Here is a 114,322-nt window from a genome sequence, read left to right on the forward strand (position 1 = left end):
TCGGCGCCCCAGTCGGCGACGAGGAACTTCAGGCGGGCGCGGTTGCGCAGGCGGCGGTAGCCGTAGTCCCGGAAGATCGAGATGACGCCTTCCCAGGCGTCCGGGACCTCGTCGAGGGGCACCCAGGCACCCAGGCGCACGCCCAGCTTCGGGTTGGTGGACAGGCCGCCGCCCACCCACAGGTCGAAGCCCGGACCGTGCTCGGGGTGGTGCACCCCGACGAAGGCGACGTCGTTGATCTCGTGCGCCACGTCCAGCAGCGGGGAGCCGGAGATCGCGGTCTTGAACTTGCGCGGCAGGTTGGAGAAGTCCTTGTTGCCGATGAACCGGCGGTGGATCTCGTCGATGGCCGGGCTGCCGTCGACGATCTCGTCCGCGGCGATGCCGGCCACCGGGGAACCGAGGATCGTCCGCGGGGTGTCGCCGCAGGCCTCGGTCGTCGACAGGCCGACGGCCTCCAGCCGGCGCCAGATCTCGGGGACGTCCTCGATGCGGATCCAGTGGTACTGGACGTTCTGCCGGTCGGTGAGGTCGGCGGTGCCGCGCGCGAACTCCTGCGAGATCTCGCCGATGACGCGCAGCTGCTCGGTGGTCAGCCGGCCACCGTCGATGCGCACCCGCAGCATGAAGAATTCGTCGTCCAGCTCCTCCGGCTCCAGGATCGCCGTCTTGCCGCCGTCGATCCCGGGCTTGCGCTGGGTGTACAGGCCCCACCAGCGCATACGGCCGCGCAGGTCGGCGCCGTCGATGGAGTCGAAGCCGCGGTGGGCATAGATCGTCTCAATGCGTGTCCGCACATTGAGACCGTCGTCGTCCTTCTTGGTCTGCTCGTTCGCGTTGAGCGGCGTGTGGTGGCCCATGGCCCACTGGCCCTCGCCGCGGTGGCGTCCGGCCTTGCGTCGAGACGTGGCGGAGACGGGCTTTTCAGGGGTGGCGGCCATGGCGGTATGTCCTTCGAGACTGCAGGAGGGCGGCTCTGAGCTGCACACTCGCGACGAGGGCGCGATAGTGCGCAGGGCGGGGCGAAGAAGGTCGAAAGCGCGGCTGTGCTGGGCTGTCAGCAGGCCGGACAGATTGCGCTGGACATGCGGCCGAGGTCGACGTGCCGCCGACTCACCAAGGCAATTCCAGTGCTAGACATGACGGAAGCGTGGCATGGGAGTTTGGACCCAGTCCACCGTTATCCAGGATGTGGACAGCGGTGTCCCGCATGGTGGGACGCTGTGTCCTGGGTCACGGGCGCGCGGGCCGGTGTCCCGGCCGCGCTGACGCCCGGCGGCGCCGGCGCCGTGCCGGGCTGGGGCGGGGGTTGCGTCCCGGCCGCCGGCCGGTGGCGGGGCACGGCCTGCGGCCGTGTCCTCAAGCGCCGGACGGGCTGGGGATGCGCCGCGTCGGGCGGCCGACGCCGCGCCGGGCCGGGGGTTGCCTTCCGGCTGCCGGCCGGTGGCAGGGGACGGCCTGCGGCCGTGTCCTCAAGCGCCGGACGGTCTGGGGATGCGTCGGGCCGGGGGTTGTGTCCTGGCCGCCGGCCGGTGGCGGGGCACGGCCTGCGGCCGTGTCCTCAAGCGCCGGACGGGATGGAAGTGGCACCGGGCCAGGGGCCGGGGGGCGTCCCCAGGGGCTCTTCCTCCTCGACCTTGGTGTCGAAGACCGTGAAGCCGCGGCGCAGATAGTTGTCCAGCGCGTGCGGGCCGTCCTTGGAGCAGGTGTGCAGCCACACCCGCTTGGTCTGCGGCAGGCCCGGCCAGCGGTCGGCCAGGTCCCAGGCCCGGGCGACGCCGTACGACAGCAGGTGCCCGCCGATCCGCCGGCCCCGGAAGGCCGGGACCAGCCCGAAGTAGACGATCTCCACCGTGCCCTCGTCCTGCGCCTGGAGTTCGACGTAACCGGCCGGCGTCCCCCTGTCGTAGGCCACCCACGTCTCGACACCCGGACGCTCCAGCCACTCCCGCCAGTCGGCGTAGGTCATGCCCAGGCGGTCCGTCCAGTGGATGTCACCGCCGACGGCCGTGTAGAGGAAGCGGCTGAACTCGGGCGAGGGGACCTCCGCCCGGGCGATCCGTATGTCCCCGTCGGGCGCCGACGCCGGTCGCTGGTCGGCGGGCGAGGTCTGCTCCAGGGACCACGTGGTCACAGTGATGCTCATGCGCGCCAGACAATCACGACGACGGGTTACGGCCAAGCGCCGGTCAGGCCGCCCGGGCCCGCCGGACCGCCTGAGCCGTCGAGTGCGGCAGCAGGTCGCCGGGCCGGTCCGGCGCCACCACCTCCACCTCCAGCTCCTCGGTGAACCGGTACGGCCGGTGCGCCAGAACCTGCGCGAGACGGCGTCGCAGCCGCGACATCTCGGCCCGCACGGTCACCGTCCGCGTGCGGTCCCCGAACAGGTCCTCCGCCAGCTGCGCCGCGCTGCGCCCGTCCCGGTGCAGCGCCAGCAGGTACAGCAGCTCGGCATGGCGGGGACTGAGCTCGTACGTCCAGCTGCCGGAACCGCCCGACACCGCCACCGAGGGCTGCCGCGGCCTGCTCAGGTCCAGCACCACCCGGCCCGGCGCCAGCGGCTCGGCATCCTTGTCGTCCACCCGTACCAGCCAGCCGCCGGGCAGCGGTTCCACCGTGCACATCCCCAGCGACGGCAGCCACAGCCGCCCCGCCCGCACCGCCTTCGGCAGCGTGAGCCGGCCCGGCGGAGCCATGCCGGTCACCGCGGCGGTCCAGCCGTTGCCGTCCACGGCCAGCGCCCGGCCGCCGATCCGGCCCAGCAGCGGGGCCGCCGCGCTGCGCAGCCGGTCCAGCGCTTCGTGGTGGCGGTTGCGCAGCTCGGCCTCGGCGAGCCTGGTGACCGAGGTGACGAGGGCGAGCGTGGCCGGATGCATCGTGGACAGCGGTCCGCTGATGTCGACGACGCCGATCAGCTTCCCGTCGCGCGGATCGGTGACCGGAGCGCCCGCGCAGGTCCAGGTGTGGTGGGTGGAGACGAAGTGCTCTGCCGAGTGCACCTGGACCGGGCGGCGCGTCACCAGGGCGGTGCCGACGCCGTTCGTGCCGACCAGCCCCTCCGACCAGTCCGCGCCGAGGACGAAGCCGTGACCGTCTCCCTTGCGCAGCACGGCCGTGCTGCCCTCCCGCCACAGCAGCCGGGCCTCCGCGTCGGAGATGACCATGATGTGCTGCGCCGCCTCCGCGATGGACACGAGACCGTCGCGGAGCACGGGCAGCACATCCAGCAGCGGCGAGGTCAGCCTGCGGCGTTCGATCTCCTCCAGCGGCAGCAACCCGGCCCTGCGGTCCTTGTCCGGGTCCACCCCGCCGCGCAGCATCCGCTGCCACGACTCGTCGATGTCCGTGCGTGGGCCCACCCGCGGCCGGCGCCCGGAGAGGGCCGCGTCCCGTACGCCCTTCAGCAGCCGGAGGGCGTCCCCGGTGTCCATGGCCGCAAGCCGCGCAAGGTCGAGCGATGTGTCGTGCACTGGGTCCTCCTCGATGACGCCAGCGTCCGGAGCGGGGGTGGCTGGGGCGTGTGCCCGGCCATCCTCCCGCGCCCCGGGCACAGCGCGCTGCCATATGCCACACAAGGATGCAACCCTTTGCAACCGTCGCGAACGGGCGTGCGGATGTACGAAGGTGACGGAACACCGGTCCGCCGGTGGGGTGGTGCCGTGTCGGCGCAGCACCACCCGACAAACGTCACGGGCGCGGGCCGTCGCACCACGGCCCGCGCCCGTTCGACGTCACACCGAGGCGCGCGCCCGCTCCACCACCGACGCCAGGTCCAGCGAATGCGGCAGCGTCCCGAACGCCGACCCCCAGTCACCGCCCAGCCGCGAGGCACAGAACGCGTCGGCGACCTCGGGCGGCGCCCAGCGCACCAGCAGTGACCCCTGCAGCACCAGCGCCATGCGCTCGACCAGCCGCCGCGCCCGCGCCTCGATGCCGTCCAGGTCGGCGAGCTCCGTCAGCAGATCCTTGATGGCCGCATCCAGCCGGTGGTCCGCGCCCCGCGCCGTGCCGACCTCCTGGAGGAAGGCGTTCAGCGCCTGCGGCTCCCTCTGCAGCGCGCGCAGCACGTCCAGGGCCTGGACGTTACCCGAGCCCTCCCAGATCGAGTTGAGCGGCGACTCGCGCAGCAGCCGGGGCATGCCCGACTCCTCCACGTAGCCGTTGCCGCCCAGGCACTCCAGCGCCTCGGCCACGACCGGCGTGCACCGCTTGGTCACCCAGTACTTGGCCGCGGGCACCGCGAGCCGCAGGAACGCCCGCTCCTCCTCGGTGTCCGCGTCGTACGCCGCGGCCAGCCGCAGCCCCAGCGTCGTCGCCGCCTCCGACTCGAGCGCCAGATCGGCCAGCACATTGCGCATCAGCGGCTTGTCGACGAGCAGCCCGCCGAAGGCGCTGCGGTACGTCGCGTGGTGCACGGCCTGTGCCACGCCCTGCCGCATCAGGGCGGCCGAGCCGAGGACGCAGTCGAGCCGGGTCGCGGCCACCATCTCGATGATGGTGCGCACCCCGCGGCCCTCGTCGCCGACCCGCCTGGCCCACGTGCCGTCGAACTCGACCTCGCTGGAGGCGTTGGACCGGTTGCCGAGCTTGTCCTTGAGCCGCTGGATCCGGAAGACGTTGCGCGTCCCGTCCTCCAGCACCCGGGGCACCAGGAAGCAGGTCAGCCCCCCTGGCGCCTGGGCGAGGACCAGGAAGCCGTCGCTCATCGGCGCGGAGCAGAACCATTTGTGACCTGTCAGCACGTACTCGCCGTCGGCGGCCAGCGGCTCGGCGCGCGTGGTGTTCGCGCGCACGTCGCTGCCGCCCTGCTTCTCGGTCATGCCCATCCCGAACAGCGAGCCGCCCTTCTCGGCCGCCGGGCGCAGACCCTCCTCGTACACCGTCGACGTCAGCCGCGGCTCCCACACCGCGGCGAGCGCCGGATCCGTCCGCAGGGCCGGCACCGAGGCATGGGTCATCGACAGGGGGCAGCCGTGCCCGGCCTCGGCCTGGGTCCACACCAGGAATCCGGCGGCCCGGCGCACGTGCCCGGCCGGCCGGTTCCACGCGCTCACCAGGCCCGCCGAGACGCCGTGGCCCAGCAGCCGGTGCCAGGCCGGATGGAACTCGACCTCGTCGATCCGGTTCCCGTAGCGGTCGTGGGTGCGCAGCTTCGGCGGGTTCTCGTTGGCCTGCGTCCCCCATTCCTGGGCCTGCGCCGAGCCCGCCGTCCGCCCCAGTGCGGACAGCTCCTCGCGCACCTCGTCCCGGAGGCCGGGACCGACATGCCGGTCGACCGCCTCCGCGAGAGCCCGGTCGGCGCTGTAGACGTCGTACCCCACCAGGGGCGGAGCCTGGTTGGTCACTGTGTGGGTGCTGTCTGCCATGCGGATACGGTAAGGAGGTGCAGGCAGCAAATGAAACACCCGAGCGGCCCCATGGGCGGCTCCATCGAGCCCGAGTCCTCTACCGCAACGTCTCCAAGCGGAAGATGGCATGGCTGCTGCTCAAGGACACCGTCAATTCCTGCATCGAGTACCGGATCCTGGGCCTGGCCGCCGAGGCGGCGTTCTTCACGCTCCTGTCGGTGCCGCCCCTGATGCTCGGTCTTCTGGGCCTGCTCGGCTACATCGACGACTGGACCAACACCACCACCGTCGCCTCGATCGAGGAGAACATCCTCACCGCCGTCGGCACCGTCCTCTCCGACCGGGGCGTCAACGACATCGCCAAACCGCTGCTGGAGGACGTCACCCAGGGCGGCAGGCCGGACCTCATCTCCATCGGTTTCGCCATCGCCCTCTGGTCGGGCTCCCGCGCGGTCAACGTCTTCATCGACACGATCACCGTCATGTACGGGCTGGACGGGCACCGCGGCATCGTGGCGACGCGGCTCCTGGCGTTCCTGCTCTACATCATCGCCCTGCTGATCGGCGCGGTGGTGCTGCCGCTCGCCGTCGTCGGCCCGGACCGGGTGGTGGAGCTGATGCCGTGGGGCACGGAAGTGGTCCAGCTCCTCTACTGGCCGGTGGTGATCCTGCTCTCCATCGCCTTCCTCACCACCCTGTACCACGTGTCCGTGCCCGTGCGCTCGCCCTGGGTGGAGGACGTGCCGGGAGCGCTCGTGGCGCTCGGGATGTGGGTGCTCGGCAGCTTCCTGCTCCGCATCTACCTGACCAGCACCGTCGAGGGCCCCACGATCTACGGCTCGCTCGCGGCGCCCATCGCCTTCCTGCTGTGGATCGGCATCTCGGCCTTCGCCGTGCTCGTCGGCGCGGCCGTCAACGCCGCCATCGACCGTGTCTGGCCCTCGGTCGCCACGGCCGCGGCCCGCGCCGCCAACGAGCGCGCCCGCGCCGCGCACGCCGCCGAGCTGCTGGCGCGGGCGAGGGCGGCTCATGTGTACGAGGACGACGAGGACGACGAGGACGAGGGCGGCGGCGACATGCCGTCCGAGTTCCCCGAGCGCTGGTCGAGGTTCCTGCCGCCGGACGACGTGAAGTCCCGCCTGCACACCGGGCGGGACAACGGCAGGGACGGCCGCGGCAACGGCAGGGACGAGGTCCGCGACGACGGGCAGGACGGCCACGCCTGACCGCCGGACCGCGTCCTGTCCTCGGTCGTATGTACCGGGAACGGCCCGCACGCATGGACGGCACTGTCGTCTGGACCAGGACGGTGCACCGGCACGACGGCCCCGTGCACCCGGTGCTCCCCGACGGCTGCATGGACCTGTTGTGGAACGGGGACCGGCTGCTCGTCGCGGGCCCCGACACCGCGGCCCACATCCCGGACGGCGGGGCCCGGACGCTCTGGGCGGGCCTGCGCTGCGCGCCCGGCGCCGCGCCCGCGTTCTTCGGCGTCCCGGCCCACGAAATGCGCGACCGGCGGGTGGAGCCGGCCGATCTGTGGGGCACGGCGCGGGCCCGCCGCCTCGCCGAACGCGTCGGCGACGCCGCCGGCCCGGCCGCCGGACTGGAGACCGTGGCGCTCGCGCGGGCCGCGCAGGCACCGCCGCCGGACCCGCTGCTCGCGCGGATCGTCGGCCATCTCGACGCGGGCGGGACCCTCGCGGCGGCGGAGGAGGCGGCCGGACCCGGCGCCCGGCAGCTGCACCGGCGCTCCCTGGACGCCTTCGGCTACGGCCCCAGGACGCGAGACGACGAGACCGCTGGCGTCGAAGCGGGCCCCCGCGCGTACGGACGGTCCCGTCGGGGCAGGGAACCGGCGACGCACGTGCCGATGGCCGAGTGGAGGCGCAATGGCGTACGACGACGGATGGCAGTTCCCGGACGACCGCGGCCGCCTGGCCACGGCGGCACGCACACCCGCGCGGATCACCGCCTACATACAGGCGGGGGCCGCCCTGTACGACCACGGTCTACGGCCGGCGAGCGTCTTCGGCTCCGCCCACGACGGCACCGACGCCGACCCGGCCAAGGCCGGCGCCCTGCCACTCGGCTCCGTCGGCTACCTCGGCCCGGGCCCCGCCCTGAGCGCCGACGACATCCTGCGCTCCGGGCCGGACCTCGTGGTGGCGGTCGCGTACGGCTCCGACCACGTCTACGGGCTCGACTCCGATACGGCCAAGCACCTCGAGGAGCGCGTTCCCCTCGTCGTCCTGGACGTCGGGCAGGGGCGCCCGCTCGACGGGACGCGGGAGCGGTTCGGCGCGCTGGCCGCCTCGCTCGGCGCCGGCGAGGACGCGACGGCGGAGGCCGGACTGACCGGCGCGCGGGCGCGGTTGGACGCAGCGGCGGGCCGGGCGCCCGAGGCCCGCCTCCTCGCCCTGTCACCCGCCGGCGACGACACCGTGCACCTGGCCCGGCCCACCGCGTGGCCCGACCTGCGGGCCCTGACCGGCCACGGGGTGCGCACGGCCGAGCCCGGCCCCGGTCCCGGCGTGAACTGGTCCACCACCGACTGGACGGCGGCCGAGCGACTGGAGCCCGACGTCGTGCTGGTCGACGTACGGGCCAATGCCGTGCCGGTGGACCGCCTGGCCGGGCCCGGCGGCCGGTGGGCCGCCACGGCACGCTCCCGTATCGTGCCGTGGAACCCGGAACTCCCGTGCAGCGCCCGCGCCCACGCCGCGTTCTTCACGGCGGTGGCCGAGGCGCTGGAGAGCCGCTGACCCGCCCCCTCGGCGCAACCGCCCGGACGCCCACGGCACTCTATGGGGTGTGACCTCCACCCTCCCTCAGCAAACGCAACTCCCCACCAGGCCGGGCCACATGATCGTGTGTGGTGACGACACCCTGGCGCACCGGCTCGCCGCCGAACTGCGCGACGTCTACCGGGAGCGGGTCACGCTCGTGGTGCCCGTGGCGGGCGCGCCGAGAGGTTCCGAACCGTCGTCGCCGGGCCGGGTCAGGGCGTCCGCCCTGTTCGGGCGGGTGTCGGCCGCCATGACCCGCGCGGTCGCCCCGCCCGTCGCGCCCGGCGACACCCCGCCGGCCGACCTCCCGCGCGTCCTGCAGACCCCGCAGCTGGACGAGGACGTGCTGCTGGAGGCCGGGGTCGAGGACGCCGCCGCCCTCGCGCTCGTCCACGACGACGACGAGACCAACATCCGCACCGCGCTCGCCGCCCGCCGCCTCAACCCGCGTCTGCGGCTGGTGATCCGCCTCTACAACCGCAAGCTCGGCCAGCACCTGGAACAACTCCTCGACCAGGCCGCCGCCTTGGCCGATCCGGGGATGGATCCGGAGAAGCTGGACGCCTCCACGACCGTCCTGTCGGACGCGGACACCGCCGCACCGGCGCTCGCCGCGACCGCGGTCGCCGGGACGAGCAAAGTGGTACGGGCCGACGGCCTGCTGCTGCGGGCCGTCGAACGCACGCCGCCCGCCCGGGGCGAGGTCGCCGACCCCGGGCTGTGCACCCTCGCGCTGCTGTCGTCGACCACCAACGACCCGGCGGGCGAGGAGGGTTCGGACCGCAGCGGCCAGGACGGTCCGCGGCTGCTCCCCGACGACCGGAGCGTCGCGGCCGCCACCGGGCGCGGCACCGTCGTGCTGGAGGCCATCTCGCACACCGCACCGGGCCGTGCGCCCGGGCCGCTCTCGGGCCGGGGCGCACCCCTTGGACAGCTCTTCTCGCGGCGGCTGCGCTGGTCGCTCGCGGGACTCGGCGCGGCCGTCGTCGGCCTCGGCGTCGCCGCCTGGCTCACCACCGGCGACCATCCGCTGCACGCGATGTACCTCGTCCTGCTGGACCTGTTCGGCATGGGCGACCCCGCCCACGGAGCGGATCCCCACCGCCAGGTCCTCCAACTCCTCACCGGCTTCGCCGGACTGCTGCTGCTCCCGCTCACGGTCGCGGCCGCGCTGGAGGCGCTCGGCACCTTCCGCACCGCCTCCGCGCTGCGCCGCCCGCCCCGAGGGCTGTCCGGCCACGTCGTGCTGCTCGGCCTCGGGAAGATCGGCAGCAGGGTGCTGATGCAGCTCAGAGAGCTCGGCATCCCTGTCGTCTGCGTCGAGGAGGACCCGGAGGCGCGCGGCATCCCGCTGGTGCGGCGCCTGCGGGTGCCGACCGTGCTGGGCGACGTGACCCAGGAGGGCGTGCTGGAGGCCGCGAAGATCCACCGGGCGCACGCCCTGCTCGCCCTCACCAGCGTCGACACGACGAACCTGGAAGCAGCTCTGTACGCACGCTCCGCCAAACCCGATCTGCGGGTCGCCTTGCGGATCTACGACGACGAGTTCGCCGGCGCCGTCTACCGCAGCCTGCGCTCGGCCCACCCGGACGCGCTCACCCGCAGCCGCAGCGTGTCCACCCTGGCGGCTCCGGCCTTCGCCGGAGCCATGATGGGGCGGCAGATCCTCGGAGCCATCCCGGTCGAGCGCAAGGTGCTGCTGTTCGCCGCCGTGGACGTCGCAGGACAGCCGCGGCTCGAAGGGCTGACGGTGGAGGAGGCGTTCCGGCCGGGGCACTGGCGTGTGATCGCCCTGGACGCCACGGCTCCGGGTGACCGGCGCCCCGATCTGGCCACCGCCCGCCGCTCGGGCGAGGACGGCGCCGCCGGCCTCGTGTGGGACCTGCACCCCGGATATGTGCTGCGCCCCGAGGACAGGGTGGTTGTGGCGGCGACCCGTCGGGGGCTGGCCGAACTGCTGGGCCGGAGGCACCGTACGACCGGCGGACAGCGGTGAACGAGGGCGGCCACGGTGCGCATGCACCGTGGCCGCCGCCGTACGGGGCTCAGAAGCCGAAGACGATGCCGTCGGCTCCCTCCTTGAGGCAGCTGTTCCCGAAGGTGTGCGTGAAGGCGACCCGCCTGCCGTCCCACACGCCGTCCGCGGTGACCGTCACCGGGTCCCACTGCCTGGTGCACAGGACGCCGCTGTCCGCGGTGACGATCGACTCGAACCGGGCTCCCTGAGCGCGCAGTTGGGTGCAGGCCGCGCCGGCGTCTGGGTGGGTGCCGCCCGCCTTGGGCTTGCAGGTGAGGGTGACCGCGCGCAGCACGCTGCCGTTCACGGCGTCGTCGCCGGCGGTCACGGTGAGCACCAGCGCGGAGGGGGCGTACAGGCTCTGCGGGCCGGTCTGCGCCGCGCCCGCGCTGCCCGTGCCGGGCGCGACGGCGATCCCGAGCGCCGTGGTGGCGAGCAGGAGACTCTTGGCGATGTACCGCATGTCGAACACTCCCTGGATGGTGGTTTCGGAAATCGGTTGGCGGTTCCGGAAATCGGACGGGGAAGCCGGAGTGGAGTCTTGCTCACCTTCGGCGAGATCGCTTGAGCCCACGACCGGAATCGGTCACCCTTTGTGACCCTTCAGGGGCAGGTTGTGACCGCTATGGCCGCGTCGAGCAGCGGTTCGATGGGGAAGTGAAACGGCCGAAGAAGGACGTTCCCGGTGGTTGATCAGGAAAATTTAAGGTGAGCCGATCCTTGAATCACCCATTGAAAGGTGTCACCGGATTCTCGCCTTCATCGTTCACCGTTGGACTGTTCCGGGGTGCCGGGGTTCACTGGGCAGGGGACCTGGGAGGTGCGCATGGAACCGGTCGAAGCGCTGGACCGAGTCGCCTATCTGCTGGAGCGCACGCGGGCCGAGACCTATCGCGTACGGGCCTTCCGCACCGCCGCCGCGGCCCTCGCGGAGCTCGACCGTGACGAGATCGCCCGGCGCGCGGCGGCCGGAACACTGGTCGGGATCAAGGGCGTCGGGCCGAAGACGGCCAAGGTCGTCGAGGAGGCGCTGACGGGGGAGACCCCCGCCTACCTGCGCCGCCTGGAGGAGGAGGCTGCCGCGCCGCTCGCCGACGGCGGCGCCCGGCTGCGCGCGGCCCTGCGCGGCGACTGCCATCTGCACTCCGACTGGTCGGACGGCGGCAGTCCCGTCGAGGAGATGGGCCGCGCCGCGGCGGGACTCGGCCACGAATGGGCCGTCCTCACCGACCACTCGCCGACCCTCAAGGTGGCACGCGGACTCGAGCCCGAACGGCTGCTCGCCCAACTCGACCTGATCGAGCGCCTCAACGAGGACTGGAAACCCTTCCGGCTGCTCACCGGCATCGAATGCGACATTCTCCCCGACGGCACGCTCGACCAGGAGCCCGAACTCCTCGACCGCCTCGACCTCGTCGTCGCCTCCGTCCACTCCAAACTCCGCATGGACGCCCCGGCCATGACCCGCCGCATGCTCCGCGCGATCGAGAACCCCCTCACCGACGTGCTCGGCCACTGCACCGGACGCCTCGTCACCGGCGGGCGCGGCACCCGGCCCGAGTCGCAGTTCGACGCCGACCGCGTCTTCGCCGCCTGCGCCGAGCACGGGACCGCCGTCGAGATCAACAGCCGTCCCGAACGGCGCGATCCGCCCCTGCGGCTGCTGCGCCGCGCCCTCGACGCCGGGGCGCTGTTCGCGATCGACACCGACGCCCACGCACCCGGCCAACTGGACTGGCAGATCATCGGCTGCGCCCGCGCGGAGGAGTGCGGCGTGCCGCCGGAACGGGTGATCAACACATGGACGGCGGACCAGTTGACGGAGTGGACCCGCACCCGCAGGCCGCCGTCCGGCGGCTGAGCGCGACCGCCGGCCGCGCGGCTCCGACCCGGCTCCGCCGGTCCAGGACCCGAAGTCGCCGCACCCGCCGGGCAGTCGGTGCGGCCGGGCGGCCAGGGGCCGCTGGAGTGTGGCGACGGCGCCGAGGCGCGTGCACCCGGCCCGGTGCCGTGACGCGGCCCCGCCTGCGGACCGGGTGGTGCCCCGAGTTGCCCTGGCCGCGGACGAGGTGGTGCCCCGAGTGGCCCGCCCGCGGAGCGTGTGCATCCGGCCCGGTGCCGCGGCCCGCCTGCGGACCAAAGGTGTCCCAAGTGGCCCCGCCCGCGGACCGAGTGGTGTCCCGAGTTGCCCCGCCCCCGGGACCGGGTGGGGCCCCGAGTGACCCCGTCCGGACACCGGGCGCTCGGCGGCGAAAATGCGTGGCGCGGCGATTCGCCCTCCCGCTAGGGTGACGTCGTTGCTGCGCCGGCGGTCCTTTTGCCGGGGCTCCGAGCCGAGTACGACCAGGAGGTGTGACCGATGGCTGTCATGGCGACGGGCGCTGCCCTCATCCAGAAGACCGTTTCTCCCACCTCCGTGGTCTCCGGCTGACCTCACCTTCCTCCTGGCGCGCCGAGCGCCTCCGCACCGACGCGTGCCTGCCGGGGCCACCCTTGTGAAGGGTTTCCCTTGCCTCTTTCCTCTGCCTCCGCCGCATCCGCACACCCCCTCGCCGCCTACGGCTGGGACGACGGATGGGCGCGGGAATTCGCTCCGTACGGCGAACGCGGGCTGCTGCCCGGCCGCGTCGTACGCGTCGACCGCGGTCAGTGCGACGTGGTCACCCCGGTCGGCCTCGTGAGGGCCGACACCGAGTTCGTCACCCCGCGCGACCCGATGCGGGTCGTGTGCACGGGCGACTGGGTCGCCGTCGACGCGGACGGCGACCCCAGGTACGCGCGCCGCGTGCTGGAGCGCCGCACCGCGCTCGTCCGGTCCACGTCGTCGGAGCGGTCCGAGGGACAGGTCCTCGCCGCCAACGTCGACCACGCCGTCATCTGCGTGTCGCTCGCGGTCGAGCTCGACCTCGGGCGGATCGAGCGCTTCCTCGCGCTCGCGTGGGAGAGCGGTGGGCAGCCCCTCGTCGTCCTCACCAAGGCCGACCTGGTGCCCGACGTCACCACGCTGTCCCACCTCGTGCAGGACGTCGAGACCACGGCGCCGGGCGTGCAGGTGCTGCCCGTCAGCTCCACCGCCGGGGAAGGCGTCGACGTGTTCCGCGCGATCGTCTCCGGCGGCACCAGCGTGCTGCTGGGCATCTCCGGAGCCGGCAAGTCCACACTAACCAACGCCCTCATCGGAGAGCACGTCATGGACGTGCGGGCGACGCGTGACGTCGACGGCAAGGGCCGGCACACCACGACGACCCGCAACCTCCTCGTCCTGCCGGGCGGGGGAGTCCTCATCGACACCCCCGGCGTGCGCGGGGTCGGTCTGTGGGACGCCGAGGCCGGGGTCGGCCAGGTCTTCTCCGAGATCGAGGAACTGGCCGAGCACTGCCGGTTCCACGACTGCGCCCACGGCGCGGAGCCGGGCTGCGCGGTGCTCGCGGCGATCGAGGAGGGCACGCTGCCGGAGCGCAGGCTCGACAGCTACCGCAAGCTGGTCCGCGAGAACCGGCGGATCGTGGCCAAGACGGATGCGCGGCTGCGCGCCGAGATGCTGCGCGACTGGAAACTGAAGGGCGCGCAGGGCAAGGCGGCCATGGCCGCCAAACGCGGCAACCTGCGCTGAGTTCCCACCGGTGCCGTGCCCGACGAAGAGTCCGGAGGGCACGGCACCGGCATCAGCCGCCCAGCACGACGAACACCCACGCGCCCACGACCAGCAGACAGCCGAACAGCTCCACCAGGACGCTGGTGCCCGCCGCGCGCATGGCCGAGCGCGTCGACGCCATCGCCGGGCCGTGCCCGCCCAGGCGCCGGCGCTCGCAGACGTAGATCCCGCCGATGAAACCCGGCACCGCCCCCACCACGGGCACCACCACGAAACCCACCAGGGCCCCCACACCCGCGTACACGGCCGCCCGGGGGGTGACGGCCGCCCCCTTCAGCCTGCGGGGCGGCAGCAGCCACACGACGACCTGATTGACCAGCAGTACCGCGGTCGCGGCCACCAGCAGCGTCCACGCGGGTCCCGACAGCTCGTGCATCGCCCACCACAGCACCGCGGCCCACACCAGCCACGGGCCGGGCACTCCCGGCAGCAGCACGCCCAGCAGGCCCAGCAGCATCACACCGCCGGCCATCACCAGCTGCCACACGCCCATGCGACCACAGTGCAGGATCAGGGGCGTCGCCGCAGATCGCGGGCCACCCACCCGTTGGCGTAGGCATGCCACCCCAACTGCAGGCGGGTGGTGACACCGGTGAGCTCCATCAGACCCTTGACCCGGCGCTGCACCGTGCGCAGTCCCAGGTCCAGCTGCTTGGCCACGCTCGCGTCCGTCATCCCGGCGAGCAGCAGCGACAGGATCTCCAGATCCGTGGCGTCCGGCCCCGCGGCCACGGTCTCGGTCACCGCATCGCCCCCTGTTCCCAGCCGCAGCGGCACAGCGTCGCGCCACACCGCCTGGAACAGGCCCGTCAGCGACTCCAGCAGGCCGCTCGCGTGCACGACCAGCGCCGCCGGCTCGGCACCGCGTCCCGTCAGCGGCACCATCGCGAGGGAACGGTCCGCGACGACGAGCTTGGTCGGCACCCGGTCCACCACCCGGACCTCCTCCTCGCGGCCGAGCGCGGCGGTCAGCTCCGTGATGCCGTCCGGCATCGTGAGCACCTCGCGTTCGACGACCACCCGGTACACCACCCCGCGCGTGGCCGCCTTCTCCTCGGCCTCGTTGTCCATGCCGCTGACCGCGACCGGCCGTCCCGTGACCAGCGCGCAGACCTCCTCGGCCGCCCCCAGCTGCAGCTGGACGAAACGGTGTGAGACGGCCCTCGCCCCCGTCACCACCTCCACCAGGTCGTGCACGGCGGGCTCTTCCGACTCCGCGCGGTACTCCTCCGCGAGCAGCGCCGCCGCCAGCTCCGCCTGCTCCAGCTCGTGCCGCTGCTGCGTCAGGAGCGCCCCGAGCGCCACGCCCGGCGGAGCCGCCACCCAACGCCCGGTGCGTGCGGAGGACTGGGCCGCGAGGCCCTGCTGCTCCAGCCGGCGCAGCGTCCGCTCCGTCTCCGTCTCCGGCAGTGCGAGACGGTGCGCGAGATCGGTGATCTCCGCGGCCCCCAGCGCGACGAGCGCGCGGTAGGCCGTCTCCTGTCTCTCGTCGAGACCTATCGCTCCCAGCACGATGCCCCTCCCCGGACGTGCACTTCTTCGCCGCCGTGGCGGAAAACGGCCACGGCGCGAACCCGCCGCGCACATCATCCCCGCACCGGCTGTTCCTCTGCCAATGTGGCGCCACCGCAGCACCAACAGCCCCCGGCGCCGGGGCTTTTCATGCCCCCGTGCGGCCGGAATCGGATATGGAGAGTGGTGCGCCCGATATCGCGTACGCCACTGGGAGCGGCCACCGCCGCCGTCCTCGCCGTCACGGCCCTCACGCCGTCGGCGGCGGCCGGACCGCAGGGGGAGGAGGCCGGCGCCGGCCGCTCACCGGAAGCGAGGCCGCGGCCCGGCAGGACGGCCGGCCGGTCACGGTCACACTCGTCACCGGCGACCGGGTCCTCGTCACCCGCGACAGCGCGGGTGACCCGGCGGCCTCCGTGCTGCACCCCCGGCGTCCTCACCGTCGGCGCGGTCGACCGCGCCGACAGCACCGCGCCGTTCTCCAGCCGCGGTCCCGCGATCGTGACCCACACCCTCAAGCCCGAGATCGCCGCACCCGGCGTCGGCGTCTCCGCCGCGGCGGCGGGCGGCCGCGGCGTCTACGCCTACCGGTCCATGTCCGGCACCTCCATGGCCACACCGTACGTGGCCGGAGCCGCCGCGATCCTGAAGCAGCGTCACCCCGACTGGGGCGCCCAGCAGATCAAAGCCGCTCTCGTGTCCTCGGCGAAGTCCGGCGTGCCGGGCGACGTACGCGAGACCGGCGCCGGCCGGCTCGACGTCGAGGCCGCCGTCGACGCGACCGTCGTCCGAGCACCCGCCGTCCAGGGCGGCACCTTCGCCTGGCCGCAGGACAGCGGCGACCGCACCACCGTGCAGGTGCCGTACACCAACACCGTCGACAGGCCGGTCACGCTCGACCTCGCCGTGCGCGACGTCACCGGCAACGACGGCTCCCGCATCCGTTCCGGTCTCGCGCGCCTCGGCGCGCGGACCGTCACCGTCCCGGCCGGCGCCACCGTGCGGGTCCCGCTGACCCTCGACCCGTCCGTGCGCATCGACCGCGCCCAGTACGGCGACGTCACCGGCAGTGTCGTCGCCACCGCGCGCGGCGTCGGCGTCGCCACGCCCTTCGCGCTGTACGTGGAGCCCGAGACACACCCGCGATACGGCCTCCCGGCGGACGGCCTCAAGACGGTCGCCGCGAGCGACGGCCTGCGGATCGCCCCGAGCGCCACGGGTCACGCGGGCTACCAGCCCGGTGCACTCACCGGCGCGAAGCTGTCGTACTCGTACGACGGCGGCGACACGTGGACCGAGGCGTTCACCGAGAAGCGGGGCGACGGCTCGTGGGCGGCGACCGTGGACCACGCGGGGGCGTCGGGCCGGACGGTCACGCTGAGAACCGAACTGACGGACGCCAAGGGCAACTCCGTCACCCAGCTCGTGGTCGGCGCATACGCCGTGCGCTGACCACGACGGTCCGCCGGGCGATTTTCCCGTGGGGGGTTGGGTCGCCCGGCGGACCACCTTCACGGGTGGGATTCTTCTGGATGCCCCGTTTTCGCCCGCCTGTTGCGGTGGACAATGAGGGCATGAGCGAGCAGGGGGAGAGGCCGGCCGGGCCGACCGCCGAGGACGACTGGTGGAGCAGGCTCTACGACGACTCCACACCGGACACGGGCCCGGGCCCGGCACGCACGGACGACACGCTCGACACGCGCTTCGCCTCGGCCCCGGGCCGGGTGTCCCGCCCCCACGCCTGTCGGGACGACCCCCCGCCCACGGGCCCCGACGCCCCGACGCCGCCGGGGCCGTCCACGGCGGGGGTTCCCCCACGGCCGGCACCGCCGGGGCCGCCCGGCGAGGGCGGCCCCGGGCCTAAGCGCATGCCGGGCGCCGGTCGCCCGGACGGCCCGGCCGCCGAAGGCAGTTCGGGGCCGACGTCAGCGGCGGGGGTCCCGCCACCGTCGGTGCCGCCCGGGCGGGGGCCTGGCGGGCCGCCTGAGGGTGGCGGCCGCCGACAGGATGCGGGGGCGGCCGACGTGGCCGTTCCGCCGTCGGTGGCGGTGCCCACGCCGCCGGGGGGAGTGCCTGAGCAGGGCGCTTGGGCGGTCGAGCACGGGCTGATCGCCGGCGCGCCGGACGGGCCGGTCCCCGAGCCTGGTTCCGGGGCGGCGGGACGCGTGCCTGCGCAGGGCGGTCACGGGGCCGGCGCACCGGGAGCGACACCGCGACCGGGGGTCGGGGTCGTCGGGGGTGGGCCGCCCACCTACGAGGCCGAGCCCACCGCGTTGCCCCCCGCCGAGGCGTTCGCGCTCGGGCAGCTCGTCGCCGACACCGTCCTCGACGGGGCCCGGTACGGCACGTACACCCTGCGCGCCGCCTCCGTGCGCGGCGACTCCTCGCGGTACCGCGGCGAGCCCCGCCGCGACGCCCTCCTCACCGCCCGGTTCGGGACCGGAACCGCCGCCCTCGTGCTCGTCGGCGTCGCCGGCGGCAGCCGGCACACCGAGATCGCCCACCTCGCCGCCGCCGACGTGACCCGCTGGATCGGCACGGCCGTCGGCCGCAGCCACGCACGGCTCGCCGAGGACATAAGGGCCGGCCGCAGGGAGGACCTCACGTCGGGGCTGCACCGCCTCACCGACCGCGGCTTCGGCAAGCTCCGCGCCCGTGCGGCCGAGCTCGGTGTGGAGCCGGAGCAGTACACCGTCGGCCTCCGCTGCCTCCTGCTCTCCGCCGACCCCGACTGCCGCACCCGCGTCTTCTTCGGTGCCGGCGCAGGCGGGCTCTTCCGGCTGCGCGACGGGGCCTGGCACGACATCGAGCCACGCGTGCCCGAGAAGGCCGCCGCACCCGCCGAGACCCCGGGCGGCGACCGGCTCACCCTGGACCTGAGCATCCCCACGCCCCCGCCGCCGGCCGAGCCGTTCCGCTTCCGTGCCTCCGTCGCCCGCCCGGGCGACACCCTCCTGCTGTGCAGCAACGGTCTCGCCGAGCCCCTGCGGGACGAGCCCGCACTCGCCGCGGAGCTCGCCGAGCGGTGGCGGGGCTCCGGCCCCCCGGGCATGACGCAGTTCCTCGCGGACATCCAGCTCCGCGTCAAGGGGTACGCCGACGACCGCACGGCCGTCGCCGTCTGGGAGGCGTAACCGCACAGGCGCGACCCGCCCGGCCATGGGTTGATGGACATCGAGGTCCATTCAGAAAGGGCACGCACCCATGGCCAAGCAGAACGTGGCGGAGCAGTTCGTCGACATCCTCGTCCGCGCCGGCGTCCAGCGGCTCTACGGCGTCGTCGGCGACAGCCTGAACCCCGTCGTCGACGCGGTCCGCCGCAACGCCGCGATCGACTGGGTCCAGGTCAGACACGAGGAGACCGCCGCGTTCGCCGCCGGCGCGGAGGCGCAGATCACCGGCCGTCTCGCCGCCTGCGCGGGTTCCTGCGGGCCGGGCAACCTGCACCTCATCAACGGGCTCTACGACGCCCACCGCTCCATGGCGTCCGTCCTGGCCCTCGCCTCCCACATCCCGTCCTCCGAGATCGGCCTCGGCTACTTCCAGGAGACGCATCCCGACCAGCTGTTCCGCGAGTGCAGCCACTACTGCGAGATGATCTCCAGCCCGCAGCAGATGCCGCGCCTCCTCCAGTCGGCCGTCCAGCACGCGATCGGCCGCAGCGGGGTGAGCGTGGTGTCCATGCCGGGCGACATCGCCGACCGGCCCGCGCCCGACAAGACGATCGAGCACGCCCTCGTCACCACCCGCCCCACCGTCCGCCCCGGCGACGCCGAGCTCGACAAGCTCGTGGCCATGATCGACGAAGCCGACCGCGTCACCCTGTTCTGCGGCAGCGGCACCGCCGGCGCGCACGCCGAGGTCATGCAGTTCGCGGAGCGCATCAAGTCACCCGTCGGACACGCGCTCCGCGGCAAGGAGTGGATTCAGTACGACAATCCCTACGACGTGGGCATGAGCGGACTGCTCGGCTACGGCGCGGCGTACGAGGCCACCCACGAGTGCGATCTGCTGATCCTGCTGGGCACCGACTTCCCGTACAACGCCTTCCTGCCCGACGACGTGAAGATCGCGCAGATCGACGTCCGGCCCGAGCACCTCGGCCGCCGTTCCAAGCTCGACCTCGCCGTGTGGGGGGACGTGCGCGAGACGCTGCGCTGCCTCATCCCGCGGGTCCGGGCCAAGACCAGCCGCCGCTTCCTCGACAAGATGCTGAAGAAGCACGCGGACGCCCTCGAGGGCGTGGTGAAGGCGTACACGCGCAAGGTGGAGAAGCACATCCCGATCCACCCCGAGTACGTCGCCTCCGTCGTCGACGAACTCGCCGACGAGGACGCCGTGTTCACCGTCGACACGGGCATGTGCAACGTCTGGGCCGCCCGCTACCTGACCCCCAACGGCCGCCGCCGCATCATCGGTTCGTTCAGCCACGGCTCGATGGCCAACGCCCTGCCCCAGGCGATCGGCGCCCAGTTGACCGACCGGCGGCGGCAGGTCGTCTCCCTGTCGGGCGACGGCGGTTTCACGATGCTGATGGGCGACTTCCTCACCCTCCTCCAGTACGACCTGCCGGTGAAGATCGTGCTGTTCAACAACTCCTCCCTCGGCATGGTCGAGCTGGAGATGCTGGTCGCCGGACTGCCCTCGTTCGGCACCGCGAACCACAACCCCGACTTCGCGGCCGTCGCACGGGCCGCCGGGGCGTACGGCGTGCGGGTCGAGAAGCCCAGACAGCTGGCGGGCGCGCTCAAGGACGCCTTCCGGCACAAGGGGCCCGCGCTGGTCGACGTCGTCACCGACCCGAACGCGCTGTCCATCCCGCCGAAGATCCACGCCGAGATGGTGACCGGCTTCGCGCTGTCCGCCAGCAAGATCGTGCTGGACGGCGGCGTCGGCCGGATGCTGCAGATGGCACGCTCCAACCTGCGGAACGTCCCGAGGCCCTGACCGCCCGGAAGCAGCGTCCGCGGAATCCCATGAGTGGCGTCCCGCGCGCGGGGCATGCATCCCGTGAACACATGCGCATCACGACTGGTTCCGACGTGTGGGTGGTGGGGGATCGATGGCTGAACGTCACGGGGGCGCGGAGGTCCGCGGACGGCTGCACCGCAGACTCGGCAGCGGTGATCTGACCGCTGTGCCCGAGGTGCGGCACGCGTTACGCGACCTGCTGGGAAAGTGGCCGGAGCCGGAAGCGGACACCCCCGCGGACGCGGCGGACGTCGCCGAGTTGCTGGCCAGCGAGCTGGTGACCAACGCGCTGATCCACACCGACCGCGGCGCGGTGGTCACGGCCACCGTCGAGGACTCACGGCTGCATGTGGAGGTCCGTGACTTCATGGCCGGACTGCCCGTCCCTGACGTACCGACCGCCGACCTCGGTACGTCCGGCAGAGGACTGGTCCTCGTGGAGAGCCTCGCCGACGCGTGGGGAGTGCGTACGGCGCAGGGGGTGGGCAAAGTGGTGTGGTTCGAGCTGCACGCCGGGGCGGCCTGAGGCCCTCGGGCCTCAGGCCGCCCCGCGTTCCGGGCCGTTCAGCCGAACTGCTGCTCCAGGTCCTTCAGTTTCTGCTCCAGGGAGTCGAGACGGGGCAGCGTCAGGGTGTCGTCCTCGGCCGTCAGGTCCACCGTGACGGGCTCGGGGCCCTTCGGCCCGACGGCCTGCAGGGACGGCCGGGCGCGCACGGGCAGCTGTCCGGGCTCGGCTATGGCGGGCTCCATGACGGTTCCCGAGGACTCGACCACGGATCCGGCGGGCGGGGCCTGCCCCTGCAGTCCGCCCGCCGCTCCGAGCGCGGGGAGCCCCGCGGGGCGCACGGCCCGCCCCAGCCCCCAGGCCCGGTGCTGCCGGTTGTACGCCTTGAGCTGGGCGCGCTCCAGCTTCTCCCTGTCCCGCCTGCGCATCCGGTTCTGCTGCTTCTCCCGCCGGTCCTCGCGCACCTCGTCGACCGCCTCGTCCAGGGTGCGCACGCCTTCCAGGAGCATCAGCGACCAGGCGGCGAACGTCTCCCGAGGAGCCCGCAGCCAGCGGACGATGCGGATCTGCGGCAGCGGGCGGGGCACCAGGCCCTGCTCGCGCAGCGCCGCCCGGCGGGTCTGCTTCAGCGCGCGGTCGAAGAGGACCGCGGCCGACAGGGACATCCCCGCGAAGAACTGCGGGGCGCCCGCGTGGCCCAGACCGCGCGGCGCGTGCACCCAGTTGAACCAGGCGGCGGCACCCGCGAACGTCCACACCAGCAGGCGCGAGCCGAGCGCGGCGTCACCGTGGCTGGCTTCCCGCACGGCGAGGACGGAGCAGAACATGGCCGCCCCGTCGAGCCCGAAGGGCACCAGGTACTCCCAGCCGCCGGAGAGGTTGAGGTTCTGCCGCCCGAAGCCCACGAGACCGTGGAAGGAAAGCGCGGCGGCCACCGCGGCGCAGCAGAAGAGCAGCACGTAGGAGGAGATGCCGTAGACGGCTTCCTTGCGTCTGCGGCGTTCCTCGCTGCGCTCCCAGGAGTCCTCGGCCGCGGCCTTGGCCCCGGCGCGCCTGCCGCGCGTGAGCACCGCCACCGCCGTCAGGACTCCCACCAGCATCACGCCGCCCGGAAGCAGCCAGTCCAGCGATATGTCGGTCAGTCTCATGCGGTGTCCCTTGCATCGCGTCAGCCGTTCGGCGGCCATAGTGGCCGACGGCACGGGACGTCCAAGGGGTTTCGGTTCAAGAGCATGCCAACGGGGCGCTTCGGCGCACGGATAGGTGCGATCCGGCCGAACTTCCTTACGGATAAAGGGAGTTGTGTTCGAATCGAGCCCGCTCGAAAGAGGGCGTGGCTTCGAGGACCCCGGTTGATGCCGCGAGGCGGCGATCAGGCGCCGCGCCGCAGCCGCTCCACGCGGTCGGCGTCACAGGTTCGCGGGCAGGTGACGCAGGTGTCCTCGGGGCGCAGCGTGTAGAACAGGCAGCAGCTCGCCCGGTCGCGGGTCGGCAGGAGCTCGCCGTCCGGCCCGGTCAGCTCGCGGAAGCCGGCGGTGCCCACGTACGGCTTGGCCGTGCCCGGCAGCAGCTGCTCCAGCTCCGTGACGGCGCGGCCCTCCTCGCCGAGCAGGTGTGCGATGTACCACAGGCTCTCGACGATCTCGTCCGTCGCCATGCCCCACAGGGCGCGCCGGCCGCGCCGCATCCGGGGGGCGAAGCTGTCCAGCACCGGGCCGATGTGCTCGGCGACCGCGGCGCGGACCTCCTCGCGCAGGGTCTGCTCGTCCGGCACCACGCGGGCTCCGGGCAGGGCGGCCGCCGGATCGTCCGGCAGGCACGCGAAGGAGCTCACCCGGACCGCCATGCGCCCGAGCGCGCGCTGGAAGGCCACGCCCTCGACCGGCACCCTCGGCACCCGGCGGTGCAGGAACCACGGGACCGTGACGAGCAGGCACGCCGGCCAGGCGTAGCGGTGCAGGCCGAAGCTGGCGACGACGTCGGGGCGGGCCTGCTGCCCGTAGTCCCGCAGGACCTGCGCGTTGTCCCAGGCGAGGAAGGAGTCGAGGCCGGGGCCGCCCGCCGCGAGATCGCTCGTACGGACCCAGCCCGCACCGTCGGGAGTCGGCTCGTCGTCCCCCAGCTCCTGGACGCGCAGGCCGGGGAAGACGTCCGCCAGGCGCGCGTAGGCCTCGCCGACAGGGGAGGCGAGGCCGGGAATCAGGGCAGAAAGGGTCATGCCGGGGACCACCGAATCGCGATCGTTAGCAGGTAAGCCTTACCTTACCCGATCTGTTCGATGTTTGAACTGCGGCCTCTCGCGCCTATCGTGCTCACGGGGCCTCGCACACGCCAGCCTGGCCCCGTGCAGCGGCCGGAGGAGGACCCGAGTGGAGCAGGCCCGAGCGCGCGACGCCGCCGACCGGCCGTACGCGTCCGCACGCGTTCCCGCCCAGGGCGGCCCCCGCCTGGCGGCAGAGGTCCGCGGCGAGCACACCCACAGCGAGCCCCCCGTCCCGGCCCCGCGGCTCGTCCGCCGCCACTCCGTCCGCGGACAGATCCTCGAGGCCCTGCGCTCCGCCCTGGTCGACGGCGATCTCGTCGCCGGCGAGGTCTACTCCGCGCCCGTCCTCGGCGAACGCTTCGGCGTCTCCGCGACTCCCGTACGCGAGGCGATGCAGCAGCTCGCGACCGAGGGCGCCGTCGAGGTCGTGCCCAACCGCGGCTTCCGCGTCCTTACGCGCACGCCCCGCGAGCTCGCCGAGCTGGCCGAGGTGCGCGCCCTCATCGAAGTACCCGTCATGCTCCGCCTCGCCCGCACCGTCCCCGCCGCGCAGTGGATCGCGCTGCGCCCCCTCGCCGAGGCGACGGCCGTGGCGGCCGCGACCGGCGACCGCGCCGGATACGCCGACTCGGACCGCGCCTTCCACCACGCCGTCCTCGCCCTCGCGGGCAACCAGCAACTCCTCGCCGTCGCGGACGACCTGCACCGGCGCTCCCAGTGGCCGCTCACCGCGGCTCCCGTCACCCGACGCGCCGACCTGGTCGCGGACGCCGCCGAACACATGGCCCTCCTCGAGGCCCTGATCGCCCAGGACCTGACCGTCGTGCAGTCCCTGGTGCGCGAACACTTCACCGGTTCCGACATCTGAGGGAGCAGGCGTGCGCGGCACGGTATGGGCGGCGGCCAACCAGCTCGGTGTGGTCGCCGGCACCCCCGCGGAACTCCAGTCCGCCCTGTTGTCCGGCGCGCCGCGCACCCTGCGGCTCGGGCAGCCGGGCCAGGACCCGGCGGCCGTCGGCGAACTCGCCCGCATCCTGCGGGAGTTCGGGCATGTGCGGGTCGTCGTCGAAGAGGCCGCGGAGAGCGGCCCGGGTGTCCCGCCGGCCCGGGAACCGGTGGACCTCGCCGACCCGGCCGCCGTGTGCGCCGCCGAGCCGCTGGGCATCACGGCCGCGTACGAGAAGGACGGCGACGCGCACGGCGGGCTGCGAACGGCCTGGCTGCGCGCGGGGCAGGCGCTGATCCGCGACCAGGAACCGGCCGAACGCGCCCTGGCGCTGCTCGCCGCCCTGCCGGCCTCGGCCCGGCCGGACCTGCGCGCCGCCCTCACCGAACTGGCCTCCGGGGCCCCCTGGAGCGTCGTGTGGACGCGCGGCCCGGACGACACCGAACCGCCCCCGCCCGGCCCCGTCGCCGCACTGACCGTCTCCGCGGGCAGGCTGCTGATCGCCGGCCGCGACGGAGCCGTACGGCACCTGGACGCCGAGCCCCACACGGGGCCCCTGCCCGGCCGGGTCAGGGCACTGGCGGCGACCGGCGACGGCACCCTCCTGCTCCTCGACGAACGCGGCCGCCTGCACACCCGTGGCCCCGGCAGCCGGCTGACCGGAGCCGTCACCGCCACCCTCGCCGCCCACCCCGGCACCGCGCTCGCCGCGGCGGGGGACACCGTCCTCGTCGGCGACCGCGTGGGCTCCGTGCACGCCTTCGGCCCCGCCGGACTGCACCAGACCGCACCGCACTCCGGCCGGGTCACCGCTCTCGCCGCGACCGGCACCCTCGTGTGCAGCGGCGGCGCGGACGGCGCCGTGTGCCTGTGGACGCCCGGCCGGGCGTCCCAGCCCGCTGTGCTGACCGAACGCGCCTGCCCCGTCGTCGCCCTGCACGCAGCGCCCACCGCGCGCGGGCCGGCCGTCGCGGTCGCCTGGGCGGACGGACTCGTCGAACTGCACCACCCGGTGACGGGGGACGTACGGGCCTTCCGCCCGGGGCCCGCGATCCGCGCCGTAGCGGTCGTCCAGGACGGTCAACTCGCCCTCGCCACAGACGAGATGCTCGTGGCACTGCGACCCGCGCGACCCTCCCCGAAGGCCCTGGACTAGCCTGTGCGGCCGTGCTGTCCATGAGCGAGGGGGGTTCGATGAACGGGGAGCTGCCGGAGATACCGGAGTCGTCCATATCCGACGAGGAGTGGGCGCGGTTCCAGATCGAGAGCGAGGGGCCGGCCCGGCTCGCGGCCCCCAAGGAGCCGTCCGCGCGGGCGCGGATGGTGACCGAACGGCTGCGCCTGGCCGACGAGCAGGCCGCACGGCAGCAGGGCCGCGCACGGCGACTCGTCCGCCGGGGCAGGCCCGTGCAGGCGCAGCCGGACGGCTGGCGCGCCTGGCCCGACGGGCAGACGCGACGGGCGCGGCGCAGCCGCGTGTGGACCTTCGTCTGGGTCGCCGTGGCGATTGGGGTGGTCGTGTTCCTGCTGAACCCTGTCGCGGCGCTGTCCTGGCTGGTGTGACCGGGCATGGCACGGTGCGTGCGGGTGTGACCGGGAGTGGAGCCGCGCCGGCGGGTGTGACGGGGCGTGGCACCGTGCGTGCGGGTGTGACGGGGCGCGGAGCCGCCCCGGCGGGTGTGGCCGGCGCGGTCAGTCGGGCGGCTCCAGGCCGGACAGCAGCGAGGCGACGTCCAGCCCCGTCAGCAGGTACTGCTCGAAGGCCGGGTTGTGCAGCGCCCAGGGCGAGCGGCGCAGCCTGACGCGGTCGATCGCGCCCTCGCTGTCGTGGCCCAGTTCGATCAGGGTCTGGGCGGCGACGAGGCCCGAGCGGTTGTAGCCGGAGTAGCAGCGGACGAGGACCTTGCGGCCGGCCCGTACGGCGTCCGCGGCGACCTCGGCGATGCGGCGGACGCTGTCGATCTCGCCCGCCGTCAGCCAGTCGTCCGGGATGGGCACCACATGGTGCTCGACCCCGACGTCCGGGCCGTGGCCCTCGCGGCTCCACAGGCTGATCACCAGGTCGAACTCCCGCCCCACTACGACGTCCTGATGCGGGCGCACCCCGTCGGTCCAGACGTGACCGCCCATCCACAGGCCGGTGGTGATCTCGTCCCAGCGCGTCCGCGGCTCCGGAACGTCCCCTTCCCTGCGGCGGGTTCTCACGGCGCGGCGGGCTCGGGACGGGCCGGGGAGCCCTGCGGCGGCACCACGGGCGACAACTGGGGGCTCAGCCACACCGGTACGCCGCCCAGCAGCCGGAACAGCCGGCGGGCCTCCGCGCGCACGCGGCCCGCCTCCGGCTCCGCCTCGCAGTCGGCGAGCCCCGCGAGCGCGGGCGCCGTACCGATCAGATAGCCCAGCTCCTCGCGGATGCGCAGGCACTCGGCGAAGCCGTGCCGCGCCTGCGCCAACTCACCCTCGCGCAGGGCGATCCCGGCGAGCTGCTGCCAGGTGAAGGACAGCAGCAGCGGGTCGTCGTGCGCGGCGGCTCCCGCCTGGGCCCGCTCGTACGCGGCACGCGCCGCCTGCGGCGCGTCGGCGATGTGCTCGGCGACCAGTCCGCGCCGGAAGTCCAGCAGCGGGCGTCGCGGCGACGAGGGCGCGAGCAGCGCCGTCGCCCGGCCGAGGGCGGAACGTGCCTCGTCGGCCCGGTCGCGTACGCCGAGCCGGGTCGCCGCGTACGCCAGCCGGCCGCGCTCGCTCGCCGCGCCGCCGCGCTCCTCGTCGTCACCGGCAGCGGCCTCCGCGGTGCGCAGCGCGTCCTCGGCCTCGGCCCAGCCGTCACAGGTGAACAGGCAGCGCTCGACGAGTAGTCCGGCTCGCTCCAGAGCCGCCGCCGGGTCCGCCGTGTGCGGCGCGAGGAGCGCCGCGGCGTCGGTCCAACAGCCGCGCGAACGCAGCCGCCATACCGCGGTCTGGAGGGGGTCGTCACCTGCTGTGGTACCGGAACCAGACATGGCGGTATGCGCCACTTGCCCTCCCCGAGCACGCCATTGAGCTGTTGAGTCAGACGGAATCTCAGCACGGATGGGCATGCGTGGCCAAGGGATCGAGTGAATCAGTTCACAATCTTCAGCGGCCGACCGTGTCGCCGTGGGCGCCGGATCCGGGGGAGACCAGGGCGAGATGGCCCCCGTCGTTGAGCGGTGTCGGCACGGACAGCGTGGTGACCGGCGCGTTCTGGTTCGACGCGGAGTCGGCGTCAACGAGATGGATCTCGCCGTGGCCCCCACGAGTGACCGCCACGAGAGAAGATCCGGGTGACGCGGCGATCGCCCGGCGCTGCACCCCGTCCCACGGTGTCCCGCCCGGGCGGGGCGCGCCGTCCATGGCGGGCAGCGGCAGCCGGGCGGTGATGCGGGGCGTGTCCGAGTCCGTGGCGATCAGGACCAGTTCGTCGCCGTCCGGGTGGACCCGGGCGTACGCGACGTGGCGCGCGGCCACGGCGAGCCGGAAGACGAGGCCCGGCCCCAGCGGCAGCCGGCCGACCGTGCCGGAGTCGAGGCCGTGCCACCACGCGTGGTTGGACCACTCGGGCCAGCGGCCGGGGTCGGCGGGTCCGCCGCGGACGCAGGACCACAGGACGCGGCGGGCGGGGTCGAGGCGCAGGTAGTAGCCGCGGCCGGGACCGCCCCACGGCAGCGGCTCCTCCCTGACGAGGGACCCGCCCGCGCGGCGTGCGCGGTGCACCCCGGAGCCCGCGGCGGCGAACACCCACCCGGTCAGCGGGTCGTGGGCGTCGCCGTGCCCGTCGTCGTCGGTGAGCGGCAGAGCGGCCGCGGGGACGGCCGGCGGACAGGCGGGGGCGGCGGCCATCAGCTCCGCGTGCCGGTAGGCGGTGAGCGAGCCGGGATGGCGGTGGCGCAGGACGACCAGCGCGTCGGCGTCGTCGAGCGGGCCGGTGGGCGCGGCGCTGTCCGCCGAGCCCGTGGGGTGCGCGAGGGCGGACGGCCCGGTGGGCGCGCCGGCGTTCGGGCCGTCCGCCGGCCCGGTGGGGGCGGACGGGCCGAGCACGGTGACGCCCGGCTCGCCCGCGTCCGTGCGCACGCGCACCGCGCGCGGCCCGCCGGGCGCGGCGAGATCGACGGCGGTCAACACGTCGCTCCACGGCTCCCAGTTGTGTCCGAGACCGGTCGTGACGGCGAGCAGCCGGCCACTCGGGTCGGCGGCCAGGTGCTCGGCCGGGATCGCCACCGGCACGGTTGCCTCGACGAGCGGCCGGCCGGCGTCGAGGCCGTACGGGTCGAGGACCACCAGCTCGCCGGCGAGGTCGTCGACGAAGGCGGTCCGGTCGCCGGGGAGCGCGAGGAATCCGGCGTGCTCGGCGAGGTGGCGGCCCTCGACCAGGCCGCGCTCGCGGCCGTCGGGGAGGTCCAGCAGCCGTACGGAGCCCGCTACTTGGTCGGCTACGAGCAGGCGAGGGGGCGCGGAGGTGGCCTCGGTCATGGCGGTCTCCAGAGGAAGGCGGATGTCTTGTTGAGAATGATTATCATGTAGAACTCTGGGTGGCCGAGTCCGGCCGAACCGATCCGAGAGAGAAGAGTGCGATGTCGCACCGAGCGCTGAGGAAAGTCCGCCGCTGGGCCGCCGCCGCCGTCATGGGCGTCCTGCTGTCCGGCTGCGGAGCCGCCACCGGCGGCAGCGAGGACAAGCCGGCCGAGGCGGGACCGAGGACCGAGGTGAAGGTCGAGCCCATCACCGCCGCCAGGAAGATCACCGACGCCAAGGGCGTCACCGTCGCCACCGAGAAGCCCCCCGCACGCGTGGTCTGCCTCGTCGCCCTGTGCGACGACATGCTGACCGAGCTCGGGATGAAGCCCGTCGCCACCAACTCAGGTCTGCTCGCGCACCCGAAGTTCCTCGGCAAGGACGCGGCCGCCCGGATTCCCGTCGTACCCGGCGGCTTCCTCAGTCCCGAGGCCGAGGCGATCCTGTCCCACAAGCCGGACCTCGTCATCGGTCTCGAGGACACCCACGGCAAGCTGGCGCCCGCGCTGAAGGGCGCCACCGTCTTCTGGCCCGTCCAGCCGGCCACCTGGCAGGACAGCGTCGGATACCTGCGCGACCTCGCCGCGCTCACCGGGCGCACCGCGCAGGGCGAGAAGGCGGAGCGGGCCTTCCGGCAGAAGCTGGCCGACGCCGAGGGCGACAGGAGCGCCGACACGTCGCTCATCATCTTCGGCAGCGACGAGAACTTCGGCGTGGCCACCCCCGGCAACGACGTCGCCGCCGGGCTCTTCCCGAAGATCTCCCACTATCCGTGGAAGAGCCGCGGTGTCGAGGGCTCCTACAGCATGGAGGAGATCCTCGCGCGCGACGTCGACGTCCTGTTCGTCGAGACCCTGTCCTTCGGCGGGCCGGCCGAGGAGAAGCTGTCCGACAAGCTCGCCGCCAACCCCCTGTGGTCGCAGATTCCCGCGGTGAAGAACGGCAGGGTCCACGAGGTCGACTCCGAGGTGTGGGCCAAGGGACGCGGCACCCGCTCGCTCGGCATCGTCCTCGACGAGGCGAGGGCCGAACTGAAGTGACCCGCCACGTCGTCGCCGCGACGGGGCTGCTGGCGGCTGCGGCCCTCGCCGCGCTGTGCCTGGGCACCCCGTACGTGCCGCCGCACCAGCTGCCCGCGGCCTTCAGCGGCGACACCCTGGCGGGCGTCGTCGTCACCGAACTGCGCCTGCCGAGGCTCGTCCTGGCGCTCGTCGCCGGGGCCTGCCTCGGCGCGGCCGGGCTCGTGCTCCAAGAAGCGCTGCGCAATCCGCTCGCCGTCCCCGAGCTGCTCGGCGTCTCGTCGGGTGCCGCACTCGGCGTCGCGACGCCGCTCGTCCTCGCCCTGTCCGTGCCGCTCGCCCTCCAGCCCCTGCTGGCACTCGCCGGAGCGGCGGCCGGGGGCGTACTGACCCTGCTGGCGGCCGGGTTCGGGCGCAGCCCCTCCGCGGTCCTGCTCACCGGGGCGGCCGTGGCGGCGGCGCTGCAGGCGGCGCTGCTCGTGCTGATGGTGCTGGCCGACCAGCTCGACCTGCAGCTGATCTACCGCTATCTGCTCGGCAGTCTGTCGGCCCGCACCTGGCACGACGTGGACGGGGTCTGGCCCTGGCTCGCCGTCGCGGTGCCCGCCCTGGTGCTGTGCGCACCGGTGCTGTCGGTCCTGCGGCTCGGCGACGACGACGCGCAGGCGCTGGGCGTACGGGTACGGCGGGCCCGGCTCGCCGCGCTCGCCATCGCCGTACTGCTCATCGCTCCGGTCGTCGCCGTCTGCGGGCCCGTCGCCTGGGCCGGGTTCCTCGCGCCGCACCTGGCCCGCCGGCTGCGGCCGGGCGCGGACGCGGTCGGCTGGCTGCCGTGGTCGGCGGTGTGGGGCGCGGTGATCGTGGCCTGCGCCGACCTGCCCGCGCGGCTCGCCCTCGCCCCGATCGAGACACCGGTCGGGGCCTGGACGGCCCTTCTGGGCGTTCCCGCGGGGGCCGTTCTGCTGAAGGTGCGCACCGGCACCCGGACACGGCGGCCGTCCGCGGCCGAGGAGGTGGCGGACGCATGAGCCCCATCGGCACACCGGTCGCGGCCGAACGGCCGGCCCGCGGTGAACGGCCGCCGCAAGCACGGACGTCCTGCGGATGGCCGCTCGCCCTGCTGGCGCTGGCCGTCGTCGCGGTCGGCTGCGCCGACCTCGTGGCCGGGCGCTCGCTCGGGCCGGCGGAGGTGTGGCAGGCGCTCGGCGGCGGGGGAGAGGCCACCACACGGCATGTCGTCCTTCAACTGCGTCTGCCCCGCGCCCTGGTGGCGCTCGGCGCGGGCGCGAGCCTGGGCCTCGCGGGCATCGTGCTCCAGTCGGCGCTGCGCAACCCGCTCGCCGGGCCCGAGGTCACCGGCGTCACCCCCGGGGCCGTGCTCGGCGCGGTGACGGCCACCGGACTCGGACTGGCCGGCTGGCGCTCGCCGGAGGCCGTCGTGGTCGCGGCAACTCTCGGCGGGTTCGCCGGCGCGGGCCTGCTGTGGCTGCTCGCCGGGCGGCAGCAGGCCGATCCGGCGCAGACTGCCGTGCACGGAGTGCTGGTCTCCGCCGTCCTGTCCGGGCTGACGGCCATGGTGCTGCTGGTCGCCCCCGGCGAACTGGGCAGTGTCGTGCAGTGGCTCGTCGGCTCCACCGAGGGCCGGGTGTGGGACCACTGGCATCTGCTGTGGCCCTGGGCGGCCGGGTGGGGACTCGCGGCGGGCGCGCTGGCCGTACCGCTGACGATGCTGCGCTGCGGCGACGAACAGGCCGCGGCCGCGGGCCTCGCGACCGGGCGGGCCCGCGTGACCGCCCTGGTGTGCGCCGTCGCCCTGACCGCGGGCGCCGTCTCGGCCGTCGGCGCCCTCGGGTTCGTCGGCCTGCTCGTACCGCACCTGGCCTTCGCGCTCTTCGGGGCGGACCTGCGCCGGGCGCTGCCCGGAGCGGCCCTGCTCGGCGCGACGGTGGTGTGCGGGGCGGACGCCGGCTCCCAATGGCTCTCCAGGGCCCTGGCCGACGCCCTCGAAATGGACCGGCTGAGCGTGCCGACGGGCGCGCTGACGACGTGTGTGGGCGCGGCCCTTCTGCTGCTGGTGGCCCGCCGCGGCACGGCGGGCGGATGACCGCCACGGCCGCCTGGACGCGTGACCTGCCGGCGCGCGCCGACCGCACCCGGGGCCGCGTCCCCGATCCGCGCATCCAACCTCCTGGGCCTGCGGCCCCGGCGAGCCTCGCGGCACCCGACGGGGCTGCGTCCCCGGACCGCGCGCAGCCGCCGGGGCCGCGGCTCCGGACCGCGTGCAGCCGCCCGGGCCCGCGGCTCCGCGAGCCTCTCGCCCACACGACTCTTGGAGGACCACATGACCACGACGGCCGACGACCGGTCCCTGCCCCGCGACGCGCTGTCCGGGAGCGGGACCCTACGGGTCGAGGGCCTGCGCTTCGGATACCCGGGACGCGACGTCCTCGGTGGTGTCGATCTCGACGTCGGCGCCGGTGAGTCCGTCGCCCTCGTCGGCCTCAACGGCTGCGGCAAGAGCACCCTGCTCAGACTCTGCGCCGGGCTGCTGCGGCCCTCGGCGGGCCGGGTCCTGCTCGAAGGGGACGACCTCGCCCGGCTCAGCCGGCGCGCCGCCGCCCGCCGCGTCGCGCTGCTGCACCAATCGGCACCGCCTGTACCGGGAATGTCCGTCCGTCAGCTGGTGCGTCAGGGACGGTACGCGGCGCGCGGCCCGCTCGGCATGCTCCGCGACGGCGACGACGCGGTCTGCGCGCGGGCGCTGGCCGACGTGGGGGTGGCCGCGTGGGCCGACCGTCCGGTCGACGCGCTGTCCGGCGGTGAGCGGCAGCGTGTACGGCTGGCGATGGCTCTGGCGCAGGATACGCGGCTGCTGCTGCTCGACGAGCCGACCACCTACCTCGACCTGCGGCACCAGTTGGAGGTGATGCGGACGGTCACGCGGCTGCGCGAGGAACGCGGGCTGACCGTCGTGATGGTGCTGCACGACCTCGGCCACGCGGCCCGGTTCGCGGACCGGATCGTCGCGCTGCGTTCGGGAGTCGTGGCGGCCGACGGGCCTCCCGCGGACGTCGTCACGCCCGCGCTGCTCGCCGATGTGCTGGGTGTGGCCGGGCGGGTGGGGCGCGACCCGGTCGGCGGATGGCCGGTGTGTTATCCGGATCACCCTCTTCCCGAGCCGGAAGGCTTGCGCAATGAAAATCATATTCATTAAGGTCTCTCGTGTGCCGCCGGGAGACCGGTGACACGGACCCAACCGTCGAATTGAACGGAGTTCAGATCATGGAGCAGCACAAGGTGTTCAGCCCGATCGCCGAGCAGGGCCAGCTCGCCCACCTGTCCGCCACCCACTCCAACGCGCTCGTCGAGAACCCCTTCGACGACGCCGCCGAGGCCGACGGCGACAAGTAAGTCCCGTATCGGGCCCGCCCGGAGCGCAATTCCGGGCGGGCCCGATCCGTCCACCGAAACACTCAGGAGACCACGTGTCCACCGCACGGCTCGCACCCGGCGTCGCACTCGTCACCGTCCCCGGACAGGGCCTCGCGGTGCGCACCCCCGACGGGGAGTTCCTCCGCGTCGACACGGGCACCGCGGACCCGGCCGCGCTGGTGGCCCACCTGACCGGAACCACGGGCGACAGCCCGGCGCTCGACGGCCTCACCGACGCCTTCGAGCAGGCCGGTTACCTCGCCCGGCCCGGCGGTTCCTCCCCCCGCCTGGCCGGGCGCACGGTCCTCGTCCTCGGCGACGAGCCCCTGACCGGCGCGCTCACCGCTCTCGTACGCGCCGAAGGCGGCGAGACGCGTGCGGTGGGGGCCGCCGAACTGCCGGCTGTCGAAGGGCCCGGCACCGCTGTCGTCTGGTGCCTCGACTCGCCCGTGCCGCCCGCCTTCTGGGACGAGGCCGACCGGCTGCCCGCCCGCGGCGTCGCCTGGCTGCGCTGCCACCGCGAAGGCTCGACCGCCTGGCTCGAACCGCTCGCCGCCGGCCCCGGCGACGTGACCTCCGCGCACATCCGGCTGCGGCGGCTCGCCGCGACACCCGCCCACCGCGAACTCGCCGCGTACTGGGCCGGTTCGTCCACCACCGACAACGGGCCCGCCCACAGTGCGGCGTCCACCGCGCTGACCGCCGCCCTGCTCACCGCAGACCTCGTCGCCTGGGCCGCGGGCGCCGACGGCAGCCGGCGCCTGCTGCGCCGCGTCGACCTCCGGGACCTCGCCGTCACGGCGCATCCGGTCCTGCCGGTGCCCGACGTCGCCCCCATCGCCCGATGAGAACGACCCAGATCGCCGTTCCCGGCGCCCGGCTCGTCACCGACATCCAACTCCCCGACGGTGAGGGTCCGTTCCCCGCCGTCGTCCTGCGCACCCCTTACGACCGCCGACGCCACCGCGCCGAGGCACGCGGCTGGGCGGCGCGCGGCTTCGCCGCCGTCGTCCAGGACGTCCGCGGCCGGTACGCCTCCGGGGGTCGGTGGCACCCGTACCGCGACGAGGCCGCCGACGGCGCCGCCACACTGCGCCGGGTCCGGGACGAGGCGTGGTCCGACGGCCGGATCGTCGCGGCCGGCGCCTCCTACGCGGCTCACTGCGCACTCGCCGCGGCACACGGGGACGACCCGGCCGGCCGCCCGGACGCCGTGATCGCCGCGGTCCCGGCCCTCGGCCTCGCCGAGACGGCGCGTGAAGCCGACGGCGTCGAGCGCCTGTCGGCCCGCGCCGGCTGGTGGGCCGCGCACGGCGACCGTCCCGACTCCGACGAACAGGCCCTCGCCAAGGCCCTCGCGTCCGACCCCCGCCTGCTGGAACACCTCCCGCTCGCCACGCTCCCGTCCCGCCTCGGCCGGGACCTGCCGTCATGGCAAGCGCTGTGGGAGGCGGTCCCGGACACGCCGGATCCCGCCGCGTCCGGGCCCCGGGTGCCGCTGCTCGTGGTCGGCGGGACCCGCGACCCGTTCCTCGACGACGCCGTACGGCTGTGGCGGCACTGGAGCGGAACCGCGCGGCTCCTCCTCGGGCCGTGGGGACACGGGCTCACCGCCGAGCCGGGCCCCGAGGCGCGGCCCGGACACCGCATGGCGCTCGGCGAGCTCTACGTCCGCTGGGCGCGCGCCGCGCTCGGCGGCGGCCTGAGACCGGGCCGCCACGGCGCGATCGCCCTCGGCGGCAGCGAGCACTGGTACGCCGCCGGCACCCCCGCCCGCCCCACCACGCGGGACTTCGGCTCCCCGGCCGGACTGCGGCTCCTGCACGGCGAGCACTTCACCGCCGACCCCCACCACCCCGTGCGCAGCGACGACGTGGACATCGACACCGGCCGGCCGGCCGACCGCGCGGTCCTCGTCACCCCGCCCCTGCCGCGCCCGCTCGACCTCCTCGGCACCGCCGCGGTCCGGCTGTGCGCCACCGCCGACACCCCCTGCGCCGACTGGGCCGTACGCGTCGTCGCACTCGACCCCGACGGCCGCGCGGACCCCCTCGCCGTCGGCGTCGTCCGGCGCGCCGACCCGCCGGGAGCCGACGCCCGCTTCCACGTCCCGCTCGGCCGACTGGCCCGCCGACTGCCCGCCGGGACCCGGCTGCGCGTCGAGATCGCCGGGCACCACTTCCCCGCGCACGCCCGCAACCCGCACACCGGCGAGGACCCCGTGCACGCCACCCGGCTGACCGCCTCCCGGCGCACCGTACGGACGGGGGGCAGCGCGCTGCTGCTCCCCGTCGCAGACGGCCGCCACCCCGTAGACCCCGTACAGGAGACATGCACGTGACCAGCAGCCCGCTCTCCCTCGACGCGCTCGTCGACCCCGTCTGCGGGCTGATACGCGCGGTCGAGGCCGTGCCGCACCCCACCGGCGCACCGCCCCGCTACACCGCCATGACCGCCGACGTCTCCGATGCCCGCCGCTTCGGGGCATGGCCGGCGGACCGGGTCTCGCTCGGCACCACGTTCGGCGACCCGGACGGCGCGCGGACCGCCGCCGTCGCCGAGGCCGTCGAGCGCTACTGCGGAAACCGGCTGCCCCCGCCCGGCCACCGCGACGCCCCCCGCCGTGCCACGGCCGCCGAACTCCTCGCCGAGGGGCAAACCCTCTACGGCCCCGGTGACCTCCCGGCCTACGCCGGCTGGCAGTACGACCGCCCCCGCTTCGCCTACCGCCCCCTCACCGAGGACACACCCGCCCTGTGGACCCGAGCCCGGGAGAACGGCGAGGAGGTGTGGGCGCCCGTCGCCCTGACCCATCTCAACTGGCGGCAGGGCGACTTCAAGCAGCTGCCCCGTACACACCATCTCAACTACGCGGGCATCGCGACCGGTCAGGGCTTCGACGACGCCGTCGAACGCGGCCTCCTCGAAGTCGTCGAACGCGATGCGCTCGAACTGTGGTGGCATCTCGACGGCCCCACCCGGGGCATCGACCCCGCCTCCGTGCCCGGGCTCACCCACGATCTCGCGGGCTGCGACCTCGAGGTGTCGATCGTGGAGATGCCGTCCGAGTTCGCGCCCTGCATGGCCGCCCTCGTGCACGACGCGGCACGCGGCATCCACGCCGCCGGGTTCGCCTGCCGCTACGACCCCGCCGAAGCCGCCCGCAAGGCCGTCCTGGAGGCCGTGCACACCTGGGTGTTCACCCAGGGGGCCACCGAAGCCGACGGATGGGTCTTCCGCGCCATCGACGCCGGGATGCTCGCCCGCGGGCTCTACCTCGACCACCGGGCCGACCGCCGCTACCTCGACGACTGCGGAAGCGACTTCGCGGCCGTACGGGACCTCGGCGCGCACGTGCAGGTGTGGCTCGACCCGCGGATGGCACCGCTCGCCGCCCGGTTCACCGAGCCCGCGCTCGGCACCGTCCCCGTCTCCGCCGTGCCGCACGGCAGCAGGGCCGACCTCCACGCGCGGCTCGCGGCCGGCGGACACCGTGTGATCACGGCCGACCTCACCACGGAGGACGTGGCCGAGACGCCGCTGCGCGTCGCCCGTGTGCTCGTCTCCGGCCTGGTGCCGAACGCGCCCGCCGCGTTCGCGTACCTCGGCTGCCCGCGCTTCGGGCAGGCCGCCCTGGCACGCGGCTGGCGCAGCGAACCCCCCTACCGGGCCGCCGACTTCACCCTCGCGCCGCCCCCGCACATGTGAGCCGCGACGCATGACAGATGACGTACACGTGAGCCCCGACGCATGACCGATCCCGTACGCCCGGCGCTCGCCCGGGCCCGTTCGGCCGAGGAGCCCGGCCCGGACACGCCGGCCGGCCCGGCGCGCCCCGCGCTGCCCGGCGAACCGCTGCCCGTACCGCCCGAGCTGGACCGCCTCCTGCGGCCGGCCCTCGCGGGGGACCGGCTGCGCCCCACGCCCTCGGCCGGGGCCCTGCACCCCGTCGACACCTACCTGGTGATCGGATCGGGCTGCTCGGTGCGGCCGGGCCGGTACGTCTACGATCCCGCCGGGCACCGCATCCGCCGCCGCAGCCCGCTCGGCCGCGGACGGGTCCCCGCCGGGGCCGTCGCCGTACTGGCGGTCGCCGCACGCCGGACCGTTTCCCACTACGGCCACCGCGCCTGGCCCCTGGTGGTCCTCGACACCGGACACGCCGCGGCGGCGCTTGCGCTCGCGGGAGCGCCCGCCGTATGCCTCGACGCGGACGGCGCGCTGCTGTCGGCGGCGCTCGGCAGGCCCCTCGAACCGGCCCTCGCCGCCGTGCAGTTGCTGCCCGGCGATCCCGACGCGCTGCTGGTGCGGTCGGCGGCGGCCGGCACGGTGACGCTGCCGTACGACGCGGTGCCGGTGCACGGCGACCTCGCCGAGGCGCGACGGGTGCTCGCGGCCCTCGCCGCGGCGGGCGCTGTCCGGGGGACCTGGCGTCCCGCACCGGACCCGGTCCCCTCCGAGGTCCTTCTGGCGCGGCGCAGCGCGGCCCCCGGCTTCGGCGGCGTACCCGGCCGCGCCGACCTCGCGCGGGTCCTGGCCGCGGCCCGCGCGGCGGCCCCGGACGGCCCGGCCTGGAGCCTCGCGCTCGCGGGTCCGCGACCGGGCATCCTGGCGGCGCCGGCCGACGGGCGGGGCGGCCGCGACACGGGCGACGCCCTGCCCCGGGTCGCGTCCGGGGACGTGCTGCCGACGCTCGCCCACTGGGGCGCCCGCCAGCCGTGGATCGCCCTGGCCGGGGCCGTACTCCTCGCGCACGGCTGTCCGTCCGACGCGCCCGTGTGCCAGGTGCGGCGCGACCACCTCCTCGCCGGGTACGGCATGGGCCACGCCCAGGCCGCCGCCACCGCCCTCGGCCTCGCGTCGCGGCCCGTCGGGTCCTGGCAGGGCGCCGACCTCGGCGCCGCGCTCGGCGAACCCCCGGGCCGCGACTGGGTGCTCCACGGCCTGGCCCTCGGCCGCGACGCCGCGGCCGCCGAACCGGATCCCATGACCGTGACCGGCCTCGCCCGCGGCCGCGACGCCGCGGTCCCCGAACCGGACCCCACGACCGCGACCACGCAAGGAGACGACTCGTCATGATGGTCCACCCCGAGCTGGTGCGCGCGGCCCGCATCGCGCGGCGGCCCCTGCTCACCGCCACCGCGCTGCTCGGCGCGGTCGCCGTCACCCACCTCGCCCAGGCCGTCCTGCTCGCCTTCGCGCTGGCCAGCATCGCCCGCGGCGAGACCGGCCCGTTGCCGCTGCTGCTGGGCGCGGTGCTCGCCGTCGTCGCCGTACGGGCCCTGCTCGTACGCGCCCAGCGGCGCACCGCCGTCGGCGCGGGCGCGAGAGTCAGGACCGGGCTGCGCGACGAACTCCTCGTACGGCTTGGGGCAGTTGGCCCGTCCCGGCACGCCGACGCACGCGCCGGAGCCGTACGCGCCACGCTTGTCGACGGCGTCGAGGGCGTGGACGCGTACGTCTCCCGCTACCTGCCGCAACTGCTCGTCACCTGCGCCGTGCCGCCGGTGCTGCTCATCGTCGTCGCCTTCGCCGAACCGTGGGCCGCGCTCGCCCTCGGACCCGCCCTCGTGATCGCGCTGCTCGCACCTCGCTGGTGGGACAAGCTGCTGGAACGCCGGGGGCAGCAGCACTGGGGCGCCTACGAGGCCCTCGCCGCCGACTACCTGGAGGCGCTGCAGGGCATGCCCGCCCTGCGGGCCGCCGGGGCGGTCGGGCGCACCCGGGCCCGGCTCCAGGCGCGTTCCTCGCAACTGCACCGGGCCACGGTCGCCAAACTGCGCGTCTCCCTCGTCGACACCGGGATCACGGACCTCGCCGTCCAGGGCGGCACGGTCGCCGCCGCGCTCGTGGCCTGCGCGTCCGCCGCGTCGGGGGCGCAGACCCCCACCGGCACCTACCTGGTGCTCATGCTCGCCTCCGAGGGCTTCCGGCCCGTACGGGACCTGTCGCGCGAATGGCACTCGGGGTACCTCGGCGTCTCGGCCGCCGACGGGATCGCCGAACTGCGCACCGCCGACGGCGGCGTCGTGGACGAGGGACGGCTCGCCGCCGCCTGGCCGCAGGCCCCCGCCATCCGGTTCGAGGACGTGCGGTACGCCCATCCCGGCGCCGCGCGCCCCGCCCTCGACGGAGTGACCTTCACCGCGCGGGCCGGCCGGACGACCGCCGTCGTCGGGCCGTCCGGCGCGGGCAAGTCCACGCTCCTCGGCCTGCTGCTGCGGCAGGACGACCCCGACGCCGGACGGGTGCTCGCCGACGGCACAGACATCCGCGCGTACACCCTCGACTCCCTGCGGCGCGGCATCGCGGTCGTCTCCCAGGAGACGTACCTCTTCCACGCCACCGTCGCCGAGAACCTGCGCCTGGGCGCTCCGGGGGCGAGCGACGCCGCGCTCCACCGGGCGGCGCGGGCCGCCGGCATCCACGACGAGATCCTGAACCTGCCCGACGGCTACGACACCCCGGTCGGCGAACGCGGCGCCACCCTCTCCGGCGGACAGCGCCAACGGCTCGCCCTGGCACGGGCGTTGCTCGCCGACGCACCCGTCCTGGTGCTCGACGAGGCGACCAGCGCCGTCGACGAACGCCGCGAGGCCCAGATCGTGCGCGAACTCCTGCACGCCGCCCGGGGCCGCACGTGTCTCGTCGTCGCCCACCGGCTCGACTCCGTACGCCACGCCGACAGCATCGTCGTCCTCGACGCGGGACGTGTGGAAGCCGTCGGCACCCATGCCGAACTGCTCGCCGCGGACGGCGTCTACGCGCGCCTGGTCACGGCCGCCCGTACGGCGGACCCGGCGGAAGGGCAGGCGGCGTGACCAGCGAACGCGGCGCTCTGCGCGCCCTGTTGCCCGTTCTCGGCGCACACCGTGCCATGACCGTCCGCACCTTCGGCGCGGCGCTCGCCGACCAGGCCGCGCTCGTCGCCCTGGTCACCCTCGCCGCGCACACCGTCGGCACGGCCGTCGTCTCGTCCACCGCCCCCGGCCCAGGCACGATCGCCGCGCTCGTCGGGCTCGTGCTCGTCCGCGCGCTCGCGACCTGGCGCGAGATGGACCTCTCGCACGACCTCGCCTATCGGGTCCTCGCCGAACTGCGGGTCCGTGTCTTCGACGGCCTCGCCCGCAGCGCACCCGCGCGCATCGGGGGCCGCCGCAGCGGCGACCTGGCGTCGGCGGCGCTCGGCGATGTGGAGGCGCTGGAGTTCTTCTACGCCCACGCCGTGGCCCAACTCGTCGCGTCCGGCGTGGTGTTCGGGGGAGGCGCCGTCGTCCTCGCCGCCCTCGACCCCTGGCTGCTGCTCGCCGTCCTGCCCGTCGCCGGCCTGCTCGTCCTCGCTCCCGTTCTCGAGTCCCGGGGACGCGCCGTGCGCGGGGCCCGCACCCGGGAGGCGGCCGCCGACCTGTCGGCCGAGGCCGTCGAGACCGTCGACGGGCTGCGGGAACTGCTCGCGTTCGGCGCGCTGGAGGCCCGCCGCGAGCGGCTGCGCGCCCACGGGCGCCGGCTCGGCGAGGCCCAGCGGGCCGAGCAGGCGTGGGAGGCGGACGCCTCGGCCCTGCGCGACCTGCTCGTCGTCGCGGCCGTCGTCGGCGTCGTCCTCGCCGCGGCGCACACCGTCGCGGGCGCGTGGGCGCCCGCCGCGATGGCACTCGCCCTCGGCGTCCTCGCCCCGGTCGCCGACTCCGCGGCCGCCCTCGGGCAGGCGGGCGGCCTGCGGGCGGCGGCGGCCCGGGTCGGCGCGGCGGTACGGGCACCGGCAGGCGCACCGGCCCCCGCCATGCCGCGCGCCCTGCCCGACGGGCCGCTCGGCATACGGCTGCGGGGTGTGCGCTTCGACTACGGCGGCGCGCCCGTGCTCGACGGCGTCGACCTCGCCGTCCGGCCCGGCGAGACGCTGGCGCTCGTCGGGGCGTCGGGTGCCGGGAAGTCGACGTGCGCGCATCTGGTGGCCCGCTTCTGGGACCCGGCCGCCGGGGCGGTGGAACTCGTCCCGCGGACCGGCGACCCAGTCGACGTGCGGGAGGTCGCGGAGCCCGAACTGAGGGGCGCGGTCGCGGTGGTGGGCCAGGACGCGCCCCTGTTCCACGGCACGCTGGCGGAGAACCTGCGCCTCGCCGCGCCGGAGGCCGACGCGGCGACGCTCGCCCGGGCCACGCGGATCGCGGGCGTCGACCGGATCGCCGAGGGCCTGCCCGACGGGTACGACAGCGCGGTCGGGGAACGGGGCACGACACTGTCGGGCGGCCAGCGCGCCCGCATCGCGCTGGCCCGGGCGCTCATGACCGAGCCGCGCGTCCTGGTCCTCGACGAGACGACGGCGAACCTGGACGCGGAGGGTGACGCGGCGGTGTCCGCGGCCCTCGCGGCGGGCCCGCGCACGCGGACGACGCTGCTGATAGCCCACCGCCCGTCGACGATCCGCCGCGCGGACCGGATCGCGGTGCTGGCGGCGGGACGGGTGGTCCAGGTCGGCACGTGGCCGGAACTGACCGAGGAGGGCGGCGCGTTCAGCCACGTCCTCACCCGCTGAGCGTCGAGCTTCGCGCCGCGCCCGGCGCGTTGGGCGCCCCCTGCAGGGGCACGGATTCCGGGGCTTCCCCGTCCCCAACCGCCGCGCTGCGGCCTGTGGTGGGTGGTGAAGCCACTGCGAGGCCTCGCCCGCACTGACGCCGCGAGCTTCGTGCCGCGCCCGGCGCGTGGGGCACGCCGCCTGCGGGGGCAGGGTTTCCGGGGGCTGCGCCCCCGACCCCACCCCGCCGCGCTGTTTGGCCGGTGGGGTCGGTGAAGCCACTGTGGGCCCCGGCCCAGGCTTCGCGCCTGACCAGCCGGGGCTGCGCCCGGCCGCCTTGAGAGGCAGGCTCAGCGTCGGTTCCCGCCCGCCGGGCGGCCGAGACCCGTGGGCTTCGCCCCGCGCGCCACGCCGTGGGCGGCGCCCGCCACCGCCCTGAGAGGGCGGCGCCGGCTGTGTACCGGCCCATTGGCTGCCGGACTGATGCGGCGGACACTGAGGGCTACGTCCGCGCCTGCCGCGCGGAGTGCCTCGGAACCGGGGCCGTCGCGCGGAGGTTGGGCTACCGGGCCCGGTGTCGCGGGATCTGGGACTCCGCCCAATCCCGCGACGCGGCCAGGCGGCCTGGCCTGCCTACCCCCGTGCCGGCGTGGGCAGCCGGCGGCGGTGCCACCGCACGCGGCGACGCGGTGGCTTCCCCCGCGCCGGGCAGGGCCCCGGGAACACCGGGACGGGCCCATGGGGCAGCCGGGGCTGAGCCCCGGGCCCCCACGGACACGCGGCCCCTGCCGGCCGGAGCCGCGCCCCGACCCCGCAGGGGCCGCACGCCCGGGCCGGGCCGGGCCCGTGGGGCGGCCGGGGCCGCGGCCCGTGCCCCGCACGGAAGCGGGCCGGGTTTCCGGGGGCGGTGCCCCCGTCCCCGCCGGGCGTCAGCTCATGCGGAGGGCCAGGAAGAAGTCCAGCTTGTCCTCCAGGCGGGACAGGTCGCGGCCCGTCAGTTGTTCGATCCTGCCCACTCGGTACCGCAGCGTGTTCACGTGCAGATGCAGGCGCGTCGCGCAGCGGGTCCAGGAGCCGTCGCAGTCGAGGAACGCCTCCAGCGTCGGGATCAGCTCTGCGCGGTGGCGGCGGTCGTAGTCCCGCAGCGGGTCCAGCAGGCGCGCCGTGAACGCCCGGCGCACGTCGTCCGGCACGAACGGCAGCAGCAGCACGTGCGAGGCCAGCTCGTGGTGGCCCGCCGCGCACACCCGGCCCGGGCGCGCCGCCGCCACGCGGCGGGCGTGGCGGGCCTCCTCCAGCGCGCCGCGCAGCCCCTCCGCCGAGTGCACGGCCGCGCTGACGCCCAGAGTGAGGCGGCCGTCACCGTCGAGACCGGCCGACAGCGGGGCGCGTACCGACTCCAGCAGGGCGTCGGCGTGCAGACCGGCCTCCGAGGACGGCGTCGCCTCCTCCTCCAGCCCCAGCGGGCTCACCGCCGACAGCGGCACCAGCGCGATGGCCTCGTCACCCATGTGCGCCACGGCGATCCGGTCCGCCGAGTCCACTCCGGCGGCCGACGGGTCGACGAGGATCTCCTCCAACAGTGACTGCGCGACCGGCCCCGCCTCGATGCCCGATTCCGCGCCCCAGTCCACCCGGGCCACGACGACCTGCCAGTGCGGCGCGCTCCCGAGGCCCGGCAGCAGCACGGGCGCGGCCACCCGCAGCCGCGCGGCGATCTCCGCGGGCGCGGCGCCCGTCTGGACCAGCTCCAGGACCTCCTGGGCGAGCCGGCGCCGCACCGTGCGGGCCGCCTCGCGCCGGTCGCGTTCGACGGCGATCAGCTGGGTGACGCCCTGCAGCAGGTCGAGACGGGCCGCGGGCCAGTCCCCGGCGTCGGCCTCGACGGCCAGCAGCCAGGCCGACAGGACGTTCTCGCGGACGTCCCGCAACGCCGGCACGGCCCCCCTGCCGGTGTTACGGATCGGGAAGAGCGAGTACGTCACGCCGCCGACCACCGCCCGGTGCGGCGGCCGCCGGCCGGCCCGTACCGCGGCCAGGTGCTCCCCGGCCAGCACCGCGCCGGTCTGGGCGGTGAGCCCCTCGCCGACGCCCGCGATCTGCCGCCCGGTGGGCGAGAGCACCCAGGCCCGCAGGTCCAGGTCGGAGCCGAGGAGATCGAGCACGGCGTCCGGGCCGCCGCCCGGCGGACCGGAGGTCATCAGCCTTCTGTGTCTGTCGACGACTGCCGCGAGGTCCCCGGCACGCTCCCCGGAGACCTGCCGCACCACGTACTCGGTGATCGTCGCGAATGCAACGGATTCGTTCACGGAGAACAACGGCAGCCGGTGGCGGGAACACGCCTGCACCAGATCGTCGGGGATGTCGCCGAGCTCCGCCTCGCCCGCCGCGAGCCCCGCCACCTGAGCGCTCGCGAGGATACGGACGAACGGTTCCGAGTCCTCGGCGCTGCGCCGCCAGGCCAGGCCGGTGAGCACCAGTTCGCCGCCCGAGAGGTACCGGCTCGGGTCCCGCAGGTCGGTGGTCATCACACCCCGCACGCCGCGGTCGAGCTCGTCCTCGCCGCCGAGCAGCCGCAGCCCCAGCGCGTCGGTCTCCAGCAGTGCGCGCAGCCGCATCTCGTCGCCACCGATCTGTCTCGTTGTTGCAGGTTCTGGCCGGCGATCCTTTGGCCACGGTTTCCGGGGGGAAACGGTGAGGTTGCTGATCCCCGCCTTTCGTTCGAATCTACAAGACGAGAGAGGAGACCAGCCAACTCCTTCATGGTTTCGGTGACTGCACCGCTCGGATCGCGCCGCGTGTACTGGACCACATCGCGTGAACAGCACGTGAACATCCAGTCGAGGCCGGCCGTCCAGGGCCCCGTGCGACGACGACCCCGAGATTGAGAAGAAGAGAGCCAGTCATGGACTTCCTTCGCCCAGCCGGCTGGAAGGATGCGCTCGCCGCCAAGGCCGAGCATCCCACCGCTGTGCCCATCGCGGGTGGGACCGATGTGATGGTCGAAATCAACTTCGACCACCGTCGGCCGGAGTACCTCCTGGATCTGAACCGCGTCGGCGAGCTGACCGAGTGGGAGGTCGGGGAGGAGAGCGTCCGGCTCGGCGCCTCCGTTCCGTACACCACGATCATGGAGCAGCTGCGGGCCGAGCTGCCGGGCCTCGCGCTCGCCTCCCACACGGTCGCCTCCCCGCAGATCCGCAACCGCGGAAGTGTCGGCGGCAACCTCGGCACCGCGTCGCCCGCCGGCGACGCCCACCCCGCACTGCTCGCCGCGGGCGCCGAGGTCGAGGTGGAGTCGGTACGCGGCTCCCGCCGCATCCCGATCGACGAGTTCTACACGGGCGTCAAGCGCAACGCGCTCGCCTCCGACGAGCTCATCCGCGCCGTGCACATCAAGAAGGCCGACGGGCCCCAGCAGTTCTCCAAGGTCGGCACCCGCAACGCGATGGTGATCGCGGTCTGCGCCTTCGGCCTCGCCCTGCACCCCCGGACCCGTACCGTGCGCGCCGGCATCGGCTCCGCCGCCCCCACCCCCGTCCGCGCCAGGGCTGCGGAGGACTTCCTGAACGCCGCGCTCGAAGAAGGCGGATTCTGGGAGAGCGGGCACATCATCACGCCCTCGATCGCCCAGCAGTTCGCGGAACTCGCCGCCGGTGCCTGCAACCCCATCGACGACGTGCGCGGCACCGCCCGGTACCGCCGGCACGCCGTGGGCATCATGGCCCGCCGCACGCTCGGCTGGGCCTGGGAGCAGTACCGCGGCACCGCCCGCACGCTGGAAGGAGCTGCATGAGCATGCGCGTCAGTTTCACCGTCAACGGACGTCGCCGGCAGGCGGACGACGTCTGGGAGGGCGAGAGCCTGCTCTACGTGCTGCGTGAGCGCCTTGGCCTGCCGGGCTCCAAGAACGCCTGTGAGCAGGGCGAATGCGGATCCTGCACGGTCAGGCTCGACGGCGTTCCGGTCTGTGCCTGCCTCGTCGCGGCCGGCCAGGCCGAGGGCCGCGAGGTGGTGACCGTCGAGGGCCTCGCCGGTGAGGGCGCCGCGCTCTCCCCGATCCAGCAGGCGTTCATCGACGCGGGCGCCGTGCAGTGCGGTTTCTGCACCCCCGGCCTGCTGGTCGCCGCCGACGAGATGCTGGAGCGCAACCCGTCGCCGTCCGACGAGGACATCCGCGAGGCGCTCTCCGGCAACCTCTGCCGCTGCACCGGATACGAGAAGATTCTCGACGCCGTCCGCCTCGCGGCCGCTCGTCAGGAGCGCCGGGGAAGCCAGGAAGCGACGGTGTGACGATGACACGGAACACCCGGGTCGCCACCGTCCCGGCGGGCACTCCCACCAAGGTCACCCAGGGGTCCAGGACCAAGGGCGGCATCGGCGAGTCCACGCTCCGCCCCGACGGCACGCTCAAGGTCACCGGCGAGTTCGCCTACTCCTCGGACATGTGGCACGAGGACATGCTGTGGGGCCAGATCCTGCGGTCCACCGTCGCGCACGCCGAGATCGTGTCCCTCGACACCGCCGAGGCGCTGGCCGTACCGGGCGTCTACGCCGTGCTGACGTACGACGACCTGCCGACCGCGGTGAAGCACTACGGCATGGAGATCCGGGACACCCCGGTCCTGGCCCACGGCAAGGTCCGCCACCACGGTGAGCCGGTCGCGCTCGTGGCCGCCGACCATCCGGAGACCGCGCGCCGCGCCGCCGCGAAGATCAAGATCGAGTACCGGGAGCTGCCCCTCGTCACCGACGAGGCGTCGGCGCTCGCTCCGGACGCGATCCTGGTCCACGAGAACCGGGACGACCACCGCGCCGCTCACGTGCCGCACCCGAACATCGTCCACCGTCAGCCGATCGTCCGCGGCAACGTGGCGCAGGCCCGCAGCCGGGCCGACGTGATCGTGGAGGGCGAGTACACCTTCGGCATGCAGGACCAGGCCTTCCTCGGCCCGGAGTCCGGCCTCGCGGTGCCCGCCGAGGACGGCGGCGTCGACCTGTACTGCGCCACCCAGTGGCTCCACTCCGACCTGCGGCAGATCGCCCCGGTCCTCGGCCTGCCCGAGGAGAAGGTGCGCATGACGATGGCCGGCGTCGGCGGCGCGTTCGGCGGCCGCGAGGACATCTCGATGCAGATCCTCGCCTGCCTGCTCGCGCTGCACACGGGCAAGCCGGTCAAGATGGTCTACAACCGCTTCGAGTCCTTCTTCGGGCACGTCCACCGGCACCCGGCGAAGCTCCACTACGAGCACGGCGCCACCAAGGACGGCAAGCTCACGCACATGGCGTGCAGGATCGTGCTCGACGGCGGCGCCTACGCGTCGTCCACGGCATCGGTCGTCGGCAACGCCGCGTCCCTCTCGGCCGGCCCGTACGTCATCGACAACGTCGACATCGAGGCGATCGGCCTCTACACCAACAACCCGCCCTGCGGCGCCATGCGCGGCTTCGGCGCGGTCCAGGCGTGCTTCGCCTACGAGGCCCAGATGGACAAGCTCGCCGCCCGGCTGGACATGGACCCGGTGGAGTTCCGGCAGAAGAACGCGATGGCGCAGGGCACGATCATGCCGACCGGGCAGCCGGTCGACTCCCCGGCCCCGGTCGCCGAGCTGCTGCGCCTCGTCGCGTCCCGCCCGCTGCCGCCGGAGCGCCAGTGGGAGACCACCGAGGGCGCCGACGTCCGCGCGCTGCCGGGCGGTCTGTCCAACACCACGCACGGCGAGGGCGTCGTCCGGGGTGTCGGCTACGCGGTCGGCATCAAGAACGTCGGCTTCTCCGAGGGCTTCGACGACTACTCGACCGCCAGGGTCCGCATCGAGGTCATCGGCGGTGAGCCCGTGGCCACGGTCCACACGGCCGCGGCTGAGGTCGGCCAGGGCGGTGTCACCGTTCACGCACAGATCGCCCGCACCGAGCTCGGCGTCCAGCAGGTCACCATCCACCCCGCCGACACCCAGGTGGGCTCGGCCGGTTCGACCTCCGCGGCCCGCCAGACGTACGTGACCGGCGGCGCCATCAAGAACTCCTGCGAGCTCGTCCGCGAGAAGGTCCTGGAGATCGGCCGGCGCAAGTTCGGCTCGTACCACCCGGCGTGGGCCGGCGCCGAACTCCTCCTGGAGGGCGGCAAGGTCGTCACCGACGGCGGCGAGACCCTCGCCACCATCGTGGACGTGCTCGAGGACGAGGTCGTGGAGGTCGAGGAGGAGTGGCGCCACCGCCCCACCGAGCCCTTCGATCTCAGGACCGGCCAGGGCAACGGCCATGTCCAGTACGCCTTCGCCGCGCACCGCGCGGTGGTCGAGGTCGACACCGAGCTCGGCCTGGTCAAGGTCATCGAACTGGCCTGTGCCCAGGACGTCGGCAAGGCCCTCAACCCGCTCTCCGCCGTCGGCCAGATCCACGGTGCCACCACCCAGGGCCTGGGCGTCGCGGTGATGGAGGAGATCATCGTCGACCCGAAGACCGCGAAGGTGAAGAACCCCTCCTTCACGGACTACCTGATACCCACGATCCTCGACACGCCGACCATCCCGGTCGACATGCTCGAACTGGCCGACCCCCACGCGCCGTACGGCCTGCGGGGACTCGGCGAGGCCCCGACCCTGTCGTCCACTCCGGCCGTCCTCGCGGCGATCCGGAACGCGACGGGTCTCGAACTGAACAGGACGCCGGTGCGCCCCGAGCACCTCACCGGCACCTGACAGGTCCCCACACTTCTCCGGGCGGTGCGTGCCATGCCTCCAAAAGGAACGTCATTTCCGCACTGCCCGTGCCGCCCGGAGAGAATCAGCGCCGCACCGCTCGCGGCCACAGCACCACCCCGCAGTAACGAGCAGTACCCCGCAGAGCAGGTTCGTCTCGGGCCGTCCCCCGGGTCGTGCAGCCGAAGCACCTTCCCAAATCCCGCCGGCGAAACCCTTCCGGCGGGTGCCCCTGTGAACCTTGGGAGTAGGCACCATGACCCAGCAGTCCACCGAGCCGAGAGGCGCTGACGACGCCGGCGCAGGCACGCTCCCCCAGGGCCTTCGGCCTGGGGGTGCCCCCAACTCGCTGCGCTCGCCAGCCGGCCGGTCCTGGCTCGACCGGTATTTCCACATCACCAAGAGAGGTTCGACCGTCGCGCAGGAGGTGCGCGGCGGCATCACCACCTTCATGGCGATGGCGTACATCGTCCTGCTGAACCCGGTGATCCTGTCGGTGCCCGACGCGACCGGCGCGCGGCTCGACGGTGACCAGCTGACCACCGCGACGGTCTTCGCCGCGGCCACCACCACCATCGTGATGGGCCTCCTCGGCAACGTGCCGCTGGCCCTCGCCGCGGGACTCAGTGTCTCCGCCGTCATGGCATTCCAGGTCGCGCCCGCGATGACCTGGGAAAACGCGATGGGCATGTGCGTCATCTACGGTCTTGTGATCGTCCTGCTCGTCGTCACGGGTCTGCGGGAACTGATCATGAACGCGATCCCGCTGGCGCTGAAGCACGCCATCACCATGGGTATCGGACTGTTCGTCTGCCTCATCGGCCTCGTCCAGGCCGGATTCGTCACCTCCATGCCCGGTGAGGGCGGCATCGCCGGCGCCAAGCCCATCCAGCTCGGCACGCACGACATGCTCACCGGCTGGCCGGTGCTCTGCTTCTCCGTCACCGTCCTGCTCATCTTCCTGCTCCAGGTGCGCAAGGTTCCCGGTGCGATCCTCATCGGCATCGTCGGCGGCACGGTCTTCGCCGCCGTCGTCCACCAGTTCGCCGGCCTCGACAAGGCCGCGTGGGGCGGTCTGAACGCGCCCGAGATCACCGGATCGATCATCTCGACCCCCGACTTCGGCCTGTTCGGCGCCGTCTCCTTCGACGGCATGGCCGGTGTCGGCGGCATCACCGTCGGCGTGATCGTCTTCACCCTGGTGCTGGCCGGGTTCTTCGACGCCATGGGCACCATCATCGGCATCGGCCAGCAGGCCAACCTCGCCGACGACAAGGGCAAGATGCCCGGCCTCAACAAGGCCCTCGCCATCGACGGCGCGGGCGGCGCGATCGGCGGCCTCGCGGGCGCCTCCGGCCAGACCGTCTTCGTCGAGTCCACCGCCGGCGTCGGCGACGGCGCCCGTACCGGTCTCGCCAGCGTCGTCACCGGTCTCGCGTTCACGCTCTGCCTCTTCTTCACCCCGCTGGCCCAGCTCATCCCGACCCAGGTCGCCGCGGCCGCCCTGGTGGTCATCGGCTCGATGATGATGACCAACGCCAAGCACATCGACTGGAACGACCCGGCCACCGCCATTCCGGTCTTCCTGACCACGGTGCTGATGCCGTTCACCTACTCCATCACCGCGGGCATCGCCGCCGGTGTCATCGCCCACGTCCTGATCAAGGCGGTCCAGGGCCGGGCGCGCGACGTCGGCTGGCTCATGTGGGTCCTGTCCGCCGTGTTCCTCGCCTACTTCGCCCTCAATCCGATCGAGGGCTGGCTGGGCGTCAAGTAGCACCGCCGCCGTCCTCCACACGCCTTCGTCCGAGGAGACCGAGATGCTGGACATCGCCGAAGAGCTGAACCGGTGGGTCGAGCAGGGCCGTTCGTTCGCCGTCGCCACCGTCGTCGCCGTCGGGGGCAGCGCCCCCCGCCAGCCGGGCGCGGCGCTCGCCGTCGACAGCGAGGGCACGGCGATCGGCTCGGTCTCCGGAGGGTGTGTGGAGGGCGCGGTCTACGACCTGTGCACCCAGGCGCTCCAGGACGGCGAAAGCGTCCTGGAACGCTTCGGATACAGCGACGAGGACGCGTTCGCCGTGGGGCTCACCTGCGGCGGCGTGATCGACGTCCTCGTCACCCCCGTACCCGCGGACGCTCCCGGCAGGGAGGTGTTCGCGGCCGCGCTGGCCACCGCCGCCCGTGGGGAGGCGGCGGCGGTCGCGCGGGTCACCGACGGTCCCGCTGAACTGGCGGGCCGCGCCCTGCTGGTGCGCCCCGACGGCAGCTGCGCGGGGTCGCTCGGCGGCCACCCCGAGCTGGACCGCACGGCGGCCGCGGAGGCCGCGGCCATGCTGGACGCCGGCCGTACCGGGACCGTCGTCATCGGCGAGGACGGCTCGCGCTGCGGGCGGCCGCTGACGCTGCTCGTCGAGTCGAGCGTGCCGCCGCCCCGCATGATCGTCTTCGGCGCCGTCGACTTCGCCGCCGCGCTCGTGCGGGTGGGCAAGTTCCTCGGCTACCACGTCACCGTCTGCGACGCGCGGCCCGTCTTCGCCACGCGGACCCGCTTCCCGGATGCGGACGAGGTCGTCGTCGAATGGCCGCACCGCTACCTGGAGTCCACCGATGTGGACGGCCGCACCGTGCTGTGCGTCCTGACCCACGACACCAAGTTCGACGTCCCGCTGCTCGAACGGGCGCTGCGGATGTCGGTCGCGTACGTGGGGGCCATGGGCTCCCGCCGTACCCACGAGGACCGCGAGAGGCGGCTGCGGGAGGCCGGCGTCACGGAGCTGGAGCTTGCCCGGCTGCGGTCCCCGATCGGCCTCGACCTCGGTGCGCGCACACCGGAGGAGACGGCGCTGTCCATCGGCGCGGAGATCGTGGCGAATCGCCGGGGCGGCAGCGGAGCCTCGCTGACCGGCGCCCATACGCCCATCCACCACGACGGACCCGACGCCGTGGCGGGTCGCATCGGGTCGGTGGCGTAGCTCCGCCGACTGCGCTGGGCCCGCGGGCCGTTCGCGCCTGTCAGCTGTGACGTTTCTGTGATTCCTGACGCTGAGTTGTGTACGGGGAGACACGCGGCGGTCATGGTCATGAACATGACGTGACCGCCAGGACGAAGAGGAACGAGTGGGCGAGGAGCGGGGCGGCCGACGTGCGCAGGCGCACGACGCGGAGCTCGGTGACGCGGTCGCGAGGGCGCAGCAGGGTGACGAGGCCGCGTTCACCCGGGCCTATCGGATCGTCCACCCCCCGTTGCTCGGGTTCCTCCGCGGACTCGTCGGCGACGACGCCGAGGACGTGGCCTCCGACGCCTGGCTCGAAATCGCCCGGGACATCGGGCGCTTCCGCGGCGACGGGGTCGGCTTCCGGGCCTGGACGGCGAGCATCGCGCGCAACCGGGCCATCGACCACCTGCGCCGCGTCAGGAGCCGTCCGCGCGGCACGTACCTCGAGAACGACCTCGCGGAGATGCCCGCCCGCCAGGACACGGCGGAGGAGGCGTTCGAGACCGTCTCGACGCAGGAAGCGCTGGCGCTCATCGCCCGACTGCCACGGCAGCAGGCCGAAGCCGTACTGCTCCAGACGGTCATCGGACTCGACGGACCGACGGCCGCCCGGGTGCTCGGCAAGCGGCCCGGTGCCGTCCGCTCCGCCACCCACCGCGGACTGAGGCGACTGGAGAAGCACCTCACCGCACTCCGGACGAAGGGTCGTGTGACAGATTCCGACCCCTGTGCGCTGGGAGGGGCGAGATGACCGAAAACCGATCTGGAGACGCGACGGGCTCCGGGGCCGCGGCCGCGCCGCAGCCCACGACTCCGGCGCTCGACGAGGTGCTGGCCGCCGCGGCGCGCCCGGCGCCCGTCGAGCCGGAGCCCGCCGCACGCGCGCTCGCCGCCTTCCGTGCCGCGCGCGCCGAAGGCGCGCTCTCGCTGCCCACCCGGCCCGAGGACGACTGGCGCCCCGCGCCCCGCTCGGGCATCCGTGCACGAGGGCTCAAGGCGGGCATCGGCGCGCTCGTGGCCGGCGTGATGCTCGGCGGCGGCGTGGCGATGGCGACCGGCGCGATTCCGGGGCCCTTCGACGAGCCGCCGGCGCATCGGCCCGACCCCGTGACCGGCCCCTCGTCCGACGGGGAGCCGGCGCCGGACACCGTCCGCGACGACTCCGTGCCGCCCACGTCCGAGACGTCCGCCGGGCCCGGGGGCGAGCGCCCGCCGGCGGCGAAGGACGAGGAGGCGCGCTGCCGCGCGTACGACAAGGCGGAGCGGCGCGACGACGCCGCCGAGGCGGGTGCGATGCGGAAGCGTCTGGAAGAGGCGGCGGGCGGCCCGCAGGCCGTCGCGGCGTACTGCGCCGACCTGTTGGCCGAGTCGGGCACCGGACCCGGTTCCGATTCCCGCGGCGACCGCGGACCGAAGAAGTCCGGATCCCCGGCCGCCAAGGCTCCGGATGCGCCCCCGGGCAGGGACAGGGACGATTCACCGCGGCACCGGCAGTTCCCCAAGGACTGACCGTCGCGGGGACGGCGCCGCTGCACCAGCCGTGGGATAGGGCTGCATGCCGCGAGTCGCCGCGGGCGTGCCCTTCCGGCCGCTCCCGGGCCCGTCAGGCTCTTCTCCCGCGCACGCACCTGCGCGGTGCCCTCGACCTCGACCGACGGGCCGTCCCTGCGCGGCCATTGGTGCGCCGCCGGCAGTCCCCGGTCGGTGGTCGTGCCGCCGCCCCGACACCTGAGGGGTGCCGATGGTTGTACGCGCGAGCCCCGATGTTCCTGTGAGAACGGACACCACCGCCGGCCGTGATGCTTTCCCCTCCGCTTTCGCTGGGACGGACGAGCTGGTCATTGGCTGTTGGTGGGGAGGAAACGGATGCCGATCGAAGGGCGTGCAGCGCAGCTGCCGGACGCCGACGGCATGCAGGGATATGCCGCGGGTTTCGTCACCGAGATGGGCGAGCGCAGCAGACTGCCGCTCGACTACAGCGTGGTGAGCCTGAGACTCGTGGACTTCGTCGTCGACGGGCTCAGACGCGGCAGACCGGAGCGCTCGGCCGTCGACCGCATCCTCCAGGGCCTCGGCGCCTACGTCGGCGAGGTGATCGTCCGTCGGGCGGGGGCGCGCTGGGTCGACCTCGACGCGGACCAGAGCGAGCTGTTCGGCCAGCCCGTCGGCCTCCGTATGCCCGACGGCCGGGTCTGGAACCCACTGGGGAAGGTGGTCAAGCGCTTCGAGCACGGGGCGTCGGAGTCGGTCGAGCGCTTCTACCTGCTCCTGCACGGCCGCCGCCCCCCGAACCGCCGCGACCCGCTCCCGGAGCGCGCCGCGTGCTGAAGAGGGGGTGTGGGGGCCGTCGCCCCCACACCCCCTCTTCCCGCTTGACCCGCCTTGCGAGCGTGCGCACCGCGGGCCTCCTCAGGTGATGGTGACGACACGTGCCCAGGACGGCGGGGTGTCCGGGACGTAGTCGGGGTTCTCCTCGTCCACGGCGCGGACGGGACGGGGGAAGAGACCCACGACCGTGCGGCAGGGCGGCTGCGCGGAGGGCCATGGCGTCTGACCGTCCGTCAGCGCGACGACGACGTCCGGGCGAGGCCGGGAGCGGAGCGCCCGGGCGAATCCGGAGCGCAGGTCCGTTCCTCCGCCGCCGACCAGTTCGATGTTCTCGGCACGGCAGAGCGGGACGGCGACCCCGGCCGCCGCGTCGCAGGAGATCACCGACACCAGGTCGCGCCGCCCGCCCACCGCCCGCGAGATCGCCGCCACCTCCAGCAGCGCTGCCCAGTTCGGCGTCGCTCACCGACCCGGAGGTGTCGATCACGACGCCGAGTCACCACGGCAGGATCGCCAGGGCCTCCACCTCCAGCAGCAGTTCCGGTCGGAACAGGGCGGCCACCTGGACTGCCGTGCTGGCCGGCGGACGCGCGGTGTCGACATAGGCGTCGCGGGCGGCACGCACCTCCGGCAGGACGGCGATGTCGGTGACGTAGTAGGTGAGCTTGGCGACGTCCGCGAATGTCGCGCCTCCCGCCGCCAGGCAACGCTGCAGGTTCTCGAAGACCTGGCGGGCCTGGGCGGCGGCGTCGCCCTCGCCGACCACGTTTCCCTTTGCGTCCAGCGCGACCTGCCCGGAGATGACGACCAGCCGTCCTTCCCCTACGACCACATGGCTGTAGCCGTTACCGGGAGCGACTCCGTCGGGCGGGATGTGGTCGAGCATGGTCTCTTCCGACTCGTCCCGCACATCTGACTCGCCTGACACAGGTGTCCTTCCGAACTGACGTCGACGACGCAACGATACGTCGGAGCGGCCGTGTTGGGGGTGCCTCCGGTCTCTTCTGCGGGCGTCGCATGTCCACCGCACGGGCCAGGGCGGCGGTGACGGGTCCGGCGTGGTCGGGGAGACGGACAGCTGCCCAAGCAGCGGCCACCCGGCTGACGGACCGGGCCACGTTCCTCGCCGCCGGGAAGCGGTACGCGCAGGCGCAGGACGACTTCCTGGAGGCGACTGGGCTGCGCGGCTGACGGCGGCAGCCGGTGGTGCCGGCCGGCGGCATTTCGCGTGCCGACGCCGATCATGGTGAACGCCGGGACCGCGGTGGACGTACCTGTGGGCGGTCGTGCGATCCGTGCGGCCGACCGCAGGCAGGGGAGGCACGTCTTGGCCGGAAGCAACGTCACCGCGCTGTTCCGCGCGTCCACCGCGCACAGCCCGTCCTACTTCTCCCTGAACAGGGCGGGCGGCGGCGCCGGAGAGATCGTCGACTTCTGCATCCCCTGCAACCCGTACTTCCCCACCCCCGCCATGTTCGACGAACTCGGCCGGCGCCTGCGGGAAATCCTCACCTACTACCCGAGCAGCGCCGGCACCATCACCGGCGAGCTCTGCCGGCTGCTGGGCCTCAACCCGCAGACCGTCGCCATGGGCAACGGCTCCACCGAACTGATCACCTGGATCGACCACCTGCTGGTGCGCGAGTCCCTCGCCGTGCCCGTACCGACCTTCGGCCGCTGGACCGACCAGCCCATGGAGACCGGCAAGCGCGTCGACATGCTGCTCCTGCCGGAGGCGCGCGGGTTCGCCCTCGACCCATCCTCCTTCGTGCAGTTCGTCCGGAGCAGAGGCTCGCGCGCCGCCGTCGTCTGCAACCCCAACAACCCCGACGGCGGGCTGCTGTCCAAGCACCAGGTCCTGTCCCTCCTCGACCAGCTGCAGGACCTCGACCTGGTCGTCGTCGACGAGTCGTTCCTCGAATTCGCCGACGCGGGCGAGGAGACGAGCGTCGCCGCCGAGGCCGTGCTGCGGCCCAACGTGATCGTGCTGCGCAGCCTCGGCAAGAACTTCGGTCTGCACGGAGTGCGCTTCGGCTACCTGGTGGCCAACCCGGCCCTCGCCGGCCGCGTCCGGAACGCCCTGCCGAAGTGGAACATCAACTCCTTCGCCGAGACCGTGGTGTTCATGCTGGCCGAGCACCGCGCGGAGTACGCGCAGAGCCTGCGCCAGGTGTGCCGCGACCGGCAGGAGATGATCTGGCGGCTCTCCCAGGTGCCGGGCCTGACCGTCTACCCCTCCCAGGGCAACTTCGTGTACGTCCGCCTGCCGGAAGGCGCCGACGGACAGGTCCTGCGCGACCGGCTGCTCGCGGAGCACGGCGTCCTGATCCGCGAATGCGGCAACAAGATCGGCAGCTCGAGCCGGTTCGTACGCCTCGTCGTGCGCCCCGACCCCGATGTGGTGCGGCTCGTCTCGGCGATGGAACAGGTGCTGTACGGGCAGCAGATACCGGTCCAGGCGCCCGCGCCCCCGCCGGAGCCGGTGCGTCCCATGCTCGCGCAGGCCGCTCCGCTCGCCCTCGCCCAGCAGCCGGTCGCCGCCCAGGGCCTCGCCCCGGCCGGCGGAGACGACCGGCCCGCCGTCCCGGCCCGCGCCATGACGGCGGGCTACACGTCCGGCACCGCCGCCGTCGACCGCCTGATCGCCCCGAGCTGACCGCCCCGGGGAGCGGGCGAGGCCCGTCGTCCGGCCGGACGACGGGCCCGGGGCGCGTACCGCTCCTACGCGTAGGCGAACGGCTGGTAGTCGGCCAGCGACCTGAAGTCCCGGTACAGCGCGTCGAAGTCACGGTTCCACACCAGGAACGTGCCGCCCACCGTCACCAGGTCCGAGGTGCCCTCCACCCGGTCGCCGGGGCGCACCGTCCACCGCATCTCGTACGAGCTGTCGATCTCCGGCTCCAGCCGGCCGCCGACCACTCCCGCGCGCAACGGCATGCACGCGTCGAAGCAGTACACCTGCTCGCCCTCCCACGGGCGGCTGCGGACACCGCTCTCGACGCCGAACGCGACGTTCACGAGGGCCTCGCCGTAGTGGCGTTGCATCGCGGCGAGCCCCGACATGCCCTTGAAACGGGCACCGACCTCCAGGAACACCAGCTCGTCGTCCCCGGTGAGGAACAGCTCCAGATGCGAGGCGCCGTCCGGGCGGCCCAGGGCGTCCAGGGCCTCGCCGGCGAAAGCGACCATGCGCGCCACGCGAGGGTCGTCGTCGAGCAGGTTGATGTCGGCGTTGACGCGGCCGCCGGCCACGTCCGCCGAGTTCACCAGGTACTCGGTGACCCCGCCGAAGACGGTCCTGCCCGCCGCCGAGATGATGTTGACGCTGTAGATGCGGCCGTCGATGAACTCCTCGTACTCGTACGCCCGCCCCAGCTCGCCGTCCTCCGGAAGCGCCGAGAAGTCGTCGTAGCCCGCCACGGTGACGACGCCGATGGACCCCGCGGAGTCGGTCGGCTTGAGCACGAACGGCAGCCCGACCCGGCCGGTGATGTGGTCGAAGTGGGCGCGCACGCCCGCCCGGTGGCGCTCCGGCTCCCAGGAGCCGAACGCCGGCGCGCGCACGCCCGCCGCCGCCACCCGCCGCTTCATCTCCAGCTTGTCGAGGAAGGGGATCACGTCGGCGGGATACGGCCCCGAGAGCCCGAGCCGCTCCCGGATCTCCGCCGCGCCGAGCACGTTCTGCTCCAGGTACGTGTGGACGGTCAGCCGGTCCCGGGTCGTTCCCGCCAGCAGCGCGGCGACGATCTCCGTCCCCGCGGCCACGTCGATCTGCGGGGTGAGGAGCGGCGACGGGTCGGCCTCCGCCGTCGGCACGACATGGACCTCGTCGAACCAGCCGTGCCAGGCGTCGGTGAGGTGGGCGGCGGCATCGGGCGCGGAGAAGATCCCGACGAGCCGTACGGACTCCGGGTCCTCGAACAGGGCGGGGTCGAACGCCTCGAGGCCCCGGGTGCCGATGAACACGGCGGTGTGCGGTGCGGCGTGCGCGGGGGCCGGGTCGGCGGCGGTCATGCCGTTTCCTCCTTCGTGGGACGCCCCGCGGCCGGGGCGGTCACCGATGCGAGCGTGCGGGCGGGCAGGGTGCCCGCGGGACGGGGTGAGGGGGCCTTAGGGGAGCCGGGGGCGGTGCGCTGCCGGCGGCGCAGGGCGGCGTACTCCCAGCCCGCGACGAGCAGCACGATCACGGCCACGTCGATGCCGATGGCCCATTCGACGCCGATGGTGTCCATGCCGAGCGAGAAGGCGAAGCCGGCCAGCGCCATGAGGCTGTAGTAGACGGCCGTCAGCAGCCCGACCACCGAGGACACCCGGCTGTCGGGGGAGTGGGCGATCAGCCGCTTGTACTGGTGCGCCCAGACGACCTCACCGGCGCAGACCAGCAGCACGAACACCGCGAGCGCCGGACCGAGGCCGCCGCGCGCCAGCGGCAGGAGCGCGTACATGAGGGCGGCGAAGCCGACGAGGGCCACGGTGAGACGCGCCTGGAGGTGTTCCGGCACCATCCCGCGCCGGCTCAGGTACTGGTAGACGAAGACGCCCGCGAACACGGCGAGCCACTCGGCAGTGAAGAAGACCGCCATCCCGGACGGGCCCATGTCGAACCAGAGCTCGGGCACCGCGGTGATCAGCACCTCGTACGTTGCCTGGAGGGCGGTGACCGCGAGAACGATGTAGAAGAACGCGGAGGAGATCACCGGGCTGCGGGCGATGAGCACGGCGGCCGAGCGCAGGTTGGCGACGACGTTCTCCGCCGCTCCGGCGCTCTCCCGCCGTGCCGCCTCGATGCGCTGCCGGTTGGGCCGCACCAGCGCGAACAGCACGGCCGACAGCAGGAACGTCACCACGTCGAGGAGCACGACCGTGCGCAGGTCGACGAAGCGGAGGACGAAGCTGCCCACCGCGCCGGCCGCGGCGATGGCCAGGAAGAGACTGGAGTTGAAGACCGTCGAGTAGGTGTCGGTCTGCTCCTCGTCGAAGAACTGCACCAGCGCCTTGACCCGGGCCGCGTTCACCGCGCTGTTGAGGAGCGCGCGGGCGAACACCACGCCGACGGCGAGCGGGAACATCCGGGGCGACAGCGCGGCCAGGAACAGCAGGGTGACGGCGGCTGCCACCACGTTCAGCAGCACGAGGAGCCTGCGCGCGTCGGCACGGTCGATGGACCGGGTGGCGAGCAGGCCGACGAACAGGTTCGCGATCCAGTCGGCCGCGAAGACCGCCGACGCGAGTGTGGCACTGCCGGTCTCGCCGTAGACGAACGCCACGTACGAGATCATCAGCAGCTTCGAGCCGAACAGCGAGACGAACGACGCGACGTAGGACAGAAGGAAGTTGCGGTTCAGGTAGACGCCCATGGCACGGTCCTCGGTAGGCGTGCGGACGGGGCCCGCCGGCGTCGGCGCGCTGCGGGCCCCGCTGTCACACAGCTGAAGCGGCGGTCACGGGCGGTGGACGCTCTCCGGCCACTTCTTGTCCTCGCCCACCCGCGACACCAGCGGGATGTCCCGGATGTCGTCGTGGTTGAGGACCCACATCAGGAACCGCTCGAGGCCCATCCCGAAACCGGAGGTCCGCATGGGCAGTTCCTGCTTCATCTCGGCGTACCAGGCGTAGTCGCGCTCGGGCACCTGGTGCATCTCCAGCGCCTTGCGGATCTGCTCGGCGTCGGAGTGGCGCTCACCGGAGCCGACGACCTCGCCCATGCCGAAGAACAGGTCCGCGTTGGCCGCGGTGCGCTGCTCCTCGTCGCCGAAGGCCTGGTAGAAGGGCACCGACAGGTGGTCGAAGTGGGTGACCCACATGAACTCGTTGACCATCTCCATCAGCTTGTGCTCGCCGCGGCGGGTCAGCGTGCGCCAGGTGCCCTCGTCGCGGACGCAGCCCTCCTCGCCCTGCAGGAGCGAGACCGCCTCCTCGAAGGTGATCCGCGGGAAGTGGCCCTTGTACTCGGCCATGCGGCTGAGGTGCGAGGTGTCGCCGGCGGCGGCCGCGATGCGGTCGCCGTACGCCTCCAGGACGTCCGCGGCCAGCGCCTTGACGTACCCCTCGACGTAGTCGATCAGCTCGTCGATGCCGCCGGGGATCTCCGCCTCGCTGTGGCTGTACTGGTTCAGGTGCGTCGTGTCCGGCTCCTCGCCGCGGAACGACGGCATGATGTTGTAGCAGCCGCCGGGCGCGAGGCGCATGCCGTACTCGAGCATGAACTGGTTCGAGTCCGGCAGGTACGTGTCGACACCGTTCACCGTGACCGGTACGGGCTCGGAGTCGCTGCCGAGGCCGGTCGGGCACGTGATGGTGCGGACCGTCAGCGGCAGGTAGAGCGCTTTGAGCCCCCGCGACGTCGCGTACTCGACGGTGGTGCGGTGTATCAGATCCTGAAGATCGGCCACGAGCTTGTACCACGGCGAATTGAGAGCCCTCAGGAATTCGCCGGGCTCATTTCCCCACGCGTTCGGCGGCCGGACGGCCGCGGGCTTGACGGAGGTAGTCGTCGTGGTGTCCAGAATCGTCATGCTTCCACTCCAGTTCAGCGGTGATCGACGGTGATCAGCGAATGCATCGGTAGCGTTCAGGGCGACCGCGGCGATACGCGGCCGGGCGATCGAGACGTAATCCTCGGAATTCAGCGCGACGGAAAGGTCGAGCCGGGCCGCGTTGAAGAAGATCTCCTCCTGGCGCAGCAGTTCCGGGTCCACCACCGCTTCGAGGTCGGGGTGGAACGAGAACGGCGTGATCGAGCCGCACACCGCTCCCGCCAGCTCCTCGGCGGTGTCGCGCTGCGCGAAGGAGACGTCCTTGCCGCCGTAGAGGCGCCGGACGCCCTCCAGGTCCACGAGCCGGTCGCCGGGGACGACGGCGAGGACGTAACGGCTGCTGCGTTTCGTGATCTTCACGCGGACCACGATGCATTTGGCGGCCTGGTCCAACGGGTGTCCGCGCAGTCGGCTCGCGACGTCCGTACGGCCCTCCGGTGCGTGGCGCAGCAGCCGGAATCGTGCTCCCTCGGACTCGAGGAGTTCCAGAATTCGCCCGCACACCCCGGCGTCATTGCTGACGTCGAGGAGTTCGGATGGCGGAGCCATGTGATTTCCCCCATCTGGCGCCGAGCAGCCAATTGTTTGGCCGCCGAGTATGCGAAAGACGGTAGGGGGGCGGTCACTTGGCCGCGAACGCGTGCCGGGTGACTTCATCAGGTTTCCGGCGGCCGTTCGGGCGCGAGCCGGTGGACTTTTCGCAGTGCGGTACGCGGCCAGCCTTCGGTGGTTCACCGCGGGCACCGCAAACGGTCGTCTTTGGCTGGGTGACGGGGCGTGGCAGGACCCCTGGAGTGGACGAACAGGTCCTGCCGCCCCGGCGGCGAGGCGCGGTGCGCGCGCAGCCCGTGGCGCGACGTGCCGACGCTGGTCCGCCCTCGGGCGCCACACGGTGTGGATGCTGCCGGACTTCCCCGGCATGCGGGCGACGTCGGTCAGGCGGTGGGCCGGGTCAGGGCCGGGTGCTGCGTACCGGCGGTCCGCGGCATGCGGGCGACGTCGGTCAGGCGGTGGGCCGGGTCAGGTGCAGGGCGCTGCGTACCGGCGGTCCGCGGCATGCGGGCGACGTCGGTCAGGCGGTGGGCCGGGTCAGGTGCAGGGCGCTGCGTACCGGCGGTCCGCGGCATGCGGGCGAGGGGTCTGGCCGTGGGCCGGGTCAGGGGCGCGGTCCGCGGCGTGCGGCAGGTGACGCGACGTCAGGGCCCAGTGGCGGCCCGTGGAAAAGCGCGCCCCGGCGTCACACGCGGCACGGGTGCCACGGTGCCGCCGGGGCGGCGGGGATCAGGCCGCCGCGGCGGCCTGCGCGGTCACCTGCTTGAGGACCTCGGTCAGGGAGGTCACCACCTCGGCGTCGTCGGCCGGGTGGGTCTCGGCGAAGCGCGTCACGGAGCCGGGGATGGACAGCTTGACGTCCTCCAGGACCGCGGCGCCCGCGATACCGGCGGCCTTGCGGGCCTCGTCGTGCGCCCAGACACCGCCGTACTGGCCGAACGCGGTGCCGACGACCGCCACCGGCCGGCCGGAGATGGCCCCGGCGCCGTACGGGCGGGACAGCCAGTCGATCGCGTTCTTCAGGACGGCGGGCATGGTGCCGTTGTACTCGGGCGTGAACAGCAGGAGGGCGTCGGCGCGGCCGGCGGCCTCGCGCAGGACCGCGGCGGCGGCCGGTACGGAGCCCTCGACGTCGATGTCCTCGTTGTAGAAGGGCACGTCCGCGAGCCCCTCGAAGATCTCGATGTCGACGCCCTCGGGCGCGTGCTTGACGGCGGCCTCGGCGAGACGGCGGTTGTGCGAGCCGGCGCGGAGGCTGCCGACCAGGGCGAGGATGCGAACGGACATGGGAACTCCTGATGCCACGGGGGACGGTAAACCGGACCGAGGTCCGGTTCAATGTTGTACCAGTTATCCGGACTGCGGTCCACTTCTCGCCGTTCCGGGCTACGCTGGGGCCATGACCGGCCGCTTCCCGTCCCTGCCCCTCCTCCCGCCCGACGCCGACGCCGAGGGCGTGATCGCTGCGACCGGTTCCGCCCTCGCTCCGCCCGGCGCGCCGCAGCCCCTGCGCGCGGACGCGGCCCGCAACCGCACACGGCTCCTGGAGGCCGCCTCGGGACTGCTCGCGGAGTGCGGGGCCGCGAATCTGACCATGGAAGCCCTGGCTGCCGCGGCCGGAGTCGGCAAGGGCACCGTGTTCCGGCGGTTCGGCGACCGGGCCGGCCTGTTCCTGGCCCTGCTCGACCACCGCGAGCAGCAGCTCCAGGCCGCGTTCCTGTCCGGCCCGCCGCCGCTCGGCCCGGGCGCCCCGGCCGCCGAGCGCCTGCACGCCTTCGGACCGGCCGTGCTGCGTCACGAGCGCGACCACCACGAGGTGATCCTGGCCGCCCGGACGGATCCGGTCCGCCCGTACCGCGTGCCGGCGGCACGGCTGCGCCTGACGCACGTCACGATGCTGCTGCGCGAGACGGGTGCGTCCGGCGACGCCGAACTGATCGCGCACACGCTGCTCGGCTCTCTCGACACCGCCCTGGTCCACCACCTGGTCGTCGGACGGGGAATGCCGCTCGACCGCCTGGAGGCGGGCTGGCACACGCTGGTCGACCGCCTGGCACCGCCCCGCTGACCTGCGGCGGCCGTCACGCCCGCCGATCAAGAAGCACTACCGAAGGACGTACCGCCCGTGCTCGTCGCCCGCTCCATCGCCCTGTTCGCCGTCGCCGCCCTCTTCGAGATCGGCGGCGCGTGGCTGGTGTGGCAGGGGGTGCGGGAACACCGCGGGTGGATCTGGATCGGAGCAGGCGTGATCGCGCTCGGTCTCTACGGATTCGTCGCCACGCTCCAGACGGACGCGAACTTCGGGCGCGTCTTCGCCGCGTACGGCGGCACCTTCGTCGCCGGATCGATCGCCTGGGGCATGGTCGCCGACGGCTACCGCCCCGACCGCTTCGACGTCGTGGGCGCGCTGATCTGCCTCGCCGGAATGGCGGTGATCATGTACGCGCCGCGCGGCGGCTGAGGCCCGCCGCCTCGGCCTACCGGGCCCGGGCGGCGAGGAGGGCGACGTCGTCGTGGTCGTCGGGGTGGCGCAGGCCGTACAGCAGGAGGTCGCAGATCTCCTCCAGGGGCCGGTCGGGTTCGTCGAGGAAGCCGAGCAGGACGTTCAGGCGGTCGTCGATGGAGTGGTGCCGGGTCTCGACGAGGCCGTCGGTGTAGAGGACCAGCAGGTCGCCCGGGCCGAGGTCGGCCGTGGTGGTCTCGAACGGGATGCCGCCGACGCCGAGCGGCACTCCGGGGGGCAGTTCGAGCAGCGCGGGGGCGTGGCCGGGGCGGGCCAGCGCGGGCGGCATGTGGCCTGCGTTGGCGATGCGGCACTGCCTCGTGTGGGGGTCGTACACGGCGTAGAGGCAGGTCACGATGTAGTGCTCCAGGTCGCAGGTGATCTTGTCCAGGTGCTGGAGCACGGCGCCCGGGTCGAGGTCGAGTTCCGCGTAGGCGCAGGTGGCGGTGCGCAGCCGGCCCATGGTGGCGGCGGCGTCGATGCCGTTGCCCATGACGTCGCCGACGACCAGAGCGGTCTTGTCGTCGCTCAGGGGGATGACGTCGTACCAGTCGCCGCCTACTTCGCTGGTGGCCTGGGCGGGCTGGTAGCGGGAGGCGAGATCCAGTCCGGTGTGGTGAGGCGGGTGGTCGGGCAGCAGACTGCGCTGGAGGGTGAGGGCCGTGTTGCGCACGCTCTGGAACCAGCGGGCGTTGTCGATGGCCACGGCGGCGCGGCCGGCCAGCTCACTGGCCAGGACGACGTCGTCCTCGTCGAACGGGAGCGGATTGCGGGTGCGCTTGAGGTCGAGAGCGCCGAGCACCTCGCCGTGGGCGATCAACGGCACGGCGAGATAGGAGTGGACGCCGGCGCGGGCCAGGAGCGCGGTGGCCTCGGCGTCACGGCCGATGCGTGCCAGATCGCGGTCGCCGACGTGGCGCACCAGCACCGGTCGCCCGGTGTGGACGCACAAGGTGACCAGGCGGTCGCCGTCGTAGGCGGCGAGGTCACCGGGAGGGTCGGCGGCGTTCAGGGCCACGGTGGGGTACGCCGCCTTGAGGGCGAGGGCGCGGAAGAGTTCCGGGCCGTTGTCCGGTCTGCGCGTGGTGCGGCAGGCCAGAGCGGAATCGAGGACGTCCACGGCGACCACGTCGGCGAGCGCGGGGGCGGCGATCTCGGCCAGTTCCTGGGCGGTCTGCTCGACCTCCAGCGTGGTGCCGACACGGGTGGAGGCGTCGGCGATGAGGGCCAGGCGGCGCCGGGCGCGGTCGGCCTCGGCGGCCGCACGGTGCCGCTCGGTGACGTCGACGACCGAGGTGGCGGCGCCCAGGACCCGCCCGCCGGGGTCCTCCAGCCGGTAGAAGGAGAGCGACCAGGCGTGCTCGTGGTCGGGGTCGGCCGGTGGGCGGCCCACGTGGTACTGGTCGAGCAGCGGGGTGCCGGTGGTGAGCACCTGACGCAGTGCGGACTCGATGGTGTCGATGTCGGGGAAGGGCAGCGTCTCCCTGAGGTGACGGCCGACGTGGTCCTCGGCGGGTATGCCGTCGATGCGTTCCAGTGCCGGGTTGACCAGGAGGTACCGCAGGTCGGGGTCCATGAGGGCCAGACCGATCGGGGACTGGTTGATCAGCCGCTCGCACAGGGCCAGATCGGTCTCGACCCGCTGGAGCAGGGCGTGGTCCGCTGCGATGCCCAGGGCGTAGACGTCTCCGAGTTCGTCCAGCAGCCGCATGTTGCGGAACTCCACGAGGCGGCAGCTGCCGTCCTTGTGCTGGACGGTAAAGGCGCCGGCCCAGCTCCGGCCGGTCTCCATCACCTCCGCGAACAGACTCACCACGGCCTGCAGATGCTCGGGGTGGACAAGGAGCCGCGCCGCGTACTTGCCGAGCGCTTCCTCCGCGGTGTAGCCGAAGAGCTCACCGGCCTGAGGGGTCCAGAACACGATGCGCCCGTCGGCGTCGACGACCACCGCCGCAACACTCAGCACGTCCAGCAGGCCGGTCGGCCGGGGCGGCGGCTCGGCGCTGTACTCCTCACCGTCGGACCGGAAATCACCGTCGGACCGGAAGGATTCGGATGTCATCCCAGGTCCTCCTCCTCCACCGGCCGGCAGAACGTGCCGGCTTCGGGCCCATCGGCGCACACCTGGGTTCTGACACCGGCACTTCCATGCTGCCCCCGGCCGTCTGCCTTGCCCAACCCGGCACGTCGGCCCGTCCCGCGGAGCAAGAGGCGCGGCGCTGCGCGGCGGCTCCCCTGCGGCCGGAGCGGACGGCCCGCCGAGGGCAACCCGCCGGGACCGTGCACATCGGGCGGACAAGCAGGAACATAGTCGTGTAGAGGATGGAAGCAATGGATCCTGCGCGAAAAGGTGCCAAGGTGCCGGCCTCCGCAGGGCCGCGCGATCTCTTCGACGCGTCCACCGACGCGGCCGCGGTGGTGTCCGCGAACGGCGTCGTGGTCGGCTGGACCCGAGGTGCCGAGGAACTCCTCGGCTGCCCGGCGCAGGAGGTCGTCGGCGGCTCCGCCGCCTGTCTGCTGGCGATGCCAGGCGATCCGGTGCGAGTGGCCGGCATCGCGGAGCGGTGCCGCGGCGGAATGGGGTGGAGCGGTCTCATTCCCGTACGCACCGTGACGGCGGCAGCATCGACGTCTACCTGCGGGTCTCCGCGTCCTTCCGGATCGGCGGAGACGAGTGCTTCCTGGTCTCGGCACGGGAGCAGAGGCAGCAGTGGACGGTGGGCCAGTCCGTCCTCGACGGGTTCCTGACCCGCTCGCCGGTCGGCATGGCGGTGATGGACGCGCAGCTGCGCTACGTGTGGCTGAACGACACCCTGGAGCGCTTCGGCGGCGTGCCCCGTGAGCAGCGGCTGGGGCGACGGCTGAGCGAGCTGCTGCCCGGGCTGCAGACGGACACCATCGAGGGACTGATGCGCAAGGTGCTGGCGACCGGCGCCGGAGTGAGCGCGCGGACGGCCATGACCTCCGAACGCCGACATCTTGAGGCCAGAACCCTGTGACCCGCGGCTTCGAGATGCGGGATCCCGAAGCCGCCAGGACATCAGGGACATGGCCTCAGTGCCAGTTGCTGATCTTGACGTCGTGCGGTGCGGGCTCGCCCGTGCCGGTTTCCACCAGCTTCTTGAGGCTCATCAGGAAGGTCGCCCACTTGGTGCTGCAGTGGTACATGAACTCCACCGGCTCCTTCCAGCCCTCGTGCCGGAACAACACGATCGTGAAGCCGTCCTCCCGCTTGAGCTCGAAGCGGATCTGCGTGCCGAGCCACTCCTCGGGGCCGTCGACGACCTCCCAGACCACGCGCTCGGCGGGCTGAGCCTCCAGGACCTTCATGTCGAACCCGCCGGGCTCGAAACGGAACCGGATGACCCCCCCGGCATCGGCGTCGCCGTCCGTGTCCTGCGTCCACCAGCCCGCCAGCCCTTCGACCGTGGTCAAGGCCGCGTAGACGGCGTCGGGAGACGACGTGTCTCCGATCCTGTGCAGGATGTCCACCATCTCGATGCCTCCTCCTCGTGCAGGCGCCGGCATTCCGGCGCGGTTCATCGGCGCCGCCGACGGATGCGGCGGCGTTCGTTCGTGAGCGGTCAGCCCTCTTGGCTGCGCTGGATCGCCTCGGCGATCCGCTTGATGCGCTGCAGCCGGGCGTCCCACGCGGCCCCGACCGACGACAACTGCGCGACCGCGCGGGCGAGCTGGGCCTCGTCGACCTCGTAGAGCCGCTCACGTCCGGACGGCGTGACGTGGACCAGTCCGACCCGGTGGAGTACGCCGAGGTGTTTGGCGACCGCCTGCCGCGTGACCGGCAGCCGCTCGCTCAGCGTGGTCGCCGTCCCGCCGCCGGCGGTCAGCAGCAGGTCGAGCATCCGGCGCCGGGTCGGGTCCCCCACCGCCGACCAGAGCTCGTCGTCGACGGTGACGCTCATGGCGTCGACACCAGCCGGGCGACGTACGTGACGAGGCGGGGCAGGAAGTGGTCCCAGCCGGAGACGTGGTCGCGGTACTGCTCCTCGAGCACGGCCGCCTCCCAGCCCTTCTCCCGGAAGCCCGCCTCGGTGAGGCGCAGCAGCGTGCCGGCACCCGAGGGGACCAGCTCGAAGGTCACCAGGAGCGAGTTGGCCGGCGTCGCGTCCTCACCCTCGTCGTACACCCACCGGAAGGAGAACCGGCGGGGCGGGTCGGCCTCCACCACCGTGACCGGTACGACCGTCGCCTCCTGCGTGGTCCCGTCCCCGAACGAGATGACCCCGGTGGCGCCCGGCACCGGCTCGAGCTCTGCTTCGTCCGGCCACCACTCCCGGAGGTGTTCGGGCCTGCTGACGACCGCGTAGACCACCTCGGGCGTGGCGTCGATACGGATCTCCCGCTCGATGCTGCCGTACTCCATCCCGCCGCCCTTCCCTCTCGCAACCTTTGGTTGCTTATGAGTCTAGGTCGACGCTTCGGAATGTGCAACCTTTGGTTGCTCTTAGGGGTGGTCGGCGACCGCTGTCGACTGCATGCTCGAGTCCGGCTCCGGCGCGCACGGCGGATGCGCGCCGGAGCCGGTGGGACGCTTCGGTCAGCCGCGGTGAGGATCGTCCCGGACGGCGACCGGCAAGGTGCTCGTTCGGAGCCGGCCGCGCCTGCGGGGTACTCGCGACCGGCCGCGTACGACGAGGATCCCGGCCGTCGCGGCGACGGCCACCACGACGGGGTGTCACACGGGCTCGGCCCGGCGGCCGCCTTGCGGAACGACCAGGGGGGTGCCGGCCACGGGGCAGGCGATGACCGCGGCGCGGAGGCCGAAGACCTCCTGGACCAGCTCCGGGGTGACGATGTCCGAGGGGGCGCCGGCGGCGACGACGCGGCCGTCGCGCATGGCGATGAGGTGGTCGGCGTAGCGGCAGGCGAGGTTCAGCTCGTGGAGGACCATCACCACCGTCCGGCCGTCGGTGCGGTTGAGTCCCGCGACGAGTTCGAGGACGTCGACCTGGTGAGCCAGGTCCAGGTAGGTCGTCGGCTCGTCCAGGAGCAGCACTGGTGTGTCCTGGGCCAGGGCCATGGCGATCCAGACGCGCTGCCGCTGGCCGCCGGAGAGTTCGTCGATGGACCGGGTCGCCAGGTCGGCCGCTCCCGTGGCCGACAGGGCGGCGTCGACGGCCGCCTCGTCGGAGGAGGACCACTGGCGCCACCAGCGCTGGTGCGGGGTGCGGCCGCGGGCCACCAGGTCGCGGACGGTGATTCCGTCGGGGGCGCTGGGGGCCTGCGGGAGCAGGGAGAGGCGCAGCGCGAAGTTGCGGGCCGACATGCCGGCGATGTCCTCGCCGTCCAGGTGGACGGTGCCGCCGGCCGGCTTCAGCAGCCGGGCGAGGGCGCGCAGGGCGGTGGACTTGCCGCAGGCGTTGGGGCCGACGAGAGCGGTGACCCGGCCTGCCGGGATGGACAGGTCGAGATCCTCGGCGACGACGCGGTCTCCGTAGCCGAGGCGCAGGGAGGTGCCGTTCAGGGCGGCGACGGCTTCGGTGAGCTGTGAGGTCATGTCAGCCTCCCTTTCCGGCCCGGTTGGTACGGGCGAGGAGCAGCAGCAGGTAGGGGGCGCCGACGGCCCCGGTGAGCACGCCGACGGGCAGTTCCGTCGGCGCCAGGAAGGTCCGCGCCCCGATGTCGGCGAGGATGAGGAGGACCGCGCCGGTCAGCGCGCTGCACACCATCGGGACCCCGGGCGTGCCCGCGAGACGGCGGGCGATCTGCGGCGCGCCGAGAGCGATGAAGGCGATGGGGCCGGCCGCAGAGGTGGCCAGGGCGGTCAGGCAGGTGGCGAGGACGAGCAGCGCGATGCGTGCGTGCCGCAGCGGGACGCCGAGACTGCGTGCGGTGTCGTCGTCGTACTGGAGCAGTTGGTACGGGCGGGCCAGCGCCACGGTCAGCGGCAACAGCAGGGCCAGGGCGAGTCCGGCCCACTGGACGTGCTCGTAGCCGCGACCGTTGAGACTGCCGGTGAGCCAGACCATCGCCCGGGACGCCTGGTCGATGTCGGCGCGGGCGAGCATCCAGCGGGTGAGGGCGACGAGCGCGCCGTTCGCGGCGATACCGACGAGCACGAAGCGATAGCCGGTGATGGTGCCGTCCCGGAAGGCCAGCAGATAGATGGCGGCGGAGGTGAGCAGCGAGCCGACCAGGGCGCCGAACGGAACCGCGCCGAACGTGCCGGCACCGGCGGCCGTGACACCGCCGATCAGGATGGCGCCCACCGCGCCGACGCCGGCCCCCGCCGAGATGCCGATGAGGTCGGGGCTGGCGAGCGGGTTGCGGGTGACGGCCTGGTAGACCGCGCCCGCCAGGCCGAACGCGGCTCCGACCAGGAGGGCCGTGAGGGCGCGGGGCAGCCGGAGCTGATGGATGATCAGGTCGGTGCCGCCGGTGCCGAGGACGGTCCTCATGACCTCGTCGACGGGTATGGCGTACGTGCCGAGGGACACCGAGGCGACCAGGCCCGTGAAGCCCACCAGGACCAGCCCGACGACGGTGAGGGCCACCCGCAGGCGCAGGGCCGTGCCGAAGGGGCCGATTTCCATGCGCAGGGTGCTCATCGGGTGTGCTCCCTGAGCTTGCCGCGCTTGACGAGTGCGGCGAGGAACGGGGCGCCGAGCAGCGCGGTGACCACTCCTGCCTCGAGTTCGCCGGGGCGGGCCACCATGCGCCCGACGACGTCGGCGGTGAGCATCAGTGTGGCGCCGCCGAGCGCCGAACAGGGCACCAGCCAGCGGGCGTCGGGCCCGGTGAACGCCCGTACGACGTGGGGGACGACCAGGCCGATGAAGGTGACGGGCCCCGCCGCGGCGACGGCGGCACCCGTGAGCAGGATGACCGCGAGGGCGCCGAGGGCGCGGGTGGTCCGCACACGGGTGCCAAGGGTGGTGGCGAGGTCGTCGCCGAGGGCGAGGGCGTTGAGCCGGCCGCTGAGTCCGATCGCGAGCAGCAGTCCGGCGACGACGAACGGCAGGAGTTCCAGACCGAGTTGCGCGTCCCGTCCGGCGAGCGAGCCGACGGCCCAGAACCGGTACTGGTCCAGGGTGCGGACGTCGAGCAGGACCAGTGTGTTGGTGCCGGCGTCGAGGAGCACGGTCACGGCCGCGCCGGCCAGAGCGAGCTTGGCGGGAGTGGCGCCGCCGTATCCGGTGCCGCCGACGGCGTAGGCGATCAGGCCCGCCAGCGCCCCGCCGAGAAAGGCGAACCATATGTACTCGTACGAACTGGTCAGTCCGAACGCGCCGATGCCGGCCGCGACGGCGAACGCCCCACCCGCGCTGATGCCGATGAGTCCGGGGTCGCCCAGCGGATTGCGGGTGATGTCCTGGGCGACGGCTCCGGCGGCGCCGAGCGCCAGCCCGACGAGGAGGCCCAGGAATGTGCGGGGCATGCGCAGTTCGCGCACGACGACCGCGTCGCCGTCCGTTCCGCCGCCGATCGCGTGCAGGACGTCGGAGAGCGGGACGGACTTGGTGCCGATGGCGAGCGAGGCACAGGCGGCGGCGACGAGCGCGACCACGAGGATGCCCGTGACGACGGCGCGTGCCGCAACTCGTGGGGGCTGGTGAGGTGGTGGGGCGGGCGGGGGCGCGGCGGCCACCTCTTCGGCGACGGGCTTCACAGACACCTGCACAAGGTAAGGCATGCCTAACGGTTGTGTGTACGCCCCCCCACCGCCTGGATCGAGCCGCGGACAGGCGCTATTCTCACAGCGCCCCTCATAGGTAAGCCTTACCTAAGCGTCAGTCCGTATATGGGAGACCCATGAACACCCTCACCCAGCGCCGCCGGCCCGGCCGGTTCGCCGCTGCCCTGCTCACCGCAGCTCTGGCCTTCTCCGTGGCCGCCTGCGGAGGCGGGAGTAGCGAGGACAAGCCCGCCGACAAGCCGGCAGCCGCCTCCGACGCGGGCTTCCCTCGCACCGTCACTCACGACAAGGGCAAGACCGAGATCAAGTCGAAGCCCAAGCGCGTCGTGGCGCTGGACAACAGCCTGGTCGAGGCCGTCGTCGCGCTGGACGCCCCGCTGGTGGGCGGCATCGGCGCCTACCGCGACCAGAAGGGCTTCCCGTCGTACCTCGGTGACGCGGTGAAGAACACCAAGGACGTCGGTCCGATCGACAGTCCGAACCTGGAGGCGATCGCCGCCCTCAAGCCGGACCTCATCGTGTCGGCGACGGTGCGTCACGAGGACCTCTACGACCAGCTGAGCAAGATCGCGCCGACGGTCTTCGTGGAGACCACCGGCCCGATCTGGAAGGAGAACGTCACCTTCCTGGGCACGGTGCTCGGCGAGGAGAAGAAGGCTGCGGACGAGCTCGCGGCGTACACGACGCGCGCCAAGAAGATCGGTGACGCGATCAACGCCAAGAACCCCAAGCAGACCTACTCCATGGTCCGCTTCCTCGACGGTCCGACGCGCATCTACCTGCCCAAGACCTTCAGCGGCATCATCCTGACCGACATGGGACTCGCGCGTCCGGCGAACCAGCAGGACCCGGAGGAGTTCAACATCGAGATCAGCGAGGAGCAGATCGGCCAGGCCGACGCGGACCACATCTTCGTCACCACCTTCTCGGGGGGTGAGGAGCGCAAGAAGAAGTTCCTCGCCAACCCGCTGTGGAAGCGCCTGAACGCGGTCCAGAAGGGCAACGTCCACGAGGTCGAGGACGCCGTCTGGATGACCTCCGTGTCGCTCCAGGGCGCCGACCTGGTGCTCGACGACATGGCGAAGATCTTCAAGGTCGACCCGGCGAAGTGAGCGGGGGCTGTTCCGGACGGGCCGGTGCCCGCGGCGTACGAGACCGTACGACCGCGGGCACCGGCCCGTCGCCATATGTTCGCCTTGTGCCTTGTGCCGTGCCTCGGTGCGGCGCTCAGTCCTCGTCCTCGAGCCGGCGCAACCGCTCGGCGTCGCAGGTCCTCGGGCAGGTCAGGCACGCCCGGTCCGGGTCGATCGTGTAGTACAGGCAGCAGCCGAGTCGCGTGCGCGTCGGGTACCGGCGGCCGTCGCGCCCCGTGAGGCGACGGAAATCGGCCCCTCCGGGAAAGGGCGGGATCGCCGTCGGGAGCAGCTCGGTGGCCGCCCGCACCGCGCGCTCTTCCTGGTCGAGCATCCGGCCGAGGTACCAGACACCGGAGAGCAGGTCGTCGGCGACCATGCCCCACAGGGCGCGTGGTCCGCGCCGGACCGACGGGCCGATCGCGGTCAGCAGCGGGCGTACGTGGTCGACGACCGCGGCCCGCAACTCGGCGCGCAGCTCTTCCTCGTGGCCCACGATCCGGGCATCGGCGGTGTCCGCCGCCGGGTCGCCCGGCAGACACGCGAAGACCTGCCCGGGGACGATGCCGATCGCGCTCGTCGTCAGGTCGACGCGGATGTCGCGCGGTGAGATGCGCGGCACGCGACGGTCCAGGTACCAGGCGCCGCTCATCAGCAGACTGACGGACCAGAGGTAGTCGTGCAGCGCCCGCGAGGCGGCGACGTCCCTGCGGGGGGCGTGGCCGTGGCGTGCGGTGATGCGGGCCGCCGAGGCGTCGAGGAGGGCCTCCAGCACGCCGTGGACATCGGCGAGTTCCGCCCCGTCGGGCATGAGCGCGGCGGGATCGTCCGGCGCTCCCGGATCGACGAGCCGGGCGTCGAGCGCGTCGCAGGCGGCGATGACGCGCCGGTAGGTGCCGGTGAGAGCGGACGCCTCGCCGAGGGCATCGCGCTCGGCCGTGCCCGCCGTGGCGGTCCACGACCCCGGGCCCTTCCTCATCGGAGCTCCTTCACGCGAGTAAGTGAGGTCAGCCTTACCTTAGCGGCACTGGGCCGGAGAAGATCGCCCCACCCCCGGTGAGCTGTCGGGACAAGGCTGTTAGGGGTTGCGCCTGGTTGATCCATTAGGGTTGCCTAACCTAAACTCGGTGCCGGGGTGCCGCGTGAGTACGTGGCCGTGCCCCGCATCACACGTCCCCCACTCCGGAAGGCTCCGGCATCCCATGCGGCTGTACCTGCTCGCCCTGAACCCCACCGACTCGGTCACCGAGGGGTTCCTCCCCGCGGCGGCCCGGCTCGGTCTCGACATCACCGTTCTGACGGACCAGCCCGACTCCCACCGCCGGACCTGCCCGGACATCGAGATCCTGGAGTGCGACGTACACGACTTCCGCGCGGTCATCACACGGATCTCCACCCACCACCGGCCGGACGCGGTCTTCACCAACAGCGACCACCTCCAGACGCAGGCCGCGCTGGCGGCGGAGTACTTCGGCCTGCCCGCCAAGGACTGGCGGGCAGCGCTGCGCGCCAAGGACAAGGCGCATATGCGCCGCCACCTGGCCCTGACCGGTGCCGACACCGTCTGGTCGACCGAACTCCCGGCCGGGCAGGAACCGTCCGTGCTCGCCGCTCTCGACGTGCCCTACCCGTGCGTGGCCAAGCCGCGCGAAGGGGTCGCCAGCGAGGACGTGGTCCTCGTCGGCGACGGCGAGGAACTCCTGCTGCGCTGCAAGGAGATACAGACCCGGCGGCCCGAAGCGGCGCTGGTCGTCGAGGAGTTCCTGGCGGGCGAGCTGTACACCCTGGAGACGCTCGGCGACGGACGCGTCCGGCACGTCCTCGGCGGATTCCACACGGAGCTGTCGCCGCCGCCGTACTTCATCGAGGAGCGGCTGACCTTCGTCCCCGCCCACCCCGAGCCGGTCGTCGAGCAGATCCTCGCCCAGCTCGACGCCCTCGGCGTCGGCTTCGGCGCCTGCCACACCGAGTTCGTCGTCCACGAGGACCGCGCCCGCATCATCGAGGTCAACTACCGGGCCATCGGTGACCAGTGCGACCTGCTGCTCGCCCAGCTCCTCGACATCCCGCTCTTCGAGCACATCCTGCGCACCCACCTCGGCGAGCCGCTCCCCGCCGACCTGGGAGCCCGCACAGACGGGGCCGCCCGCCTCGAGTACCCCTGCGCCCAGAGCGCCGGAACGCTCGTGTCCGACCCGGGCGTCGTCGACCTGGACACCGACGGGGTGAAGCTGACGTACCGTCCGCTGCGCGGGATCGGCGAGCGGCACGAGCTGTACCACACCAACCGCGACTACCTCGGCGTCCTGCGTGCCACCGGCACCGACCAGGCGACCGTCGACCGGGTCGTCGCGGACTTCCTGGCCGCGCAGCGCTGGGAGATCGCCCCGTGACGACACTCGCCGAAACGGCTCCTGGCCAGGGCGTCGGAGCCGCGCAGCAGGACCTGCTCCTGCGGGTGCTGTCCGCGCTGCTGCGTGAGGACGTCGTCGGACTGCGCAGCCGCAGTACCTTCTCCGAGCGGGCGGACGGCCCGTGGCTGCGCCGTGCCACCGAGGACGGCGACGCCCTGCTGCTGCCGGTCGCCGAGGACGGCTTCCAGAGCCGGTACGCGGCCCGGCTCCCGCTGCTCGTACGGGAGTCGGACGGCCGCGAACTCACCACGTGCGACGCGGTCGTCGGCGCCCTCAAGGCGCTGGCCGAGCCGGTCGACCACCCCGGCTTCGACGCGTACACGCAGGAGTGCCGGCAGACCCTCGACACCATGCGGCTGCACGAGCGGACCCGCGAGGAGACCGCGGCGCGGCTCATCTCCCTGCACGGGCACGACCCCGCCCGCTGGACCGGGTATGCCGCAGGACTCGCGCACGACACGCTCGCCGCGCGCCTCGACCACCCGGTGTACCCGACCGCGCGGGGCCGCTCGGGGCTGAACGTCGACCAGGTGCGGTCTTACGCACCCGAGTTTCATCCGCGCTTCTCCCTGCGCTGGGTCGCGGTACCCCATGAGTCCGTCACCGTGGCGGGCGGCGCCGCGAGCCTGCCCGCCCGCTGGCCGTCGCCGGCCGAGCTGGGGCTGCCGGAGCTGTCGCGTACCCATCTCGCGCTGCCCGTCCATCCGCTCACGACGGGCGCGCCCCTGGGGGAGGCGCTGCGGGCGGCCGGCCTGCGCGACGTCGCGGTGCTCGCCCCGCACGCGTACCTGGAGGTCGTACCGACGCTGTCCATGCGCACGGTCGCCCTGGCCGACGAACCGTCGCTGCACCTCAAGCTGCCTCTGGCCACCGCCACCCTGGGCCTGCGTAACCGGCGCACCATCAAGCCCGGGACGCTGGTGGACGGCGCGGCGGGGCAGCGGCTCCTGGAGACGGTGTTCTCCCGGGAACCACGGTTCCGCGAAACCGTCCTGCACGCCGACGAGACGGTGTACGCACACGCCGGCCACGAACTCCTCGCCGTCCTGTGCCGCCGCTGTCCGGCCGGACTCGACGACTCCGTCGTGGTCCCCATGGCGGCGCTGCTCAGCGAGGCCCCCGGCAGCCGACTGGTGATCGACCACCTCGCGGACCGGTTCTACGGCGGCGACCCCGTGGCCCTGCTCGACGCCGTGCTCACTCTGCTTCTCGACTGGCAGACCACACTGTTCGGCTACGGCATCGCCCTCGAGTCGCACCAGCAGAACATCTCGCTCGTCCTGGACCGGGCGGCGGACGGGCGCACCGAACTCCGGCTGCTGCTCAAGGACAATGACGGCCCGCGCGTCAACACCCGCCGCCTGCGCGACACCCTGGGCGCCGACGCTCCCGACCCGGCCGAGTTCGACGACACCCGCATCTTCGGCGACGACGACCGGGCCGTCACCGATCTGTTCACCACCATCACCGTGCACCTGTGCGCGGGCGCCTACGCCTTCGGCCTCGCCCGGCACGGCCGCGCCCCGCTCACGACGCTGCTGACGCTGATACGGGACCGGCTCACCGAGGCCGTCGAACGGCTCGGCACCGCTCCCGGCGAGCCCGGCGCCGTGCTGCGCGCGCACCTGCTGGACGCACCGGAACTTCCGGTCAAGGCCATGGTCACCGCCGGAACGCTGCTGTCCAAGGAGCGGTCGGGCGCCGCCGACATCAACAAGCACTACACCTCCGGCCCCAACTACCTGAGGACGGCCGAACGATGAGTGCAACCGCCGCCCCACCGAACGGCACCGACGCATCCGTCGCGCCCGCGGCGGGCCCCGTACTCGGCCGCCGTCAGGTGCACGCCGTGGCCGGATGCTACTTCGTGGCGTCCTTCGCCGCCCTCGGCTTGCCGCCCTTCTTCACCGAGATCCTGCCGGAGCTCGGCGACCCCACCGCCCGCTGGGCCGGGGTGCTCTACATCGTCCCGACCGTGTTCGGTGCCGTCGGCGCGCCCTTCTGGGGCCGCCTCGCGGACCGCTACGGCCGCAAGCGGCTGCTGCTGCGCGCTCAGCTCGGACTCGCCGTGGCGTTCCTGCTCGCCGGCTGGGCCGACTCGATCGCCACTTTCACCGCCGCCCTCGTCCTCCAGGGCATCCTCGGCGGCACATTCGCCGCGTCCAACGGGTACCTGGGCGCGGCACTGGAGGGGCCGGACCTGTCGAAGGCGCTCACCCTCATGCAGGGTGCGGCCCGCGCGGCCCTCGTCTTCGCACCGATCGTCGTCGGCTCCCTGTCGCCGTGGCTCTCCCCCCACCGCCAGTACGCCCTGCTGGCCGTACTGCCGCTCACTGCCGCCCTGTTGATCTGTGTGCTGCCGGAGTCGCGGGGCGGGCGCGCCGCAGCGCCGACGGTGAAGGACGTGCCGCAGGAGGAGGCGGCGCCGGAACCGGCGCCGACGACCTCCTTGCGCGCCCTCTACGCCCTGGAGTTCGCCTTCGTCTTCTCCACCGTCATCTCCTTCCCGTACCTCGTCTCGCTCATCGACGAGCGACTCCCCGGCACCTCCCCGGCCGTCTCCGGCCTTCTGTTCGCCCTGCCGCACCTGTGCTACCTCGTCACGTCGATGGCTGTGCACAAGGCGTTCCACCGCCGCCCCCGCCTCGGTCTCGCCCTCGGCTTCCTCTGCATCGCGCTCGGTCTCGCCGGACACGGCGTGGCCCTCTCGCTGCCCGCCCTGACCGTCGTACGCCTCGTGCTCGGAGCCGGCCTCACCCTCGGGCTCGTGTGCCTGTCCGTGCTGGCGGCCGACTGCGCCAAGGGCCGGGCGCCGGGCGGCATGTTCGGCTCGCTCGAGTTCTTCTCGAAGGCCGGAGCCGTCGCCGCGGGCGTGGCCGCCGCCGTCGGCAACAGCCACTTCGGCCCCACAGCGCCCGTCCTCACGGGCACCGCGGTGGCCCTGGCCACGATCGTTCCCACTGTTCTTCCCCTCGTGAATCCCCTCCGCACTCGCTGGAGCCGTTGATGTCGCTGCCCCGACCCCAGGGCACTGCCCCCCGCCCCGCTGCCCCCACCGAACTGCCCGACGCGGACACCGTGGTGGCGCACACCCTCCTCAACTGCCTGCTGCGTGAGGTCTCCGGACCGGAGCACCAGACGGCCGCGAGCGACGGCCACCTCCTGCTGCGCCTGCCCCGCCGCGGGGTGCTGCTGCGGGTGGCGCTGCGCCGTACGTCCCTGCTGGGCGCGCACCGCTTCACCGGTCCCGTCCACCAGCAGCGCGACGGCGGCTGGGAGCAGATCGACTGGCGACGCCTCGCCGAGCACGTCCAGGACGAGCTGTTGTGGTGGCGCCCGGGGGTGCGCCACGACGAGTTCCTCGACCAGATCGCCTCCAGCCACCAGGCTGTCACGGCCGCCCTCGGAGCCCGCGCGAACGGCCCGGCCGTCCAGGACACCTACCTCGCCTCCGAGCAGTCCCTGCTCTTCGGCCACCGCTTCCACCCCACCCCCAAGGCCCGCACCGGTGACGCCGCCTCCTGGCTCGCCTACGCCCCCGAGGTCGGCGCCTCCTTCCCGCTGCGCCACCTCGCCGTTCGCGAGGACCTGATCATCGAGGAGGCCACCGGCCAGGCCGTCACCACGCCCCTCGACCGGCTCGCCGACGGTGTGCCGGAGGGCTACCGGCTGCTGCCCGCGCACCCGTGGCAGTACGAGATGCTGAGCGACCATCCCGCGCTGCGCGCCGCCCTCGACCGGGGCGACATCCTGGACCTCGGGCCCGGTGGCACCCTCTTCTCCGCCACGGCCTCCGTCCGCACCCTGTACGACGGCGACGCGTTCCTGAAGTTCAGCCTGAACGTCCGCATCACCAACTGCCTGCGCAAGAACGCGAGCTACGAGCTCACCGGTGCCGTGGCCCTGACCCGGCTCCTCGAGCCCGTCCTCGACGACCTCACCAGGAGGTTCCCCGGCAGCGCCATGCTCCGCGAGCCCGCCTACCGCAGCCTCGCCCTGCCCGGCCCCGACGGCACCCCCGACCGCACCCTGCTCGAAGGCTTCGGCGTGATCGTCCGCGAGGGGCTCGCCGCCCGGCTCCTGCCCGGCACCACCCCGCTCCTCGCCGCCGCCGTCGCCGACGAGTACCCCAGCGGCCCCGGCCACATCTCCCGCCTCCTCGACGGTGCGGGCCCCGGTACCGCGCTCGAGTGGTGGGCCGCGTACCTCAGGCTTCTCGTCCCGCCCGTCCTGGCCGCCTACTTCGACCACGGCCTGGTCCTGGAACCCCACCTGCAGAACGTCGTCGTCTGCGTCGACGACGACGGCATGCCCGCCCAGGTGCTCTTCCGCGACCTGGAGGGCACCAAGCTCCTGCCCGAGCACCACGCCGACACCCTCGCCGCGCTGCCCGCCGAGGTGGCCGGCCCCATGACGTACGACGCGGAGCGCGGCTGGGACCGCGTGGCGTACTGCCTGTTCGTCAACCACATCGCCGAGATGCTCGCGGCCGTCGCGGACCTGCACCCCGAGAACGAGCCCGCCCTGTGGGCCCAGGTCCGCGCCACCCTCCAGGCGTACGCCGACCGGCACGGCTGCCCGCCCCGGCTCGCCGCGCTCCTGGCCGGCGTGCCGCTGCCGGCCAAGGCCAACCTGCTCACCCGCTGGGAGCGCAAGGCCGACCGCGAGGCCGGCTACGTCCGCCTGCCCTCCCCCCTCGCCGAGGACGTGCTGTCCGAGGCCGCCGACGACTCGTGGAGCAACGCCCGATGACCGCCCCCACCCGCGCGGTGCGCGACCACATCCTCGACCTGCCCTCCGACGGCCTGCCCGCCTACGTCTACGACCTGGCGGCGCTGCGCGAGCACGCCGCCGCCGTCCGGGAGGCACTGCCCGAGCGCGTCGAGCTCTACTACGCCGCCAAGGCCAACCCCGAGCCGGAGCTCCTGGCCGCGCTCTCCTCGTACGTCGACGGATATGAGGTCTCCTCCGGCGGCGAACTCGCCCATGTGAGCCGCGCCGTACCCGGCCGCCCCCTCGCGTTCGGCGGCCCCGGCAAGACCCCGGCCGAGATCACCGCGGCCCTGGACCTGGGAGTGGAACGCTTCCACGTCGAGAGCTGCCACGAGCTGCGCATGCTCGCCGACCTGGCGGCCCGCCGGGCCCCGGACACCCCCGTCGGCGTGCTTCTCCGCTTCAACCTGCCACTGTCCGCCGCTTCCCTGGAGGGCAGCTCCCTCGCCATGGGCGGCCGGCCGACCCCGTTCGGCCTCGAACCGTCGGACGCCGACACCGCCGTCCGCATGCTGACCGACGGCACGCTTGCGCACCTGCGGCTCCTGGGCGTCCACGCCCACCTCGCCAGCGGCCTGGAGGCGGATGAGCAGATCGGCGTCGCCGAGTCGGTGGTCGACTGGGCCACCGGGCTCGCCGAGCGCCACCGCGTTCATCTCAGCGAGGTCAATGTGGGCGGCGGCATGCACGTCGACTACACCACCCCCGACCGCCGCTTCGACTGGTCCACGTACGGCAAGGGCCTCGCCCGGCTCTCCGAGAACCACCCGGACCTGACCCTGCGCATTGAGCCCGGGCGGGCGCTGACCGCGTACTGCGGCTGGTACGCCACCGAGGTCCTGGACGTGAAGCGCAGCCACGGCGAGGACTTCGCCGTCGTGCGCGGCGGCACCCACCACCTGCGCACCCCGGCGACCAAGGGCCACGACCAGCCCTGCTCGGTGCTGCCCCTGGACGCCTGGCCCCACCCATGGCCCCGGCCCGCCGCCGGATCAGACACGGTCACCCTGACCGGTCAGCTGTGCACCCCCAAGGACCTCCTCGCCCGGCACGTCCCGGCGCCGGGACTACGGGCGGGGGACCGGGTGGCGTTCGCCCTGGCAGGTGCATACGCGTGGAACATCTCGCACCACGACTTCCTCATGCACCCCCGGCCCGGCTTCCACTTCCTCGGCTGACGGCTGACGGCTACGGCTGACGCCTGACGCCTGATCCGGCGTGTCCCGGCCGTTCCACACGGCCGGGGTATTGCGTGCTCCAGTCGTTCCTCGGTCTCCACCGGTTGGTCCCCCGGCTGTCACGGGACGGGGGCGGCCCGTTCCCCCGCAGAAGCCTCGGGAATCACTCACCGTGACCCGGGGCTTCCGCCTGCTTCCCGGGCCGGTTCCTGCCCTGGTCAGCTCGGTGTCCGCAGCACCAGCGGGCACGGTCGTACGAAAGGGGTGCCCCGCATGTGCGCGTTCGCACCCGCGGGGCACCCCTGTGTATCCGGGCAGGGAGTCAGCCGACCTCGGTTTCGAAGGTGCGCAGCAGATCGGCGGCGACGCTCACGGCGATCGTCGCGGGTTCCTTGCCGGTGATGTCGGCCAGCCCGATCGGGGTCTTGATCCGATCGATGGTGGCCTCGTCGTGACCGCCCTCGGCGGCAAGGCGTTTGCGGAACCGCATCCACTTGGCCGCCGAGCCGATCAGCCCGATGGAGCCGAGGTGGCCGGTGCGCAAGGCGGCGTCGCACAGAGCGGCGTCCTCGGCGTGGTCATGGGTCATGATCAGGACGTGGGTGCCGTGCGGCAGCTCTTCCAGCACCTCCTCGGGCAGCAGCGGCGTGTGGTGCACGTGCACCTGTGCCACCGCGTCCGCCAGCACGCCGAGCCGCTCCGCGGTGAGGATGTCGGAGCGGGAGTCGATCAGGTGGAGGTCGAGGTCCTGCCGTGCCAGGATGCGTGCCAGTTCAAGCCCGACGTGCCCGACGCCGAAGATCGCCACCGCCCTTACCACCGGCAGCGGTTCGAGCAGCACCGAGACCGTGCCACCGCAGCACTGCACGCCGTGCTGGTTGGTCACCTTGTCGTTCAAAGCGAAATCCATCAGCTCAGGCTCGGGCTTGGACGCGGCGATCATCTCGCGGGCCCGGTCGATCGCGACGGCCTCGACATTGCCGCCGCCGATCGAGCCCCACGTCCCGGTCTGCCCGACGACGAGCTTCGCGCCGGCGTCGCGCGGGGCGTGACCACGCACGGTCGCGACGGTGACCAGCACGCCGGCCTCCCGGCGTGCTCGCAACCGTGCGACCGCGGCGACCCATGTCATGTCAGGCACCGCTCAGCGCTTCCACGGCGTGGCCGTCGACAGCGGCCCCGTTCCGGGAGACCTCGCCCTTGCGGGCCTCCTGAATCGCCCAGTACACCGCCTCCGGCGTCGCGGGCGAGGCCAGTTCGACGCCGATCCCGCTCGGCCCGAACGCGGCGGCGGCCTGCCGCAGCGCCTCGCGCACCGAGAACGCCAGCATCAGCGGAGGCTCACCCACGGCCTTGGAGCCGTAGACCGCGCCCTCCTCCGTGGCGTTCTCCAGCAGCGTGACGTTGAACTCCTCGGGCATCTCCGAGAAGCTCGGCAGCTTGTAGGTGCTCGCCGCCTGTGTCTGCAGCCGTCCGCGGTTCGGTCCGTCGCTGGTGTCCCAGCGCAGGTCCTCGAGCGTCAGCCAGCCCGCGCCCTGCACGAAGCCGCCCTCGACCTGACCGATGTCGATCATCGGGGAGAGGCTTTGGCCGACGTCGTGGACGATGTCCACCCGCCGGATGCGATACGCGCCGGTGAAGCCGTCGACCTCCACCTCGGTCGCCGCGGCGCCGTAGGCGAAGTACTTGAACGGCGAGCCCCGGAACGACTTCGCGTCCCAGTGCAGACCCTCGGTCCGGTAGAAACCGGACGCAGAGAGCTGAACGCGCTGGAAGTACGCGGTGTGCACCAGGTCGTCCCAGGCCAGCTCCTTGTCGCTGCCCAGGGCGCGCGCGACGCCCTCGACGATGCGCACGTCCGAGGCGTTCGCGCCCAACTGGGAGGCGGCCACCTGGAGCAGCCGCTCGCGCAGCTGCTCACAGGCGTTCTTGATCGCCCCACCGTTGAGGTCGGCACCGGAACTCGCGGCGGTGGCCGAGGTGTTGGGCACCTTGTCGGTCCGCGTCGGGGCGAGGCGCACCTTGTGCAGCGGGATGCCCAGCGTGGTCGCGGCCACCTGCATCATCTTGGTGTGCAGACCCTGGCCCATCTCGGTGCCGCCGTGGTTGATCAGGACGGAGCCGTCCTTGTAGATCAGGACCAGCGCGCCGCCCTGGTTGAAGGCGGTGAGGTTGAACGAGATGCCGAACTTGATGCCGGTGATCGCAAGGGCCCGCTTGGTGTTCGGGTGCGCGGCGTTGAAGGCCGCGATCTCGCGCTTGCGGTCGGCGATGCCGCCGTTCTCCTGCACCTGCTGCCAGACGGTGGAGATCCGCTCGGGCTGCGTGACCGGCTGCCCGTACGGCGTCGTCTGACCCTGGTTCGGCTGGTAGAAGTTGCGCTCGCGCAGCTCCATCGGGTCCAGGCCGAGCTGCGGCGCGCAGCGGCCCAGGATGTCCTCGATCACCAGCATGCCCTGCGGTCCGCCGAAGCCGCGGAACGCGGTGTTGGAGACCGTGTTGGTCCTGGCGATGCGACCGGCGACGCGCGCGTTGGGGATCCAGTACGTGTTGTCGATGTGGCACAGCGCGCGGGCCAGGACCGGCTCGGACAGGTCCAGGCTCCAGCCCCCGTCGGCGACCAGGGTGGCGTCCAGGGCCTGGATACGGCCCTCGGCGTCGAAGCCGATCTTCCACGTGGCGTGGAACCCGTGGCGCTTGCCGGACATGGTCATGTCCTGGGTCCGGCTGAGCCGGAACCGGACCGGCCGGCCGGTCAGCCTGGCGCCGAGCGCGGCGACGGCCGCGAAGCCGTGCGGCTGCATCTCCTTGCCGCCGAAGCCGCCGCCCATCCGCAGACACTGCACCGTCACCTCGTGGGCGGGCACACCGAGCACGTGCGAGACGATCTCCTGGGTCTCGGACGGGTGCTGGGTGCTGCTCTGGATGAACACCTGCCCGTTCTCGTCGACCTGGGCGAGCGCCGCATGCGTCTCGAGATAGAAGTGCTCCTGGCCGGCGAACTGGAACTCGCCGGTGATCACGTGTGCCGAGTCGGCGAAGCCGGCGTCGATGTCGCCGTGCACCATCAGGGGCTGGGCGCCGTGATAGCTGCCCGCCTCGATGGCGTCCTGCAGCGAGATCAGGGAGGGCAGCTCCTCGAGTTCCACCTCGACGGCCGCCGCACCGAGCCGCGCCGCCTCCAGCGTCTCGCCGAGCACCCAGGCCACCGCGTGGCCGTGGAACATGACCTCGTCGGGGAACAGCGGTTCGTCGTGCTTCATGCCGGCGTCGTTGACGCCGGGCACGTCGGCACCGGTCAGGACACGGACCACACCCGGCACGGCGAGCGCGGGCTCGGTGCGCAGCGCGGTGATTCTGCCGTGGGCCTTCATGACCTGGACCGGGTAGGCGTGCAGCACGTCCTTGGTGCGCTGGACCAGGTCGTCGGTGTAGAGCGCCGTGCCGGTGACGTGCTGGAAGGCACTCTCGTGCGGCATCGAGACGCCGACTACGGGCTTCTCGGGGCGCTCGGACAGATGACTCACGACGACACCGCCTCGGTGGTCTGTGCGTGCAGCTTCAGCAGGCTCTGGCCGAGCATCGCGGAACGGTAGAGGGAGCTGGCGCGATGGTCGTCCATCGGCGTGCCCTCACCCCGCAGCACCCGGGCCGCAGCTTCGGCGGTCGCCTTGGACCACGGCCTGCCCTCCAGGGCCGCCTCGGTGGCGAGTGCGCGGATCGGGGTGGCGGCCACGCCGCCCAGGCCGATGCGGGCCTTGCGGACGATCCCTTCCTCGATGTCGAGGGCGAAGGCGACCGCCACGCTGGAGATGTCGTCGAAGCGCCGCTTGGCGATCTTGTGGAAAGCCGTTACCGGCGAAAGCGGCAGCGGGACGCGCAGCGACCGGATCAGCTCGCCGGGGCGGCGCACGCTCTGCCGGTAGCCGGTGAAGTACTCCGCCAGCGGGACCTCGCGCTCGCCGTCGACGCCGGCGAGCACCACCGACGCCTCCAGCGCGAGCAGCACCGGCGGGCTGTCACCGATGGGCGAGCCCGTGCCCAGGTTGCCGCCGAGGGTCGCGCCGTTGCGAATGAGCCGGGACGCGAACTGCGGGAACAGCTCTGCCAGCAGCGGGACCTCGCCGTCGAGACGGCGTTCGATCTCGGTGAGGGTCAGCGCCGCGCCGATCTCGATGCGGTCGGATGCGACGTGCAGCTCCCGCAGTTCGGGCAGCCGGTCGACGGCGACCACGCAATTCGCCCTGCGCGAGCGGATGTTGACCTCGACGCCCCAGTCGGTGGAGCCGGCGACCACGACGGCGTCGGGCCGCTCGCGCAGCAACTGCAGCGTTTCCGCGAGGGTGCTCCTCCGTACGAAGGCGCTGTCGTCCTGGGTGTACTCGGTGGTGACCGGCGCGGGCGGGGCCTGCTCGCGGCGCTGCGCCAGCGGGTCCTCGTCGGTGGGCGCACCGACGGCGAAGGCGGCATCGCGGATCGGGCGGTAACCGGTGCAGCGGCAGAGGTTTCCGCTCAGCGCGTGCAGGTCGAAACCGTTCGGACCGTGCTCGGCGTCGGTGCCGCCGTCCGGGTCCGCGTCCGCGTGTGCGGGCTCGCAGCGGTCGGGCCGGTAGTACTCGGCGGCCATGCTGCAGACGAATCCAGGCGTGCAGTAGCCGCACTGGGAGCCGCCGCGGACCGCCATCTCCTCCTGCACCGGGTGCAGGGTGGTCGGCTTGCCGGGTTCACCGGCGGTGGCGAGACCCTCGGAGGTGATGATCTCCTGACCGTCGAGCGCCGCGACCGGGACTAGGCAGGCATTGACCGCCACCCAGTCGGTGGGCTTGTGCACCCCGGGCCGGGCCACGAGGACGGAACAGGCGCCGCATTCACCCTCGGCGCACCCCTCTTTGGTTCCGGTCAGGCCGCGCTCGCGCAGGAAATCCAGCGCTGTGGTGTGGGGCGCCGCCGGTGAGACAGATGCTTCTTTCCCGTTGACCGTGATCCGCGCCGCTACCATGACCGGCCCTCGTTTCGGCTCGCGATCGGTCGATTCATCATGTTCGCCAATTTCAGGCAGCTTTCTGTGTTCAGACGCGCCGCGTGGGAGGAGCGGGGCGCAGAAAGGGTTCATGTGCGCCACGTGAGAGGGGCGGGCGCAGAAAGGCACGTAACGGCGACGTGCTGGAAAAGGATGGAATGTGCCACGAAAGGGCACAACAGAACGGCGTGCTCAGCAGCCGTGCGCGATCCGACCCGGAACCCAGACCGTGCACTGGGCGAGGCGACCAAGATCAGAGCTGGTGTACATCCGCCGGTCGCCTCCTTTCGGGTATTCATGGGTCGACGTTCACCGCAAGCTAGTGCTTCGGGCCACAGAGGTCAAGAGTCAAGAGGTCGGTCCCCGGCATCTCGCGGACCGATCCAGGTCCCTCAGTCGACCCCCAAGCCAGTCCCGGCGCTTGAAAACAGCGTACGAACTGGCGCAGACTTTACGCCTCTGACCTGCCCCGACGAGTCTTTCAGTGTCTTTCCGGATCGCGCCGTGTTACGCAGTTAATTCTCCCCACGCACTCCTCAGCGCCGCCCATACCCCCCAGAGTCACTCAGTTGCTGCAGATTCTCCCCAGGAGGCCAGAAGGCCCTTGTTCGCAGATGCGAATCTGACCAGCGTGTCCGGCCTGACTTCTAGAGCCAGTCCCGCCGCTTGAAGACAAAGTAAAGGCTCGTGCACACCGCTGCCATCAGCAAGATTGCGAACGGGTAGCCGAAGGTCCAGTTCAGCTCCGGCATCGCGTCGAAGTTCATCCCGTAGATGGTTCCCACCAACGTAGGTGCAAACAGAATGGCTGCCCACGAGGAGATCTTCTTGATCTCCTCGTTCTGCTCGAAGCCCGCCTCCGCCAGCGCCCGCATCTCCGCGTTCTGCTGCTGGGTCACCAGCGTCGCGTTCACCGTGAGGATGTCCGTGAGGGCCTGGCGGAAGCCGTCCACGCGTTCGCTGGTGTGGGTCACGTGGTCGGCGACGTCGCGCAGGTAGCGCTGGAGTTCCTCGTGCGTGCCGTACTTCGCGAAGCCCGCCATCAAGCCGTGCAGCATCGAGACCAGGGGGCGGGTGGCGCGCTGGAACTCGACCATTTCGCGGGACAGTTCGTAGATGCGGCGCGAGACCGCCGGGTCGCCGCCGAAGACCTCCGTCTCGATCTCGTCGATGTCGTTCTGGACACCGGCGACGACCGGGGCGTAGCCGTCGACCACCGCGTCCAGGATCGCGTAGAGCACCGCCTCCGGGCCCAGCGCGAGCAGTTCGGGCGTCTTCTCCATGCGGTGGCGCACCGCGGAGAGGTCGGGGGCCGCGCCGTGGCGGACCGTGATCAGGAAGTCCTTGCCGACGAAGACGTGCAGCTCGCCGAAGTCGACCTCTTCCTGGGCGTCGAGATAGCGGGCGGCCCGCAGGACGACGAAGAGCGTGTCGCCGTAGCGTTCCAGCTTGGGCCGTTGATGGGCCTCCAGCGCGTCCTCGACCGCCAGCTCGTGCAGGTCGAACTCGGCCGCCAGCGAGTGCAGTTCGGCCTCGCTCGGCCGGTGCAGGCCGATCCACGCCATGCCGCCCGGGTACTGGCGCAGCTGGCCGAACGTCTCCGTCAGCGACTCGGGGTTCGCCACCCGCCGCCCGTCGCGATACAGCACGGCCTGCACCACGCTGCCCTGGTCCTTGGCGACGGGCAGGTCCGCGGGCGGCTCCGCCGTCGCCGCGCCGCCCGCCGAGTGCTTCGCGGGGGGATCGGCGGGCCGGCGGCGCCAGTGGTGCCGCTTGGGCGAACGTGCCATCGTGATCTCGCCTCCCACCTCGTCGTACGGCCGAGCGGGGCGTGCGCCGGGCCCGGTGCAGGATATCCGAACAGGTGGCCAGGACCGGGACTCGTCGAGGACAGAAACTGTCCGCAAGGCCGGATAGCGTACGAGCCATGGCGACCAAGACGGTGAAGACGACGTACCCCACGCTCGGCACCCGCGCGCTCAACCGCGCCACCCTGGACCGGCAGATGCTGCTGCGCCGCGCACCCCGCCCGGCGACGACCCCCGAGGACGCCGTCCGGCACCTCGTCGGGCTCCAGGCGCAGAACGTGAAGCCGCCGTACTACGCGCTCGCCGCCCGCCTCGACGGCTTCGACCCCCGCGAGCTGTCGGCGGCGATGGCCGACCGCCGGGTCGCCCGCATGGTGACCATGCGCTCCACCATCCACACGCACACCGCCGACGACTGCCTGACGCTGCGGCCTCTGGTGCAGGCCGCGCGCGACCGCGAACTCGGCCAGTTCAGGAAAGGGCTCGCGGGCGTGGACCTGGCGCGGCTCGCGGCCGTCGCGCGCGACCTCGTGGAGGAGGAGCCGCGGACGATGAAACAGCTGCGGGAGGCGCTGCTCGCGCACTGGCCGGACGCCGACCCGTTCGCCCTCTCGGTCGCGGCCCGCTGCACCCTGCCCCTCGTGCAGGTCACCCCGCGCGGCCTGTGGGGGAGCAGCGGGCAGGTCGCGCTGACCACGGCGGAGCACTGGTTCGGGAGGGAGACGGAGCCGGCGCCGGCACTGGACGGCACCGTGCTCCGCTATCTCGCGGCCTTCGGGCCCGCCTCCGTCAAGGACTTCCAGACGTGGGCGGGGCTGACCCGGACGCGCGAGGTCTTCGAGCGGCTGCGGCCGGGGCTCCTCGTCTTCCAGGACGACCGGGGCACCGAACTGTTCGACGTGCCGGAGGCGCCACGGCCCGACCCGGACACGCCCGCGCCGCCGCGATTCCTGCCCGAGTTCGACGACCTGCTGCTCTCGCACGCGGACCGGAGCCGGATCGTGCCCGCGGAGCACCGGACGCGCACCTGGAACGGCAACCAGGCGTACCGCACCTTTCTGGTCGACGGCTTCCTGGCGGGCATCTGGCGGCTGGAGGAGACGAAGGACACCGCGACGCTGACGGTCCAGCCGTTCACGACGCTGACGCGGGCTCAGCGCGCCGAGCTGACCGAGGAGGCCGCGGGTCTGCTCACCACCATGACCCCGGTGCGGACGCACGACGTCCGCTTCGGGGCGGTGGGTGAGGCGGGCTGACCGCGCCGCCCTGCGCCCCCGCCTACGGCAGTACGCCGCCCCGGCGTGCCGCCGCGACCGCCTCGCCCCGGCTGTGGGCGCCCAGCTTCCGCATCGCCGAGCGCAGGTACGCCTTCACCGTCTCCGGCTTCAGGCCCAGCCGCTCCGCCGCCGCCGCGTTCGTCGCACCCGACGCCACGCAGCTGAGCACGTCGACCTCGCGCGGAGCGAGCGAGATCCCCGCCGCTGCCGCGCCGGCGTTCGCGGCGGCCAGCCGGCCGCACACCGCGAGCAGCTCGCCCCGCAGCGCCGGGTCCGCGATACGGGGGGCCAGCGCCCGCAGCTCGCCATGCGCTTCGCGGACCGACTCCCACGCCCCCGGCCCGCGCTCCCCGGCCTGCGGACGCGCCTCGGCCAGCAGGCGCTGCACCTCGTCCCGTACGGCCAGTGCCTGTTCGACGTCCCGCGCCGCGGCCACCGCCGCGTCCAGCACGCGGTCGCCCAGCACCAACGGGGTGCGCAGCGCCCCGTACAGCAGGCCGCGCACCTTGCGCCGTACGACGACGGGCACCGCGACCACCGAGCGCAACCCCTCCGCCGCGACCGCCGTGTCGTACTCGTGGCTGATGTGCCGGGCCGCCCGGTAGTCGGTCACGGCGCACGGCCGCGACAGGGCCATGGACTTGCCGCCGAGCCCGTTGCCGGTGCGGATGGCGAGCCCGCGCAGCACGTTCGTGGCCGCTCCGGTCAGCTCGGCGATGCGCACCGGGCGCGCGTCGTGCGCCAGTCCGCCGAAGGCGACGGGCAGCCCGGTCGCCCGCCGCAGCCGCAGCAGCGCCGCGCGCATCTCGACCCCTTCGTCCGGTCCGCTCACGCGCAGCTCCTCCCGCCGGTGCCCAGCTCGGGGACGACACCCCCGTATGGGGGTAGTGAGACCTGGGTCACCGATTACACGATGTGCGAGGCCCGTCCCGCAACGAGGAGGAAACATGACGTCTGGCGGCGCGACCGAGAGGTTCCGGGCTGCCCGGGACTTCCTGCTGGAGCACCGGGAGGACTACGCGGGCGCCTGCGGGGGCTTCGAGTGGCCCCGCTTCGAGCACTTCAACTGGGCCCTCGACTGGTTCGACGTCATCGCCCGGGACAACGACCGCACCGCGCTGCACATCGTCGAGGAGGACGGCGGCGAGGTCCGGCGGACCTTCGCCGAGATGGCGGACCGCTCCGACCGGGTCGCGAGCTGGCTGCGCGGGCTCGGGGTGCGGCCCGGCGACCGGGTCGTCGTCATGCTCGGCAACCAGGTCGAGCTGTGGGAGACCGCCCTCGCCGCCATGAAGCTGCGGGCCGTCGTGATCCCCGCGACCCCGCTGCTCGGGCCGGCCGACCTGCGGGACCGGGTGGAGCGCGGCCGGGCGCGCCACGTGATCGTGCGCTCGGAGGACACCGCCAAGTTCGCGGACGTGCCCGGCGACTACACCCCGATCGCGGTCGGCGACCGCGTGCCCCACTGGATCGCGTACGAGGACGCGTACGGGGCGTGCGCGCCCTTCGTGGCCGACGGGCCCACCCGCGCCGACGACCCGCTCATGCTGTACTTCACCTCCGGCACCACCGCCCGCCCCAAGCTCGTCGAGCACACCCATGTGTCGTATCCGGTCGGCCACTTGGCGACGATGTACTGGATCGGCCTCCGGCCCGGCGACGTGCACCTGAACATCTCCTCGCCCGGCTGGGCCAAGCACGCCTGGTCCAACCTCTTCGCCCCGTGGAACGCGGAGGCGACCGTCTTCATCCACAACTACACCCGCTTCGACGCGGCCCGGCTCATGGCCGAGATGGACCGTGCGGGCGTCACCAGCTTCTGCGCGCCCCCGACCGTGTGGCGCATGCTGATCCAGGCCGACCTCGCCGGCCTCGCCAGGCGCCCGCGCGAGGTCGTGGCCGCCGGTGAACCGCTCAACCCGGAGGTCATCGAGACCGTGCGGCGCGAGTGGGGCGTGACCATCCGCGACGGGTTCGGCCAGACCGAGACCGCCGTGCAGGTCTCCAACAGTCCCGGCCAGTTGCTCAAGGCGGGCTCCATGGGCCGCCCGAGCCCCGGCTACACCGTCGAGCTCCTCGACCCCGTCACCGGTGAACCGGGCGCGCAGGAGGGCGAGATCGCCCTGGACCTGTCCACCGCCCCGGTCGGCCTGATGACCGGGTACCACGGCGACCCGGAGCGTACGGCCGAGGCCATGGCCGGGGGCTACTACCGCACCGGGGACATCGCCGCCCGGGACGACGACGGCTACCTGACGTACGTGGGCCGGTCCGACGACGTGTTCAAGGCGAGCGACTACAAGATCAGCCCCTTCGAGCTGGAGAGCGCGCTGCTGGAGCACGAGGCGGTGGCCGAGGCAGCGGTCGTGCCCGCCCCGGACCCGGTGCGCCTCGCCGTGCCGAAGGCGTACGTCGTCCTCGCCGAGGGCTGGGAGGCGGGCCCCGACACCGCCAAGGTGCTCTTCGAGCACTCGCGCGCTGTCCTCGCCCCGTACAAGCGGATCCGCCGGCTGGAGTTCGCCGACCTGCCCAAGACGGTGTCGGGGAAGATCCGCCGCGTCGAGCTGCGCCGGCTCACCGCGGAGGGCTCGGCCGCGGAGTACGTCGAGGGGGATCTGCGATGAACCTGTCCTACGCGCACGGCACGAGCGGCACCGCGCTGCTCGGCGACACGATCGGCGCGAACCTCGACCGCGCGGTCGCGGCCTGGCCCGACCGGGAGGCGCTCGTCGACGTGCCGTCGGGCCGCCGCTGGACGTACGCCGAGTTCGGCGCGGCCGTGCGCCTGCTGGCCCGCGGCCTGCTCGGCTCCGGCGTCGCCAAGGGGGACCGGGTCGGCATCTGGGCCGTCAACTGCGCGGAGTGGGTGCTCGTGCAGTACGCCACCGCCCGCATCGGCGCGATCATGGTCAACATCAACCCGGCCTACCGCCCCCACGAACTCGAATACGTCCTGAACCAGGCCGGGATCTCGGTCCTCGTCGCCTCGCAGACCCACAAGACGAGCGACTACCGGGCGATGGTCGACGCCGTCCGCGCGTCGTGTCCGCGGCTGCGGTCCGTGCACTACATCGGCGACGCCTCATGGGACGCGCTGGTGGCGGCGGCCGCGTTCGTCACGGAGGACCGGCTCGCCGCGCGTGAGGCGGAGCTCTCCTGCGACGACCCCGTCAACATCCAGTACACGTCCGGGACGACGGGGTTCCCCAAGGGGGCGACGCTCTCCCACCACAACATCCTCAACAACGGGTACTTCGTGGGCGAGATGATCGCCTACTCCGAGCAGGACCGCGTCTGCATCCCCGTGCCCTTCTACCACTGTTTCGGCATGGTCATGGGGAACCTGGCGGCCACCTCGCACGGCGCCTGCATGGTGATCCCCGCGCCGTCCTTCGATCCGGCCGCCACGCTGCGGGCCGTCGCCGACGAGCGGTGCACGTCGCTGTACGGCGTGCCGACGATGTTCATCGCCGAACTCAACCTCCCCGACTTCGCCTCCTACGACCTCGGTTCGCTGCGCACCGGCATCATGGCGGGCTCCCCGTGCCCGGTGGAGGTGATGAAGCGGGTCGTCGCCGAGATGAACATGGCCGAGGTGTCGATCTGTTACGGCATGACGGAGACGTCCCCCGTCTCCACACAGACGCGGCGCGACGACGACCTGGAACGCCGCACGGGCACCGTCGGCCGCGTCATGCCCCACGTCGAGGTCAAGGTCGTCGACCCGGTCACCGGCGTGACGCTCCCGCGCGGCGAGGCGGGCGAGCTGTGCACGCGCGGCTACAGCGTCATGCTGGGTTACTGGGAGGAGCCCGAGAGGACCGCCGAGGCCATCGACGCGGGCCGCTGGATGCACACGGGCGACCTGGCCGTGATGCGCGAGGACGGCTGCGTCCAGATCGTCGGCCGTATCAAAGACATGATCATCAGGGGCGGGGAGAACGTGTACTCGCGCGAGATCGAGGAGTTCCTCTACGCGCACCCCAAGATCGCGGACGTGCAGGTGGTGGGGGTGCCGGACGAGCGGTACGGGGAGGAGATCCTCGCCTGCGTGATCCCGCGCGACGCGGACGACGCGCCGACGCTGGAGGAGATCACGGCGTTCTGCCGCGAGCGGCTGGCGCACTACAAGATCCCGCGCCGGGTGGAGATCCTGTCGGACTTCCCGATGACGGTGAGCGGCAAGGTCCGCAAGGTCGACCTCCGCGAACGCTTCAGCTGAACCGGGGGGCGCTGCGCCCCCCGGGCTCCCTGCCCCGTCCTGGGCCGGTGCGGGCGGCTGCCCACTGGCGGCCACCACGTACCGCTCGGCGGGGCTGGGGACGCGCAGGGCTCGTGTTCGGGACGTAAGACGTCGTTGGTTGCCGCAACGCGGGTTCGTGACAGCAGTCCCGAATTCAAGCCCCGGAGCGGCCCGACGCCGCGGTCGCGTACCGGGCCGCGCCCGAGAGCGCAACCCGGTACGCCGCCTGCCCAAGGGCCCCGTCCCGGAGCGGCCCGACGGTACATGCACGGAACGGGCCGAGCACGTGAAGCCTGGTCAGGCTCCGGGCAGGCCGCGCGCACGGGGCCGGCCGCGCACGAGAGCGCAATCCGGTCCGCGCTCCAGAAGGCCGCCGTCCCGTGCGAAGTGGGGGAGGTGCAGCATCAGCGCCGTGTCGCCGTGCAGCGCCACCGACATCTGCACCCGCGGCACGCTCGCGCCGCCGCGCAGCGGCCGGTCCGGCAGGGGGTGGGCCTCGCGGAGCGAGGCCAGCAGGTGGCGCGCCGCCGGCGTCTGACGCGGGACGAACCAGAGCGCGACCGCCCCCGCCACCGGCACCGCCGCGGCCGCCGTCTGCGTCGCCGGGGAGTCCGGCGTGACCACCAGACCGGCCAGGATCGTCAGCGGCACCGCGCACAGCAGCGCACGGGCCGCGTGCCAGCGCCTGCCCGGCCGCAGCAGGCCCTGTGCCGCACACTGGTCGTGCAGGCCGTCCAGCGCGCGCTGCACCCGCGGCACGGTGAGGAGCACCCGTATGCCGACCGGGCGGCGCAAGGAGGTGTGGACGGCGAGCTGCAGGGGGTCGCGGACCGCGGCCGCCCAGCCGTCGATCCGTACCGTGCCCTTGCGCCCGCTCGTGACGACGCCGCGCTGCTGGAGGGCGACGAGCGCCACCGTCACGGCCGCGCGGCGCCCGCCGCGCAGGAGCGCGACGGACTGCGGGCCGGGTGCACCGGTCGCGTCCGGGCCGGGCCTGCCGGCCCGCAGGAGCACGGCCGCCGCCGCGAGCACCACGCACGCCGCTCCGGTGAACCACCACATGTCGAGGGGCATCACGCCCACCTCCCCCGAGGCCGTGTCCGCGGCTGTAGCGGATATCTGCCCGTGCGCATGGGGGATCGAAGCCCGAAACGGCCGATTCTGAGCTTTACTTGAGATTCGGCGCGTTACATGAGTTTCGGCGCGGTTCCGGCGGCTATGCGCCGATCGTGAGCAGTTCGTCCGCGGGCGCGTTGACCGGCTGGGGGCAGCCCGTGAGGTCCATGACGAACAGCGGGATGCCCAGTCTGTCCGCGCGCGCCCGCGCGTCGTCCGCGTAGCCCGCGAGCGAGAAGAAGACGCTCTGGGCGGATGTGCTGAGTCCGTTCAGCCACAGGCACTCGATGTCGCGGAGGCCGGCCGGCCGGGTCGACGGATCGACCTGGGCCACCACGCCCTCCCCGCGCAGGTCGATGCCGGACACCGGTCTGACCTCCGGCTGGACGACGTCCTTGAAGCCGAGCCACCTCAGGTACATCGCGGCGGCCGTCACGGCGTCGCGTGCCGTGCGTATCGTCACCGGCCGGAACGCCGGACGGGCCGCCGACGCGGCCGGCGGCGGCGCTGTGTCTCCGGGGCGGGGGACGTCCGGCCGCGCGGCGGTCGCACCGGGGGCCGTGTCACCCGGGGCTGTTGCGCTCACCGGGCGCACCAGGATGCGCAGCACGGTTCCGCAGGGGCAGCCGAGCTCCGGCTGCGGCCACTGGTCGTGCCGCCGGCAGAAGGGGCAGCGCACGGTCACCCAGTCGTCGGTCCAGGTGCGGTGGGTGATCGGCTCCGGGGCTGCGCCGTGCAGCAGCGGGGGAGCGAGCGGGGCGCCGCAGGGGCAGGGGTAGACGGGCGGTGCGTACAGATGGTCACGGCGGCAGGCCGGACAGCGTACGGGCATGCTCTCGATCGTCACGACACCTCCCCTCGCGCCTGTCGTCCATCGTCCAACAACCGCGGGGAGTTGGGCAGGCACTTCCCGAACTGCGCCCCCTGCACTTCGGCGCCGCCCCTCGGCTCCCGCCTCCCTTGACGCCGGACGGGGCTCGTTTTACATTTGCTTCCGTATAGCAAAACTAAACTTCCGTATTACGGAATATGGACACCGACGCGGGACGACGCTCTCAGGTGGCGCGACAGAGCCGATCCCCAAAGCCGGAGCAGGAGCACCCCATGCCTCGTATGACCGCCGCCCGAGCGGCAGTTGAGATCCTCAAGCGTGAAGGCGTCACCCACGCGTTCGGAGTGCCGGGCGCCGCGATCAACCCCTTCTACCGGGCGCTCAAGGAGGGCGGTGGCATCGACCACACGCTCGCGCGTCACGTCGAGGGCGCCTCGCACATGGCCGAGGGCTACACCCGTGCCAAGGCGGGCAACATCGGTGTCTGCATCGGTACCTCCGGCCCCGCCGGCACCGACATGATCACCGGCCTGTACTCCGCGATCGCGGACTCGATCCCGATCCTGTGCATCACCGGCCAGGCCCCGGTCTCGAAGCTCCACAAGGAGGACTTCCAGGCCGTCGACATCGCAGCGATCGCGAAGCCCGTCACCAAGAAGGCCACCACGGTCCTGGAGGCCGCCCAGGTCCCGGGCGTGTTCCAGGAGGCCTTCCACCTGATGCGCTCCGGCCGTCCCGGCCCGGTCCTCATCGACCTGCCGATCGACGTCCAGCAGACCGAGATCGACTTCGACCCCGAGACCTACGAGCCGCTGCCGGTCTACAAGCCGCAGGCCACCCGCGCCCAGGCCGAGAAGGCCATCCGGTTCCTGCTGGAGTCCGAGCGCCCGCTGATCGTCGCCGGCGGCGGCATCATCAACGCCGACGCCTCCGACCTGCTCGTCGAGTTCGCCGAACTGACCGGCGTCCCGGTCATCTCCACCCTGATGGGCTGGGGCACCATCCCGGACGACCACGAGCTGAGCGCCGGCATGGTCGGTGTGCAGACCTCGCACCGCTACGGCAACGCGACGTTCCTCGAGTCGGACTTCGTCCTCGGCATCGGCAACCGCTGGGCCAACCGCCACACCGGTTACAACCTGGACGCCTACACCAAGGGCCGCACATTCGTCCACGTCGACATCGAGCCCACCCAGATCGGCAAGATCTTCGCCCCCGACTACGGCTTCGCCTCCGACGCCAGGGCCGCCCTGGAGCTCTTCATCGAGGTGGCGGAGGACCTCAAGGCCGAGGGCAGGCTCCCCGACTTCGGCGAGTGGGCCGCCTCCGCCCAGGAGCGCAAGGCCACCCTGCTGCGCCGTACGCACTTCGACAACATCCCGATGAAGCCGCAGCGCGTCTACGAGGAGATGAACAAGGCGTTCGGCCCGGAGACGCGTTACGTCACGACTATCGGCCTCTCCCAGATCGCCGGCGCGCAGATGCTGCACGTCTACAAGCCGCGCCACTGGATCAACTGCGGCCAGGCCGGCCCGCTCGGCTGGACCATCCCGGCCGCGCTCGGCGCCGCCACGGCGGACCCGCAGACCCCGATCGTCGCGCTCTCGGGCGACTACGACTTCCAGTTCATGCTGGAGGAACTGGCGGTCGGCGCGCAGCACAAGATCCCGTACGTCCATGTCCTGGTGAACAACGCCTACCTGGGCCTGATCCGTCAGGCGCAGATCGGCCTGGACATCAACTTCCAGGTCAACCTGGAGTTCGAGAACATCAACACCCCGGAGATCGGCGTCTACGGTGTCGACCACATCAAGGTCGTCGAGGGCCTCGGGTGCAAGGCCATCCGCGTCACCGACCCGAACGAGCTGGGTGCCGCCTTCGAGGAGGCCAAGAAGCTCGCCGCCGAGTACAGCGTCCCGGTGGTCGTCGAGGCCATCCTGGAGCGCGTCACCAACATCTCGATGAGCAAGACGGTCGACATGAGCGATGTGACCGAGTTCGAGGAGCTCGCCACCGAGCCCGGCCACGCCCCGACCGCGATCAAGCCCCTGAAGGTCTGATCCGCCGCCCTCCGGGGCCCTGAGGCCCGGTCCGCACCCGCGGACCGGGCCTTCGTCGTACCCGGGCGCTGGTGCCGGTGCCGGTGCCGGTGCTGGGCGCCTGGGGCTTGACGGGGAGGACACGGTGGCCGGCGCCCGTCCGAGAGGCGGGCGTTGTTGGTCGCCTTGCCGGGGCGGTTCCCCCACCCCGCCCCTCCCCGAAACCCTGACGAGACCGAGGCTCCGCCCCGACGGCCCACGTCGGCTGCACGGCGCCGCGGTGGCTGCGGCGGGGCTCCTGTGCGGCCTCCTGGTGGCGGAGGGCGCGGGGAGCACTGGCGGGCGCGGCGCCGCGGGACGCGGAGGGGGAGGCGTAGACGGATCAGGACCCGGTCTCTGTGCGTAGACCGGGCCCTGATCATCGAGCGCGTCGTACGGGACCGTAACCGACTCCGCGCTCTGTCTGTGAAGTTGTTGCCGCCCGACGGTGCGAGGCTGGCGCGACAGGACGTTCGCGCCGCCGGGCGGGGTATGGGAGGGGTCGCCGGACGGAGTCCGGCGCAGCCGCCCGAAGCCTGCGCTGGGGGCACCTCCCAGCCGCAGGGCTGGGGGAGCGAGGGCGGCATCCGGAGTGGTCGTTCGCGCCGCCGGGCGGGGTCCTGATTGCCCGGGACCGCGGCGGGGCGATCGGTCGCCGGTCCTCCTCACGTCAGGTCGGAGAGGAGGATCGGCGCCTTCACCACCGCACTGGCATCGCACGGCCGCCGCGGTCCGCAAGCTGTCCGCACCGGTGACCACCCCTCATCCGGGCCACCGGTCCGGACCGCGCACCGTGGCCGACAGGACGTCGGTTCCGGTGCGCCGTCTGTGACTAGTCCTCGCGCAGGGCGCGGACCGCCTCCTCCACGCGCTTGCCGTAGTCGGCGTCGGCGGCGTGGAAGTGGGCCAGGTTCTTCTCGATCACGTCGTCGCGGGTGACCTGGGACAGTCCGCCGGCGATGTTCGCGACCAGGCGCTGCTTCTCGTCCTCCGACATCAGGCGGTAGAGCTCACCGGCCTGGAAGAAGTCGTCGTCCTTGACGTGCGCGGGCGCCGGGTGAGTGCCGGTCCAGCCGGTGACGGCCAGCGGGGCGGAGAGTGCCGCGTCCGTCTGGGCGGGGCCCGCGTACGAGTTGGGCTCGTAGTTCTTGTCGTGGCGCGAGCCGTTGCGGGTGGCCATGAAGCCGTCGCGGCCGTAGTTGTCCGCCACGGCCGCCTTCGGAGCGTTGACCGGCAACTGCGTGTGGTTGACGCCGAGGCGGTAGCGGTGGGCGTCCGCGTAGGCGAAGAGCCGGCCCTGGAGCATCTTGTCCGGGGACGGGCCGATGCCGGGCACGAAGTTGTTCGGGGAGAACGCGGCCTGCTCGACCTCGGCGAAGACGTTGTCCGGGTTGCGGTCGAGGACCAGACGGCCCACGCGCGCCAGCGGGTAGTCGCTGTGCGGCCACACCTTGGTGAGGTCGAACGGGTTGAAGCGGTAGTCCGCCGCCTCGGCGGCCGGCATGACCTGCACGTAGAGGGTCCAGGAGGGGTTCACACCGCGCTCGATGGCCTGCAGCAGGTCCGTCTGGTGCGAGTTGGCGTCCTTGCCGACCAGCTCGGCCGCCTGCTCGGACGACAGGCAGCGGATGCCCTGGTTGGTCTTGAAGTGGTACTTCACGAAGAAGGCCTCGCCCGCTTCGTTCGTCCACTGGTAGGTGTGCGAGCCGTAGCCGTTCATGTGGCGGTACGAGGCGGGGATGCCGCGGTCGCCCATCAGCCAGGTCACCTGGTGCGTCGCCTCGGGGGCGTGCGCCCAGAAGTCCCAGACGTTGTCCGGCTCCTGACGGCCCGTGAAGGGGTCGCGCTTCTGGGAGTGGATGAAGTCGGGGAACTTGATCGGGTCCTTGATGAAGAACACCGGGGTGTTGTTGCCGACGAGGTCGTAGTTGCCCTCCTCGGTGTAGAACTTCACCGCGAAGCCGCGCGGGTCGCGGACCGCGTCCGCGCCGCCGAGCGAGTCGGCCACGGTCGAGAAGCGCAGGAACGTCTCCGTGCGCTTGCCCACCTGGGACAGGAAGTCGGCCTTCGTCCAGCCGGTGACGTCGTCGGTCACCTCGAAGTAGCCGTACGCGCCGCTGCCGCGGGCGTGCACCACGCGCTCCGGGATGCGTTCACGGTTGAAGCGGGCGAGCTTCTCCAGCAGGTGCTGGTCCTGCAGGAGCAGCGGGCCACCGACGCCGGCGGTGGCGGAGTTCTGGTTGTCGGCGACCGGGGCGCCGGACTCGGTCGTAAGCACGCGCTTCGACATCGTGACCTTCCGATACATGCGGGAGCTGCTGGCGGTGCGAGGAGCGTAAGGACGCCCCCGACGTCACGTCAACAGTTTGTTGAAATTGAAGGGAGGTGTTCCGGTCGGCGCCGGCGCCTGGGCGCGACAGGACAGGTGTCAGCGCCGGCACCGACCGGGGTTCATGGGACCGTGGCCTGCCTGGGCAGGGGCCTCGGTGGTTGCTGCCCGGTGGGGCTGATCCCGGGGTGGGCCGGGGGTTCATGGGACCGTGGCTTGCCTGGGCAGGGGCCTCGGTGGTTGCTGCCCGGTGGGGCTGATCCCGGGGTGGGCCGGGGGTTCATGGGACCGTGGCTTGCCTGGGCAGGGGCCTCGGTGGTTGCTGCCCGGTGGGGCTGATCCCGGGTGGGCCGCTCGTGGCCCGACGTTCCGGGCCGGCCCCGGGCGTCAGACCTGGGCGCCCGAGAGGCGCTCGACGGCGCGCAGCAGGGCCGAGTGGTCCAGGCCGCCGTCGCCCTGGGCGCGCAGGGAGGCGACCAGCTGGGCCACGACCGCGCCGACCGGCAGGGCGGCGCCCACGTTGCGGGCGGCGTCGGTGACGATGCCCATGTCCTTGTGGTGGAGGTCGATCCGGAAGCCGGGTTTGAAGTCCCGGTTCAGGAAGTTGTCCTTCTTGCGGGTCAGCACCGTCGAGCCCGCCAGGCCGCCGTTGAGGACGTCGAGCGCGGCCTTCAGGTCCACGCCGGACTTCTCCAGGAAGACCACGGCCTCGGCGCACGCCTGGATGTTGACGGCGACGATCAGCTGGTTGGCCGCCTTCACCGTCTGGCCCGAGCCGTGCGGACCGCACAGCACGATGGTCTTGCCGAGGGCCTCGAGGATAGGCTTGGCGGTCTCGAAGTCCGCCTGCTCGCCGCCGACCATGATGGACAGCACCGCCTCGATGGCACCCGCCTCGCCGCCGGAGACCGGGGCGTCGAGCACGCGAATGCCCTTGTCGGCGGCGGCCTTCGCAAGGTCGACCGAGGTCTGCGGGGTGATCGAGGACATGTCGATCAGCAGCGCGCCCTGCTTCGCGTTCGCCAGGATGCCGTCGGGGCCGTAGGAAATGGCCTCCACCTGGGGCGACGCCGGAACCATGGTGATCACGACGTCCGCGTCCCGGACCGCCTCGGCGATCGAGGAGGCCGCGGTGCCGCCGGCCGCGGCGAGGCGGTCCAGCTTGTCCTGCTCCAGCGTGAAGCCGGTGACCTGGTAACCGGCCTTCAGCAGGTTCTCGGACATGGGGGAGCCCATGATGCCGAGCCCGATCCAGGCGACCTTGGGGAAAGTGCTCATGAGGGTACCTCTTTCAAAAAGCTTGCGGGGTGGGTCAGTTGGCCGCTCGGGCCGCCGCGGGCAGCCAGTCGAACGACTCGGCGCTCGGGCGGTCGCCGGCCTTGTACTCCAGGCCGACCCAGCCCTCGTATCCGGCCTTCTTGAGCTCGTCGAGGAGCTGCTCCAGCGGGAGCGAGCCGGTGCCCGGCGCGCCGCGGCCCGGGTTGTCGGCGATCTGGACGTGACCGGTCTTGTCCGCGTACGCCGCGATGACCTGGGAGACGTCCTCGCCGTTCATGGACAGGTGGTAGATGTCCAGGAGGAACTTGGCGTTGCCGAGGCCCGTCGCCGCGTTCACCTTGTCGACGACCTCGATCGCGGCGGGCGCGCTCACCAGCGGGTAGAGCGGCGACTCCGGCTTGTTCAGGGTCTCGACGAGGAGGATCGCGCCGATGCGGTCGGCCGCGCGGGCCGCGAGGACCAGGTTCTCCAGGGCGAGGGTGTCCTGGATCTGCGGGTCGACGCCGTCGGCGCGGTTGCCGTACAGCGCGTTGAGCGCCGTGCAGCCCACCGAGGCGGCGAAGTCGGCGGCCACCTCGATGTTGGCCCGGAAGCGGTCGGACTCCTCGCCCGGTACGGAGAGTGCGCCGCGGTCGGGGCCCGGCAGCTGCCCGGCATAGAAGTTCAGCCCCACCAGCTGGGTGCCGGCGTCGTCGAGCGCCTTCTTGAGGGCGTCGAGCTCCGCCTGCGGCGGGGTGGCGGTCTCGATCCAGGGCCACCACAGCTCGACCGCCGTGAAGCCCGCCGCGGCGGCTGCCGCGGGACGCTCCAGGAGCGGGAGTTCCGTGAAGAGGATCGAGAGGTTCACATCGAAGCGCTGGTCCGCGTATCCCATGAGGGCTGTGCGCTCCTTCCGTATTGCGGAAGTATCTTTCTGCTTAATGGAATTCTGTCGACCGGTGGCCCGGGCTGTCAAGACGCGGACCTAAAAAAGCGCCTCCGAGCTGGGGCGGCGCGGCCTGCGGGGCTGCTGCCGTCCCGGCCCGGAGGCGCGGAAGAGAGGGGGCTGGAGGCTAGAGCGCGTCGACGGCGCTCACCTTCCAGCCGGCGTCGGTGCGCGTCATCGTCATCCGCACCCGGTTGAGGTCGACCCGTGAGCCCGTCACCTGGGTGCTGGTGGTGACCTGGTTGACGAACAGCAGGACGACCACCTTGTCCGGCGACGCCGACACCACCGACGCGGCCGGGGCGCCGCCGTCCGGCGGGCTCACCACGGACGCCTTGACCGTGCCGCGGTATTTCGTCGCCGTCGGCGCGACCACCGCCTTCGTGGTCCTGCCGTACTCGTCGCGGAACGAGCCGGTCAGCCAGGCACGGGCCGCCGCGAAGTCCTTGTCCAGCCGCCGGTGGTCGTACGACAGCACCACCGGCGCCGCCTTGCGGGCCGCCGCCAGCGCCTCGGTCCGCGCGGCGTCGGTGTCCTGGCCGCGGACGTACTCCCGGCCCAGCACGCCGGCTGCGACCAGGGCCGCCACCAGCAGCACCGCCAGTACGGCGGACACCCGGCCGCGCGTGATCCGGCGGCCACGCGTGGCCTCGGCGGCCACCAGCACCCGCCCGATGTGCTGCTCATCCGGCCTGCGCGCCTGCGAGGCGTCGTCCGGGGCCTCGGCCGGGACCTCCTTGAGCGGCACGGCACGGGACGCCGCCGCGAGGCCCGAACCGCGCGGACCGTCCGAGGAGCCCGGCGCACCGGACCTGACGCGCTCGGTCCTCTTGGCCGCCGCCCGCGCGGCGGCGGCCATCGTGCGCTGCCCCGCCGACGCGGCGCCGCGCCCGCGGGTCGTCGGATTCGCCATGGTCCTGCTCCTCACTGCTGGTGGTACGGGGGTGGGCGTCGGGGCGGTCAGCCGACGAACTCGACGTTGGAGGTGAGCCAGCGGCCGCTCTCCAGCACCAGGTCGAGCTGCAGCCGGTAGGTACGCGCCTGCCCCTCGGGTGCGGCGGTGTTGGTCACCTTGCTGTCGGCGACGACGAGCACCCGGGCCGACCGCTCGTCCACCCGCGCGATGCCCGCCTCCAGGACCTGGCCCTGGGACACGGACTTGTTGGCGGCGACGAGCTTCGTCAACTCCTCGGTCTGGGCGGCGAACTGCTTTTTGAAGTCGCCCGTCGCCCCCTTGAGCACGTTCGCGCTGTCGCGCTCGTAGTGCCGGTAGTCGAGCGACGTGAAGTTCAGCGCCGACTGGCGGGCGGCGGCCAGGACCTCCTGGCGGCGCTGCGAGTCGGCACGCTGCTCGTACACCTCGACGCACAGCCACGCGCTGAGCGCGGTGACGACGCCGGTGGCGACGGCGAGTGCCGCACCGGTCAGCCGTCCCCGCGCCACCCGGCCCGCGGCACGCCGCAGCCCACGCCGCCGGCTCCCGCGAGCGCCGACCTTGTCTCGCGCCGCGGGGGCGTCCGCGTCGTCCTGCCCTCCGACGGCCTCCGGGCCCTCCGGCCCGCCGTCTGCGACGCCCGCCTCCCGGCCCCCGCCCGGGGCCGTCGTACGGTCCTCGGACGCCTCCGGCGTGCCCGCGCCGTCCTGCGCCGCAGCGGCTCGCGCCGTGCCGCCGCCGTGCTCGCGGGCCTCGTCTCGCGCCGCGGGGGCGGCCGAGCCGCCCTCCGCAGGCGTGGCTGCCTCCGCCCGCCGCGCGGACGAGTCCGCGCCGTGGCCGACGTGCCCGTCCTCGGCGTCCGCCTCGCGGCCCCCGCCCGGGGCCGCCCCTGCCGAGGGCGTGGCCCGGTCGTCGGCCGGCTCCAGCGACCCCGGCGCGGTCCGGTCGCGCGCGGCTGCCGGGGCCGTCGTACGGTCCTCGGACGCCTCCGGCGTCCCGTGCGCCGTCGTGGCGTTGTCGGTCATGCCATCGGTCCCACGAGCAGCCATTGCCACGAATCCTTTCCGAACGTGCTCTGTTCGCCGCCCGTCGAGCCGATCTCGACGAGCGTGCCGCCCGGCCCGGCGAGGGTGCCGGTCTCCGGATCGTACGGGGTGACGTGCGCCGCCTGCCGCGCGCCTCCCGACCCCGAGGAAGCGCCGGGCGCGTTCTGGGCGCCGCGCACCGAGGTGGCGCTGCCGCGCGGCTCGGTGCAGTGGGCCCGGGTGTTGGCGGGCCGCACCGAGGTGTCCGCCGGGTCGCGCCGCTGGGTGTTGTAGCCCTGGCGGCACGGCGGCGGCTCGTCGGCGTTCACGACCATGCCGAAGTGGGTGGTGCCGTCGCCGGGGATCACCGTGTAGCTGCCCGCGACGATCACCGGGAACGTCACCAGCGCCTGCTCCACCCCGGGCAGGCGGGCCACGGTGACCTGGCCGCCGCTGATCAGATTGGAGAGCAGCACCGGCAGATGCGTCTCGTTGGACTTCAGCAGCGAGTCGACCTCCTGCGCCGCCGGGGCGCTGTTGCCCACCAGCCGCCGCAGATCGCCGTCACGCGCCTTCAGCTCCGCGGTCAGCGCGGCCAGGTCGCGGGAGAACGACGTGATCGCCGATCCCTTGTCGCTCTGGGTCTTCAGCACCACCCGCGAGTCCTCGATGAGCGAGATCGTCTCGGGCAGGTTCTGCGAGGCCGACTCGACCAGCTGGTTTCCGGAGTCCACCAGCTTGCTCAGATGCGGGCCGGTGCCGGCGAAGGCCTTGCCGAGTTCGTCGACCGTGACGCGCAGATCGTCCTTGCCGACCGAGTTCACCAGCCGGTCCAGGCTGAGGATGGGCGCCGTCGTGGGCAGCGGGACCCGGGTGTCGGCGCGCGGGATCTCGCTTCCCTCGTGCAGATACGGGCCGCCGGAGCGCCGCGGCTGGAGGTCGACGTACTGCTCGCCGACCGCGGACCGGTTGGCCACCACGGCCAGCGTGTCCGCCGGTATCCGGGTCCCGTCCTCGATGTCCAGCCCCACCGACACACCGTCGGCGCCCGCGAGCCGCAGGTCACCGACCCGGCCCACCGGAACGCCCCGGTAGGTGACCTCGGCGCCCTGGAAGATGCCGCCGGAGTCGGCGAAGTCGGCCCGCACGGTGTATCCGCGGTCCAGCAGGCTGTCCACCAGGCCGGTGTACTGGGCGCCGACGTACGAGCACCCCACGGCGGTGACCGCGGAGAAGGCGATCAACTGGGCCCTGACCGTTCGTGTGATCACGGCTGCATCCCCTTCAGCATCAGCTCGGCCAGTGCCAGATCGATCCCCGCGGGCAGCCGGCGTCCGTCGCCGGACGCGCCCGCGTAGGAGGCGTGGCTGCCGGTGCACACCGGCGGACACAGTGGTCCGTCGCCGCCGGGGGCCGACGGAGTGCCCGGCGTCGGCGCGCCGGGAACCGAGGGCGGCTCGGCCGGCACCGGCGCCTCCGGCAGGCCCGGCACCTCGGGCACGCCGGGAATCTCCGGCAGCTCGGGCTCCTGCGGGGTGCCGGGCTTCTCCGGTTCCTCCGCGAGGTTGCCGTAGATGCTCGCGAGGTCCAGGTCCGCGGTGATCTTGAGGTTGACGTAGTCGCCCTTGATGGCGCCGGTCGCGTTCCGCGGGAACGGATAGGTGGTCAGGATCTCCAGCGAGTTGGGGAGATCGCTGCCGGCCTTGTTCAGCTCCTGCAGGATCGGCTGCAGGCTCTTGAGGTTGGCCACCGTGTCCGCGCGCGAGGCGTTGATCACCTTGGTGCCCGTCTTCCCGAGCTCCGAGAGCGAGGTCAGCATCGCCGTCAGATTGCGGCGCTGGTCGGCCAGCACCTTCAGCGCCCCGGGCATCGTGTCCACGGCCTGCGCGATCGTCTTCTTCTCCGCGGCCAGCCGCTTCGCCAGCCGGTCGATGCCCTTGAGCGCCCGGACGATCTCCTTGCGCTGCTCGTCGAGTCCGCCGATGAACGTGTCCAGCTCGCCGAGCAGGTCCTTGACCCGGTTCTCCCGGCCCTCCAGCGCCTTGTTCAGCTCCACGGTGATCGTCTTGAGCTGCGCCACACCGCCGCCGTTCAGCAGCGCGGAGAGAGCGGAGAGCACCTCCTCGATCTCGGGGTTGCGCCCGGTGCGCGACAGCGGGATGCGCGCACCGTCGGTGAGCCGCCCGCTGGGTTCGATGCCCACCGGCGGGGACAGGGCCACGTACTTCTCCCCGAGCATGCTGGTCTGCCGCAGCTCGGCGATCGCGTTGCCGGGCAGCTTCACGTCGTCGGCGATGCGCAGCCGCACCCGGGCGTGCCAGCCGACCAGTTCCACCTTCTCGACCGCGCCCACGGTGACGTTGTTGACCTTCACCGCCGACTGCGGGACCAGGTCGAGGACGTCCCGGAAGTCGGCCGTCACGTGGAAGGCGTTGCCGTCGGCGGCCGCGCCGCCGGGCAGATTCACGTCGTACAGGCCGTTGAAGTCGCAGCCGGTGAGCAGCACGGAGCCCATGGCCGTCACCAGGGCCACGGCCCTGCGCCTGCGGGGTGCACTCATGCGCGTGCCTCCAGGATTCCGCCGAGCGTCCGGTCGACCTGGCCGGTGCCCGACACGGGGCCGGCATGCGGCACCTTGGGCAGCGAGTCGAACAGCTTGTCCAGCTCAGCGCAGTCGGGGTTCTTTCCCCCGGCGTCGCCGGTGGTCTTCAGGAGCGAGCACAGCAGCGCCGCCGGGTCCTGCGGATGGTCGGGGTTGTTGCGGGTGTCGAGGGTGCCGGACGAGGGGTTGTACGCGTTCTGGAGGTTCGACAGGCCGGTGGGCGCGACCTCCAGCAGTTCCGCCAGCGCCGCCCGCTGGGTGACCAGCACCTTGGTGACCTTGCTGAGGCCCTTCACGTCCTCGGTCAGCGCGTTCTTGTTGTTCTTCACGAACCGCGACACGTCCCCGAGCGCCACCCCCAGGTGCTTGAGCGCCGCCGCGAGGTCCTTGCGCTCCCCGGCGAGCTGATCGGCGACCGCGGCGAGACTGTCGTTGAACGACCGCACGCTCTTGTCGTCGGCGGCGAGCGCCGCGGTGAACACCTGCAGATTGCGCACGGTGCCGAACAGGTCCTGCCGGCCGTCGGACAGTGTGGTGACCGCGAGGGACAGGTCCTCAACCGTCTGGTGCATCTGTTCGCCCTGGCCGTCCAGGTTGTCGGCGCTCACCCCCAGCAGCCGGGAGAGCGAGCCGTCCTTGTTGGCACCCTTCGGACCGAGCGCCTCGGCCGTCGTGTGCAGGCTGTCGAAGACCCGGTCCAGCTCCACCGGCACCGCCGTGCGGCTCTGGGGGATCACCGCGCCGTCGCGCATCACGGGCCCGCCCTTGTACACCGGCAGCATCTGTACGTAACGGTCGCTGACGACCGACGAGTTGATGATGGCGGCCTGGGCGTCGGCCGGGATCTTGCGCCCGGGCTCGTACGCGAGTTCCACGCGTACCCGGCCGCCCTCGGGGACGATCTCGGTGACCTCACCGACGCGTACGCCGAGCACCCGCACGTCGGAGCCGGGGTAGATGCCCACCGTGCGGGGGAAGTACGCCGTGACGCGCACCGGTTCCTCGCGCGGCCACAGCACGACCCCGGCGCCGGCCACCAGCGCCGCGGCGACGCCGGCGGCCGTCAGCCGGGCCGTACGGCCCTTCGGGTTGAAGCGGATGCGGCCCTTCATCACGACCCTCCTGTCCGGGGGACCACCGGAGCGGCGACCATGTTCTGGATGTAGCTGTCGAACCAGCGGCCGTTGCCGAGGGTGTTGGTGAAGACCCGCACGTACGGGGCGAGCAGGGCGACGCTGCGGTCGAGGCTGGCCTGGTTGCGCTCCAGCATCCGCACCACCTGGTTCAGCCCCTTGAGCGCCGGGCCGATCTCCTTCTCGTTGTCCTTGACGAGTCCTGACAGCTGGATGCCGAGCGCCGCGGAGCTCTTGAGCAGCGCGTGGATGGCCGCCCGGCGCCGTGATATCTCCTTGAAGAGGGCGTCGCCGTCCTTCACCAGGGTGGTGAACTCGTCGGAGCGTTCCGCGAGCACCTTGGTGACCGAGTTGGCGTGCTTCAGCAGCTCGCGCAGGTCCTCGTCGCGCTGGGCCACCGTCTTCGAGATCTTCGACAGTCCCTTGATCGAGGCGCGTACCTCCTCCGGCGAGTCCTCGAACGTCGTCGAGATGGTGTCCAGGGCCTTCGCCAGCTGCTCGAAGTCGACCTTCTCGCTGGTGGTCGTCAGATCACTGAACGCCTGGACGACGTCGTACGCCGGGGTCGTGCGCTCCAGCGGGATCTCGCTGCCGGGCCGCAGCTGTCCGGACCCCTTCGGCTGCAGGGCCAGGTACTTCGAGCCCAGGATCGTCTTGATCCGGATGGCCGCGCCGGTCCTCGTGCCGAACTCCGGGTCGCCCTTGACGCGGAAGACGACCCTCACATGGTCGCCGTCGAGATCCACCTCGTCGACCTTGCCGACCTTGACCCCGGCGATGCGCACCTCGTCACCCGGCTTGAGCCCGCCGGCCTCCGAGAACGCGGCGCTGTAGGTGTCGCCGCCGCCGATCAGCGGCAGGTCGTCGGCGTTGAACGCCGCCGCCGCCATCAGGGCCAGGGTGGTGAGGCCCACCGCACCGATCACCACCGGGTTCCGGTCGCGGAACGGGCCGAGCCTGGGCAGGAGTCGTGTCGTCATCCGCCGCACCTCGCCCGTGCCACGTGCAGCTCCGGAGTGATGACCTCTCGGGTCTTCGGCAGCACGATCCGGCCGTCGAAGTCGCAGAGGTAGAAGTTGAACCAGGAGCCGTACGAGGCGGTCCCGGTCAGCTTGTTGAGCTTGTTCGGCAGCCGCTTCAGCACGCCCTCCACGGTCTTCTCGTTGTCGTTCAGCGTCTTGGTGAGGTCCCTCAGCTCGGCGATGTCGCCCTTCAGCGGCGGCCGGGCGTCCTCGAGCAGACCGGAGGTCGCCTCGGTCAGCGAGCCGATGTTCTCCAGCGAGGACCCGATCGGCTTGCGGTCGGCGGACAGTCCGGAGATCAGCCGCTGCAGCTGCTTGAGCAGCGCGGAGAACCGCGTGCCGCGCTTGTCGAGGGTCTGCAGCGTGGTGTTGAGGTTGTCGATCACCGACCCGATCAGCTCGTCCCGGTCGGCGAGGGTCGTGGTCAGGGACGCGGTGTGCGCGAGCAGGCTGTTGACCGTCCCGCCCTCGCCCTGCAGCGTCTTGATGATCTCGGTCGCGAGCTGGTTGACGTCCTTCGGGCTGAGCGCGGCGAACAGCGGCTTGAAGCCGCCCAGCAGCGCGTTGAGGTCGAGCGCCGGCTGCGTGCGCGCCAGCGGGATCGTCCCGCCCGGCTTCAGCCTCGTCCCGTCGCCCGCGCCCTCGGTGAGCGCCACATAGCGCTGGCCGACCAGGCTCCGGTAGCGGATGACCGCGCCGGTGCTGGTCAGCAGCGGCCGGTCCTCGGTGACCGTGAACGTCACTTCGGCCAGCGTCCGGTCCTTGATCCTGATGTCCTGGACCTCGCCGACGCGCACACCGGCCACCCGGATGTCGTCGCCCTCCTCCAGGCTGGTCACATCGCTGAACACCGCACGGTAGGTGTGCTCCGGGGTGAAGGAGAGGTTGACGATCGTCGCCGCGAGCAGCGTCGTCGCCAGGATCGTCACCACGGCGAAGAGAAGGAACTTGACCAGCGGTGCCGTGGTCGCGGTGGCTCGGGACACCTTCATGCCACACTCACCGCCGTCCCGCGTGCCATGGGCCCGAAGAGCAGCGTCGCCACCGCGGGCACCCGGTCGGCGGGCACCCCGAGGACCGGCGCGACCAGCGACCCGACGGCGCGCTGCTCGGCCGCCGTCGCGGAGACCGGGCCGGCTCCGGGCGGGCCGCCGGCGGCGACGTCCTTCGTGCCGTCGTCGAGCTTGGTGTGTCCCGACGGCACAGAAGGGTTGGGAATGCTTCTGCAGTTGGGGCCGGAGCGCTCGGCATAGCGCGGTTCCTCACCGGGTCGGTACGCGGGTCGCGGATGGACGAATTCGAGGGTGATACGCATCTCGCCGCCCCTGAACGCCTTCTCCGACTCCCTGGTCTGGCGCTCGAGGCCGTCCAGGAGGCACGGGTACTCGGGCGAGTAGCGGGCGAACAGGTCGAGGGTGGGGCGGGAGACCCGGCCCAGGGTGATCAGCCGCTCGCCGTTGTCGTCGAAGAACTTCTCCGCCGTGCCGGCGACCTTCGTCGTTCCCGTCAGGGCGGCGGTCAGCTGCTCGCGCTTCTCCACGATCGTGCGGCTCGTGGTGACGGAGTTGCGCAGGATGTTCATCAGGTCGGGTGCCGCGTCCCCGTAGATCTCGGCGACATCGGCGAAGCGGGAGATGTCCTCCTGCATGGACGGCATGTGCGGGTTGAGTTCGCGCAGATAGCGCTCCAGTCGGACCAGGTTGTCGCCGATGCGGTCGCCGCGCCCTTCCAGCGCGGTGGCGAACGCGTGCAGCGTGGCATTGAGATCCGCGGGCCGCACGGTGCGCAGCAGCGGGAGCAGGTCGTTCATCAGGTGCTGCACCTCGATGCCGGCCCTGGTGCGATCCTGGGTGATCACGTCACCGGCCCTGATGTGCCGGCCGGAGGAGCCGGGCGGCTCCACCAGGTCGACGAACTTCTCACCGAACAGCGTCTTCGGCAGCAGCCGTGCCTGCACATCGGCCGGGATCCGTTCGACGTGCTCCGGCTTCAGAGCGATGTCGAGCGTCGCCTTCTCCCCGTCGGCCCGCACCGAGCGGACCTCGCCGACGAGCAGTCCGCGCAGCTTCACGTCGGCCCGCGGGTCGAGCTGGTTGCCGAGGGTGTCGGCTTCGAGCGTGATGCGTACGACCGAGGTGAACACCTGCTGGTACGCGGCCACGGAGAGCGACAGCAGCAGGGCGATGACGGCGAGGAACACGATGCCGTACAGCCGCAGCCTGCCACTGCGCGCCGCGGCGTCTCCTTGGATGCTCATCGGCCCCTACCCCGCTATCCGTACGGTCGTGTTGGCGCCCCAGATCGCCAGGCTGAGGAAGAAGTCGAGAATGTTGATCGCCACGATGGAGGTCCGCACCGCACGCCCGACCGCGACGCCGACGCCGGCCGGGCCGCCGCTCGCGTAGTAGCCGTAGTAGCAGTGCACCAGGATGATCACGACGGCGAAGACGATCACCTTGCCGAAGGACCAGAACACGTCCACCGGCGGCAGGTACTGCTGGAAGTAGTGGTCGTACGTGCCGGTCGACTGCCCGTAGTAGCCGGTGGTGATCGTGCGGGCGGCGAAGTACGACGACAGGAGCCCGATCACGTACAGCGGGATCACGGCCACGAACCCGGCGATCATCCGCGTCGTCACCAGGAAAGGCAGCGAGGGGACGCCCATGACCTCCAGCGCGTCCGTCTCCTCGCTGATCCGCATCGCGCCCAGCTGTGCCGTGAACCCGGCTCCGACCGTCGCGGACAGCGCGAGACCGGCGACCAGCGGGGCGATCTCACGGGTGTTGAAGTACGCGGAGAGGAACGCCACGAAGTTCGAGGTGCCGAGCTGGTTCAGCGCCGCGTATCCCTGCAGGCCCACCTCGGTGCCGGTGAAGAACGACAGGAACGCGATCACCCCGACGGTGCCGCCGACGACGGCGAGCGCGCCACGGCCGAAGCTCACCTCCGCGAGCAGTCGCAGGATCTCCTTCTTGTAGCGGCGCAGGGTGCGCCCGGTCCAGGCCAGCGAACGGCCGTAGAAGGACAGCTGTCGGCCCAACTCCTCGAGCTGGGGCGGCAGCAGACGGTTCATCAGCGGCATCGCTCAGCCCCTCTGCGGAACGATCTGGAAGTACACGGCGGTCATCACGAAGTTCGTCACGAACAGCAACATGAAGGTGATGACCACCGACTGGTTCACCGCGTCACCGACGCCTTTCGGACCACCCTTCGCGGTCAGTCCCTTGTACGAGGCGACGATCGCGGCGATCGCCCCGAACACGAGTGCCTTCAGCTCGGCCGCCCACAGGTCGGAGAGTTGGGCGAGTGTGGTGAACGAGGCGAGATAGGCACCTGGAGTGCCGTTCTGCAGCACCACATTGAAGAAGTAGCCGCCGGCCACGCCGACCACCGACACCAGGCCGTTGAGCAGGACCGCCACCAGCATCGTGGCGAGCACCCGCGGCACCACCAGGCGGTGGATCGGGTCGATGCCGAGCACCTGCATCGCATCGATCTCCTCGCGGATCTTGCGCGCGCCGAGGTCCGCGCAGATCGCCGTGCCGCCCGCACCCGCGATCAGCAGCGCCGTGACGATCGGCGACGCCTCCCGCAGCACCGCCAGCACCGAGGCCGCGCCCGAGAACGACTGGGCGCCCAGCTGCCGGGTCAGGCTGCCGATCTGCAGCGCGATCACCGCGCCGAACGGAATCGACACCAGCGCCGTCGGCAGGATCGTCACACTCGCGACGAACCACGCCTGCTGGATGAACTCCCGTGCCTGAAAAGGCCGTTTGGGGATCGTCCGCAGGACGTCCAGTCCCATCGCGAACAGGCTGCCGGAGTGCCGCAGGGCACCCGTGGGGGACCAGCTCATGCGCCCGCCGCCTTCCCACGCACGGCGGCGCGCATCTGTCGCAGGGACTCCCGCTCGGCGATCGCCTCCCAGCGGGGAGGCCGGTCGATGCCCCTGGTGGGCAGCAGCCGGGGCGTGAGGTCGGGCAGGCCCTGCTGCTCGTCGTCGGCCTCACCCAGCTGCGCCAGTTCCTGCTCGACCTGGGCGGCGTCCTTCTCCTCCGCCATGCCGATCGGGCCCTGCATGCGCCCGTTCAGGAACTGCCGCACGACCGGTTCGTCGCTGGTCAGCAGTTTCTCCCGCGGACCGAACATCACCAGCTCCCGCCGGAACAGCAGCCCGATGTTGTCCGGCACCTGGCGGGCCGAGGCGATGTCGTGCGTGACGATGAGGAACGTGGCGTCGATCTGGGCGTTCAGGTCGACGATGAGCTGGTTGAGGTAGGCCACGCGCACGGGGTCGAGTCCCGAGTCCGGCTCGTCGAACAGGATGATCTCGGGGTCGAGCACGAGGGCGCGGGCGAGTCCGGCACGTTTGCGCATGCCACCGGAGATCTCGCCGGGCAGCTTGTCCTCGGCGCCGATGAGGCCGACCATGTCCATCTTCTCGAGGACGATCCGGCGGATCTCGGTCTCCGCCTTGCGGGTGTGCTCGCGCAGCGGGAATGCGATGTTGTCGTAGAGGTTCATCGAGCCGAACAGCGCGCCGTCCTGAAACAGCACACCGAAGAGCTTGCGGACCTCGTAGAGCTCGTGCTCGCGCAGCGTGGTGATGTCCGTGCCCGCGATCTTGATGGCGCCGCGGTCGGGCCGGAGGAGTCCGACGAGGGTCTTGAGGAAGACCGACTTTCCGGTGCCGGAGGGCCCGAGCATCACGGAGACCTCGCCGGCGGGCAGGGTCAGGGAGACGTCCTGCCAGATGACCTGGTGCCCGAAGGACTTCGTGAGCCCTTCCACACAGATCTCGACACCCATCCGGTTCACCCTTCAGCCGTGGAGCGGTCCGTACATCTGCTCTACGGGGAGGGGCACGACGTCCGTCGCGACGAGGTGAATTTTTTTTCGGGCGGGTTACGGGAGGGAGACGGGAAGGGGCGAAATCCAGCCACCACGGCGACTGGGGCGCGGGGCGAAATCCAGCCACCCCGGCGACTGCGGCGCGGGGCGAAATCCAGCCCCGCCGGCGATTGAGGCGCGGGGCTTGGGGCGGAGCCCCAGCGGGCGCGGCCCGGGCTGTGCCCCGCGCGGTGCTGTGAAACCCAGCCCCGCCGGCGATTGAGGCGCGGGGTCCGGGGCGGAGCCCCGGTTTCGGGAAGGGGCGGGGTGGGGGGTGGGGGAAAAGACCCCGTCCTACGGAAGCGTCGGCACCGGCACCGGCACCGACGCCGACGGCACCGGCACGGACGGCGACGGCAGCTCCGTGAGCCGCGAGGTCCCCGACCAGACGTCCGGGATGGGTACCTCGGGCACCTCGACACCCTCCGGCAACGGCAGCCCCGGCACCGGCGACGTCTCGAGCGGCAGCGGCGGGAGCGACACCTCCGGCAGCTCCGGCAGTATCCCTTCCGACGCCGTGCCGCCCGACGGCACCCGCTGCCCCTCCCGCGAGCCGAGGGGCGACGGCGCGACCGTCGGACCGGGCCCGTCCCGCCCCGGCTCCTGCGAGTGCGAGACCGCCGGCGTCGCCGGGCGGGGCGTGTCGGGCACGTCCCCACCAGGTGCGTACGGCACAACGAGCCCCGCGACCGCCAGGGTCACCGCCGTCGACGCCACGGCGACCGCCTGCGCGTGGCCGCCGCGGGGCCGGCCACGGCCGCACAGCCACAGCGCGACGCCGAGCGTCGCCGCCAGCGAGTTGCGCAGCGTCCGCCGGGCCCTGGCCAGCAGGGACTCGACGGTCCGGTAGCTCAGGCCCATCTTCACGGCGACCTGTCCGACGTCCAGGTCCTCGGACTTCAGCCACAACGCCTCGGCCTGCCGGGCGGGCAGCTCATTGCTGCGTACGGCGAGCCAGCGCGCCTCCGCCCGGTCGCACACCGCCTCGTCCACCGGCACCGGCCGCGGCGGGTGCAGCGTCGGGCTCGTACGGACCTCGGCCTCGCGGCTGACCTGCCGGTGCCGGTCGATGCAGAGCCGCATCGTCACCGTCGTCAGCCACGCGCCGAGCCGCTCGTCGTCCAGGTGGGGCTGCTCCGCGGCACGGAGCATCGCCTCGTGCACGGCGTCCTCGGCGTCCTCCATGCTGACGGACCGGCGCCGGGCCACCCTCAGCAGATGCTCACGGTGGCTCCAGGCGCGTTGCCAGCGCTCGTTCGCCGACTCGGCGGTCGGTCCACCGGAGTGCTCAGGCTGTTCGTCCGTCGCCATGAGGGCCCCCTCGCTCTCACCACCGGCCGCGTGCTGCCCGGCGGATGGCGACATTACCGCCCGGTATCCGGAATTTGGAGGGGGGCGGGCCCATCGAGTCCTTTCCGTTGCCGGAGGGGGTGTGGCGATCAGTCTCCGCTGGTCAGCGCTGTGGGAAGAGTGGTGTCGGGGAGCGTTGGGACGGGGACGGGGAGTGACGGCACCGGCTGCGCGGGACCGGACGGGTCGG

94 protein-coding genes and 4 pseudogenes (2 of these 98 running past the window's edge) are annotated in these 114,322 nt (G+C 72.8%); 47 read left to right on the plus strand and 51 right to left on the minus strand.

All coding sequences use genetic code 11. The annotated features are described in order from the left end of the window. The 5 genes from ACLB9X_RS06985 to ACLB9X_RS07005 form a co-directional block, all read right to left on the minus strand. Positions 1-941: the 5' portion of a nitrite/sulfite reductase gene (locus ACLB9X_RS06985; RefSeq protein WP_410359363.1), read on the minus strand. It extends 757 nt beyond the left edge of the window; only the first 941 of its 1,698 coding nucleotides appear in the window; the start codon lies at positions 939-941; its stop codon lies beyond the left edge, outside the window. A 116-nt stretch (positions 942-1,057) separates the two neighbouring features. Continuing rightward, positions 1,058-1,141: a putative leader peptide gene (locus ACLB9X_RS06990; protein WP_310650533.1), complete on the minus strand. Its 84-nt coding sequence runs from the start codon at positions 1,139-1,141 to the stop codon at positions 1,058-1,060. A 420-nt stretch (positions 1,142-1,561) separates the two neighbouring features. Next, positions 1,562-2,146 carry a GNAT family N-acetyltransferase gene (locus tag ACLB9X_RS06995; RefSeq protein ID WP_410359364.1) on the minus strand — a complete coding sequence of 195 codons (585 nt, stop codon included), beginning with the start codon at positions 2,144-2,146 and terminating at the stop codon, positions 1,562-1,564. Between the two features lie 43 nt (positions 2,147-2,189). After that, positions 2,190-3,431, minus strand: coding sequence for a GAF domain-containing protein (locus tag ACLB9X_RS07000; protein ID WP_410359591.1), 1,242 nt, complete (start codon positions 3,429-3,431; stop codon positions 2,190-2,192). A 300-nt stretch (positions 3,432-3,731) separates the two neighbouring features. Beyond that, entirely contained in the window at positions 3,732-5,366 is a 1,635-nt protein-coding gene (locus ACLB9X_RS07005) for an acyl-CoA dehydrogenase family protein (RefSeq protein WP_410359365.1), read from the minus strand. Between the two features lie 17 nt (positions 5,367-5,383). On the opposite strand from ACLB9X_RS07005, the gene ACLB9X_RS07010 reads away from it, so the two are divergent. The 4 genes and pseudogenes from ACLB9X_RS07010 (at position 5,384) to ACLB9X_RS07025 (ending at position 10,133) form a co-directional block, all read left to right on the plus strand. After that, entirely contained in the window at positions 5,384-6,574 is a 1,191-nt protein-coding gene (locus ACLB9X_RS07010) for a YihY/virulence factor BrkB family protein (protein ID WP_410359366.1), read from the plus strand. Between the two features lie 53 nt (positions 6,575-6,627). Then, positions 6,628-6,864, plus strand: a pseudogene (locus tag ACLB9X_RS07015) (DUF6597 domain-containing transcriptional factor); the annotation flags it as partial. A gap of 376 nt (positions 6,865-7,240) precedes the next feature. Next, positions 7,241-8,113: an ABC transporter substrate-binding protein gene (locus ACLB9X_RS07020; protein ID WP_410359367.1), complete on the plus strand. Its 873-nt coding sequence runs from the start codon at positions 7,241-7,243 to the stop codon at positions 8,111-8,113. Between the two features lie 100 nt (positions 8,114-8,213). Further along, entirely contained in the window at positions 8,214-10,133 is a 1,920-nt protein-coding gene (locus ACLB9X_RS07025) for an NAD-binding protein (protein ID WP_410359368.1), read from the plus strand. Between the two features lie 49 nt (positions 10,134-10,182). Here the strand turns inward: ACLB9X_RS07025 and ACLB9X_RS07030 are convergent, their stop codons facing one another. Further along, positions 10,183-10,617: a subtilase-type protease inhibitor gene (locus tag ACLB9X_RS07030; RefSeq protein WP_410359369.1), complete on the minus strand. Its 435-nt coding sequence runs from the start codon at positions 10,615-10,617 to the stop codon at positions 10,183-10,185. A 363-nt stretch (positions 10,618-10,980) separates the two neighbouring features. On the opposite strand from ACLB9X_RS07030, the gene ACLB9X_RS07035 reads away from it, so the two are divergent. Both ACLB9X_RS07035 and rsgA read left to right on the plus strand, forming a co-directional pair. Then, a complete protein-coding gene (locus ACLB9X_RS07035; protein WP_410359370.1) occupies positions 10,981-12,015 on the plus strand; it encodes a PHP domain-containing protein in 1,035 nt (344 codons plus the stop codon). 648 nt (positions 12,016-12,663) lie between these two features. After that, positions 12,664-13,767 (plus strand): ribosome small subunit-dependent GTPase A, encoded by a 1,104-nt coding sequence (rsgA, locus tag ACLB9X_RS07040; RefSeq protein ID WP_410359371.1) that lies wholly within the window; start codon positions 12,664-12,666, stop codon positions 13,765-13,767. 52 nt (positions 13,768-13,819) lie between these two features. Here the strand turns inward: rsgA and ACLB9X_RS07045 are convergent, their stop codons facing one another. Beyond that, entirely contained in the window at positions 13,820-14,302 is a 483-nt protein-coding gene (locus ACLB9X_RS07045) for a DUF456 domain-containing protein (RefSeq protein WP_410359372.1), read from the minus strand. A 17-nt stretch (positions 14,303-14,319) separates the two neighbouring features. Continuing rightward, complete coding sequence (locus ACLB9X_RS07050; RefSeq protein ID WP_410359373.1) at positions 14,320-15,321, minus strand: helix-turn-helix domain-containing protein; 1,002 nt, start codon at positions 15,319-15,321, stop codon at positions 14,320-14,322. 414 nt (positions 15,322-15,735) lie between these two features. Between ACLB9X_RS07050 and ACLB9X_RS07055 the strand changes: the two are divergent. From ACLB9X_RS07055 to ACLB9X_RS07070, 4 genes and pseudogenes are all read left to right on the plus strand, one after another. Then, positions 15,736-16,488: pseudogene (locus ACLB9X_RS07055) on the plus strand (S8 family serine peptidase); the annotation flags it as partial. A 1,106-nt stretch (positions 16,489-17,594) separates the two neighbouring features. Further along, positions 17,595-18,455 carry a protein phosphatase 2C domain-containing protein gene (locus ACLB9X_RS07060; protein WP_410359374.1) on the plus strand — a complete coding sequence of 287 codons (861 nt, stop codon included), beginning with the start codon at positions 17,595-17,597 and terminating at the stop codon, positions 18,453-18,455. 70 nt (positions 18,456-18,525) lie between these two features. Next, entirely contained in the window at positions 18,526-20,268 is a 1,743-nt protein-coding gene (locus ACLB9X_RS07065; RefSeq protein WP_410359375.1) for a pyruvate dehydrogenase, read from the plus strand. 115 nt (positions 20,269-20,383) lie between these two features. Continuing rightward, complete coding sequence (locus ACLB9X_RS07070) at positions 20,384-20,818, plus strand: ATP-binding protein (protein WP_410359376.1); 435 nt, start codon at positions 20,384-20,386, stop codon at positions 20,816-20,818. Positions 20,819-20,856: 38 nt separating this feature from the next. Here the strand turns inward: ACLB9X_RS07070 and ACLB9X_RS07075 are convergent, their stop codons facing one another. Then, positions 20,857-21,945 (minus strand): DUF2637 domain-containing protein, encoded by a 1,089-nt coding sequence (locus ACLB9X_RS07075; RefSeq protein ID WP_410359377.1) that lies wholly within the window; start codon positions 21,943-21,945, stop codon positions 20,857-20,859. 224 nt (positions 21,946-22,169) lie between these two features. Next, positions 22,170-23,015, minus strand: a complete 846-nt coding sequence (locus ACLB9X_RS07080; protein WP_410359378.1) for a (2Fe-2S)-binding protein — start codon at positions 23,013-23,015, stop codon at positions 22,170-22,172. A 151-nt stretch (positions 23,016-23,166) separates the two neighbouring features. Here ACLB9X_RS07080 and ACLB9X_RS07085 point away from each other — a divergent pair, with 151 nt between their 5' ends. Genes ACLB9X_RS07085 through ACLB9X_RS07095 form a run of 3 tightly spaced genes read left to right on the plus strand, consistent with a single transcriptional unit; the run spans position 23,167 to position 25,569 of the window. Further along, the gene (locus tag ACLB9X_RS07085; protein ID WP_410359379.1) at positions 23,167-23,928 is read left to right on the plus strand and encodes a GntR family transcriptional regulator; all 762 of its coding nucleotides are present in this window, start codon (positions 23,167-23,169) and stop codon (positions 23,926-23,928) included. A 10-nt stretch (positions 23,929-23,938) separates the two neighbouring features. After that, positions 23,939-25,162 carry a WD40 repeat domain-containing protein gene (locus tag ACLB9X_RS07090; protein ID WP_410359380.1) on the plus strand — a complete coding sequence of 408 codons (1,224 nt, stop codon included), beginning with the start codon at positions 23,939-23,941 and terminating at the stop codon, positions 25,160-25,162. 38 nt (positions 25,163-25,200) lie between these two features. Beyond that, positions 25,201-25,569 carry a hypothetical protein gene (locus tag ACLB9X_RS07095; protein WP_410359381.1) on the plus strand — a complete coding sequence of 123 codons (369 nt, stop codon included), beginning with the start codon at positions 25,201-25,203 and terminating at the stop codon, positions 25,567-25,569. Positions 25,570-25,698: 129 nt separating this feature from the next. On the opposite strand, the gene ACLB9X_RS07100 is transcribed toward ACLB9X_RS07095, so the two are convergent. The 3 genes from ACLB9X_RS07100 to ACLB9X_RS07110 all read right to left on the minus strand — a co-directional run bounded on the left by ACLB9X_RS07100 (position 25,699) and on the right by ACLB9X_RS07110 (position 28,494). Beyond that, positions 25,699-26,211, minus strand: a complete 513-nt coding sequence (locus ACLB9X_RS07100; protein WP_410359382.1) for a protein phosphatase — start codon at positions 26,209-26,211, stop codon at positions 25,699-25,701. Then, complete coding sequence (locus ACLB9X_RS07105; RefSeq protein ID WP_410359383.1) at positions 26,208-27,005, minus strand: hypothetical protein; 798 nt, start codon at positions 27,003-27,005, stop codon at positions 26,208-26,210. Before ACLB9X_RS07105 ends, ACLB9X_RS07100 begins: the two co-directional genes overlap by 4 nt. Before the next feature lie 115 nt (positions 27,006-27,120). Further along, positions 27,121-28,494 (minus strand): hypothetical protein, encoded by a 1,374-nt coding sequence (locus ACLB9X_RS07110; RefSeq protein ID WP_410359384.1) that lies wholly within the window; start codon positions 28,492-28,494, stop codon positions 27,121-27,123. A 101-nt stretch (positions 28,495-28,595) separates the two neighbouring features. Here ACLB9X_RS07110 and ACLB9X_RS07115 point away from each other — a divergent pair, with 101 nt between their 5' ends. The 11 genes from ACLB9X_RS07115 to ACLB9X_RS07165 all read left to right on the plus strand — a co-directional run bounded on the left by ACLB9X_RS07115 (position 28,596) and on the right by ACLB9X_RS07165 (position 41,520). Continuing rightward, entirely contained in the window at positions 28,596-29,576 is a 981-nt protein-coding gene (locus ACLB9X_RS07115; RefSeq protein WP_410359385.1) for an ABC transporter substrate-binding protein, read from the plus strand. Further along, positions 29,573-30,583, plus strand: a complete 1,011-nt coding sequence (locus ACLB9X_RS07120; protein WP_410359386.1) for a FecCD family ABC transporter permease — start codon at positions 29,573-29,575, stop codon at positions 30,581-30,583. The genes ACLB9X_RS07115 and ACLB9X_RS07120 overlap by 4 nt, the downstream gene beginning before the upstream one ends. Beyond that, a complete protein-coding gene (locus tag ACLB9X_RS07125; RefSeq protein ID WP_410359387.1) occupies positions 30,580-31,659 on the plus strand; it encodes a FecCD family ABC transporter permease in 1,080 nt (359 codons plus the stop codon). The genes ACLB9X_RS07120 and ACLB9X_RS07125 overlap by 4 nt, the downstream gene beginning before the upstream one ends. Before the next feature lie 237 nt (positions 31,660-31,896). After that, positions 31,897-32,769 carry an ABC transporter ATP-binding protein gene (locus ACLB9X_RS07130; RefSeq protein ID WP_410359388.1) on the plus strand — a complete coding sequence of 291 codons (873 nt, stop codon included), beginning with the start codon at positions 31,897-31,899 and terminating at the stop codon, positions 32,767-32,769. A gap of 68 nt (positions 32,770-32,837) precedes the next feature. Further along, positions 32,838-32,966, plus strand: a complete 129-nt coding sequence (gene amiA, locus ACLB9X_RS07135) for a streptamidine family RiPP (RefSeq protein ID WP_410359389.1) — start codon at positions 32,838-32,840, stop codon at positions 32,964-32,966. A gap of 74 nt (positions 32,967-33,040) precedes the next feature. Then, positions 33,041-33,835 (plus strand): hypothetical protein, encoded by a 795-nt coding sequence (locus ACLB9X_RS07140; protein ID WP_410359390.1) that lies wholly within the window; start codon positions 33,041-33,043, stop codon positions 33,833-33,835. Next, positions 33,832-35,328 carry a CocE/NonD family hydrolase gene (locus tag ACLB9X_RS07145; protein ID WP_410359391.1) on the plus strand — a complete coding sequence of 499 codons (1,497 nt, stop codon included), beginning with the start codon at positions 33,832-33,834 and terminating at the stop codon, positions 35,326-35,328. Before ACLB9X_RS07140 ends, ACLB9X_RS07145 begins: the two co-directional genes overlap by 4 nt. Beyond that, positions 35,319-36,695 (plus strand): YcaO-like family protein, encoded by a 1,377-nt coding sequence (locus ACLB9X_RS07150; protein ID WP_410359392.1) that lies wholly within the window; start codon positions 35,319-35,321, stop codon positions 36,693-36,695. Before ACLB9X_RS07145 ends, ACLB9X_RS07150 begins: the two co-directional genes overlap by 10 nt. A 42-nt stretch (positions 36,696-36,737) precedes the next feature. Then, positions 36,738-38,066 carry a nitroreductase gene (locus ACLB9X_RS07155; protein WP_410359393.1) on the plus strand — a complete coding sequence of 443 codons (1,329 nt, stop codon included), beginning with the start codon at positions 36,738-36,740 and terminating at the stop codon, positions 38,064-38,066. Beyond that, positions 38,063-39,808, plus strand: a complete 1,746-nt coding sequence (locus ACLB9X_RS07160; protein WP_410359394.1) for an ABC transporter ATP-binding protein/permease — start codon at positions 38,063-38,065, stop codon at positions 39,806-39,808. Before ACLB9X_RS07155 ends, ACLB9X_RS07160 begins: the two co-directional genes overlap by 4 nt. Positions 39,809-39,864: 56 nt before the next feature. Continuing rightward, positions 39,865-41,520, plus strand: coding sequence for an ABC transporter ATP-binding protein (locus ACLB9X_RS07165; protein ID WP_410359592.1), 1,656 nt, complete (start codon positions 39,865-39,867; stop codon positions 41,518-41,520). 908 nt (positions 41,521-42,428) lie between these two features. Here the strand turns inward: ACLB9X_RS07165 and ACLB9X_RS07170 are convergent. Then, entirely contained in the window at positions 42,429-44,117 is a 1,689-nt protein-coding gene (locus tag ACLB9X_RS07170; RefSeq protein WP_410359395.1) for a PucR family transcriptional regulator, read from the minus strand. 287 nt (positions 44,118-44,404) lie between these two features. On the opposite strand from ACLB9X_RS07170, the gene ACLB9X_RS07175 reads away from it, so the two are divergent. The 8 genes from ACLB9X_RS07175 to ACLB9X_RS07210 all read left to right on the plus strand — a co-directional run bounded on the left by ACLB9X_RS07175 (position 44,405) and on the right by ACLB9X_RS07210 (position 53,524). Continuing rightward, entirely contained in the window at positions 44,405-45,295 is an 891-nt protein-coding gene (locus ACLB9X_RS07175; protein WP_410359396.1) for an FAD binding domain-containing protein, read from the plus strand. 2 nt (positions 45,296-45,297) lie between these two features. Continuing rightward, the gene (locus ACLB9X_RS07180) at positions 45,298-45,792 is read left to right on the plus strand and encodes a (2Fe-2S)-binding protein (RefSeq protein WP_410359593.1); all 495 of its coding nucleotides are present in this window, start codon (positions 45,298-45,300) and stop codon (positions 45,790-45,792) included. Between the two features lie 2 nt (positions 45,793-45,794). Continuing rightward, on the plus strand, positions 45,795-48,200 hold the full coding sequence (locus ACLB9X_RS07185; protein ID WP_410359397.1) for a xanthine dehydrogenase family protein molybdopterin-binding subunit: 2,406 nt from the start codon (positions 45,795-45,797) through the stop codon (positions 48,198-48,200). Positions 48,201-48,456: 256 nt separating this feature from the next. After that, positions 48,457-49,977, plus strand: a complete 1,521-nt coding sequence (locus ACLB9X_RS07190; protein WP_410359398.1) for an NCS2 family permease — start codon at positions 48,457-48,459, stop codon at positions 49,975-49,977. A 43-nt stretch (positions 49,978-50,020) separates the two neighbouring features. Further along, a complete protein-coding gene (locus ACLB9X_RS07195) occupies positions 50,021-51,172 on the plus strand; it encodes an XdhC family protein (RefSeq protein WP_410359399.1) in 1,152 nt (383 codons plus the stop codon). A gap of 145 nt (positions 51,173-51,317) precedes the next feature. Continuing rightward, entirely contained in the window at positions 51,318-51,947 is a 630-nt protein-coding gene (locus ACLB9X_RS07200; protein WP_410359400.1) for an RNA polymerase sigma factor, read from the plus strand. After that, entirely contained in the window at positions 51,944-52,705 is a 762-nt protein-coding gene (locus tag ACLB9X_RS07205) for a hypothetical protein (protein ID WP_410359401.1), read from the plus strand. Before ACLB9X_RS07200 ends, ACLB9X_RS07205 begins: the two co-directional genes overlap by 4 nt. A gap of 357 nt (positions 52,706-53,062) precedes the next feature. Continuing rightward, complete coding sequence (locus ACLB9X_RS07210; protein ID WP_410359402.1) at positions 53,063-53,524, plus strand: hypothetical protein; 462 nt, start codon at positions 53,063-53,065, stop codon at positions 53,522-53,524. Between the two features lie 81 nt (positions 53,525-53,605). On the opposite strand, the pseudogene ACLB9X_RS07215 reads toward ACLB9X_RS07210, so the two are convergent. Both ACLB9X_RS07215 and ACLB9X_RS07220 read right to left on the minus strand, forming a co-directional pair. Next, positions 53,606-54,014 (minus strand): annotated as a pseudogene (locus ACLB9X_RS07215) (VWA-like domain-containing protein); the annotation flags it as partial. Between the two features lie 6 nt (positions 54,015-54,020). Then, the gene (locus tag ACLB9X_RS07220; RefSeq protein WP_410359594.1) at positions 54,021-54,410 is read right to left on the minus strand and encodes a RidA family protein; all 390 of its coding nucleotides are present in this window, start codon (positions 54,408-54,410) and stop codon (positions 54,021-54,023) included. A gap of 131 nt (positions 54,411-54,541) precedes the next feature. Here ACLB9X_RS07220 and ACLB9X_RS07225 point away from each other — a divergent pair, with 131 nt between their 5' ends. After that, positions 54,542-54,715 (plus strand): hypothetical protein, encoded by a 174-nt coding sequence (locus tag ACLB9X_RS07225; protein ID WP_410359403.1) that lies wholly within the window; start codon positions 54,542-54,544, stop codon positions 54,713-54,715. Positions 54,716-54,851: 136 nt separating this feature from the next. Then, a complete protein-coding gene (locus tag ACLB9X_RS07230) occupies positions 54,852-56,180 on the plus strand; it encodes a pyridoxal phosphate-dependent aminotransferase (RefSeq protein WP_410359404.1) in 1,329 nt (442 codons plus the stop codon). A gap of 65 nt (positions 56,181-56,245) precedes the next feature. Here the strand turns inward: ACLB9X_RS07230 and ACLB9X_RS07235 are convergent, their stop codons facing one another. From ACLB9X_RS07235 to ACLB9X_RS07250, 4 genes are all read right to left on the minus strand, one after another. Then, positions 56,246-57,538: an acetyl-CoA carboxylase biotin carboxylase subunit family protein gene (locus ACLB9X_RS07235; protein ID WP_410359405.1), complete on the minus strand. Its 1,293-nt coding sequence runs from the start codon at positions 57,536-57,538 to the stop codon at positions 56,246-56,248. After that, positions 57,535-58,881 (minus strand): MFS transporter, encoded by a 1,347-nt coding sequence (locus ACLB9X_RS07240; RefSeq protein WP_410359406.1) that lies wholly within the window; start codon positions 58,879-58,881, stop codon positions 57,535-57,537. Before ACLB9X_RS07240 ends, ACLB9X_RS07235 begins: the two co-directional genes overlap by 4 nt. Positions 58,882-58,965: 84 nt before the next feature. Then, positions 58,966-60,609 carry an amino acid--tRNA ligase-related protein gene (locus ACLB9X_RS07245; protein WP_410359407.1) on the minus strand — a complete coding sequence of 548 codons (1,644 nt, stop codon included), beginning with the start codon at positions 60,607-60,609 and terminating at the stop codon, positions 58,966-58,968. 732 nt (positions 60,610-61,341) lie between these two features. Next, positions 61,342-61,899: an NAD(P)H-dependent oxidoreductase gene (locus ACLB9X_RS07250; protein WP_410359408.1), complete on the minus strand. Its 558-nt coding sequence runs from the start codon at positions 61,897-61,899 to the stop codon at positions 61,342-61,344. Positions 61,900-62,011: 112 nt separating this feature from the next. Between ACLB9X_RS07250 and ACLB9X_RS07255 the strand changes: the two genes are divergently transcribed. Both ACLB9X_RS07255 and ACLB9X_RS07260 read left to right on the plus strand, forming a co-directional pair. Further along, complete coding sequence (locus tag ACLB9X_RS07255) at positions 62,012-62,680, plus strand: TetR/AcrR family transcriptional regulator (RefSeq protein ID WP_410359409.1); 669 nt, start codon at positions 62,012-62,014, stop codon at positions 62,678-62,680. A gap of 57 nt (positions 62,681-62,737) precedes the next feature. Next, on the plus strand, positions 62,738-63,073 hold the full coding sequence (locus tag ACLB9X_RS07260) for a YnfA family protein (RefSeq protein WP_410359410.1): 336 nt from the start codon (positions 62,738-62,740) through the stop codon (positions 63,071-63,073). A gap of 16 nt (positions 63,074-63,089) precedes the next feature. Here ACLB9X_RS07260 and ACLB9X_RS07265 read toward each other — a convergent pair whose 3' ends face one another. Continuing rightward, positions 63,090-65,177 carry a SpoIIE family protein phosphatase gene (locus ACLB9X_RS07265; protein ID WP_410359411.1) on the minus strand — a complete coding sequence of 696 codons (2,088 nt, stop codon included), beginning with the start codon at positions 65,175-65,177 and terminating at the stop codon, positions 63,090-63,092. 269 nt (positions 65,178-65,446) lie between these two features. Here ACLB9X_RS07265 and ACLB9X_RS07270 point away from each other — a divergent pair. Beyond that, a pseudogene (locus ACLB9X_RS07270) lies at positions 65,447-66,060 on the plus strand (PAS domain-containing protein); the annotation flags it as partial. A 109-nt stretch (positions 66,061-66,169) separates the two neighbouring features. On the opposite strand, the gene ACLB9X_RS07275 reads toward ACLB9X_RS07270, so the two are convergent. The 6 genes from ACLB9X_RS07275 to ACLB9X_RS07300 form a co-directional block, all read right to left on the minus strand. Beyond that, positions 66,170-66,610: an SRPBCC family protein gene (locus tag ACLB9X_RS07275; RefSeq protein ID WP_410359412.1), complete on the minus strand. Its 441-nt coding sequence runs from the start codon at positions 66,608-66,610 to the stop codon at positions 66,170-66,172. A gap of 89 nt (positions 66,611-66,699) precedes the next feature. After that, positions 66,700-67,038, minus strand: a complete 339-nt coding sequence (locus ACLB9X_RS07280) for an ArsR/SmtB family transcription factor (RefSeq protein ID WP_410359413.1) — start codon at positions 67,036-67,038, stop codon at positions 66,700-66,702. Next, complete coding sequence (locus ACLB9X_RS07285; RefSeq protein ID WP_410359414.1) at positions 67,035-67,499, minus strand: SRPBCC family protein; 465 nt, start codon at positions 67,497-67,499, stop codon at positions 67,035-67,037. The genes ACLB9X_RS07280 and ACLB9X_RS07285 overlap by 4 nt, the downstream gene beginning before the upstream one ends. Positions 67,500-67,811: 312 nt before the next feature. Then, entirely contained in the window at positions 67,812-68,633 is an 822-nt protein-coding gene (locus ACLB9X_RS07290; protein ID WP_410359415.1) for an ABC transporter ATP-binding protein, read from the minus strand. Between the two features lies 1 nt (position 68,634). Further along, positions 68,635-69,684 (minus strand): FecCD family ABC transporter permease, encoded by a 1,050-nt coding sequence (locus ACLB9X_RS07295; RefSeq protein WP_410359416.1) that lies wholly within the window; start codon positions 69,682-69,684, stop codon positions 68,635-68,637. Beyond that, the gene (locus ACLB9X_RS07300) at positions 69,681-70,751 is read right to left on the minus strand and encodes a FecCD family ABC transporter permease (protein ID WP_410359417.1); all 1,071 of its coding nucleotides are present in this window, start codon (positions 70,749-70,751) and stop codon (positions 69,681-69,683) included. Before ACLB9X_RS07300 ends, ACLB9X_RS07295 begins: the two co-directional genes overlap by 4 nt. 137 nt (positions 70,752-70,888) lie before the next feature. Between ACLB9X_RS07300 and ACLB9X_RS07305 the strand changes: the two genes are divergently transcribed. Next, a complete protein-coding gene (locus tag ACLB9X_RS07305; RefSeq protein ID WP_410359418.1) occupies positions 70,889-71,884 on the plus strand; it encodes an ABC transporter substrate-binding protein in 996 nt (331 codons plus the stop codon). Between the two features lie 115 nt (positions 71,885-71,999). Here the strand turns inward: ACLB9X_RS07305 and ACLB9X_RS07310 are convergent, their stop codons facing one another. After that, on the minus strand, positions 72,000-72,884 hold the full coding sequence (locus ACLB9X_RS07310; protein ID WP_410359419.1) for an iron-sulfur protein: 885 nt from the start codon (positions 72,882-72,884) through the stop codon (positions 72,000-72,002). A 223-nt stretch (positions 72,885-73,107) separates the two neighbouring features. Here ACLB9X_RS07310 and ACLB9X_RS07315 point away from each other — a divergent pair, with 223 nt between their 5' ends. From ACLB9X_RS07315 to ACLB9X_RS07335, 5 genes are read left to right on the plus strand one after another with little or no spacing between them, the layout of a single operon-like run. Then, entirely contained in the window at positions 73,108-74,298 is a 1,191-nt protein-coding gene (locus ACLB9X_RS07315) for an acetyl-CoA carboxylase biotin carboxylase subunit family protein (protein WP_410359420.1), read from the plus strand. Next, positions 74,295-76,082 carry an IucA/IucC family protein gene (locus ACLB9X_RS07320; RefSeq protein ID WP_410359421.1) on the plus strand — a complete coding sequence of 596 codons (1,788 nt, stop codon included), beginning with the start codon at positions 74,295-74,297 and terminating at the stop codon, positions 76,080-76,082. The genes ACLB9X_RS07315 and ACLB9X_RS07320 overlap by 4 nt, the downstream gene beginning before the upstream one ends. Continuing rightward, on the plus strand, positions 76,079-77,326 hold the full coding sequence (locus ACLB9X_RS07325; protein ID WP_410359422.1) for an MFS transporter: 1,248 nt from the start codon (positions 76,079-76,081) through the stop codon (positions 77,324-77,326). The genes ACLB9X_RS07320 and ACLB9X_RS07325 overlap by 4 nt, the downstream gene beginning before the upstream one ends. Next, the gene (locus tag ACLB9X_RS07330) at positions 77,326-79,071 is read left to right on the plus strand and encodes an IucA/IucC family protein (RefSeq protein WP_410359423.1); all 1,746 of its coding nucleotides are present in this window, start codon (positions 77,326-77,328) and stop codon (positions 79,069-79,071) included. The genes ACLB9X_RS07325 and ACLB9X_RS07330 overlap by 1 nt, the downstream gene beginning before the upstream one ends. Next, positions 79,068-80,270, plus strand: coding sequence for a type III PLP-dependent enzyme (locus ACLB9X_RS07335; RefSeq protein WP_410359424.1), 1,203 nt, complete (start codon positions 79,068-79,070; stop codon positions 80,268-80,270). Before ACLB9X_RS07330 ends, ACLB9X_RS07335 begins: the two co-directional genes overlap by 4 nt. Before the next feature lie 322 nt (positions 80,271-80,592). Here the strand turns inward: ACLB9X_RS07335 and xdhC are convergent, their stop codons facing one another. From xdhC to ACLB9X_RS07355, 4 genes are all read right to left on the minus strand, one after another. Continuing rightward, positions 80,593-81,402 carry a xanthine dehydrogenase accessory protein XdhC gene (xdhC, locus tag ACLB9X_RS07340; protein WP_410359425.1) on the minus strand — a complete coding sequence of 270 codons (810 nt, stop codon included), beginning with the start codon at positions 81,400-81,402 and terminating at the stop codon, positions 80,593-80,595. A 1-nt stretch (position 81,403) separates the two neighbouring features. After that, positions 81,404-83,797 (minus strand): xanthine dehydrogenase molybdopterin binding subunit, encoded by a 2,394-nt coding sequence (gene xdhB / locus ACLB9X_RS07345; protein ID WP_410359426.1) that lies wholly within the window; start codon positions 83,795-83,797, stop codon positions 81,404-81,406. Continuing rightward, entirely contained in the window at positions 83,794-85,269 is a 1,476-nt protein-coding gene (locus tag ACLB9X_RS07350) for a xanthine dehydrogenase small subunit (RefSeq protein WP_410359427.1), read from the minus strand. Before ACLB9X_RS07350 ends, xdhB begins: the two co-directional genes overlap by 4 nt. Positions 85,270-85,937: 668 nt before the next feature. Continuing rightward, positions 85,938-87,080, minus strand: coding sequence for a magnesium and cobalt transport protein CorA (locus ACLB9X_RS07355; protein WP_410359428.1), 1,143 nt, complete (start codon positions 87,078-87,080; stop codon positions 85,938-85,940). Positions 87,081-87,217: 137 nt separating this feature from the next. Here ACLB9X_RS07355 and ACLB9X_RS07360 point away from each other — a divergent pair, with 137 nt between their 5' ends. After that, the gene (locus ACLB9X_RS07360; RefSeq protein WP_410359429.1) at positions 87,218-88,354 is read left to right on the plus strand and encodes a winged helix DNA-binding domain-containing protein; all 1,137 of its coding nucleotides are present in this window, start codon (positions 87,218-87,220) and stop codon (positions 88,352-88,354) included. Positions 88,355-88,376: 22 nt separating this feature from the next. Here the strand turns inward: ACLB9X_RS07360 and ACLB9X_RS07365 are convergent, their stop codons facing one another. Beyond that, positions 88,377-89,180 carry a response regulator transcription factor gene (locus ACLB9X_RS07365; RefSeq protein ID WP_410359595.1) on the minus strand — a complete coding sequence of 268 codons (804 nt, stop codon included), beginning with the start codon at positions 89,178-89,180 and terminating at the stop codon, positions 88,377-88,379. Between the two features lie 142 nt (positions 89,181-89,322). On the opposite strand from ACLB9X_RS07365, the gene ACLB9X_RS07370 reads away from it, so the two are divergent. Both ACLB9X_RS07370 and ACLB9X_RS07375 read left to right on the plus strand, forming a co-directional pair. Beyond that, complete coding sequence (locus ACLB9X_RS07370; protein WP_410359430.1) at positions 89,323-90,999, plus strand: AMP-binding protein; 1,677 nt, start codon at positions 89,323-89,325, stop codon at positions 90,997-90,999. Continuing rightward, positions 90,996-92,597 carry an AMP-binding protein gene (locus tag ACLB9X_RS07375; RefSeq protein WP_410359431.1) on the plus strand — a complete coding sequence of 534 codons (1,602 nt, stop codon included), beginning with the start codon at positions 90,996-90,998 and terminating at the stop codon, positions 92,595-92,597. Before ACLB9X_RS07370 ends, ACLB9X_RS07375 begins: the two co-directional genes overlap by 4 nt. A gap of 318 nt (positions 92,598-92,915) precedes the next feature. Here ACLB9X_RS07375 and ACLB9X_RS07380 read toward each other — a convergent pair whose 3' ends face one another. Both ACLB9X_RS07380 and ACLB9X_RS07385 read right to left on the minus strand, forming a co-directional pair. Next, the gene (locus tag ACLB9X_RS07380) at positions 92,916-93,692 is read right to left on the minus strand and encodes a TIGR04222 domain-containing membrane protein (RefSeq protein ID WP_410359432.1); all 777 of its coding nucleotides are present in this window, start codon (positions 93,690-93,692) and stop codon (positions 92,916-92,918) included. A 142-nt stretch (positions 93,693-93,834) separates the two neighbouring features. Then, positions 93,835-94,575: a hypothetical protein gene (locus ACLB9X_RS07385; RefSeq protein WP_410359596.1), complete on the minus strand. Its 741-nt coding sequence runs from the start codon at positions 94,573-94,575 to the stop codon at positions 93,835-93,837. A 263-nt stretch (positions 94,576-94,838) separates the two neighbouring features. On the opposite strand from ACLB9X_RS07385, the gene gcl reads away from it, so the two are divergent. Continuing rightward, complete coding sequence (gene gcl, locus ACLB9X_RS07390; RefSeq protein ID WP_410359433.1) at positions 94,839-96,626, plus strand: glyoxylate carboligase; 1,788 nt, start codon at positions 94,839-94,841, stop codon at positions 96,624-96,626. Positions 96,627-97,476: 850 nt separating this feature from the next. On the opposite strand, the gene ACLB9X_RS07395 is transcribed toward gcl, so the two are convergent. From ACLB9X_RS07395 to ACLB9X_RS07470, 16 genes are all read right to left on the minus strand, one after another. Further along, the gene (locus ACLB9X_RS07395; protein ID WP_410359434.1) at positions 97,477-98,934 is read right to left on the minus strand and encodes a catalase; all 1,458 of its coding nucleotides are present in this window, start codon (positions 98,932-98,934) and stop codon (positions 97,477-97,479) included. 426 nt (positions 98,935-99,360) lie between these two features. Then, positions 99,361-100,251 carry a 2-hydroxy-3-oxopropionate reductase gene (locus tag ACLB9X_RS07400; protein WP_410359435.1) on the minus strand — a complete coding sequence of 297 codons (891 nt, stop codon included), beginning with the start codon at positions 100,249-100,251 and terminating at the stop codon, positions 99,361-99,363. A gap of 34 nt (positions 100,252-100,285) precedes the next feature. Further along, the gene (locus tag ACLB9X_RS07405) at positions 100,286-101,125 is read right to left on the minus strand and encodes a TIM barrel protein (protein ID WP_410359436.1); all 840 of its coding nucleotides are present in this window, start codon (positions 101,123-101,125) and stop codon (positions 100,286-100,288) included. Between the two features lie 178 nt (positions 101,126-101,303). After that, positions 101,304-102,089, minus strand: coding sequence for a hypothetical protein (locus ACLB9X_RS07410; RefSeq protein ID WP_410359437.1), 786 nt, complete (start codon positions 102,087-102,089; stop codon positions 101,304-101,306). A gap of 47 nt (positions 102,090-102,136) precedes the next feature. After that, positions 102,137-102,640: a hypothetical protein gene (locus ACLB9X_RS07415; protein ID WP_410359597.1), complete on the minus strand. Its 504-nt coding sequence runs from the start codon at positions 102,638-102,640 to the stop codon at positions 102,137-102,139. 491 nt (positions 102,641-103,131) lie between these two features. Then, positions 103,132-104,406 (minus strand): MCE family protein, encoded by a 1,275-nt coding sequence (locus tag ACLB9X_RS07420; RefSeq protein ID WP_410359438.1) that lies wholly within the window; start codon positions 104,404-104,406, stop codon positions 103,132-103,134. After that, positions 104,403-105,695 carry an MCE family protein gene (locus ACLB9X_RS07425; RefSeq protein WP_410359439.1) on the minus strand — a complete coding sequence of 431 codons (1,293 nt, stop codon included), beginning with the start codon at positions 105,693-105,695 and terminating at the stop codon, positions 104,403-104,405. The genes ACLB9X_RS07420 and ACLB9X_RS07425 overlap by 4 nt, the downstream gene beginning before the upstream one ends. Continuing rightward, entirely contained in the window at positions 105,692-106,849 is a 1,158-nt protein-coding gene (locus ACLB9X_RS07430) for an MCE family protein (RefSeq protein ID WP_410359440.1), read from the minus strand. Before ACLB9X_RS07430 ends, ACLB9X_RS07425 begins: the two co-directional genes overlap by 4 nt. Beyond that, entirely contained in the window at positions 106,849-107,850 is a 1,002-nt protein-coding gene (locus tag ACLB9X_RS07435) for an MCE family protein (protein ID WP_410359441.1), read from the minus strand. The genes ACLB9X_RS07430 and ACLB9X_RS07435 overlap by 1 nt, the downstream gene beginning before the upstream one ends. Further along, a complete protein-coding gene (locus ACLB9X_RS07440; protein ID WP_410359442.1) occupies positions 107,847-108,884 on the minus strand; it encodes an MCE family protein in 1,038 nt (345 codons plus the stop codon). Before ACLB9X_RS07440 ends, ACLB9X_RS07435 begins: the two co-directional genes overlap by 4 nt. Then, positions 108,881-110,149, minus strand: a complete 1,269-nt coding sequence (locus ACLB9X_RS07445; protein ID WP_410359443.1) for an MCE family protein — start codon at positions 110,147-110,149, stop codon at positions 108,881-108,883. The genes ACLB9X_RS07440 and ACLB9X_RS07445 overlap by 4 nt, the downstream gene beginning before the upstream one ends. 6 nt (positions 110,150-110,155) lie before the next feature. Then, a complete protein-coding gene (locus ACLB9X_RS07450) occupies positions 110,156-110,974 on the minus strand; it encodes an MlaE family ABC transporter permease (protein WP_410359444.1) in 819 nt (272 codons plus the stop codon). Between the two features lie 3 nt (positions 110,975-110,977). After that, positions 110,978-111,748: an MlaE family ABC transporter permease gene (locus ACLB9X_RS07455; protein WP_307712734.1), complete on the minus strand. Its 771-nt coding sequence runs from the start codon at positions 111,746-111,748 to the stop codon at positions 110,978-110,980. Continuing rightward, positions 111,745-112,701: an ABC transporter ATP-binding protein gene (locus ACLB9X_RS07460; protein WP_410359445.1), complete on the minus strand. Its 957-nt coding sequence runs from the start codon at positions 112,699-112,701 to the stop codon at positions 111,745-111,747. The genes ACLB9X_RS07455 and ACLB9X_RS07460 overlap by 4 nt, the downstream gene beginning before the upstream one ends. 375 nt (positions 112,702-113,076) lie before the next feature. After that, positions 113,077-114,093 (minus strand): sigma-70 family RNA polymerase sigma factor, encoded by a 1,017-nt coding sequence (locus ACLB9X_RS07465; protein WP_410359446.1) that lies wholly within the window; start codon positions 114,091-114,093, stop codon positions 113,077-113,079. A 128-nt stretch (positions 114,094-114,221) separates the two neighbouring features. Then, positions 114,222-114,322: the 3' end of a lytic transglycosylase domain-containing protein gene (locus ACLB9X_RS07470; protein WP_410359447.1), read on the minus strand. 931 nt of this gene lie beyond the right edge of the window; only the last 101 of its 1,032 coding nucleotides appear in the window; its start codon lies off the right edge, out of view; its stop codon occupies positions 114,222-114,224.

The organism is Streptomyces sp. 5K101 (assembly GCF_046506645.1).
Lineage (GTDB): Bacteria > Actinomycetota > Actinomycetes > Streptomycetales > Streptomycetaceae > Streptomyces.

Bases quoted from the DNA above. Each gene is read 5' to 3' on its own strand.
- ACLB9X_RS06990 (WP_310650533.1), bottom strand. From the start codon at position 1,141: ATGTCTAGCACTGGAATTGCCTTGGTGAGTCGGCGGCACGTCGACCTC.
- ACLB9X_RS06995 (WP_410359364.1), bottom strand. From the start codon at position 2,146: ATGAGCATCACTGTGACCACGTGGTCCCTGGAGCAGACCTCGCCCGCC.
- ACLB9X_RS07000 (WP_410359591.1), bottom strand. From the start codon at position 3,431: ATGGACACCGGGGACGCCCTCCGGCTGCTGAAGGGCGTACGGGACGCG.
- ACLB9X_RS07005 (WP_410359365.1), bottom strand. From the start codon at position 5,366: ATGGCAGACAGCACCCACACAGTGACCAACCAGGCTCCGCCCCTGGTG.
- ACLB9X_RS07020 (WP_410359367.1), top strand. From the start codon at position 7,241: ATGGCGTACGACGACGGATGGCAGTTCCCGGACGACCGCGGCCGCCTG.
- ACLB9X_RS07025 (WP_410359368.1), top strand. From the start codon at position 8,214: ATGATCGTGTGTGGTGACGACACCCTGGCGCACCGGCTCGCCGCCGAA.
- ACLB9X_RS07030 (WP_410359369.1), bottom strand. From the start codon at position 10,617: ATGCGGTACATCGCCAAGAGTCTCCTGCTCGCCACCACGGCGCTCGGG.
- ACLB9X_RS07035 (WP_410359370.1), top strand. From the start codon at position 10,981: ATGGAACCGGTCGAAGCGCTGGACCGAGTCGCCTATCTGCTGGAGCGC.
- ACLB9X_RS07045 (WP_410359372.1), bottom strand. From the start codon at position 14,302: ATGGGCGTGTGGCAGCTGGTGATGGCCGGCGGTGTGATGCTGCTGGGC.
- ACLB9X_RS07065 (WP_410359375.1), top strand. From the start codon at position 18,526: ATGGCCAAGCAGAACGTGGCGGAGCAGTTCGTCGACATCCTCGTCCGC.
- ACLB9X_RS07070 (WP_410359376.1), top strand. From the start codon at position 20,384: ATGGCTGAACGTCACGGGGGCGCGGAGGTCCGCGGACGGCTGCACCGC.
- ACLB9X_RS07075 (WP_410359377.1), bottom strand. From the start codon at position 21,945: ATGAGACTGACCGACATATCGCTGGACTGGCTGCTTCCGGGCGGCGTG.
- ACLB9X_RS07080 (WP_410359378.1), bottom strand. From the start codon at position 23,015: ATGACCCTTTCTGCCCTGATTCCCGGCCTCGCCTCCCCTGTCGGCGAG.
- ACLB9X_RS07095 (WP_410359381.1), top strand. From the start codon at position 25,201: ATGAACGGGGAGCTGCCGGAGATACCGGAGTCGTCCATATCCGACGAG.
- ACLB9X_RS07105 (WP_410359383.1), bottom strand. From the start codon at position 27,005: ATGTCTGGTTCCGGTACCACAGCAGGTGACGACCCCCTCCAGACCGCG.
- ACLB9X_RS07110 (WP_410359384.1), bottom strand. From the start codon at position 28,494: ATGACCGAGGCCACCTCCGCGCCCCCTCGCCTGCTCGTAGCCGACCAA.
- ACLB9X_RS07115 (WP_410359385.1), top strand. From the start codon at position 28,596: ATGTCGCACCGAGCGCTGAGGAAAGTCCGCCGCTGGGCCGCCGCCGCC.
- ACLB9X_RS07125 (WP_410359387.1), top strand. From the start codon at position 30,580: ATGAGCCCCATCGGCACACCGGTCGCGGCCGAACGGCCGGCCCGCGGT.
- ACLB9X_RS07130 (WP_410359388.1), top strand. From the start codon at position 31,897: ATGACCACGACGGCCGACGACCGGTCCCTGCCCCGCGACGCGCTGTCC.
- amiA (WP_410359389.1), top strand. From the start codon at position 32,838: ATGGAGCAGCACAAGGTGTTCAGCCCGATCGCCGAGCAGGGCCAGCTC.
- ACLB9X_RS07145 (WP_410359391.1), top strand. From the start codon at position 33,832: ATGAGAACGACCCAGATCGCCGTTCCCGGCGCCCGGCTCGTCACCGAC.
- ACLB9X_RS07150 (WP_410359392.1), top strand. From the start codon at position 35,319: ATGCACGTGACCAGCAGCCCGCTCTCCCTCGACGCGCTCGTCGACCCC.
- ACLB9X_RS07155 (WP_410359393.1), top strand. From the start codon at position 36,738: ATGACCGATCCCGTACGCCCGGCGCTCGCCCGGGCCCGTTCGGCCGAG.
- ACLB9X_RS07160 (WP_410359394.1), top strand. From the start codon at position 38,063: ATGATGGTCCACCCCGAGCTGGTGCGCGCGGCCCGCATCGCGCGGCGG.
- ACLB9X_RS07165 (WP_410359592.1), top strand. From the start codon at position 39,865: ATGACCGTCCGCACCTTCGGCGCGGCGCTCGCCGACCAGGCCGCGCTC.
- ACLB9X_RS07170 (WP_410359395.1), bottom strand. From the start codon at position 44,117: ATGCGGCTGCGCGCACTGCTGGAGACCGACGCGCTGGGGCTGCGGCTG.
- ACLB9X_RS07175 (WP_410359396.1), top strand. From the start codon at position 44,405: ATGGACTTCCTTCGCCCAGCCGGCTGGAAGGATGCGCTCGCCGCCAAG.
- ACLB9X_RS07180 (WP_410359593.1), top strand. From the start codon at position 45,298: ATGCGCGTCAGTTTCACCGTCAACGGACGTCGCCGGCAGGCGGACGAC.
- ACLB9X_RS07185 (WP_410359397.1), top strand. From the start codon at position 45,795: ATGACACGGAACACCCGGGTCGCCACCGTCCCGGCGGGCACTCCCACC.
- ACLB9X_RS07190 (WP_410359398.1), top strand. From the start codon at position 48,457: ATGACCCAGCAGTCCACCGAGCCGAGAGGCGCTGACGACGCCGGCGCA.
- ACLB9X_RS07195 (WP_410359399.1), top strand. From the start codon at position 50,021: ATGCTGGACATCGCCGAAGAGCTGAACCGGTGGGTCGAGCAGGGCCGT.
- ACLB9X_RS07205 (WP_410359401.1), top strand. From the start codon at position 51,944: ATGACCGAAAACCGATCTGGAGACGCGACGGGCTCCGGGGCCGCGGCC.
- ACLB9X_RS07210 (WP_410359402.1), top strand. From the start codon at position 53,063: ATGCCGATCGAAGGGCGTGCAGCGCAGCTGCCGGACGCCGACGGCATG.
- ACLB9X_RS07220 (WP_410359594.1), bottom strand. From the start codon at position 54,410: ATGCTCGACCACATCCCGCCCGACGGAGTCGCTCCCGGTAACGGCTAC.
- ACLB9X_RS07225 (WP_410359403.1), top strand. From the start codon at position 54,542: ATGTCCACCGCACGGGCCAGGGCGGCGGTGACGGGTCCGGCGTGGTCG.
- ACLB9X_RS07235 (WP_410359405.1), bottom strand. From the start codon at position 57,538: ATGACCGCCGCCGACCCGGCCCCCGCGCACGCCGCACCGCACACCGCC.
- ACLB9X_RS07240 (WP_410359406.1), bottom strand. From the start codon at position 58,881: ATGGGCGTCTACCTGAACCGCAACTTCCTTCTGTCCTACGTCGCGTCG.
- ACLB9X_RS07245 (WP_410359407.1), bottom strand. From the start codon at position 60,609: ATGGCTCCGCCATCCGAACTCCTCGACGTCAGCAATGACGCCGGGGTG.
- ACLB9X_RS07250 (WP_410359408.1), bottom strand. From the start codon at position 61,899: ATGTCCGTTCGCATCCTCGCCCTGGTCGGCAGCCTCCGCGCCGGCTCG.
- ACLB9X_RS07255 (WP_410359409.1), top strand. From the start codon at position 62,012: ATGACCGGCCGCTTCCCGTCCCTGCCCCTCCTCCCGCCCGACGCCGAC.
- ACLB9X_RS07265 (WP_410359411.1), bottom strand. From the start codon at position 65,177: ATGACATCCGAATCCTTCCGGTCCGACGGTGATTTCCGGTCCGACGGT.
- ACLB9X_RS07275 (WP_410359412.1), bottom strand. From the start codon at position 66,610: ATGGTGGACATCCTGCACAGGATCGGAGACACGTCGTCTCCCGACGCC.
- ACLB9X_RS07280 (WP_410359413.1), bottom strand. From the start codon at position 67,038: ATGAGCGTCACCGTCGACGACGAGCTCTGGTCGGCGGTGGGGGACCCG.
- ACLB9X_RS07285 (WP_410359414.1), bottom strand. From the start codon at position 67,499: ATGGAGTACGGCAGCATCGAGCGGGAGATCCGTATCGACGCCACGCCC.
- ACLB9X_RS07290 (WP_410359415.1), bottom strand. From the start codon at position 68,633: ATGACCTCACAGCTCACCGAAGCCGTCGCCGCCCTGAACGGCACCTCC.
- ACLB9X_RS07295 (WP_410359416.1), bottom strand. From the start codon at position 69,684: ATGAGCACCCTGCGCATGGAAATCGGCCCCTTCGGCACGGCCCTGCGC.
- ACLB9X_RS07305 (WP_410359418.1), top strand. From the start codon at position 70,889: ATGAACACCCTCACCCAGCGCCGCCGGCCCGGCCGGTTCGCCGCTGCC.
- ACLB9X_RS07310 (WP_410359419.1), bottom strand. From the start codon at position 72,884: ATGAGGAAGGGCCCGGGGTCGTGGACCGCCACGGCGGGCACGGCCGAG.
- ACLB9X_RS07315 (WP_410359420.1), top strand. From the start codon at position 73,108: ATGCGGCTGTACCTGCTCGCCCTGAACCCCACCGACTCGGTCACCGAG.
- ACLB9X_RS07325 (WP_410359422.1), top strand. From the start codon at position 76,079: ATGAGTGCAACCGCCGCCCCACCGAACGGCACCGACGCATCCGTCGCG.
- ACLB9X_RS07330 (WP_410359423.1), top strand. From the start codon at position 77,326: ATGTCGCTGCCCCGACCCCAGGGCACTGCCCCCCGCCCCGCTGCCCCC.
- ACLB9X_RS07335 (WP_410359424.1), top strand. From the start codon at position 79,068: ATGACCGCCCCCACCCGCGCGGTGCGCGACCACATCCTCGACCTGCCC.
- xdhC (WP_410359425.1), bottom strand. From the start codon at position 81,402: ATGACATGGGTCGCCGCGGTCGCACGGTTGCGAGCACGCCGGGAGGCC.
- ACLB9X_RS07350 (WP_410359427.1), bottom strand. From the start codon at position 85,269: ATGGTAGCGGCGCGGATCACGGTCAACGGGAAAGAAGCATCTGTCTCA.
- ACLB9X_RS07355 (WP_410359428.1), bottom strand. From the start codon at position 87,080: ATGGCACGTTCGCCCAAGCGGCACCACTGGCGCCGCCGGCCCGCCGAT.
- ACLB9X_RS07360 (WP_410359429.1), top strand. From the start codon at position 87,218: ATGGCGACCAAGACGGTGAAGACGACGTACCCCACGCTCGGCACCCGC.
- ACLB9X_RS07365 (WP_410359595.1), bottom strand. From the start codon at position 89,180: ATGCGCGCGGCGCTGCTGCGGCTGCGGCGGGCGACCGGGCTGCCCGTC.
- ACLB9X_RS07370 (WP_410359430.1), top strand. From the start codon at position 89,323: ATGACGTCTGGCGGCGCGACCGAGAGGTTCCGGGCTGCCCGGGACTTC.
- ACLB9X_RS07375 (WP_410359431.1), top strand. From the start codon at position 90,996: ATGAACCTGTCCTACGCGCACGGCACGAGCGGCACCGCGCTGCTCGGC.
- ACLB9X_RS07380 (WP_410359432.1), bottom strand. From the start codon at position 93,692: ATGCCCCTCGACATGTGGTGGTTCACCGGAGCGGCGTGCGTGGTGCTC.
- gcl (WP_410359433.1), top strand. From the start codon at position 94,839: ATGCCTCGTATGACCGCCGCCCGAGCGGCAGTTGAGATCCTCAAGCGT.
- ACLB9X_RS07395 (WP_410359434.1), bottom strand. From the start codon at position 98,934: ATGTCGAAGCGCGTGCTTACGACCGAGTCCGGCGCCCCGGTCGCCGAC.
- ACLB9X_RS07400 (WP_410359435.1), bottom strand. From the start codon at position 100,251: ATGAGCACTTTCCCCAAGGTCGCCTGGATCGGGCTCGGCATCATGGGC.
- ACLB9X_RS07405 (WP_410359436.1), bottom strand. From the start codon at position 101,125: ATGGGATACGCGGACCAGCGCTTCGATGTGAACCTCTCGATCCTCTTC.
- ACLB9X_RS07410 (WP_410359437.1), bottom strand. From the start codon at position 102,089: ATGGCGAATCCGACGACCCGCGGGCGCGGCGCCGCGTCGGCGGGGCAG.
- ACLB9X_RS07425 (WP_410359439.1), bottom strand. From the start codon at position 105,695: ATGAGTGCACCCCGCAGGCGCAGGGCCGTGGCCCTGGTGACGGCCATG.
- ACLB9X_RS07430 (WP_410359440.1), bottom strand. From the start codon at position 106,849: ATGAAGGGCCGCATCCGCTTCAACCCGAAGGGCCGTACGGCCCGGCTG.
- ACLB9X_RS07435 (WP_410359441.1), bottom strand. From the start codon at position 107,850: ATGACGACACGACTCCTGCCCAGGCTCGGCCCGTTCCGCGACCGGAAC.
- ACLB9X_RS07440 (WP_410359442.1), bottom strand. From the start codon at position 108,884: ATGAAGGTGTCCCGAGCCACCGCGACCACGGCACCGCTGGTCAAGTTC.
- ACLB9X_RS07445 (WP_410359443.1), bottom strand. From the start codon at position 110,149: ATGAGCATCCAAGGAGACGCCGCGGCGCGCAGTGGCAGGCTGCGGCTG.
- ACLB9X_RS07450 (WP_410359444.1), bottom strand. From the start codon at position 110,974: ATGCCGCTGATGAACCGTCTGCTGCCGCCCCAGCTCGAGGAGTTGGGC.
- ACLB9X_RS07455 (WP_307712734.1), bottom strand. From the start codon at position 111,748: ATGAGCTGGTCCCCCACGGGTGCCCTGCGGCACTCCGGCAGCCTGTTC.
- ACLB9X_RS07460 (WP_410359445.1), bottom strand. From the start codon at position 112,701: ATGGGTGTCGAGATCTGTGTGGAAGGGCTCACGAAGTCCTTCGGGCAC.
- ACLB9X_RS07465 (WP_410359446.1), bottom strand. From the start codon at position 114,093: ATGGCGACGGACGAACAGCCTGAGCACTCCGGTGGACCGACCGCCGAG.